The sequence below is a fragment of the Sphingobium baderi genome (genome assembly GCF_001456115.1).
Classification (GTDB): domain Bacteria; phylum Pseudomonadota; class Alphaproteobacteria; order Sphingomonadales; family Sphingomonadaceae; genus Sphingobium; species Sphingobium baderi_A.
Map to the genome: position 1 here is coordinate 3490188 of NZ_CP013264.1, position 111225 is coordinate 3601412.

General features: G+C 61.4%; 119 protein-coding genes (2 of these 119 running past the window's edge). 40 read left to right on the plus strand and 79 right to left on the minus strand.

Annotation, left to right across the window (positions count from 1 at the left end; genetic code table 11):
• From ATN00_RS17020 to ATN00_RS17030, 3 genes are all read right to left on the minus strand, one after another.
• On the minus strand, positions 1–1386 hold the 5' portion of the coding sequence (locus tag ATN00_RS17020) for an autotransporter assembly complex protein TamA (protein WP_082635236.1). The gene continues 660 nt to the left of window position 1, outside the view; the window shows 1386 of its 2046 coding nt (coding positions 1–1386); its start codon is at positions 1384–1386; its stop codon lies off the left edge, out of view.
• A gap of 81 nt (positions 1387–1467) precedes the next feature.
• Entirely contained in the window at positions 1468–1947 is a 480-nt protein-coding gene (locus ATN00_RS17025; RefSeq protein WP_062066774.1) for a DUF1465 family protein, read from the minus strand.
• A gap of 84 nt (positions 1948–2031) precedes the next feature.
• Positions 2032–2211: a YdcH family protein gene (locus ATN00_RS17030; RefSeq protein WP_062068923.1), complete on the minus strand. Its 180-nt coding sequence runs from the start codon at positions 2209–2211 to the stop codon at positions 2032–2034.
• Positions 2212–2402: 191 nt separating this feature from the next.
• On the opposite strand from ATN00_RS17030, the gene ATN00_RS17035 reads away from it, so the two are divergent.
• The gene (locus ATN00_RS17035; protein WP_082635336.1) at positions 2403–2561 is read left to right on the plus strand and encodes a YdcH family protein; all 159 of its coding nucleotides are present in this window, start codon (positions 2403–2405) and stop codon (positions 2559–2561) included.
• Positions 2562–2701: 140 nt separating this feature from the next.
• On the opposite strand, the gene ATN00_RS17040 is transcribed toward ATN00_RS17035, so the two are convergent.
• The 5 genes from ATN00_RS17040 to ATN00_RS17060 form a co-directional block, all read right to left on the minus strand.
• Positions 2702–3163 (minus strand): VOC family protein, encoded by a 462-nt coding sequence (locus tag ATN00_RS17040; protein WP_231746313.1) that lies wholly within the window; start codon positions 3161–3163, stop codon positions 2702–2704.
• Positions 3164–3339: 176 nt separating this feature from the next.
• On the minus strand, positions 3340–3705 hold the full coding sequence (locus ATN00_RS17045; protein ID WP_062066783.1) for a PilZ domain-containing protein: 366 nt from the start codon (positions 3703–3705) through the stop codon (positions 3340–3342).
• Between the two features lie 73 nt (positions 3706–3778).
• The gene (gene dksA, locus ATN00_RS17050; protein ID WP_062068925.1) at positions 3779–4243 is read right to left on the minus strand and encodes an RNA polymerase-binding protein DksA; all 465 of its coding nucleotides are present in this window, start codon (positions 4241–4243) and stop codon (positions 3779–3781) included.
• A gap of 570 nt (positions 4244–4813) precedes the next feature.
• The gene (locus ATN00_RS17055; protein WP_231746314.1) at positions 4814–5647 is read right to left on the minus strand and encodes a hypothetical protein; all 834 of its coding nucleotides are present in this window, start codon (positions 5645–5647) and stop codon (positions 4814–4816) included.
• A gap of 90 nt (positions 5648–5737) precedes the next feature.
• Positions 5738–6178, minus strand: a complete 441-nt coding sequence (locus ATN00_RS17060; RefSeq protein WP_062068929.1) for a host attachment family protein — start codon at positions 6176–6178, stop codon at positions 5738–5740.
• Positions 6179–6266: 88 nt separating this feature from the next.
• Here ATN00_RS17060 and serS point away from each other — a divergent pair, with 88 nt between their 5' ends.
• The 5 genes from serS (at position 6267) to rimO (ending at position 11944) form a co-directional block, all read left to right on the plus strand.
• Positions 6267–7544: a serine--tRNA ligase gene (serS, locus tag ATN00_RS17065; RefSeq protein ID WP_062066786.1), complete on the plus strand. Its 1278-nt coding sequence runs from the start codon at positions 6267–6269 to the stop codon at positions 7542–7544.
• A 90-nt stretch (positions 7545–7634) separates the two neighbouring features.
• Positions 7635–8399 (plus strand): 5'/3'-nucleotidase SurE, encoded by a 765-nt coding sequence (gene surE, locus ATN00_RS17070; protein WP_062066789.1) that lies wholly within the window; start codon positions 7635–7637, stop codon positions 8397–8399.
• 65 nt (positions 8400–8464) lie between these two features.
• Positions 8465–9463 carry a M23 family metallopeptidase gene (locus ATN00_RS17075; RefSeq protein ID WP_062068931.1) on the plus strand — a complete coding sequence of 333 codons (999 nt, stop codon included), beginning with the start codon at positions 8465–8467 and terminating at the stop codon, positions 9461–9463.
• Complete coding sequence (locus ATN00_RS17080; RefSeq protein ID WP_062066794.1) at positions 9460–10521, plus strand: potassium channel family protein; 1062 nt, start codon at positions 9460–9462, stop codon at positions 10519–10521. Before ATN00_RS17075 ends, ATN00_RS17080 begins: the two co-directional genes overlap by 4 nt.
• 31 nt (positions 10522–10552) lie before the next feature.
• Positions 10553–11944, plus strand: a complete 1392-nt coding sequence (rimO, locus tag ATN00_RS17085; protein ID WP_197413752.1) for a 30S ribosomal protein S12 methylthiotransferase RimO — start codon at positions 10553–10555, stop codon at positions 11942–11944.
• A 42-nt stretch (positions 11945–11986) separates the two neighbouring features.
• Here rimO and ATN00_RS17090 read toward each other — a convergent pair whose 3' ends face one another.
• Positions 11987–12835: a DUF4163 domain-containing protein gene (locus tag ATN00_RS17090; RefSeq protein WP_062066797.1), complete on the minus strand. Its 849-nt coding sequence runs from the start codon at positions 12833–12835 to the stop codon at positions 11987–11989.
• Entirely contained in the window at positions 12835–13038 is a 204-nt protein-coding gene (locus ATN00_RS17095) for a hypothetical protein (protein ID WP_062066800.1), read from the minus strand. Before ATN00_RS17095 ends, ATN00_RS17090 begins: the two co-directional genes overlap by 1 nt.
• A gap of 145 nt (positions 13039–13183) precedes the next feature.
• Between ATN00_RS17095 and ATN00_RS17100 the strand changes: the two genes are divergently transcribed.
• From ATN00_RS17100 to argC, 4 genes are all read left to right on the plus strand, one after another.
• Positions 13184–14572, plus strand: coding sequence for a leucyl aminopeptidase family protein (locus ATN00_RS17100; protein ID WP_062066803.1), 1389 nt, complete (start codon positions 13184–13186; stop codon positions 14570–14572).
• Between the two features lie 68 nt (positions 14573–14640).
• Entirely contained in the window at positions 14641–15048 is a 408-nt protein-coding gene (locus ATN00_RS17105; protein WP_062066806.1) for a MarR family winged helix-turn-helix transcriptional regulator, read from the plus strand.
• The gene (locus tag ATN00_RS17110) at positions 15008–15916 is read left to right on the plus strand and encodes a C40 family peptidase (RefSeq protein ID WP_062066809.1); all 909 of its coding nucleotides are present in this window, start codon (positions 15008–15010) and stop codon (positions 15914–15916) included. The genes ATN00_RS17105 and ATN00_RS17110 overlap by 41 nt, the downstream gene beginning before the upstream one ends.
• On the plus strand, positions 15913–16857 hold the full coding sequence (gene argC, locus ATN00_RS17115) for an N-acetyl-gamma-glutamyl-phosphate reductase (protein ID WP_062066812.1): 945 nt from the start codon (positions 15913–15915) through the stop codon (positions 16855–16857). The genes ATN00_RS17110 and argC overlap by 4 nt, the downstream gene beginning before the upstream one ends.
• Before the next feature lie 18 nt (positions 16858–16875).
• Here argC and ATN00_RS17120 read toward each other — a convergent pair whose 3' ends face one another.
• A complete protein-coding gene (locus ATN00_RS17120) occupies positions 16876–17085 on the minus strand; it encodes a hypothetical protein (protein ID WP_197413614.1) in 210 nt (69 codons plus the stop codon).
• Between the two features lie 228 nt (positions 17086–17313).
• Between ATN00_RS17120 and ATN00_RS23750 the strand changes: the two genes are divergently transcribed.
• Positions 17314–17487, plus strand: a complete 174-nt coding sequence (locus ATN00_RS23750) for a hypothetical protein (protein ID WP_197413615.1) — start codon at positions 17314–17316, stop codon at positions 17485–17487.
• 61 nt (positions 17488–17548) lie between these two features.
• Positions 17549–18877, plus strand: coding sequence for a PQQ-dependent sugar dehydrogenase (locus ATN00_RS17125; RefSeq protein WP_062066815.1), 1329 nt, complete (start codon positions 17549–17551; stop codon positions 18875–18877).
• A 7-nt stretch (positions 18878–18884) separates the two neighbouring features.
• Here the strand turns inward: ATN00_RS17125 and ATN00_RS17130 are convergent, their stop codons facing one another.
• Positions 18885–19700, minus strand: a complete 816-nt coding sequence (locus tag ATN00_RS17130; RefSeq protein WP_062066817.1) for an ATP-binding protein — start codon at positions 19698–19700, stop codon at positions 18885–18887.
• Positions 19701–19809: 109 nt separating this feature from the next.
• Between ATN00_RS17130 and ATN00_RS17135 the strand changes: the two genes are divergently transcribed.
• Positions 19810–20766, plus strand: a complete 957-nt coding sequence (locus ATN00_RS17135; protein ID WP_062066821.1) for an L-threonylcarbamoyladenylate synthase — start codon at positions 19810–19812, stop codon at positions 20764–20766.
• A gap of 3 nt (positions 20767–20769) precedes the next feature.
• Here the strand turns inward: ATN00_RS17135 and ATN00_RS17140 are convergent, their stop codons facing one another.
• The 7 genes from ATN00_RS17140 to ATN00_RS17170 all read right to left on the minus strand — a co-directional run bounded on the left by ATN00_RS17140 (position 20770) and on the right by ATN00_RS17170 (position 27348).
• Complete coding sequence (locus ATN00_RS17140; RefSeq protein ID WP_062066825.1) at positions 20770–21036, minus strand: hypothetical protein; 267 nt, start codon at positions 21034–21036, stop codon at positions 20770–20772.
• Positions 21037–21123: 87 nt separating this feature from the next.
• Positions 21124–21657: a peptide-methionine (S)-S-oxide reductase MsrA gene (gene msrA / locus ATN00_RS17145; RefSeq protein ID WP_062066828.1), complete on the minus strand. Its 534-nt coding sequence runs from the start codon at positions 21655–21657 to the stop codon at positions 21124–21126.
• A gap of 42 nt (positions 21658–21699) precedes the next feature.
• Positions 21700–23400 carry a long-chain-fatty-acid--CoA ligase gene (locus tag ATN00_RS17150; protein WP_062066831.1) on the minus strand — a complete coding sequence of 567 codons (1701 nt, stop codon included), beginning with the start codon at positions 23398–23400 and terminating at the stop codon, positions 21700–21702.
• A 137-nt stretch (positions 23401–23537) separates the two neighbouring features.
• Positions 23538–24221: a DUF1013 domain-containing protein gene (locus ATN00_RS17155; RefSeq protein ID WP_062066834.1), complete on the minus strand. Its 684-nt coding sequence runs from the start codon at positions 24219–24221 to the stop codon at positions 23538–23540.
• Positions 24222–24335: 114 nt separating this feature from the next.
• On the minus strand, positions 24336–25364 hold the full coding sequence (locus ATN00_RS17160; protein ID WP_062066837.1) for a glycosyltransferase family 4 protein: 1029 nt from the start codon (positions 25362–25364) through the stop codon (positions 24336–24338).
• 11 nt (positions 25365–25375) lie between these two features.
• The gene (locus ATN00_RS17165; RefSeq protein WP_062066840.1) at positions 25376–26242 is read right to left on the minus strand and encodes a UDP-2,3-diacylglucosamine diphosphatase; all 867 of its coding nucleotides are present in this window, start codon (positions 26240–26242) and stop codon (positions 25376–25378) included.
• Between the two features lie 101 nt (positions 26243–26343).
• Positions 26344–27348, minus strand: a complete 1005-nt coding sequence (locus ATN00_RS17170; protein WP_062066843.1) for an NAD(P)H-quinone oxidoreductase — start codon at positions 27346–27348, stop codon at positions 26344–26346.
• Positions 27349–27446: 98 nt separating this feature from the next.
• On the opposite strand from ATN00_RS17170, the gene ATN00_RS17175 reads away from it, so the two are divergent.
• The 3 genes from ATN00_RS17175 to ATN00_RS17185 all read left to right on the plus strand — a co-directional run bounded on the left by ATN00_RS17175 (position 27447) and on the right by ATN00_RS17185 (position 30888).
• Positions 27447–27644 (plus strand): DUF1192 domain-containing protein, encoded by a 198-nt coding sequence (locus tag ATN00_RS17175; RefSeq protein ID WP_062066846.1) that lies wholly within the window; start codon positions 27447–27449, stop codon positions 27642–27644.
• Between the two features lie 171 nt (positions 27645–27815).
• The gene (gene clpA / locus ATN00_RS17180) at positions 27816–30134 is read left to right on the plus strand and encodes an ATP-dependent Clp protease ATP-binding subunit ClpA (protein WP_062066849.1); all 2319 of its coding nucleotides are present in this window, start codon (positions 27816–27818) and stop codon (positions 30132–30134) included.
• A gap of 124 nt (positions 30135–30258) precedes the next feature.
• The gene (locus ATN00_RS17185) at positions 30259–30888 is read left to right on the plus strand and encodes a glutathione S-transferase family protein (RefSeq protein WP_062066852.1); all 630 of its coding nucleotides are present in this window, start codon (positions 30259–30261) and stop codon (positions 30886–30888) included.
• A 51-nt stretch (positions 30889–30939) separates the two neighbouring features.
• Here ATN00_RS17185 and ATN00_RS17190 read toward each other — a convergent pair whose 3' ends face one another.
• The gene (locus tag ATN00_RS17190; RefSeq protein WP_062068937.1) at positions 30940–31680 is read right to left on the minus strand and encodes a Bax inhibitor-1/YccA family protein; all 741 of its coding nucleotides are present in this window, start codon (positions 31678–31680) and stop codon (positions 30940–30942) included.
• A 120-nt stretch (positions 31681–31800) separates the two neighbouring features.
• Here ATN00_RS17190 and thpR point away from each other — a divergent pair, with 120 nt between their 5' ends.
• On the plus strand, positions 31801–32331 hold the full coding sequence (gene thpR / locus ATN00_RS17195; protein ID WP_062066855.1) for an RNA 2',3'-cyclic phosphodiesterase: 531 nt from the start codon (positions 31801–31803) through the stop codon (positions 32329–32331).
• A gap of 73 nt (positions 32332–32404) precedes the next feature.
• On the opposite strand, the gene ATN00_RS17200 is transcribed toward thpR, so the two are convergent.
• From ATN00_RS17200 to ATN00_RS17250, 11 genes are all read right to left on the minus strand, one after another.
• Positions 32405–32950, minus strand: coding sequence for a superoxide dismutase family protein (locus ATN00_RS17200; RefSeq protein ID WP_062068939.1), 546 nt, complete (start codon positions 32948–32950; stop codon positions 32405–32407).
• A 570-nt stretch (positions 32951–33520) separates the two neighbouring features.
• Entirely contained in the window at positions 33521–34570 is a 1050-nt protein-coding gene (locus ATN00_RS17205; RefSeq protein ID WP_062066858.1) for an OmpA family protein, read from the minus strand.
• A 178-nt stretch (positions 34571–34748) separates the two neighbouring features.
• On the minus strand, positions 34749–35252 hold the full coding sequence (locus ATN00_RS17210) for a DUF2793 domain-containing protein (RefSeq protein ID WP_062066861.1): 504 nt from the start codon (positions 35250–35252) through the stop codon (positions 34749–34751).
• A 29-nt stretch (positions 35253–35281) separates the two neighbouring features.
• On the minus strand, positions 35282–37489 hold the full coding sequence (locus ATN00_RS17215) for a phage tail protein (RefSeq protein WP_062066864.1): 2208 nt from the start codon (positions 37487–37489) through the stop codon (positions 35282–35284).
• 13 nt (positions 37490–37502) lie between these two features.
• Positions 37503–37907, minus strand: coding sequence for a hypothetical protein (locus ATN00_RS17220; RefSeq protein WP_062066867.1), 405 nt, complete (start codon positions 37905–37907; stop codon positions 37503–37505).
• A complete protein-coding gene (locus ATN00_RS17225; RefSeq protein WP_062066870.1) occupies positions 37904–38719 on the minus strand; it encodes a DUF2163 domain-containing protein in 816 nt (271 codons plus the stop codon). The genes ATN00_RS17220 and ATN00_RS17225 overlap by 4 nt, the downstream gene beginning before the upstream one ends.
• Positions 38716–41046, minus strand: a complete 2331-nt coding sequence (locus tag ATN00_RS17230; protein WP_062066873.1) for a DUF2460 domain-containing protein — start codon at positions 41044–41046, stop codon at positions 38716–38718. Before ATN00_RS17230 ends, ATN00_RS17225 begins: the two co-directional genes overlap by 4 nt.
• Positions 41043–41606, minus strand: a complete 564-nt coding sequence (locus tag ATN00_RS17235; protein WP_062066876.1) for a tail tape measure protein — start codon at positions 41604–41606, stop codon at positions 41043–41045. Before ATN00_RS17235 ends, ATN00_RS17230 begins: the two co-directional genes overlap by 4 nt.
• Positions 41607–41629: 23 nt before the next feature.
• Positions 41630–41839, minus strand: a complete 210-nt coding sequence (locus ATN00_RS17240; protein ID WP_062066879.1) for a phage tail assembly chaperone — start codon at positions 41837–41839, stop codon at positions 41630–41632.
• Positions 41836–42150 carry a gene transfer agent family protein gene (locus ATN00_RS17245; protein WP_062066882.1) on the minus strand — a complete coding sequence of 105 codons (315 nt, stop codon included), beginning with the start codon at positions 42148–42150 and terminating at the stop codon, positions 41836–41838. The genes ATN00_RS17240 and ATN00_RS17245 overlap by 4 nt, the downstream gene beginning before the upstream one ends.
• Positions 42147–42554, minus strand: coding sequence for a phage tail tube protein (locus tag ATN00_RS17250; RefSeq protein ID WP_062066885.1), 408 nt, complete (start codon positions 42552–42554; stop codon positions 42147–42149). The genes ATN00_RS17245 and ATN00_RS17250 overlap by 4 nt, the downstream gene beginning before the upstream one ends.
• A gap of 56 nt (positions 42555–42610) precedes the next feature.
• Here ATN00_RS17250 and ATN00_RS17255 point away from each other — a divergent pair, with 56 nt between their 5' ends.
• A complete protein-coding gene (locus ATN00_RS17255; protein WP_062066887.1) occupies positions 42611–42934 on the plus strand; it encodes a hypothetical protein in 324 nt (107 codons plus the stop codon).
• A gap of 127 nt (positions 42935–43061) precedes the next feature.
• Here the strand turns inward: ATN00_RS17255 and ATN00_RS17260 are convergent, their stop codons facing one another.
• The 8 genes from ATN00_RS17260 to ATN00_RS17295 all read right to left on the minus strand — a co-directional run bounded on the left by ATN00_RS17260 (position 43062) and on the right by ATN00_RS17295 (position 48346).
• Complete coding sequence (locus ATN00_RS17260; RefSeq protein WP_062066890.1) at positions 43062–43469, minus strand: DUF3168 domain-containing protein; 408 nt, start codon at positions 43467–43469, stop codon at positions 43062–43064.
• Positions 43466–43648 carry a hypothetical protein gene (locus ATN00_RS17265; protein WP_231746315.1) on the minus strand — a complete coding sequence of 61 codons (183 nt, stop codon included), beginning with the start codon at positions 43646–43648 and terminating at the stop codon, positions 43466–43468. Before ATN00_RS17265 ends, ATN00_RS17260 begins: the two co-directional genes overlap by 4 nt.
• A gap of 20 nt (positions 43649–43668) precedes the next feature.
• On the minus strand, positions 43669–44211 hold the full coding sequence (locus ATN00_RS17270; RefSeq protein ID WP_062066893.1) for a head-tail connector protein: 543 nt from the start codon (positions 44209–44211) through the stop codon (positions 43669–43671).
• Positions 44208–44486 carry a phage fiber-tail adaptor protein gene (locus ATN00_RS17275; RefSeq protein ID WP_062066896.1) on the minus strand — a complete coding sequence of 93 codons (279 nt, stop codon included), beginning with the start codon at positions 44484–44486 and terminating at the stop codon, positions 44208–44210. Before ATN00_RS17275 ends, ATN00_RS17270 begins: the two co-directional genes overlap by 4 nt.
• A gap of 159 nt (positions 44487–44645) precedes the next feature.
• Positions 44646–46295 carry a tail fiber domain-containing protein gene (locus ATN00_RS17280; protein ID WP_156415296.1) on the minus strand — a complete coding sequence of 550 codons (1650 nt, stop codon included), beginning with the start codon at positions 46293–46295 and terminating at the stop codon, positions 44646–44648.
• 70 nt (positions 46296–46365) lie between these two features.
• On the minus strand, positions 46366–47493 hold the full coding sequence (locus ATN00_RS17285; RefSeq protein WP_062066902.1) for a phage major capsid protein: 1128 nt from the start codon (positions 47491–47493) through the stop codon (positions 46366–46368).
• Positions 47494–47594: 101 nt separating this feature from the next.
• A complete protein-coding gene (locus tag ATN00_RS17290) occupies positions 47595–48029 on the minus strand; it encodes an HK97 family phage prohead protease (protein WP_062066906.1) in 435 nt (144 codons plus the stop codon).
• Entirely contained in the window at positions 48026–48346 is a 321-nt protein-coding gene (locus ATN00_RS17295; protein ID WP_062068943.1) for a DUF6127 family protein, read from the minus strand. Before ATN00_RS17295 ends, ATN00_RS17290 begins: the two co-directional genes overlap by 4 nt.
• A 58-nt stretch (positions 48347–48404) precedes the next feature.
• On the opposite strand from ATN00_RS17295, the gene ATN00_RS23755 reads away from it, so the two are divergent.
• The gene (locus ATN00_RS23755; protein WP_197413616.1) at positions 48405–48575 is read left to right on the plus strand and encodes a hypothetical protein; all 171 of its coding nucleotides are present in this window, start codon (positions 48405–48407) and stop codon (positions 48573–48575) included.
• Here ATN00_RS23755 and ATN00_RS17300 read toward each other — a convergent pair.
• The 7 genes from ATN00_RS17300 to ATN00_RS17330 form a co-directional block, all read right to left on the minus strand.
• Positions 48572–49702, minus strand: a complete 1131-nt coding sequence (locus ATN00_RS17300) for a phage portal protein (RefSeq protein ID WP_062066909.1) — start codon at positions 49700–49702, stop codon at positions 48572–48574. The genes ATN00_RS23755 and ATN00_RS17300 overlap by 4 nt on opposite strands.
• Before the next feature lie 401 nt (positions 49703–50103).
• Entirely contained in the window at positions 50104–50442 is a 339-nt protein-coding gene (locus tag ATN00_RS17305) for a hypothetical protein (RefSeq protein WP_062066912.1), read from the minus strand.
• Positions 50443–50505: 63 nt separating this feature from the next.
• A complete protein-coding gene (locus ATN00_RS17310) occupies positions 50506–51825 on the minus strand; it encodes a DNA-packaging protein (RefSeq protein ID WP_062068945.1) in 1320 nt (439 codons plus the stop codon).
• 16 nt (positions 51826–51841) lie between these two features.
• Positions 51842–52417: a hypothetical protein gene (locus tag ATN00_RS17315; RefSeq protein WP_062066915.1), complete on the minus strand. Its 576-nt coding sequence runs from the start codon at positions 52415–52417 to the stop codon at positions 51842–51844.
• 155 nt (positions 52418–52572) lie between these two features.
• The gene (locus ATN00_RS17320) at positions 52573–53220 is read right to left on the minus strand and encodes a glutathione S-transferase family protein (RefSeq protein WP_062068947.1); all 648 of its coding nucleotides are present in this window, start codon (positions 53218–53220) and stop codon (positions 52573–52575) included.
• 339 nt (positions 53221–53559) lie between these two features.
• Complete coding sequence (locus ATN00_RS17325; protein ID WP_373886113.1) at positions 53560–54339, minus strand: hypothetical protein; 780 nt, start codon at positions 54337–54339, stop codon at positions 53560–53562.
• 70 nt (positions 54340–54409) lie between these two features.
• Positions 54410–54652, minus strand: coding sequence for a hypothetical protein (locus tag ATN00_RS17330; RefSeq protein ID WP_062066918.1), 243 nt, complete (start codon positions 54650–54652; stop codon positions 54410–54412).
• Between the two features lie 390 nt (positions 54653–55042).
• Here ATN00_RS17330 and ATN00_RS17335 point away from each other — a divergent pair, with 390 nt between their 5' ends.
• The 8 genes from ATN00_RS17335 to ATN00_RS17365 all read left to right on the plus strand — a co-directional run bounded on the left by ATN00_RS17335 (position 55043) and on the right by ATN00_RS17365 (position 61787).
• Positions 55043–55567 carry a GNAT family N-acetyltransferase gene (locus tag ATN00_RS17335; protein WP_062066920.1) on the plus strand — a complete coding sequence of 175 codons (525 nt, stop codon included), beginning with the start codon at positions 55043–55045 and terminating at the stop codon, positions 55565–55567.
• Positions 55568–55577: 10 nt separating this feature from the next.
• On the plus strand, positions 55578–56213 hold the full coding sequence (locus ATN00_RS17340) for a YqaA family protein (RefSeq protein WP_062066923.1): 636 nt from the start codon (positions 55578–55580) through the stop codon (positions 56211–56213).
• 8 nt (positions 56214–56221) lie between these two features.
• Positions 56222–57778 (plus strand): apolipoprotein N-acyltransferase, encoded by a 1557-nt coding sequence (gene lnt / locus ATN00_RS17345; protein WP_062066926.1) that lies wholly within the window; start codon positions 56222–56224, stop codon positions 57776–57778.
• 57 nt (positions 57779–57835) lie between these two features.
• On the plus strand, positions 57836–59044 hold the full coding sequence (gene metK, locus ATN00_RS17350) for a methionine adenosyltransferase (protein ID WP_062066928.1): 1209 nt from the start codon (positions 57836–57838) through the stop codon (positions 59042–59044).
• Positions 59045–59593: 549 nt separating this feature from the next.
• Complete coding sequence (gene trmB, locus ATN00_RS17355; RefSeq protein WP_062066931.1) at positions 59594–60289, plus strand: tRNA (guanosine(46)-N7)-methyltransferase TrmB; 696 nt, start codon at positions 59594–59596, stop codon at positions 60287–60289.
• Between the two features lie 241 nt (positions 60290–60530).
• On the plus strand, positions 60531–60857 hold the full coding sequence (locus tag ATN00_RS17360) for a hypothetical protein (protein WP_062066934.1): 327 nt from the start codon (positions 60531–60533) through the stop codon (positions 60855–60857).
• 283 nt (positions 60858–61140) lie between these two features.
• Positions 61141–61278 (plus strand): hypothetical protein, encoded by a 138-nt coding sequence (locus tag ATN00_RS23470; RefSeq protein ID WP_156415297.1) that lies wholly within the window; start codon positions 61141–61143, stop codon positions 61276–61278.
• Positions 61275–61787 carry an SDR family oxidoreductase gene (locus ATN00_RS17365; RefSeq protein ID WP_082635237.1) on the plus strand — a complete coding sequence of 171 codons (513 nt, stop codon included), beginning with the start codon at positions 61275–61277 and terminating at the stop codon, positions 61785–61787. The genes ATN00_RS23470 and ATN00_RS17365 overlap by 4 nt, the downstream gene beginning before the upstream one ends.
• A 104-nt stretch (positions 61788–61891) precedes the next feature.
• Here ATN00_RS17365 and ATN00_RS17370 read toward each other — a convergent pair whose 3' ends face one another.
• The 4 genes from ATN00_RS17370 to ATN00_RS17380 all read right to left on the minus strand — a co-directional run bounded on the left by ATN00_RS17370 (position 61892) and on the right by ATN00_RS17380 (position 67208).
• On the minus strand, positions 61892–63109 hold the full coding sequence (locus tag ATN00_RS17370) for a cytochrome P450 (RefSeq protein WP_231746316.1): 1218 nt from the start codon (positions 63107–63109) through the stop codon (positions 61892–61894).
• A 270-nt stretch (positions 63110–63379) separates the two neighbouring features.
• On the minus strand, positions 63380–63517 hold the full coding sequence (locus tag ATN00_RS23475) for a hypothetical protein (RefSeq protein ID WP_156415298.1): 138 nt from the start codon (positions 63515–63517) through the stop codon (positions 63380–63382).
• 86 nt (positions 63518–63603) lie between these two features.
• Positions 63604–66006: a TonB-dependent receptor gene (locus ATN00_RS17375; protein ID WP_062066940.1), complete on the minus strand. Its 2403-nt coding sequence runs from the start codon at positions 66004–66006 to the stop codon at positions 63604–63606.
• A gap of 170 nt (positions 66007–66176) precedes the next feature.
• Positions 66177–67208, minus strand: a complete 1032-nt coding sequence (locus ATN00_RS17380) for an AraC family transcriptional regulator (RefSeq protein WP_231746317.1) — start codon at positions 67206–67208, stop codon at positions 66177–66179.
• Positions 67209–67313: 105 nt separating this feature from the next.
• Between ATN00_RS17380 and ATN00_RS17385 the strand changes: the two genes are divergently transcribed.
• Positions 67314–68606, plus strand: coding sequence for an MFS transporter (locus ATN00_RS17385; protein WP_062066942.1), 1293 nt, complete (start codon positions 67314–67316; stop codon positions 68604–68606).
• Positions 68607–68667: 61 nt separating this feature from the next.
• Here ATN00_RS17385 and ATN00_RS17390 read toward each other — a convergent pair whose 3' ends face one another.
• Positions 68668–69063 carry a carboxymuconolactone decarboxylase family protein gene (locus tag ATN00_RS17390; protein ID WP_062066945.1) on the minus strand — a complete coding sequence of 132 codons (396 nt, stop codon included), beginning with the start codon at positions 69061–69063 and terminating at the stop codon, positions 68668–68670.
• Positions 69064–69240: 177 nt separating this feature from the next.
• On the minus strand, positions 69241–70569 hold the full coding sequence (locus ATN00_RS17395) for a spinster family MFS transporter (protein WP_062066948.1): 1329 nt from the start codon (positions 70567–70569) through the stop codon (positions 69241–69243).
• A 144-nt stretch (positions 70570–70713) separates the two neighbouring features.
• Between ATN00_RS17395 and ATN00_RS17400 the strand changes: the two genes are divergently transcribed.
• Positions 70714–70986, plus strand: a complete 273-nt coding sequence (locus ATN00_RS17400; RefSeq protein ID WP_062066950.1) for a PRC-barrel domain-containing protein — start codon at positions 70714–70716, stop codon at positions 70984–70986.
• Between the two features lie 71 nt (positions 70987–71057).
• On the plus strand, positions 71058–71687 hold the full coding sequence (locus ATN00_RS17405; protein ID WP_062066954.1) for a TetR family transcriptional regulator: 630 nt from the start codon (positions 71058–71060) through the stop codon (positions 71685–71687).
• Between the two features lie 3 nt (positions 71688–71690).
• On the opposite strand, the gene ATN00_RS17410 is transcribed toward ATN00_RS17405, so the two are convergent.
• The 12 genes from ATN00_RS17410 to ATN00_RS17465 all read right to left on the minus strand — a co-directional run bounded on the left by ATN00_RS17410 (position 71691) and on the right by ATN00_RS17465 (position 82765).
• Positions 71691–72173, minus strand: coding sequence for a VOC family protein (locus ATN00_RS17410; RefSeq protein WP_231746318.1), 483 nt, complete (start codon positions 72171–72173; stop codon positions 71691–71693).
• A gap of 47 nt (positions 72174–72220) precedes the next feature.
• Positions 72221–73489, minus strand: a complete 1269-nt coding sequence (locus ATN00_RS17415) for a hypothetical protein (protein ID WP_062066959.1) — start codon at positions 73487–73489, stop codon at positions 72221–72223.
• Positions 73486–74265 (minus strand): SDR family NAD(P)-dependent oxidoreductase, encoded by a 780-nt coding sequence (locus tag ATN00_RS17420; protein WP_231746319.1) that lies wholly within the window; start codon positions 74263–74265, stop codon positions 73486–73488. Before ATN00_RS17420 ends, ATN00_RS17415 begins: the two co-directional genes overlap by 4 nt.
• A gap of 18 nt (positions 74266–74283) precedes the next feature.
• The gene (locus ATN00_RS17425) at positions 74284–75471 is read right to left on the minus strand and encodes a sulfotransferase family protein (protein WP_062066964.1); all 1188 of its coding nucleotides are present in this window, start codon (positions 75469–75471) and stop codon (positions 74284–74286) included.
• Between the two features lie 119 nt (positions 75472–75590).
• The gene (locus tag ATN00_RS17430) at positions 75591–76721 is read right to left on the minus strand and encodes a phosphotransferase family protein (protein WP_062066967.1); all 1131 of its coding nucleotides are present in this window, start codon (positions 76719–76721) and stop codon (positions 75591–75593) included.
• Positions 76722–76723: 2 nt separating this feature from the next.
• On the minus strand, positions 76724–77806 hold the full coding sequence (locus ATN00_RS17435; RefSeq protein ID WP_062066970.1) for a TIGR03857 family LLM class F420-dependent oxidoreductase: 1083 nt from the start codon (positions 77804–77806) through the stop codon (positions 76724–76726).
• Positions 77807–77866: 60 nt separating this feature from the next.
• Positions 77867–78322 (minus strand): nuclear transport factor 2 family protein, encoded by a 456-nt coding sequence (locus ATN00_RS17440; protein WP_062066972.1) that lies wholly within the window; start codon positions 78320–78322, stop codon positions 77867–77869.
• 12 nt (positions 78323–78334) lie between these two features.
• On the minus strand, positions 78335–79528 hold the full coding sequence (locus tag ATN00_RS17445) for a DUF1214 domain-containing protein (protein ID WP_062068950.1): 1194 nt from the start codon (positions 79526–79528) through the stop codon (positions 78335–78337).
• Positions 79529–79631: 103 nt separating this feature from the next.
• Positions 79632–80396: a tyrosine-protein phosphatase gene (locus ATN00_RS17450; RefSeq protein WP_062066975.1), complete on the minus strand. Its 765-nt coding sequence runs from the start codon at positions 80394–80396 to the stop codon at positions 79632–79634.
• Positions 80397–80400: 4 nt separating this feature from the next.
• Positions 80401–80913 (minus strand): VOC family protein, encoded by a 513-nt coding sequence (locus ATN00_RS17455; protein WP_062066978.1) that lies wholly within the window; start codon positions 80911–80913, stop codon positions 80401–80403.
• A gap of 63 nt (positions 80914–80976) precedes the next feature.
• Positions 80977–81762 carry an SDR family NAD(P)-dependent oxidoreductase gene (locus ATN00_RS17460; RefSeq protein WP_231746320.1) on the minus strand — a complete coding sequence of 262 codons (786 nt, stop codon included), beginning with the start codon at positions 81760–81762 and terminating at the stop codon, positions 80977–80979.
• Positions 81763–81886: 124 nt separating this feature from the next.
• Positions 81887–82765, minus strand: a complete 879-nt coding sequence (locus ATN00_RS17465) for a helix-turn-helix transcriptional regulator (protein WP_062066984.1) — start codon at positions 82763–82765, stop codon at positions 81887–81889.
• A 152-nt stretch (positions 82766–82917) separates the two neighbouring features.
• Between ATN00_RS17465 and ATN00_RS17470 the strand changes: the two genes are divergently transcribed.
• From ATN00_RS17470 to ATN00_RS17480, 3 genes are all read left to right on the plus strand, one after another.
• Positions 82918–84207, plus strand: coding sequence for a sulfotransferase family protein (locus ATN00_RS17470; protein WP_062068951.1), 1290 nt, complete (start codon positions 82918–82920; stop codon positions 84205–84207).
• 87 nt (positions 84208–84294) lie between these two features.
• A complete protein-coding gene (locus ATN00_RS17475) occupies positions 84295–84612 on the plus strand; it encodes a 2Fe-2S iron-sulfur cluster-binding protein (RefSeq protein ID WP_062066988.1) in 318 nt (105 codons plus the stop codon).
• A gap of 39 nt (positions 84613–84651) precedes the next feature.
• Positions 84652–85155 carry an ester cyclase gene (locus tag ATN00_RS17480; RefSeq protein WP_062066990.1) on the plus strand — a complete coding sequence of 168 codons (504 nt, stop codon included), beginning with the start codon at positions 84652–84654 and terminating at the stop codon, positions 85153–85155.
• A gap of 32 nt (positions 85156–85187) precedes the next feature.
• Here ATN00_RS17480 and ATN00_RS17485 read toward each other — a convergent pair whose 3' ends face one another.
• On the minus strand, positions 85188–85841 hold the full coding sequence (locus ATN00_RS17485; RefSeq protein ID WP_231746321.1) for a TetR/AcrR family transcriptional regulator: 654 nt from the start codon (positions 85839–85841) through the stop codon (positions 85188–85190).
• Positions 85842–85918: 77 nt separating this feature from the next.
• On the opposite strand from ATN00_RS17485, the gene ATN00_RS17490 reads away from it, so the two are divergent.
• The 3 genes from ATN00_RS17490 to ATN00_RS17500 are packed head-to-tail and all read left to right on the plus strand — an operon-like array spanning position 85919 to position 89073.
• Complete coding sequence (locus ATN00_RS17490; protein WP_062066995.1) at positions 85919–86857, plus strand: Rieske (2Fe-2S) protein; 939 nt, start codon at positions 85919–85921, stop codon at positions 86855–86857.
• 14 nt (positions 86858–86871) lie between these two features.
• Positions 86872–87945 (plus strand): hypothetical protein, encoded by a 1074-nt coding sequence (locus tag ATN00_RS17495; protein ID WP_062066998.1) that lies wholly within the window; start codon positions 86872–86874, stop codon positions 87943–87945.
• Positions 87946–88002: 57 nt separating this feature from the next.
• Entirely contained in the window at positions 88003–89073 is a 1071-nt protein-coding gene (locus tag ATN00_RS17500; RefSeq protein ID WP_062067001.1) for an LLM class flavin-dependent oxidoreductase, read from the plus strand.
• Positions 89074–89354: 281 nt separating this feature from the next.
• On the opposite strand, the gene ATN00_RS17505 is transcribed toward ATN00_RS17500, so the two are convergent.
• The 9 genes from ATN00_RS17505 to ATN00_RS17545 all read right to left on the minus strand — a co-directional run bounded on the left by ATN00_RS17505 (position 89355) and on the right by ATN00_RS17545 (position 101920).
• Positions 89355–91028 carry an FAD-dependent oxidoreductase gene (locus tag ATN00_RS17505; protein WP_082635238.1) on the minus strand — a complete coding sequence of 558 codons (1674 nt, stop codon included), beginning with the start codon at positions 91026–91028 and terminating at the stop codon, positions 89355–89357.
• Positions 91029–91086: 58 nt separating this feature from the next.
• Positions 91087–91962 (minus strand): TIGR03619 family F420-dependent LLM class oxidoreductase, encoded by an 876-nt coding sequence (locus tag ATN00_RS17510; RefSeq protein ID WP_420496685.1) that lies wholly within the window; start codon positions 91960–91962, stop codon positions 91087–91089.
• A 240-nt stretch (positions 91963–92202) separates the two neighbouring features.
• Positions 92203–92859: an NADPH-dependent F420 reductase gene (npdG, locus tag ATN00_RS17515; protein ID WP_062067007.1), complete on the minus strand. Its 657-nt coding sequence runs from the start codon at positions 92857–92859 to the stop codon at positions 92203–92205.
• Complete coding sequence (locus ATN00_RS17520; protein WP_062067010.1) at positions 92856–93686, minus strand: SDR family NAD(P)-dependent oxidoreductase; 831 nt, start codon at positions 93684–93686, stop codon at positions 92856–92858. Before ATN00_RS17520 ends, npdG begins: the two co-directional genes overlap by 4 nt.
• Positions 93683–96022, minus strand: a complete 2340-nt coding sequence (gene cofH, locus ATN00_RS17525) for a 5-amino-6-(D-ribitylamino)uracil--L-tyrosine 4-hydroxyphenyl transferase CofH (protein WP_062067013.1) — start codon at positions 96020–96022, stop codon at positions 93683–93685. Before cofH ends, ATN00_RS17520 begins: the two co-directional genes overlap by 4 nt.
• Positions 96019–97020, minus strand: coding sequence for an LLM class flavin-dependent oxidoreductase (locus ATN00_RS17530; protein ID WP_062067016.1), 1002 nt, complete (start codon positions 97018–97020; stop codon positions 96019–96021). Before ATN00_RS17530 ends, cofH begins: the two co-directional genes overlap by 4 nt.
• Before the next feature lie 111 nt (positions 97021–97131).
• A complete protein-coding gene (locus ATN00_RS17535; protein WP_062067019.1) occupies positions 97132–98226 on the minus strand; it encodes a CaiB/BaiF CoA transferase family protein in 1095 nt (364 codons plus the stop codon).
• Positions 98226–99155 carry a 3,5-dioxohexanoate:acetyl-CoA acetone transferase gene (gene kce / locus ATN00_RS17540; protein ID WP_062067022.1) on the minus strand — a complete coding sequence of 310 codons (930 nt, stop codon included), beginning with the start codon at positions 99153–99155 and terminating at the stop codon, positions 98226–98228. Before kce ends, ATN00_RS17535 begins: the two co-directional genes overlap by 1 nt.
• 83 nt (positions 99156–99238) lie before the next feature.
• Positions 99239–101920 (minus strand): winged helix-turn-helix domain-containing protein, encoded by a 2682-nt coding sequence (locus ATN00_RS17545; RefSeq protein WP_231746322.1) that lies wholly within the window; start codon positions 101918–101920, stop codon positions 99239–99241.
• A 229-nt stretch (positions 101921–102149) separates the two neighbouring features.
• Between ATN00_RS17545 and ATN00_RS17550 the strand changes: the two genes are divergently transcribed.
• The 4 genes from ATN00_RS17550 to ATN00_RS17565 are packed head-to-tail and all read left to right on the plus strand — an operon-like array spanning position 102150 to position 105297.
• The gene (locus ATN00_RS17550; protein WP_062067025.1) at positions 102150–103151 is read left to right on the plus strand and encodes a quinone oxidoreductase family protein; all 1002 of its coding nucleotides are present in this window, start codon (positions 102150–102152) and stop codon (positions 103149–103151) included.
• Positions 103148–103924, plus strand: a complete 777-nt coding sequence (locus tag ATN00_RS17555; protein ID WP_062067028.1) for an SDR family oxidoreductase — start codon at positions 103148–103150, stop codon at positions 103922–103924. The genes ATN00_RS17550 and ATN00_RS17555 overlap by 4 nt, the downstream gene beginning before the upstream one ends.
• A 15-nt stretch (positions 103925–103939) precedes the next feature.
• On the plus strand, positions 103940–104794 hold the full coding sequence (locus ATN00_RS17560; protein WP_062067031.1) for an SDR family NAD(P)-dependent oxidoreductase: 855 nt from the start codon (positions 103940–103942) through the stop codon (positions 104792–104794).
• The gene (locus ATN00_RS17565; RefSeq protein WP_062067034.1) at positions 104791–105297 is read left to right on the plus strand and encodes a nuclear transport factor 2 family protein; all 507 of its coding nucleotides are present in this window, start codon (positions 104791–104793) and stop codon (positions 105295–105297) included. Before ATN00_RS17560 ends, ATN00_RS17565 begins: the two co-directional genes overlap by 4 nt.
• A 31-nt stretch (positions 105298–105328) precedes the next feature.
• Here ATN00_RS17565 and ATN00_RS17570 read toward each other — a convergent pair whose 3' ends face one another.
• The 5 genes in view from ATN00_RS17570 to ATN00_RS17590 are tightly spaced (at most 33 nt apart) and all read right to left on the minus strand, a layout consistent with a single transcriptional unit that may run on beyond the window.
• A complete protein-coding gene (locus ATN00_RS17570; protein WP_082635239.1) occupies positions 105329–106156 on the minus strand; it encodes an SDR family NAD(P)-dependent oxidoreductase in 828 nt (275 codons plus the stop codon).
• A 19-nt stretch (positions 106157–106175) separates the two neighbouring features.
• On the minus strand, positions 106176–107033 hold the full coding sequence (locus ATN00_RS17575; RefSeq protein WP_062067037.1) for a MaoC family dehydratase: 858 nt from the start codon (positions 107031–107033) through the stop codon (positions 106176–106178).
• 21 nt (positions 107034–107054) lie between these two features.
• Entirely contained in the window at positions 107055–108212 is a 1158-nt protein-coding gene (locus ATN00_RS17580; RefSeq protein WP_062067039.1) for an acyl-CoA dehydrogenase family protein, read from the minus strand.
• The gene (locus ATN00_RS17585; RefSeq protein ID WP_062067042.1) at positions 108209–110377 is read right to left on the minus strand and encodes a 3-hydroxyacyl-CoA dehydrogenase NAD-binding domain-containing protein; all 2169 of its coding nucleotides are present in this window, start codon (positions 110375–110377) and stop codon (positions 108209–108211) included. The genes ATN00_RS17580 and ATN00_RS17585 overlap by 4 nt, the downstream gene beginning before the upstream one ends.
• A gap of 33 nt (positions 110378–110410) precedes the next feature.
• Positions 110411–111225, minus strand: the 3' portion of a protein-coding gene (locus ATN00_RS17590) for an acetyl-CoA C-acetyltransferase (protein WP_062067045.1). It continues 388 nt past the right edge of the window; only the last 815 of its 1203 coding nucleotides appear in the window; its start codon lies off the right edge, out of view; the stop codon is at positions 110411–110413.

Below are 111225 nucleotides of genomic sequence, written 5' to 3' on the forward strand. Positions count from 1 at the left end.
GCGCCACACCCATTTCTTCTGGAACAGGATGTTCGTCTGCCGCTCCAGCCCGCCCGCGACGGTGATGGTGCGCGCATCATAGGCGTCGCGCTTGATGTTGCTGATCGACAGCAGCCCGGTCAGCACATTGTCGCGGCGATGGAAATTGTTACGGCGATAAAGGGCGCTCGCGGTCTGTTCCTGCGTGCCGATCACGCCCCGCAATGTCACCGCGCCTTCGGGCGGCAGCAGGTTGCGATGCTGCCAGCTCACCTCGGCGCGATACCCCTCCCCCGTGCCATAGCCCAGTTCGCCCGCAATGGTGCGAAGCGGCGCGGAACGGACATTCACGTCCAGGTCGACATGCTCGCCGTCGCCCGCATCCCTGGGCTTCAGCGTGACGGTGGACACAAGGCCGGTCGCCACGATGGCGCGCCGCAGATCCTCCACATCCGACGCCATATAGGGATCGCCCGGATCGAAACGTGCTATTTCCTGAAGGTGCCGGGCATCGAACAGCTTGTTGTCATTGAGGATGATATTGCCGAAAGTGCGATAGCCGCCCGGCGCGACGGCCATGTCCAGATCGCCCTTGCGCTCCTCATGGTCGATCCGCACCTCCGGCTCGTCGATCCTGGCGAAGGGGAAGCCATTTTCCGCCAGCGCATTGGACAGTGAATCGCGCCCCGCCAATATCCGGTCCGCGTCCACCGGATCGCCCGCCTTGACCGGAAAAGCCTCGCGCAATTTGGGTTCCCGCGCACCCGTCTCTGCCAGCCCCGTCAACTCGACCGAGGACAACAGATATTGCCTCCCCGGCACGACATCGAACTGCACCGCCAGCCTGTCGCTCCCCGGTGGCGGCGCCGACACTGAACCGCGGATGCGCGCCGCATAATAGCCCTTGGCCCGCAGCAACTGGTCCAGCAGCTCGCGATCTTCCTTCAACCGCCGGTTGATCTGCGCCAGATTGGCCCGGCGGCGCTCGCCCTGCGACAGGGTCGACAATTCCTTGAAACGCAGATTGAACTGCTCGTCCGCGATCCCCTCCACGCCGTTCAGCTTCACGCTGTAGCGCCGCTCTTCCCCCGCATCGGTGAAAACGGGGTTCTGCTCGACCGGCTCTTCGACCACGGGCGCTTCCGCCATGCTCTCGCTATCGGCGTCGGCGGCCTCTGCATGGGGGTCGGCGGGGAGCGGCTCCACCTTGTCCGGCTGTCCCATGTCGGGCCAGTCGATGCCGATGTCGGGCATGGGGTCGAGCGGCTGCGCTTCGTCCTGCGCGGGCGCGGGCGCAGTCTGGGCATGAACGGCCCATGGCGCGGCCAGCAACAACGGCGCAAGGACAAGCCGTGCGGCATGCGGGCAGCCTGAAAAGCGGCATCGGGTCCGCAAGCCGTTGGTCATGCGCCTGATCTAGACCAGATGCAGTGCCCAATGCCAGTCAAGAAGCAAGCCGGTCGCATCATTCCATCGCAGCGGCCGCCTTCAGAAGGACGTGCTGAGCCGGTCCATCAAAGCGCGCGCGGGGCTTTGCCGTTCCTCGCCATCGGGACGCAGCATCAGGTCGATGCGTTCCTGCAGGCGCGCCACGCGCGCATAAAGTTCCTGGCTCGCCTCGACCAGGGATCGCGCCGCGAAAGGAAATGCGGCGACCAGCCCCTCATCGCTTTGCGCCGCCGCGCCCAGCCGATATTTCTCTTCGCCCAGTTCCGCGTCGCCAATCTCTCCCCGCTGCCACGCCCGTTGGCTCAGCAGCCAGGCGATGATGTGCATGAGGCGCGTCGTCACCTTGAGCGATTCGCAGGCGAAGGCGACCCGTTGCAGAGGTTCCTCGGCCAGATCTTCGGGCAGTGCCCCGGAATCGAAATAGGAACGCGCCTCGTCCGCCATGACCATGGCTTCCAGATAGAGGCCGTCCACCAGACGCCGATGAAGTCCCCGATCAAGCGATGCTGCTTTTCCCATTTCGCATGGGTGGCATATTCTTCGCGCCTTGTCAGTCCCGCCTCGCGCGTCGCCGAAGGGTTGTCCCATTCAGGGGCGACCGGTTCAGGCGATGATGTCCGGCACCAGCGAATCTTCCAGCAACGACATTTCGTCGCGCAGGCGCAGCTTGCGCTTCTTCAGCCGGGCGATCTGCATCTGGTCGCCCGCGCCCGAATCGACCAGAGCGGAAATCGCGCTGTCGAGGTCGCGATGCTCGACGCGCAGGATTTCCAATCGACGCATGATGTCTTCCCGGCTCACCGCATTCGCTTCCCAGAACTCCCGTTCCCATGACGAGCCGTTGATAGCCTGCCGGGCCCATGCGGGCCATCGCAAATTTCCGCGCGACCCATCGCAAAGCCCCAATAGGGCCGAGACAAGCGGGACGATTCATGATCTATTCGATCATCCATCACCCTCGTCAGGAGAATGTCATGGAAAACAGCCATATTTCCGCTCTTTCAGCCAAGCACGCCGGACTTGAGGCACGAATCAAGACCGAGACGAGTCGGCCCATGCCGGACGCAACGCTCGTCGCTTCGCTCAAGAAGCAGAAACTGCGGTTGAAGGAGGAGATGACGGCGCAACATTAAGCGCGGCCATCATAGCATGGCGGGCTTCATCAGATGGAGGTGAAGCCCGAAAGATAAAGCCCCGTTCGCGCGGGGCTTTTTATTGGGGCATTCCCAGCTTGCGCGCCTCCCTCGCGGATCAGCGGACCGTCAAGCCAAGATCAGATCGCAAACTGCACCAGGCCGTTTTCATCGATGAGCCAGGCCGGGTTCCACGCTATCTCCCAGGCGTGATCGTCAGGATCGGCGACATATCCACGGAAACCGCCATGCGGCGGGGCATCTGCCGGTCTGATGATGCGGCCGCCGGCATTGGCCAGTTTCCCGATTACAACTTCCACGTCCGCTTGACCGGGCACGTTATGCGCCAGGGAAAATGCCCCCGGCGACAATAAGCCGAAACGGCTCATGTCCTTTTCCAGCGCCGACGCTTCAAAGGTTCCCAGAACCAATCCGTTCATCTGATAGAATATGATCTCGTCATTCTCGAACACCGGGGCCCATCCGAAGCCTTCAGTATAAAATCGGCGCGAGCGCGGCAGATCGCGAATGCCCAAAGTGATCACGGAAATCTGTTGCTGCATATCAAGCCCTTTCTTTCGCTGCCGCACCGCTGCGGTCAACGTTCAAGGTCTTGGGACTCGACGCCGCAGCGAAGGTCAGGGCCTGCTCCGCAGGGATCGGGCCAACCGCACCGATCTCCCCTTTTTCGACAGGCGATGTCTAGCAACGCCGACTTTTGCCGGCAATGGCCGACTTGGCCGCAACCCGCCGTACCGCGCTCAGGTCCGGCTGCGATTCAACGGGCGCGGATGGAATGCGGGCGGAGATAATCGGGCATCATATGCCTTTTGCCGCTGCCCGCCGGACGCCGGACCAGCCGGGGGTCGATCGGCCTGTCGAAAGCGACGCCGATTCGCTCGCCATGGGTCCAGGCGACCTGACCGGACACCTTGCCCACGCCCCGCAATTCCAGAGTGAGGCGGGTTTGCACCGCGATCCGCCGTTCGCACTCCGCCATCAATCCGGTGGCCGACAGGTTGCGGACACGCGCCTGACACAGCGGCATACCGTCATCCCTGACCAGATTCGTCAGCAGAAAAAGGCTGTCTCGTGGCGACGTTCTGGCAGGGCCGCGCTCCAACCCATCCTGTTCCATGCCCATTGACCGACCCGTCGCATATTATTTGTGGAAAGACCGGATCATTGCCAGCAGCACATGGACAAAATGTTAATCGTCAGTCGTCGCGCGAAATCTTTTCCTGCCGCTCATGGCGTTCCTGCGCTTCCACCGTCATGGTCGCGATCGGGCGGGCTTCCAGCCGACCCAGCGAAATCGGTTCGCCTGTCACCTCGCAATAACCATATTCGCCCTCATCGATGCGGCGGAGCGCGGCGTCGATCTTGGAAATCAGCTTGCGCTGGCGATCGCGGGTACGCAGTTCGATCGACCAGTCCGTTTCGCTCGATGCGCGATCGTTAAGGTCGGGTTCGCGCAGCGGTTCATTCTGGAGGACGGCGAGCGTTCCCTCCGCTTCGGCGAGAATCTGTTTCTTCCAGTCCCACAGGCGCTGCCGGAAATATTCCAGTTGCACCGGATTCATGAATTCCTCGTCCGGGGAAGGACGATAGTCGGTAGGGAGTGTTACAGCCGATTTCGGCGGCTTGTCGCCGTCCTTCTCGGAATTCAAAACCGATGCCATCTGGCTCTCCGACTCGATGGGCCCCGGCACTTAAAGGACCGGACAGCCATTCCTTTATGATTGGGCGCTCTAATAGCCACGGGCGCACAGCGACACAAGCGAACATTCTCCGCTTCTTACCGCTTGCCGCCTGTCCGTTTTTCCGCGAGCGCAAGGATGCGCCGAGTCCCTTGGATGCGGCCGTGCAGGCATCGGATGGCAAGCCGGATTCATTTCGCCGCGCGGGAATGTTCCATAGTGGGACGTTAACCATATTTGCCCATGTCGCTGCCGGAATCTGCTCGACTTGAGGACGACATTCAGGGTTAACGGCGTTGCGGTTAACGCTTTATTTTGCGTTCCTGCACATAGGGAAAACCCGCCGCCCCTTCACTGGGCCAAGCCAGCGACGGGCGACCAGGGGATAAAGGAAAAGAGCAAACCTATGTCGGTACGGATGGCATTGGCAAAATTGTGCGCCTGCACTTGCGGCGGAGCGATCATTGGCGGGGGAGCCGTCCATGTCGCGGAAAGCGCGCGTCCCGCGGGGGTCCAAAGCACCAAGAGTGTGAAGGCCGCGCCCAGGAAACGCTACGCGGTCCACACAGTGAAACGCAAGGTCGTCAAGACGGTGACCGCCTGCGCGCCGTCCACGGTGACCGTCACTACCCAGGCCGCGCCCATTCCCCTTCCCGCGCCCATGCCGGTGGCTGAAATGCCGATGATGTCGGGCGGGTCGGCCGTTCCGGTCGTCATGGGCGGCGGCTTCGGCGGATTCGGCGGAGGCGGGTTCATCGGCGGCTTCTTCGGTGGCGGGGGCGGCAGCAGCGGCGGCGGTTCTGTGGTGATCTCCTCCACCAGCAGTTCGACCGGTGGCATCAGCAGTTCGACCAGTTCGACCACGGGCGGCGTTTCCACCTCCACGGGCGGTGTTTCGACCTCCACGGGCGGTGTTTCGACCTCAACCGGTGGCGTCTCGACCTCCAGCGGCAACGTGTCGACATCCAGCGGCGTCTCCACCTCGTCGGGCAATGTCTCCACATCGTCCGGCAATGTGTCGACCTCTTCGGGCGTCAGCACTTCTTCGTCCAGTTCGTCCTCCTCCTCATCCTCTTCTTCGTCCTCCTCCAGTTCGTCGAGCAGTTCGAGCGGCGGACACGGCCATGGGTCGTCGGGTTCGTCGGGCTCCTCATCCAGCTCGTCGAGCAGCGGTTCATCGGGCAGTTCCTCGTCAAGCTTCGGCACGACGAGCAGCAGTTCAAGCTCCTCCAGTTCGTCGTCGAGCAGCTCCTCGTCGAGCAGTTCGGGCGGCACGTCCAGCAGCACCGGGGGCACGGACGTTCCCGCGCCGCCCATGGTCCTGCTATTTGGCGCTGGCGCGGTGGCGCTGGTCGCCCGCCGCCGCTTCGCCGAGCGGAAGACCAAGGCGGCGGCCTGACGGAACGCCCCCGGGGCAACAGAAAAGGGCGGCGCCGGTCAACGGCCCGCCCTTTTTTGCGGGCGCGCGACAGTGGGTCAGTTTTCCAGGATGATCCGCTCGATCTCCGGCACAGGGTGATTGGACAGATCCTTGGCGATCTCACCGGCCAGGCGGCTCTGCACTTCCTTGTGATAATGTTTACGCAGTTCGCCTAGCACCGTGGGCGGCGCGACGATGATCAGCTTTTCATAATCCTTCGCCAATGCCCCGCGCTTCAGCAGGTCCGCCGCTTCCGTCGCGAAACGGGCTTCCTCCAGATCGTGAAAATTCGTCTGTTCCATCGCGCTGCGATGGCTGCCGACGGAATTGAAAGCGCGGCCCGGCGCGTCGGACGCCTGATCGCGATCGGGCGGGTTATCCTGCGTCCTGGTCGTCTCCGTTTCCAGATTGGGAAAGGCGTCATCGCCTTTGTTACGGAACAGTAACAACTTGCGCCCATCCACCACCATCACCACCGCATCATGATCGATTCGCATCGCCATCTCCTTCTTGAGTTCACTGTCACCAACGGACGGCAGCGCGCAGGGTTGCGCGGCCGATCGCGTAACGGCATAGGGCTGGGCCATGCACGACATCCGCTTCATCCGCGAAAACCCCGCCGCTTTCGACGCCGCCCTCACCCGTCGGGGTCTTGAGCCGCTCTCTGCCGGGATACTGGCGCTCGACGAGCGCAGCCGCGCGATCAAGACCGAATTGCAGCAGGGCCAGGCGCGTCGCAACGAAGCGAGCAAGGCCATCGGTCAGGCCATCGCCATCAAGGACATGAAAAAGGCCGAAAGCCTCAAGGCGGAAGTCGCCGCGCTCAAGGAACAGATGCCCGCTCTGGAAGCAGAAGACCGGGAAACCGGCGAAGCGCTCCAGGCGATGCTGGCCGCCATCCCCAACCTTCCCGCCGACGATGTTCCACCGGGTGAAGATGAAGCAGCCAATGTGGAACTCAGCCGCTGGGGCGAGCCGCGCAGCTTCCCTTTCACCCCGCAGGATCATGCCGATTTTGGTCCCGCGCTGGGACTGGATTTCGAGGGCGCGGCGGCGCTGTCGGGCGCGCGCTTCGCTGCATTGCGCGGCCAGATGGCGCGGCTTCACCGGGCGCTCGCCCAGTTCATGCTCGACCGCCAATCGGGTGAGAATGGCTATGAGGAAGTGAACCCGCCCCTGCTGGTCCGCGACGAGGCGCTATTCGGCACCGGGCAATTGCCCAAATTCGCCGAAGACCTGTTCCGCACCACCGACGGACGTTGGCTGATCCCCACGGCGGAGGTCAGCCTCACCAATCTGGTGCGCGAACAGATCGTTCCGATGGAAAGCCTGCCGCTGCGCCTCACCGCGCTCACCCCCTGTTTTCGCTCCGAAGCCGGATCGGCTGGCCGCGACACGCGCGGCTTCATCCGCCAGCACCAGTTCGAGAAGGTGGAACTGGTCGCCATCTGCAAGCCCGAGGCTTCCGAAGCCGAGCATGAACGCATGTGCGGGGCGGCGGAAGGCATATTGCAGGCGCTGAACCTGCCTTATCGCAAGATGCTGCTATGCACGGGCGACATGGGGTTTTCCGCGCGCAAGACTTATGATCTTGAAGTCTGGCTCCCCAGCCAGCAAACCTATCGCGAGATCAGTTCCATATCGAACTGCGGTGACTTCCAGGCGCGGCGAATGAACGCACGTTTCAAACCGGAAGGCGAGAAGCAGACCCGCTTCCTCCACACGCTGAACGGGTCAGGACTGGCGGTCGGCCGCACACTGGTCGCCGTGCTGGAAAATTACCAGCAGGAGGATGGCAGCGTTATCGTGCCGGAGGCGCTGGCGCCTTATATGGGCGGCACCACTCGGCTGCGACCGAGATAAGGGCTTGCCTCGTTCGTTTCGAGCGAAGTCGAAAACGGGCGCATGGATTTCTCGACTTCGCCCGAAGCGAACCGAAGTGGTAGATTACCTATGCGTATCCTTCTCACCAATGACGATGGCGTTTATGCTCCAGGACTCCGGGTGCTGGAGGAGATCGCCCGAACGCTGTCCGACGACATCTGGATCGTTGCTCCTCACGAGGAGCAGTCGGGCGCGGGCCACAGCCTGACGCTGACCCGCCCGCTGCGTATCCGCAAGCACGCAGATAAGCATTACAGCGTCACCGGCACGCCCACCGATGCGGTGATGATGGCGGTCGGTCATCTGATGAAGGACTGCAAGCCCGATCTGGTGCTGTCGGGCGTCAATCGCGGCGCCAATCTGGCGGAGGACGTGACCTATTCGGGCACCGTTTCCGCCGCGATGGAAGGCGCGATTTCCGGTATCCGCTCCATCGCGCTCAGCCAGGTCTATATGCGTGAGGGCATGGGCGACGCTGTCCCCTTCGCCGCTGCGCGCGCCTGGGGAGAGAAGGTGCTGCGACCGCTGATCGCTATGCCCGCCTCCCCGCGGATGCTGTTCAACGTCAATTTCCCCGCAATGGACCCGGATCAGATCAAGGGCGTACGCGTGGCGCGACAGGGCTTTCACGACATCGACCGCACCTCCATCGTCGAAGGCGTCGATCCGCGCGGCTATCGCTATTACTGGTTTGGCCTTGGCACCAGCGATGCGGTCCCGGAAGGCACGGACCTTGCGGCGATTGCGGAAGGCTATGTGGCGGTCACGCCGCTCCACTTCGACCTGACGCAGGACAGCGCAATGGCGGCGACAGTTCAGGCCTTTGCGGACTGATCGCCCGACAGGGATGACAAGACTGCGACGACGCGGCTAGAGAGGATATGATGCCGCGCCCGCCGATGCTCCTTTTTCCTGGCTTTTTCCTGGCGGCGGGTCTTGCTGCCACGGCGGCGGAAACACGCGGAAATAAGGACAGCCCGGTCAGCGTCATCGAAAACCAGCCCGTCTGGAAAATGCAGCAGGTGGTGGCCAATGCGGTAACAGTCCCACCCTCCACCTATATCGTCAAAGCAGGCGAAACGCTGCGCGGCGTCGGCAATCGCAGCGGGGCCGGATCGGAAAGCATCGCGCGGGCCAATGCCCTCAAATATCCCTATCTCATCCGGGAAGGGCAGAAGCTTCTCATTCCGGGCGGGCGCTATCATCGTGTGTCGGAAGGGGAAACGGGCATCGCCATCGCCGCCGCCTATGGCGTGGCATGGAGCCGGATTGTTGATATCAACGCCCTTCCCGAACCCTATATCCTACGCAACGGCCAGCGCCTGCTGCTGCCCGATGACGCCGCCCGCAAGCCCAGCACGATGGAGGCACGCGCCGCCGCTTTCCGGATCGACATTGACGATGTCCTGACTGGCGGCCAGCCCGCGAGCGGCCAAAGCGGGCGGCCTGCGGCTTCCAGCCAGCCGCGCGCCCTGCCCTCCAATGTACCCATTACGGAGCCGGCGCAATTTACCGGCGGCTTCGCTTGGCCAGCGCATGGAGCTTTATTGTCGCGGTTCGGGCCCGGCACGGCTGGCGCGCGCAATAATGGCATCGACATCGCAATTCCCGCCGGAACGCCCATCCGCGTGGCCGCCAATGGCGTGGTTGCCTATGCGGGCGACAAGGTGGCCGTATTCGGCGGACTGATGCTCGTCAACCATGGCGACGGCTGGGTGAGCGCTTACGGCCATGCGAGCCGGGTTGACGTGGTGCGTGGCCAAAAGGTGCGAAAGGGACAGATCATCGGTTTGAGCGGCGACAGCGGTTACGCCAGCCGTCCCAAATTGCATTTCGAATTGCGTAAGGATCTGACGCCCGTCAATCCACTCGATCATCTGCCAAGGGAGCAGCAATGAAGGTCAGGTCCATCCCCTTGCGATCGCCCATGGCCGGTTTCCTGCGTCGGCGATCCTCTCTTCCCATATGGGCAGACCTTGTGTGGCGCGTGGCACTGGTATTCGGGCTCATCGCGCTTGTCCTGCTGATCCACTGGATCGGCCGCGACGGATTGAAGGATACGCTGGACAATAATATCAGCTTTGTGGACGTGCTCTACTTCACCACCGTCACGGTGACGACGGTAGGTTATGGCGATATCGTGCCGGTCAGCCCGGAAGCCCGGCTGTTTGAAGCGATATTGGTGACGCCCATCCGATTGTTCGTGTGGCTAATCTTTTTGGGAACAGCCTATAATCTTTTTTTCCGCAATATCCTCTACAGGTGGCGCATGGCACGCATTCAGGCCGATCTGCACAATCATATCATCGTCACCGGCTTTGGCACGTCCGGCAGCGAAGCTGTGCGCGAGTTGCTCGCGCGAGGCGTCGATGCGCGGGAGATCGTGGTCGTCGATCCGATCGAACGGGCGCTGACCGAAGCGGAGGAGATGGGCTGCAACGTCATGTGCGGCGATTCCACGCGAGACAAGACGTTGAAGGACGTGGCAATCCACCGCGCACGCAGCATGATCGTATCGGCGGGGCGGGATGACACCTCCATCCTCATCACGCTGACGGCGCGGCATCTGGCGCCTCGTCTGCCGATCAGCATAGTGGTGCGGAATGAGGACAATGAATTGCCAGCGCGGCAGGCGGGCGCGACCACCGTCATCAATCCCGTCAGCTTTGCCGGGCTGCTGCTGGCAGGGAGCACCAGCGGACGGCATATTGCGGACTATATGGCCGATCTGGCGGCATCGGGCGGACGCGTGAAACTCAATGAGCGGTTCGTGCTGCCGGAGGAAATCGGAAAGCCGCTGTCCGCCATCACCACGGGCCTTGGCGTCCGGGTGTATCGGGAGAATCGGCCCATCGGCTTCTGGGAAGATGCCGCAAAGCAACTCCAGACCGGCGATATGATCATCGAGATCGTCGGTGAAATCGGCGAAGAAGGCCTCGATTCCGCTCCATTTTAAGCAGGCCGTGACATTTGGTGCGAAAATCCTTATGTGCGCGCCGATCATGGCAACCAAAATCCCTTCGCCACCCAAGGTCGGCATGGTGTCGCTCGGCTGTCCCAAGGCCTTGGTGGATAGCGAGCGCATCCTGACGAAGCTGCGTTCCGATGGCTATCAGATGTCGCCGGACTATTCCGGCGCGGACGTCGTGCTGGTCAACACCTGCGGATTTCTCGATTCGGCGAAGGAAGAATCGCTGGAGGCCATTGGCGAGGCGATCGCGGAAAATGGCCGCGTCATCGTCACCGGCTGCATGGGCAATGAAGCGGAGTTGATCCGCGCGAAATTCCCGCAGGTTCTGGCCGTCACCGGCGCGCATCAATATGAGGCGGTGGTGAGCGCGGTGCATGAAGCATCGCCGCCCGTGCCTAACGCCTTTGTCGATCTGGTGCCCGAGGGCGGGCTGAAGCTGACCCCGCGCCACTATAGCTATGTAAAGATCAGCGAGGGGTGCAATCATCGCTGTTCCTTCTGCATCATCCCTTCGCTGCGCGGCGATCTGGTCAGCCGCAGGGTGGATGCAGTGCTGCGCGAGGCGGAAAAGCTGGTGCATGCGGGCACGAAGGAATTGCTCATCATCAGCCAGGACACATCGGCTTATGGCGTCGATACCCGGCATGAGGCGCGCAATTGGAAGGGCCGCGAGGTTCGCGCGCATATGACCGATCTGGCGCGGGAACTGGGTCAGCTTCGTACCGGCGAGGGGACGCCGCCATGGGTGCGGCTCCATTATGTCTATCCCTATCCGCATGTGGATCAGGTGATCCCGCTCATGGCCGAAGGATTGCTGACACCCTATCTGGACATTCCGTTCCAACACGCTTCGCCCAATGTGCTCAAAGCCATGAAGCGCCCGGCCAATGAAGCCAAGGTGCTGGACCGAATCCGCAAATGGCGTGACATATGCCCGGACATCGCGATCCGATCGTCCTTCGTCGTCGGCTTCCCTGGCGAGACGGAGGCGGATTTCGAATATCTGCTCAACTGGCTGGGCGAAGCCCAACTCGACCGGGTCGGCGCTTTCCGATTCGAGCCTGTCGAGGGCGCTGCGGCCAACGCTTTACCCGATGTGGTGCCTGAAGAGGTGAAGGAAGAGCGCTATCAGCGGATCATGGAGAAGACCGCCGCCATCTCCGCCGCCAAGCTGGCCGCCAAGGTGGGGCGGACGATGCCCGTCATCATCGACGAGATTGGCGAACCGGATGAGGATGGCTCCATCGGCGCTACGGCGCGCAGCCAGGCCGACGCGCCGGAAATCGACGGCAATGTCTTCCTGCGCGATGTGGGCGAAGGCCGGCAGCCGGGCGATATAGTGACGGTACTGATCGAGGATGCCGATGAGCATGACCTCTATGGCGTGCCGCAAGGCTCCACTGCATAAGGTGGCGGGCGGTTGGACAGCACCGCCCGCCCAGAATGAAACTCACCGTGCCGGGACGAAGGCGTCCTGATACTCCGTCTTGATCGCCTTGCGGATCGCTCCGTCGATCGGGAGCGCCACATCGTAGGTGCCCTCCGCATAGGGACCGGCGCTATAGGGGCCGACCACCACGGTGACGCCATCGATCAACTTGCCATCCTTCGATGTCAACACCAGCACTTCCTTCATCGGATCAATGCATCTGGTGAAATCGTCGTCACCCCGGATTACGCGCGCGCCACGCTTTTCCGCGCGCTGCCGGTCGAGTTCAGCGCAAAAGCGGTCATGTATTGCTGACGCGAACGCCGTGGAGGACGTCATCATTGCCGCGAGGCTGGTTTCGAGCTTGGCGTGACGATCCCATAGCAATGTATCATAGCCCGTCATGCCATGCGCGCCACCCGTGAAGATGTAGGTCTGCGACTTCAGCGCCAGAAACCGCGGCGTATCGGCCGTCACCGTCCAGCGCGTCTCCAGGCTGTGCGGACGGAAGGGATAACCTGCATCCTTGGCCGACTTCTGGTCCTCGCGCGCCATTTTGAGGGCGTTGGCCTTTGCCTCTGCCATCGCTTTGCCGAGTTTGGACGACAATGCGGGAACCGCCGCCGCTTGCCCCGGATAGGCATAGACGAACTCCAGCAGGTCGGTCTTTTCGGAAAGCGCGAAGGGTTTGCCAACCGGAACCGGCGGAGGAGCTTCGCCCGCCATGCGGTTGGCAAAGCTGGCCACTTCTTCGTCGGTTACGCGATTCGCCGACGCGGCATTATCGTGAGAGGATGGCGAACAGGCAGACGTGAAAAGGGCCGCCGTTGCCAGCGACCCCATCGTCACGCCAAGGCGGGTATAACGCATCAATGAACCTTTGCCGCAGCCATGCAGCGTTCGCTGATCGCCTTTCGCATATAATCGCTCTGGAAAGCCCGGCCGGCATTGGACCAGCCTTCCGCGATCAGCGCCCTCTCAATCGCATGGGCGCCATCGAACCGGCCACTTTCCGCCAGCTTGTAGGCGCGGGCGCGAATGGCCTGCAGGCTGCTGTCATCAGCGTGGAACATCTCTATTCTCCTTCAAGCTTCCTAATCGGTCTGATCCTAAGCCGGCAATTGCCCGGCTGCAAAGGACGGCAGGACCAACCGACTGGATCGAACGACGAAAAATGCGCTTTCCATCACCGCCGCCTTTCCCTTACATCCCTGCCGCATGACCGACTTTTCCGACCTGTTCAAAGCCGACAACGATCAGCCTGCCCGTTTGATCCACCTTGTGGACAGCAATCGGTTTGAAAGCTGGCTGAACGAGCAGTCCGAACCGGTTCGGGCACTTGTCGGCGCGCAGAAATTTCGTGGAAAAGCAAGTGAACATGCCATCCTGCCTGCACAGGGAGACGATAGCTGGTCCGTAGTTGCCGGCGTCGCCAATCATAAAAAGCTAGGCACATGGTGCCTTGCTAAACTAGCCGAAGTCCTACCCGAAGGCACTTATCGGCTGAGCGAAGGCGCGCCCGGCGCTGCAGCATTGGGTTGGCTGACCGCACAATATCGCTTTGGCCGCTATCGCAAGGAGGACAATCCGGTTGGCCCCCGCACGCTGCTGACCAAGGACATCGGGCGCATCGACACCACCGTGCAATTGGCCAATGCGGTCGCACTCGTCCGCGATCTGGTCAACACGCCCGCCGCAGACATGGGGCCAGCGCAGCTGGAAGACGCGGCAAGAGTGCTCGCCAAACGCCACGATGCCGCGTTTACAGTCACCAAGGGTGATGAACTGGAGCAGGGTTATCCCATGATCCATGCCGTTGGAAAAGCGGCGGACAAGAGCTTCGCTCCCCGCCTGATCGAACTGCAATGGGGCGATCCGGGAAAGCCGCGCATCGCCATCGTCGGCAAGGGCATTTGCTTCGACAGTGGCGGCTTGGACATCAAGCCGGCTTCGGCCATGCTCCTGATGAAAAAGGATATGGGTGGGGCCGCCCATGCCCTTGCACTCGCGCAGCTGGTGATGGGTGCCCGTTTACCCGTGCGACTGCACCTTCTGATCCCGGCAGCCGAGAACGCAGTGGGCGGCAATGCCTTCCGTCCCGGCGACATATTGAAGAGCCGCAAGGGAATAAGCGTCGAAATCGGCAATACCGATGCAGAAGGCCGGTTGGTGCTGGGCGATGCGCTGGCCCGGGCGAGCGAAGACAAGCCGGACCTCATCATTGATTATGCCACGTTGACGGGCGCCGCGCGCGTTGCGGTCGGCCCCGATCTTCCTGCCCTGTTCGCCAATGACGATGATGTTGCCGCCGCCGTGAGTGCGGCAGGCGCGGAAGTGGACGATCCAAGCTGGCGCCTGCCGCTGTGGGACGGTTATGCCGACATGCTGAAGTCCGACACGGCCGACATCAACAACGCAGGCGAAGGCGGCTTTGCAGGCGCCATCACGGCGGCGCTTTTCCTTCGGCGGTTCGTACCAGACGATACACCCTGGTTGCACATTGATACCTTCGCCTGGAGGCCGTCGGCACGGCCGGGCAGGCCGAAGGGTGGCGAAGCGCTTGGATTGCGGGCTATTTTCAGATTTTTGCAGCAGCGTTACGGTTAACTGGATTAAAGCCAACAATCCTTCACATCCGTTACGCAACCGGATTGGCCATCGTGCGTTAGGGGCTCATGGATGCCTCTACTGCCAAAGAATCGGTGACGCAAAAAAATCGTCCCGGCATCGGGCCGCTTAGCCAATGGATGCAGACCCTGGTCGATTATGTCCGATCGGGAAAGCCCGACCTGACCAATCGTCAGATGGCCCTGATGATGACGGTTTATATCGATTCCGGGCCTCACACCGTTCGCGGATTGGCCGAAGTGCTCCATGTTTCCAAGCCGGTTATCACCCGCGCGCTCAACAAGCTTTCCGCGCTTGGCTATGTGCGGCGGGAGCGCGATGCCGCCGATCGGCGCAATATTTTCATAGTACGCACACCCAAGGGGGCGGAATTCCTTGACGCCTTTCACCATTTCATCGCAGGAACCGCGCGCGATGAACGTCATAGATACACCCACGCGGATCGCTCCGCCTGAAAGAATCCGATTCAAGCTGGAAGGCAGGTCGGTCGCACTGGACGGCCGCGTTCATGCAACACGCGGCGATCTTGCCGACGTGTCGCTGGCCGGCGTGCTGTTTTCCGCTCATTATGCACGCGCGATCAAACTGACATGCGTCGCTGCCGGCGCGCCCTTGCTGTCGGCGCCCGGCGCCACGGCGCAGGCGGTGAGCGAACTGTTGCGGGGCGACATTTTTCATGCGCTGGATTTCACGACCGATTGGGCATGGGGATTTTGCGGCCATGACGGTTATGTCGGATATGTCCGGCGGGAAGCGCTGGATGCGCTGGAAGAGGCAACCCACCGGATTACGGCACCTTGTGCGCCCCTGTTCAGCGCCGCCGATATCAAGGCGCCCGTGGTGGACTATTGGCCCCGCAGCGCTGTGTTCGCGGGCGAAGAAGATGGCGCCTTCATCATGACCGGCGAAGGCTTTATCCACAGTCGACACGCTAAAACGATCGGTGAGAAAGAAACCGACTGGACAGCGGTCGCGGAACGCTATCTGGGCCAACCCTATATATGGGGTGGGCGCGGCCATCGGGGAGTCGATTGTTCGGGTCTCGTGCAAGTCGCACTCGAACAGTGCGGTATCAGCGCGCCGCGCGATACGGACCTGCAAAGCGAAGGAATCGGTTCGCCCCTTCCCGGCGATGTGCCGCTACGCCGGGGGGATTTCGTCTTTTTCCCAGGCCATGTGGGCATCATGACAGATGGCGATAGGCTGTTGCATGCCAACGCGCATTGGATGGCCGTGGTGGTCGAGCCTTTGACCGATGTCGTCGCGCGATTGCAGGCGGAACATGCCGATCCCATCATTGCGCGGCGGAGGATTGGCGCATGACGACTCATATCTTCATCGACGGCGGCGTCGGCACGACTGGTCTTGAAATCGGCGAACGGTTGGCCGGACGGCCGGAATTGACGCTCATCGCGCTCGATGAGAAGGACCGGAAGAACGCAAGCGCGCGGCGCGATGCGCTAAACGGCGCGGACATCGTGCTTCTATGCTTGCCCGACGATGCTGCGCGTGAAGCGGTGGCGCTGATCGACAATGACCGGACGCGCGTGATTGACGCCTCAACGGCGCATCGCGTGACCGATGGCTGGACATACGGCTTTCCCGAACTGGAGCCGGGACATCGCGAAAAACTCGCCCATTCACGCTTCGTCGCCAATCCGGGGTGCTGGCCGACCGGCTTCCTGGCTTTGGTGCGACCGCTGACACTGGCAGGGCTTCTGCCGGCAGAGTGGCCCGTGACTGTATCTGGGGCATCGGGCTATTCAGGCGGCGGCAAATCCATGATCGCGGAATTCGAAGGTTCCGACGGCGCTCCCACAGCCTTCCGCGCCTATGGCCTCAATCTGGCGCATAAGCATGTTCCGGAAATGACGCGCTATTCCGGTCTCGTGCATCCGCCGATCTTCGCGCCCGCCGTCGCCAACGTGCATCGCGGCATGGTGGTGGAGGTGCCGCTGCAATTACGCGCCATGCCGGGCAGACCTTCAGTAGCCAGCCTGCACGAAGCCCTGACCGCCGCTTATGCGGACTCGCCGATCGTCACGGTCGTGCCGCTGGAAGAAAGTGCCGGCATGACCCATCTGCGGGTCGAGCATGTCGGTGCGACCGATCGCCTCACGCTGTTCGTTTTCGGTAATGAGGACAGCGGGCAAGTGCGTCTTGCTGCCGCACTCGACAATCTGGGCAAGGGCGCCGCGGGTGCAGCCGTTCAGAATCTGAATATTCTGGCCGGGTTGCCGGAAACTTCGGGACTGCGCCTCTAAAGTTGCCTCTCCCCCGGATCAGTGAATGGTGCCGAGCGGCTGGTCATGGGAAAGCAGGACGATCAACCTCTCGATCTGTCGCCAGCGGCAGAAATGGACGTGATTGCCCAGATCGCGGCTGCGATCTGCGCGCGCGGCGGCTTCATAGCCGGCATTGTCGCCGAACAGGTTGATCAGTTCGGCCGCTTGCTCATAGCTTTTGCGATCCGAAAGATATGGCACGTGCATCGATTCCCCCATTCGGCATAGCCCCCACGGCTTTCCATCCCCCCTCAAATAGCGTGCCATTTGTTCGTTTTGAGAGATAGAGCGGGATAGGAAAGTATACCGCCCATTAGCCAAATCCCTATCCGGCACGAAAATCCCATAAAGGGACAATCCGTTCAAAAACGGGGCAGAGGCGATTGCGAACAAAAGCGGCTGGCCTTGGCGGTCGGCTCATGGCAATGGCCAGACATGACGACAGGAAAGAACAACCCCACCGGCGCCGGTGCCATCATTGCCCTGCTGATCCTGGGCGGCGCAATCGTGGGCGGACTGATGGGGCAACCCAGCGCGGGTCTTTTGATCGGCGCAGTCGTAGGCATGGTGATCGCCTTGTTGCTATGGCTCCGCGAGCGCGGAAAATAGCTGTCGGCCTGAACATCCTGTGCCTTGCCGTCAGGACCATGGCGGCATAGATGTGACCGCCATGAAAAAGCATATCATCGCCCTCGCCCTTATCGCGCTGCTCATCGTCGGCGGCGCGTTTCTCTATTTCGCGCGAGGCGATACGGCTCAACTGGCTCCGGGCGCGGATGTAGGCAAGGAACCCGTTTTCACCACGCCACGCAACGAACTTATCCCGACCGTCAACATTGCCGAGCTAGAGGGCTGGAAAGCGGGCGAAAAGCCAGTGGCTGCGAAAGGCCTGTCCGTCAGCCGCTTTGTCGATGGGCTGACCCATCCACGGTCCATGCTGCGCCTGCCCAATGGTGACATTTTGGTCGCCGAAACCAACAGCCCGCCACGTCCGCAAAGCGGCATAGTCAATCGCATCATGAGCTATATGATGGACAAGGCGGGCGCGGGCGTTCCCTCCCCCAATCGCATCACATTGCTGCGAGATACGGATGGAGATGGACGGGCGGATACGAAAACGGCTTTCCTGACAGGTCTCAATTCGCCCTATGGCATGGCGCTGATCGGCGACACGCTCTATGTCGCCAATACCGACGCGTTGATGGCCTTCCGCTATAAGGAAGGCGAGACGAAGATCACCGAAAAGGGTCGCAAGCTTCTGAACCTGCCCGCGCAGGCCCCTAACTATCATTGGACGAAAAGCCTGACCGTCAGCCCTGAAGGGCTGCTTTATGTCGGGATTGGATCGAACAGCAATATCGGTGAAGGCGGCCTCGACAATGAACAGAACCGCGCCGCCGTGCTGGAAGTCAACCCAAAGACGGGCGAATATCGCATTTTCGCATCCGGCCTGCGAAATCCCACGGGCCTCGCCTTTGAACCCGATAGCGGCACGCTCTGGGGCGTGGTCAACGAGCGCGATATGCTGGGCAGCGATCTGGTTCCCGATTTCCTGACGCGCGTGGAATTTGGCGGCTTCTATGGCTGGCCATGGAATTATTGGGGCGGTTATGAGGATCGACGCGTCCAGCCGCAGCGCCCGGAAATCCGCGAATATACCAAACGCCCCGACTATGCTTTGGGCAACCATGTCGCACCGCTGGGCCTGTCCTTCGCCAAGGATATGAAACTGGGCGCGCCTTTCACCAATGGCGCCTTTGTCGGACTGCATGGCAGCTGGAACCGCAAGCCTGCCGCAGGCTACAAGGTCGTGTTCATATCATTCCAGAATAACGGCGAGGTCGGCACCGCCAAGCCGGTGGATGTGCTGACGGGCTTTCTCGACAAAAATGGCAAGGCCCATGGCCGCCCGGTCGATGTGACGAGCGACAGCAAGGGCGCGTTGTTGGTCAGCGATGATGTAGGCGGCGTGATCTGGCGGGTGGTGAAGGCCGACTGAGCATCGCTCAGAGCGCCAGGCCGTTCCGCCCCGCCAGCTCAACGACATATTGCCAGGCGACACGGCCAGACCGGCTCCCGCGCTGCGTCGCCCATTGGATTGCCTCCAACGGATCGAAACTGAGGCCCAGGCTGTTCGCATATCCCGATACGATATCGACATAGGCCTGCTGGTCTATGGCGTGGAAACCCAGACTCAGGCCGAAACGGTCAGACAGCGCCATCTTGTCGTCCACAACGTCCCGCGGATTGACAGGATCGTCCTGCTCCGAAAGATGTCGGGGCACGATGTGGCGACGGTTGGATGTCACATAGAGGCGTACATTACCCGGTCGCGCCGCCGTTCCGCCTTGCAGCAGGGAACGCAGCGAACGGGCGTCCCCCACCCCTTCGTCAAAGCCCAGATCATCCAGGAAAAGGACGAAAGGCCGCTTCGTTCCGCGCAAGAGAGAGAAAAGCCGGGGCAAGCTCGCAAGTTCCTCTATCGCGCATTGCAGCAAGGCCACGTCCTGCCCTTCCTGCTGAAGCCTGCCGACAACCGCCGCAACTGTCGCCGATTTGCCCGTTCCTCTCGCACCCCATAGCAATACATCATGGGCGGCATGGCCCGCAGCGTGGCGACGCGTATTTTCAAGCAGCGCCCCTTTCTGCGTGTCGATGCCAGACAGCAGCTCATAATCGACCGGATCGAATGCCTCCACCTGCCGAATAACGTCGCCGTCCCACACATAGGCCGGCGCGGTGGTCAAATCTGCGGATGGAGGAACAGGCGGCGCAAGCCGCTCAAGGGCTTGTGCAATGCGGGTCAGAAGTGCGTCGTTCATCCTGCGCGCTTAATCCCCCACCAGCGCGGCGGCAAGTCGGACGAACCTGTCATCCTTCTTTCGCATTGGCCTTTTACTGGTCTATAGAGACGTTTATAGCGCGGGGGCCGTGACCATCGCACATTCAGCCTTTTCCACGAAAATCTGCCGCTATGGCACGGAATCGCTGCGCGAAGCCGCGCTATTGATCCGCGCCGGAGAACCAGTGGCAGTGCCGACGGAAACGGTTTACGGTCTTGCCGCCGATGCGACCGACAGCAATGCCGTTGCAGCCATTTACAGTGCGAAGGGCAGACCTAGCTTCAATCCGCTGATCGTCCACGTGGCCGATCGCGCCATGGCCGAAGGACTGGCGCATTTTTCGCCACACGCCGAAAAGCTGGCGGAATATTTCTGGCCTGGCGCGCTTACGCTGGTGCTGCCGGTGCGGGAAGATAGCGGCCTTTCGCCGCTGGTCACGGCCGGTCTGCCAACGGTCGCCATCCGCCTGCCTGCTCATCCCGCGATGCGTGCGCTGATCCGGGAAAGTGGTCGGCCGCTTGCTGCTCCGTCAGCCAATCGCAGCGGTTCGATCAGCCCGACAAGGGCGGAGCATGTGCTGGCCAGTCTCAACGGCAAGATCCGCATGATCCTGGACGAAGGCCCGACCAGCGAAGGGGTGGAATCAACGATTGTGGCTCCGGAAACGGACCGCATCCGGCTGTTGCGTCCTGGCCCTGTAACGGCTGCCATGCTGGAGGAAGCAAGCGGGCTGCCTGTTATAGCGGGCGGCATCAACGCACAAATCGAAGCGCCCGGCCAAATGGAAAGCCATTATGCTCCGTCAAAACCAGTTCGCCTGCATGCCCTGAAAGCAGAAAAAAATGAATTTCTGATCGGTTTTGGGCTGATGCCGTGCAATTTCAACCTCAGCCCTGACGCGGACCTGCGGGAAGCCGCCGCCAATCTGTTCGCCGCCCTTCATCTGGCCGATGCGAGCGCCGCGAACAATATCGCCGTGGCCCCTGTTCCAGAGGAAGGTATCGGGATCGCGATCAACGACCGCCTGCGCCGCGCCGCCGCCTGATCGTCAGGGACAATTGCCATAGCCCGCGCGGCGACATTCACGCCTTTGCTCTTCAGAGGCCTTTTGTCGTTCCCGGGCTTCGCGAGCCTCCTGCTTACGCATCTTGCGGCCGTAGTTCCGGTCGGCTTCCTCGCGGCTGGTGGTTGTCCAGTCAACAGTCTGTGCACCAGCCCGCACGGGCAGCGTAACGACATCGAGCGCCGTCTTTGCCACACAGGCTGGCAACAGTAGTAAGGCAGGCAGTGCAATCCAGATCCGTTTTCCGTCCATTTTTCCATCCTTGCGATCCATCGATGGCATAGCAGGCAATGCGCCCGGCTTGCCACGGAATATGAGCTAGGATCGGCTGTCGCGAAATCAGGCTTCGATACGTTCGGCAAAGCCCTTGCGAAGCTTCGCCAGCTTGGGCGGAATGACTGCCATGCAATAGGGATTGCGATCACCGACCCGTTCCCAATATTGCTGGTGATAATCTTCCGCCGGATACCATGGCGCATCAGGCTCGACAGCCGTGACGATAGGGTTGAGCTGGTCGGCCTGCGCCAGCGCGATCCCTGCCCTTGCCTCCGCTTCCTGCTCGGGTGAATGAGGGAAGATGGCGGACCGATATTGCGTCCCGACATCATTGCCCTGCCGGTTCAGCGTCGTCGGATCATGCGTCGCAAAGAAAATGGCGAGCAGGTCGGCATAGGAAATGACCGCCGGATCATAGGTAATGCGGATCGCCTCGGCATGTCCCGTCGCGCCCGAACACACCTGTTCATAGGTCGGATCGGGCACAGCGCCGCCGATATAGCCGCTTTCCACGGACTTCACGCCCTTCAGGTTCTGATAGACCGCCTCTGTGCACCAGAAACAACCGCCGGCCAGCGTCGCGACTTCATCGGCCATGTCTTGCGTCCTTATCCTGCATGGACGCTCAGATAGGAAATGTCAGGCGGCGCTTCCAGCCTTTAGCGCATCCGCCTTTGCCTTTTCCTCAGCCACCAGTTCCTTGCGGGAAAGCTTTCCGACCAGCGTCTTGGGCAGGCTCTCGCGCACTTCCACCGCGCAGACCCGCTCATGCTTGCCCAGTTGCGGATTGAGCCATTCCTTCAGCGCCTCTCCGCTGATCGAGGCCCCTTCCTGCAAGGACACGAAAGCCTTCGGACATTCGCCATGATAGGCATCGGGAATGCCGATCACCAAGGCTTCCTTGACCTCAGGGTGGTGATACAGCACCGCCTCGACCTGGCTCGGGAAGACCTTGAACCCGCCGACGGCGATCATGTCCTTCAACCGATCCACAATCTTCACATAGCCGTCCTCGTCGATGAAGCCGACATCGCCCGTCCGCAACCAGGGGCCAATAAAGACGTCCTTGTCGGCATCGGGACGCCGCCAGTAACCCCTCATGATCTGCGGCCCGGCGAAGGTCAGTTCACCCGGCACGCCGGACGCGGCTTCCTTCGTGGGATCTTCGCGATCCACGACGCGCACGCGAGTGCCAGGAACGGGTTGCCCCACCGTGCCACTCTTGTTGAGCCCCTCATAGGGGTTGACGCAGACGACCGGGCTACTCTCGGTAAGGCCATACCCCTCCACGACCTTGGCGCCAGTCATCGCTTCGAACCGCTCCTTGATCTCCAGAGGCAGCGGCGCGCCGCCGGAAATGCAAAGGCGGAGTGAGGAGAAATCGATGTTCGGCGTCGCCGGATTATCCAGCAGCGCCTGATACATGGTCGGCACACCAGGCAGCGCCGTGGCCTTCGTCCGTTGAATCGCAGCGAGAACCTGCGTCGCATCGAAACGCGGCAGCATCACGATCTCGCCGCCGTTCAGCACCGTGCGATTGAGCGCGCAGGTATTGGCAAAAACATGGAAGAAGGGAAGCACCCCGATGATCCGGTCGGTCGATCCCGGCAACGGATCGATCATCTGCACCTGCCGCGCATTGGCGGTCAGATTCTGATGCGTCAGCATCGCGCCTTTGGGCTGGCCCGTCGTGCCGCCCGTATATTGCAGCAGGGCGACATCCTGCTCTGCATCGATCGCTGGAATCGGGTAGTTCCCATCATTGGCGATCAGGCTGGAAAAGGTCATGACGCGCGGGTCATTGGGACGAGCTGTCGTCTCGCTCCGCTTGAACAGGCGGAAGATGAAGGATTTAACGGGCGGCAGCGCGCCCGCCACCGATCCCACGATCAGCCGCTCAAGGCTGCTGTTATTGAGCACTTCCAGAGCCGTGGGCAACAGGGCGCTGGCGGACAGGGTAAAAAGAATGGTCGTGCCGCTGTCTTCGACCTGGTGCTCCAGTTCGGCGGCAGTATAAAGCGGGGAATAATTTACGACGGTCGCGCCGGCCATCATGATTCCATAATAGGCCGCGACATAATGTGGGACATTGGGCAGATACAGGCCGACCCGGTCCCCCTTTTTGATGCCCAGCCGCATCAGGCCGCAGGCGACCCGCCGGGCACCGCCACGCACTTCATCATAGGAATAGATGCGGCCGTAAAAGTCGATAAGCGGCGCATGAGGGTGGGCCTGCGCGCTTTGTTCAAACATCTCGATCATCGACATGGGCGCGAATTGCTGATCCCACGGAGTCGGATGGTTGTAACGCTCTCTCCAGATGGTTTCGTTCTTGTCCATTGGAAAGAATGTATGGAGGGCGATCACTTTACGCAAGCGTAAAGCAATAGGAAAGGGCCGCGCCACCATCGCGGCGCAGCCCTCGTTTCAAGCCATTATGGGGCCATTCCTTCCGAAGAAGAAATGACGCTACGGCATCACATATGCCCCTTGTTATCGCTGAAGGGGTCAAGCACCTTCGCCACATCGGAAATCAGTTCGGCCTCGCTGTTCAAAGCTTCCTCAGCCCGGCGTGCGGCATTGTCGCGTTCACGGCGCAGTTCCTCGATCAACGCCTCGCGATCGCCATCCAGGCGCGAATCGGTCGGTGCTTCGATCCCGGCCTTCTTCGCCGCCTTCGCGACCAGCGCATCAAGCTCGCGCTGCGAACAGAGCCCCAGCGTCACCGGGTCTTTGGGCACGATGTTCGCGATGTTCCAGTGTGTCCGGTCGCGGATCGCCGCAATGGTGGTGCGCGTAGTGCCAATCAGCTTGCCGATGGCGCCATCCGAGATCTCAGGATGGTTCCTCAGAATCCAGGCGATGCCGTCGGGCTTGTCCTGCCGCTTGGAAACCGGCGTATAACGCGGTCCCTTGGTCCGGCGCACAGGTTCCGGGCCTTTCAGCATCTTGAGGCGGTAATCCGGGCTTCCTTCGCCCTTGTGGATTTCCTCCATCGTGATTTCATGCGCGCGAACCGGGTCGCGGCCAGTATATTTGGTGCCGGCCGTATCGTCGGCGATCGCCTGCACTTCCAAAATATGAAGCCCACAGAATTCCGCGATCTGATCGAAGCTGAGCGCTGTATTGTCAACAAGCCAGCTAGCAGTCGCGTGGGGCATGAGGGGCTGAGACACGGGAACTTTCTCCACGTAAAAACAATAAGGGCCGCCCAAGCAGGGCGGCCATGACGGCTTTGGGATAATGCATGACGGCTTGCGGAGCAAGGAAAAGCGTCAGGCTGCGCCGTTCAGTCTTTCGCGGCCGATCGGGTGTAAACCAGACAGGAAATCTTCCGCGCTGTTTTCCCAGGTGAATGTCTGGCCATGGGCAGCGCACAGGCCCCGGTCGCAGCGCAAGGCGGCGGCGATCGCTTCATCCAGATCCTCAGCCAGCGCGCCCGTTGTGGCGGAGACGATGTCGACCGGTCCCGAAACCGGATAGGCTGCGACAGGCGTCCCGCAGGCAAGCGCCTCAATCATGACAAGACCGAATGTATCGGTCCGGCTGGGAAAGACGAAAACGTCCGCGCCTGCATAGGCGCCCGCCAGTGCATCGCCAAACATCGCGCCCATGAAATGCGCCTGCGGGTAAGCCCGTTCGAGCATCGAACGCGCCGGCCCATCCCCGATAACGACCTTGCTTCCGGGATGTCCGCTGGCGAGGAAAGCCTCCAGATTTTTCTCTATCGCGACGCGCCCCACATAAAGTTGGATCGGCCGGGGCAAATTCGCGAAGAGCGCAGGCGGTATCGCTTGCGGCGTAAAGGCGGCCAAATCCACCCCCCTGCCCCATGGCCTTACCTGCGCGACCCCATGGGCGCGAAGCTGCCGGCGCACGGAGCGGGTGGACACCAGCACCGCCTGCGCGGGACCGTGGAACCAGCGGATATAACGCCAGAACCATCCCGCAGGCAGGCCGGTGCGCCGCGCCACATATTCCGGGAAATGCGTGTGGTAAGCTGTGGTAAACGGCACTCCGTTCCGCAGGCACCAACGCCGCGCGGCAAGGCATAGCGGCCCTTCGGTCGCCAAATGCACGGCATCGGGCCGAAACCCGGAAATGGCCTGCCCCACCACAGCGGAGCGGACCAGCGCCAGGCGGATTTCAGGATAGGTGGGGCAGGGAATGGAGCCATAAAGATCGGGCGAGATTATCTTGACCGCATGTCCTTTGCTTAGAAGCTGCGACTGCATCATCTGAAGCGTGCGGACCACGCCGTTTATCTGGGGCTGCCAGGCGTCCGTGACGATGGCAATACGCATGGCCGCCGCCTTCACGCCGCGATGCGCGGCTGTTCGCCTACGCCGCGAGCCGCAATCTCATCTGCCCAATGGAGTATCTCCATCCGCCCGTCGAAATGCTCGACCAGGGCCGTGCAACCTTCGACCCAGTCACCATCATTATAATATTGGATGCCGCCGATCTCGCGCATTTCGGCATTGTGGATGTGGCCGCACACGACGCCATCCACGCCCCGCGCGCCCGCTTCATGCGCGACCACTTCCTCAAAGCGGGAGATAAAGGAAACGGCGTTCTTGACCTTGTGTTTCGCCATCTTCGACAGCGACCAATAGGGCAGCCCCATGCGCTGCCGCACCGCATTGACGATCACGTTGAGGCGCATGAGCATGGTGTAGGCGGCATCCCCCACGAAAGCGAGCCAACGATGGGCCAGCATGATCGTGTCGAACTCATCGCCATGCAGAACCAGCAGCTTGCGACCGTCGGCCGTATCATGGATAGCCTTGCGCCTGATCTCCACGCCGCCGAAGTTGAGGCCGGTGAATTGCCGGAACATCTCATCATGATTGCCGGGGATATAGACGACCCGCGTGCCGCGCTTGGCTCGCTTCATCATGCGCCAGACCACGTCATTATGGCTGGCGGGCCAATAAAAGCGCTTCTTCAAACGCCAGCCGTCGATGATGTCGCCAACCAGATAGATGATGTCGCTGTCGACGCTGTCGAGGAAATCGATCAGCATCTTCGCATTGCAACCGCGCGTGCCCAGATGGATGTCCGAAATCCAGATGGTGCGATAACGGCGGCGGCCATGGCCTGGCCGTTCAGGAAAATGCGGCTCCCGCATCAGACCTTCTTCGAGGTCCGACAGGAAAGGCAGGCGCGTCACAGCGTCCATCACAGTCTGTCCTCAAGGCTGTTGTCCTTGAGGCAGGAGCCTTAGCCTCCTTATGTTACAAATCCGCGCCGAATGTTACGGAAATACGACATTGCAGGGGATCAGACGGTCAGAACGATCTTCCCGAAATGCTCGCCCGCATCCATGCGCGCGTGCGCTTTTGCCGCTTCCACGAGAGGGAAGCGCTGATCCATCGCCGGCCGCAACCGGCCTTCCTCCACCATGGGCCAGACGACCCGCATCAGTTCTTCGGCGACCAGCGTCTTGAAGGAGACCGGACGGCTGCGAAGCGTCGATCCGGTCAGCGTCAACCGCTTGCTCATGATAGTGGGAAGAAACACGGTGCTTTTGGCACCGCCCAGCACGGCGATCGAAACATGGCGGCCATCTTCGGCCAGACACTCGATATTGCGCGGCACATAATCGCCGCCCACCATGTCCAGCACGGCCTGGCACCCCTCCCCGCCGGTGATGCGCCTGACCTCCGCGACGAAATCCTGCGTGCGATAGTTGATGGCGTGATGCGCGCCCCATTGCCGCGCCTGCTCGCATTTTTCGTCGCTGCCGCAGGTCACGATGATGGTGATGTCGAACAGCCGGCACAGCGTGATCGCCATGGTGCCGATGCCGCTCGTCCCGCCATGCACCAATACGGTATCGCCTTCGACCACATAGGCCCGCTCGAAAAGATTGGTCCATACGGTAAACAGCGTCTCCGGCAGGGCGGCCGCCTCGACGATATCGTAACTGTCCGGCACCGGCAGGCATTGGCCCGCGGGCGCAACCGCATATTCCGCATATCCTCCGCCCGGCAGCAGAGCGCATACCCGCTGCCCCACCAATGCTCCGGATTGGGAAGCGGCAGCCACGATGGTGCCTGATACTTCAAGTCCCGGAATATCCGGCGCTCCGGGCGGCGGCGGATATTTGCCCATGCGCTGCAGGACGTCCGGCCGATTGACGCCGGCCGCAGCTACCCGGATCAATACTTCGCCTTCCATCGGAAGCGGGACCGGACGCCGTTCCGGCACAAGCGCTTCCGGCCCACCCGGCGCGGAAATGCCGATGGCCATCATTTCATCCGGCACTGCGCTCTCAAAACCCATGACTCGCCGCCCCCGATCGCATTGCTACATCATAGAAATCGCATGTGAAGTTTGCGCCCTTATTGACAGACTGCCTTGCAGGGTCAACATTGGCTTTCATGGACTTGGACGACGATCTGCCACGCAAGGCCGATAATCCGCTGGCCCAGTTGATCCGACAGGATTTGGGGCCGTTGTCCGTTGCCGATCTGGAAGCGCGTATCAAAGCGCTGGAGGGTGAATTAGCCCGAACCCGATCAAAGATTGAAAGCGCCGTTAACCATAAGGCAACCGCCGAGGCGTTATTCAAGCGATGAACCCGCGCCTCGCCCCTAGCGACCCCAGGATGGGCTTTCATTCTTCGGGTTTTCTGGGGCACGGGCAGTCCGGCAATTCCGGCGATCAGGACAGGCATCTTGATCCGCCGTCGAGCAATGCCGACATATGGTTCAAGATCGCCCCTTCTTGGGGCCAGGAGTAGAACAGACATGCCATCTTTCGCACCCGCTCTCGAGACCACGCTGCACAATGCGCTGACTCATGCGTCCGAGCGTCATCATGAATATGCGACGCTGGAGCATCTCCTGCTCGCCCTGATCGACGACGAGCATGCGTCGAAAGTGATGCAGGCCTGCGGCGTGGAGCTTGGCGAACTGGGCGACGCCGTCACCCAATATCTCGACCATGAACTCGACAGCCTGAAGGTGGAGGGCCAGTCCGACCCCTCCCCCACCAGCGGTTTTCAGCGCGTCGTCCAGCGCGCGATCCTGCACGTCCAGTCATCCGGCAAGGATGAGGTGACGGGCGCCAATGTCCTCGTCGCGCTCTTTTCGGAGCGGGAGAGCTATGCCGTCTATTTCCTCCAGCAGCAGGATATGAGCCGCCTCGACGCGGTCAGCTATATCAGCCACGGCGTCGGTAAGGGCACGTCCGCGCCCGAAGCGCGCGAAGCGAAGGGCGCTCAGGAAGAAGAAAAGAAGGCGCAGGACAGCAAGGGCAAGAAGGACAGCGCCCTGGAGCAGTTCACCGTCAACCTCAACGAAAAGGCCGAGCGGGGTAAGGTCGATCCGCTGATCGGCCGCGCGGCCGAAGTCGACCGGACGATCCAGATCCTCTGCCGCCGATCGAAGAACAACCCGCTCTATGTAGGCGATCCGGGCGTCGGCAAGACAGCCATCGCCGAAGGTCTGGCGCGCAAGATCATAGAGGGCGACGTGCCCGACGTGCTCAGGGAAGCCGTGATCTATTCGCTCGACATGGGCGCGCTGCTTGCCGGAACCCGCTATCGCGGCGATTTCGAGGAGCGGCTGAAGGCCGTCGTCACCGAGCTTGAGAAGATGCCTCATGCGGTGCTCTTCATCGACGAAATCCACACCGTCATCGGCGCGGGCGCGACCAGCGGCGGCGCGATGGATGCGTCCAACCTGCTGAAACCTGCCTTGTCCGGCGGTACGATCCGCTGCATCGGCTCGACCACCTACAAGGAATTTCGCAATCATTTCGAGAAGGACCGCGCCCTGCTGCGCCGGTTCCAGAAGATCGACGTCAACGAACCCACGGTAGAGGACACGATCAAGATTCTCGCGGGCCTGCGGAGCGCCTTTGAGGAGCATCACAACGTCAAATATACGCCCGACGCGATCAAGTCGGCGGTCGAGCTTTCGGCTCGCTACATCAACGACCGCAAGCTTCCCGACAAAGCCATCGATGTGATTGATGAAGTCGGGGCGATGCAGATGCTGGTAGTGCCTTCAAAGCGCAAGAAAACGATCACCCCCAAGGAGATCGAAGCGGTCATCGCCACCATGGCGCGCATCCCGCCCAAGACGGTGTCGAGCGACGACAAGACGGTGCTGGGCGCGCTGGACACCGATCTCAAGCGCGTGGTCTTCGGCCAGGACAAGGCGATCGAGGTGCTCAGTTCCGCGATCAAGCTGTCCCGCGCGGGACTGCGCGATCCGGACAAGCCGATCGGCAACTATCTCTTCTCCGGCCCCACCGGCGTCGGCAAGACAGAGGTCGCGCGCCAGCTCGCCAACCTGCTCGGCATCCCGCTCCAGCGTTTCGACATGTCGGAATATATGGAGCGCCACTCGGTCAGCCGCCTGATCGGCGCGCCTCCGGGTTATGTCGGCTATGATCAGGGCGGCCTGCTGACCGACGCGGTGGATCAGAATCCGCACAGCGTCCTGCTGCTGGACGAGATCGAAAAGGCGCATCCCGACTTGTTCAACATCCTGTTGCAGGTCATGGATAACGGCCGCCTGACCGATCACCACGGCAAGACCGTCGATTTCCGCAATACTATCCTCATCATGACCACCAATGCCGGTGCGTCGGACATGGAGAAGGAGAGCATCGGTTTCGGCAACATCACGCGCGGCGATGTGCAGGAGGATGCGGTGAAGAAGCTTTTCACCCCCGAATTCCGCAACCGTCTCGATGCAGTGGTTCCCTTCGGCTATCTGCCGCCGGAAATCGTCGCCCGCGTCATCGACAAGTTCGTGCTCCAGCTCGAACTGCAACTGGCCGACCGCGATGTCCACATCACGCTGGACGATGATGCGAAGGCATGGCTGACGGCGCGCGGCTATGACAAGCTCTATGGCGCGCGTCCCATGGGCCGTCTGATGCAGGAGAAGATCAAGCAGCCGCTGGCCGAGGAACTTCTGTTCGGCAAGCTCGTCCATGGCGGTGAAGTCCATGTCCGGCTGAAGGACGATGCCCTCGCCTTCGAAATCACGCCCGCCGCGCCCAAAAAGGGCAAGAAGGGTGGCAAGCCGAAGGCAGCCGAACAGGCAAAATAAGCGTCGGGTAATTCGGATAGAAAAGGGCGGCCTCCGGCTGCCCTTTTTTATATCCCTGCCGTCGTAAAGTGGCCCCCTACCTTCCGAACCTGCTACAGCATGGCAAAGCCAAGGGAGAGCTTCGATGGCAGAGATCACCTTCTACACAAACCCCATGTCACGCGGCCAGATCGTGCGATGGATGCTGGAGGAGGTTGGCGAACCATATGACCTCGTCCCACTCGACTATGGCACCGGCATGAAGGCATCCGACTACCTCGCCATCAATCCCATGGGCAAAGTTCCCGCTATCGTCCATGCCGGAAAAACGATCACCGAAGCCGCAGCCATCTGCGCCTATCTGGCTGATGCCTTCCCGGCGGCCCATCTTGCTCCGCCTATTGACCGCCGCGCCGATTATTACCGCTGGCTCTTTTTCGCGGCTGGCCCCGTGGAAGCGGCGGTGACCAACAAGGCTCTCGGCTTCATCATCCCGGAAGGCCGGGAACGAATGGCGGGATATGGAACGTTCGACCACACCATAGATGCATTGGAAAGCGCCGTTTCAGGCCCCGGCTGGATTTGCAGCGATCAGTTTACCGCAGCCGATGTCTATGTCGGCGCGCAGATTGATTGGGGACTTCAATTCGGCACCATTCCCAACCGCCCATCCTTTGATGCCTATGCCGTCCGCCTTCGCGACCGTCCCGGCTATCAGCGGCAGAGGGAATTGGACAATGCTCTGATCGCCAAGATGCAGCGAAACAGCCAATAAAAAGCCCGGCAGAATGAACCGCCGGGCCTTCCCATCAAATATAATCTTTGCTCAGTCCCGGCTGCTACCCATGAAGCGCAGCAGGAACAGGAACATGTTGATGAAGTCGAGATAAAGGTTCAGCGCCCCCATCACGACCGACTTGCCCATCATATCCGTGCCCGCGACATGGGCGTAGATGCTCTTGATTTTCTGCGTGTCATAGGCCGTCAGGCCCGCGAACAGCAAAACGCCGACGACGCTGATCACCAGATCCATAACGCTGGAACGCAGGAACAGGTTGATGAGGCATGCCACCAGCAAGCCCACGAGCCCCATGATGAGGAAGGTGCCAAAGCCTGACAAATCCTTCTTCGTCGTATAGCCCCACAGGCTCAATCCCGCGAAGGCTGCTGCCGTGGCAAAAAAAGTCTGCGCGATCGACGTGCCGGTATAAACCAGGAAGATCGACGCCAGCGACAGGCCCATCACCGCGGCATAGGCCCAGAACATCGCCTGCATTGCAAAAGTCGAAAGCCGGTTTACGCCAAAGCTCATCACCATGACGAAGACAAGCGGGGCGAACATGATGACATATTTCAGGATGCCGGGGCCTGCCAGGATCTGCAACGCCAGACCGCTGGAGGCGAACAGCATGGCGACCAAACCCGTCAGCAGAACGCCGCTCGCCATATAGTTATAAACCGACAGCATATAGGCCCGCAGGCCAGCGTCAAACGCCTCGCCGCGCGCTACCGTGGCGCCGCCGCCAAAGCCCGCAATGTCGGAACGGGGGTCGGACCAGTTGGCCATGAGTAAATTCTCCTTCGCCGGCATCCATCCGCCGGTTTTTGCATTATCGGCTGTTCCGTCACTGAATTCAAGCGGTCTGACGGACATGACGAACCCAGGCCGGAAACCTATATAAAGGCAATGCATCGCCTGTTCATCGCCATTCGCCCACCCCTCTTCATCCGCTCTCAGCTACTGACGCTGATGGAAGGCATTGCGGGCGCGCGTTGGCAGAATGACGATCAGCTTCATTTGACCCTTCGTTTCATCGGCGAAGTGGATCAATATATGGCCAATGATCTGGCCGATCTGTTGGGAACGGTTCGGTTCCATCCCTTTACCGTCGAACTTGGCAGCGTGGGTTGCTTTGCATCCAATGGTCGACCCAATAGCCTGTGGGTTGGCCTACGCCCTTGTGACGCGCTCATGATCTTGCACCGCAAAATCGACCATCTCTGCGTCACGCTCGGCCTGAAACCGGACGCTCGCGCCTATCTGCCGCATATTACGATCGCACGGTGCGGACGGTCCACTGCATCGGTCGAGCCATTCATGAAGCGCCATGCGAACTTTTCAAGCGCGCCGTTCGAGGTGAGCGGCTTTTCATTATATGAAAGCCATCTCGGTGGAGAAGGGGCAACCTATAATCAGGTTGCCCACTATCCCGCCTAAGCCAATGCAGGTTCCGCAGTCAGAGCCTATTTATCTCATCTCTCGCGCGCTTTTCCATCATCCATGCGCTGTGTCAGCCCGCAGTCAACACGCCGCACGCCACGCGTCCGCCCGCATTGCCGGCAGGGTCCGTTTTATTGTCGTCCGCCTGCGCGTGGATGACGACAGCCGCCCCATCTGCATCCAGCAACGGCGTCGCACCGGAACTGACAAGCCCGCCGGGGATCACATATTCCATCTCACCCGTGCCATCCGCCCCGGCGAGCATGTTGGGCATATCGCCCATATGCATGCCTTGGGGATTATCCTTGCCGTGCTGACGACCCGTCGGATTCCAGTGCCCGCCTGCGCTCGCGAAATCGGGCGCAGTACAGACTCCGGTGGTATGAAGATGAACCGCATGAAGCCCAGGCGTCAGCCCCTCCGCCCGCACGAAAACATGAAGGCCATCCGCTGCCTGAGTGACCTTTGCCTCTCCTCGTGCCGTAGCATCGCCCGCCAGCAGTTTTGCATGCGCCACGGGCGCCTCGGCGAGAGAAGCCGGTTCATTGGAAGCCGTCGCGCAAGCCCCAACGGTGGTGAACAAGGGCAAAGCCCAAGCGATCGAAGCAAATTTCATGGAGCAAACTCCCGGATACAAACAGGAAAGCGAACGCAGCAAGAGATGATTTGTTGCACGTTCGAACCAACTTGTCATCGGTTCCCATGAAAGAATGGGATTTTGGTCGGCGCGTTCGAATAGCCCACGCATCTCCCAAATGCATCGCCAACTCAATCCATGAGCGGTGAAACAGGGCTGAACGGATAAGCAACTCACAAAAGAGCCGCTTGCAACTTGCAAACGGGCGATGATTTTCGGCCAATTGCGGACATTTACCGAAACATCAACATCCGTTCGCCCTGAGCAGGCGCTGCGCCCTTCGACTGACTGCTTGCAATAGTAGTTTCAGGATAAACTTGGCCTCTGACCAGGCCGAATACCCCTATCGAAGAGGCTGGCACCACCTATGCCTTCGATACGCCACTACGACAAGCTCAGTGGCTACTCAGGACGAATGGGGAAGGAAGCGGACGATCCCGCCGCCCCATGAAAACATTCGGCATCAAGGTTGCAAACCGCAAATCGCCAACGAAAAAGGGCCGGTCTTGCGACCGGCCCTCTTCCATCTTTCCCGAAACGGGAGGTCGATTACTGACCCGAACCCGGACCGTAGGTGATTTCCACGCGACGGTTCTGCAGTTCGCGAACGCCGTCGGCGGTTTCGACGCGGGGGTTCGATTCACCGAACGCCTGGGTCGTCATCACGCCGTCAGGGATACCCTTCGACGCCATGTAGGCCTTGACCGCATCAGCACGGCGCTGAGACAGGCCGACGTTGTACGATGCCGAACCCGAACGGTCCGCATAACCCGCCAGCATGACCTGGGCGCTGCCGCAGTTGCTGTAGGCCGAAACCGCGTTGTCCAGAATGGTGGCTGCGTCAGGCGTAACGTCCGACTTATCCCATTCGAAGAACACGATGTACGGTCCAGGGCTGCATTCCACGACCGGCGGAGGCGGCGGCGGAGGCGGCGGAGGCGGCGGGGGTGGCGGCGGAGGCGGCGGCGGAGCAGCCGGCTCACCGAAGTTGTAGGTCAGGCCAAGCAGCAGGCTGTGCGTACGCAGCTTGGTCCGGACATCCGACCCAGCCGGGCCAGCCGTGGCATAGTCGTTGACCAGCTTGATCTTGTCCTGGTTGAAGAAGCGATACTTCAACGAAACATCGACATTGCTGCTCAGCGGATAGCGAACACCCGCCAGTGCCTGCCAGGCAAAGCCCGTATCGCTGTCATTGACGAGATCCGTAGCCAGCTTGCCGCGCGAAACGCCGACACCGCCACCGACAAAGCCCTGAAGGCCGTCATCGGGACCGAAGTCAAGCAAGCCGTTCAGCATGAACGAAAGGGCAGAGGCCGCACCACCGAAGCCGGACTTGTCCAGATCAACCTTGGCGCGCTTGTAGGCCGCTTCAGCTTCAAGACGGAAGCTACCGAAATCGTAGCCGATGTTGGCGTCGAAATCATAACCCTTGTGGTAATCGACGTCCGGAACCGTCACTCCGGGATTGAACCTGATATCCTGATCTTCGACCAGCAGCACACCGGCGTCTACGCCGACATACCAACTATTGTCACGCGCCAGAGCCGGGGTGGCCAGGGCGCTAGTCGCAAGAGCAGCCGCGAGGGCAAGCTTCCGCATTTGGATTCCCCTTTCAAAAGTGTCACGAAGGACTGCTGAAACCCTGTATCCACAAGAAAGTTTCATGGCAAGTCCACAATTAGCGAAACTGTTGCAAAAAAGACGCAACAGGAAGGGTTTAGCGCCTTTGCCGAGCTAATCGGAAGCGCTCATTCGATGATGGCACATATCAACATAGTTATGCAGCGATTAATCCGTGCGTCCGCAATATATTGAGAATCGCATCTATCGCCCCGCGAGCCTGACCGTCGATCACCAAGCCGCCCGAAGGATTGCCGATAGCGCCCATACGCTCCCCCACAACACGGGCGTCATTCACATATAGACCATCGGGACGACAGGCGCCGGAACGCCATACCGCACCATCATGATGCATCGCATGGCCACGGTCCACCACCCAGAGCGCCAGTCCCGCCATCGCCGAAGCGAAGCGCCAGCCACCCTCGGTCCAGCAGGCCACCATGCCTTCCCGCCCCACCCATTCGCCCGAAGCATCCGCGCCGACGATCCAGCATTCCCCGGCCGATGGTGTTGCGGGCGGTTCCCCCAGATCGGCGCTCTGCACCTGTCCGTGCAACAGCATGTCGATGCGCGTCAGCGCCTCATTGTGAAACATTTCCTTCTGCGCCTGCCCCGCGAAAAGCAGCGGCAGTTCCCAGCGCGGCGTCATATCCATCGTCATTGCCAACTCCCCTCAACGCTACATGGCCTTCAGGCCGGAATGGCGACACGGGCCGGCCGCCCCATCGCGCGGGAGCCGATCTGCCGGATTTCCAGAATGCAGTCGGCCGCGCTCGCTCCCGCCATGTCATCGGAAACCATCGCCGCGTCATAGAGCCAGACCGGCTCGGCCGTTTCGGCGCGCCGTTTCACCTCAGCACCGCGCAGAACTCGCAGTTCATAACGCTCGCTCTCTTCTCCCAGAGGCACGTCTCCGCCACTGCTCCAGCGCCATCCGTCGCGGCTGCGCCTTGTCCAGCCGATGCGCCACCCTCCCGCGCCGTCAGGAACCAGCCGGACATGCACGGGGGAAGGCGGCTTCAACGCTTCCCCCCTGATGGCGAGCGCTGCCTCGACCGGCTCCACGTCACCGATCCCGATCGCGCTCAACCGCAGCAGCGCGCCCTCCTCCCCTTCCGCGCCCAGGGCCGCGAGAGGCTCGATCAACCGATCTTCCTCCAGCAACAGGAATCCCTCTCCGCCGACATGGGCGTCCATTGCCCATTCGGTGCCGCGCAAACCGCGCCGCAAACCGGAAAGACGATAGCTCAGGGGACTTGTCCTTACCGCCCGGCTGAACTGCATCAACTCATCCCCGACCAGACACAGGTTGCTGCCCTGCGCCAAAGCCAGCTCATTGGCGTCCATCAATTCCATGTCTTGCGCCAGCAAGGTGACGAACAGCGAATGGCTTTCATCGATCAGCGTGGCGCTCCCGCCCGGCAAGGCCGCATCGGCCCGCCCCATCGTGGCGCGCGGCGCAGTTCTGCCTGCGGGAGCGGCCTCGCCCAACTCATTCATCGCGAACAGAGCAGCTCCGCGCCAGCCCGCTCCACCACCAGCGGCCGCGACAAGGATCGGCGTGCTAACGGTTCCGTCCTTCAAATTGGGCAGGTCGGCCAATAGCAAGCTGGTCGGACCATGCGGCGCATCGGACTCTCGTACGATGGCGCCCGACGATGCGCCCGGGGGAATGGTGCCCCCCGCCCCCGGCACCCGGCGCAAGGACAAGCGGACCGCCATGGCCTCCCATTCCCGTTCCTCGATCCGCCAGAGGCCCGCTTCGCCTTCGACGGTGACGACCGATCCGGGCTGGCGGCATAATGCTTCCCAACCGCAACGCAGCGTCAGGCCAGCGCGTCCCGCCCAATACGCCCCCAGCCGTTCTCCAGCCAAAGCCCGCGCCGCGTCGCCGGTCAGCACGGCGGGCAATTCCAGGCCCTGCTCCAGCCGTCCCGGGCCAGGCCGCGTGACGCGCTGCATCCCCGCCTGATAATCCCGCGACGCATCATAATGGCGGACCGATAGCGCCACCGGCACGGCATCGGCCGCCGCGCCGGATCGCTCCAGCGCGTCCAGCGCCCGCCCGTTCACGCGCCCGCACTGGCTCGCCGCTGGAATGTCGTGAGAGGCCTCCCGCCATTCCGGGCTTATCACAAGCCCCTCCTCTCCCGCCGCAAGAGCCAGTCCGAAGGTTTCGACCAACGGCGCAAGGGCGTCCTCCAGATCGCTACCGCCCGCCGCATAGCCATCCACGCTCGCCAGCCCCTCGCCACCAATCCGCTCCTCGCTCAGCCCCGTGGCGATTGCGCCGATAGAAACCGCGCCGTCATCCGCTTCGACCTCAAAGGTCAGTGACGGGATACGATTGCCATAATCGGCCAGCGACAAATCCTCGAAAACGGCATAGGCAATTCCCCGATGCGCCGGGGTTTGCGATGCCCCCTGCTTCGACGCGATCAAGGGATCGACCGCCTGATCCTCCTCTCCGCGATAAAGCCGGAAGTCCCCCAGAGCGGTCTTGAAATCGCCCGACGCCCCGCGCAGCAGATTGCCATCGGCCCATATCCGCTTCACCGATCGCACCGCCCGCGCCGAAAGGGCCACTGCAAAGCTCGCCGAATAGCTATAGGTCGTGACGCTCGGTTGCCCCTTCCCTCCGCCGCTTTTCTTCTTCGTCTCGCGCAGGTCGGTGGCCCAGATAACCGTGCCCGCCACGCGCATCGTCCCGAACAGCTTCGGGATTTGCGTGCCATAGGTCGATGTCTGGATATGCAGGTCCTGCAACCGCGGACCTTGCCGCCCCTTCGGCTTGAACAGCGCGCCATGGTCAAAGGCGTTGCCGACCAGCCCGCCCAGCGCCGCGCCGATGGGACCGCCGAAAACCGATCCCACGGCGGTCAGAACAACTGTTGCCATATTCCAATACCCCTCAAATCGCGCGCCAATGGCTGATGATCGGCCAGGGCGAACCTCCCGGCATTTCGACGACCTGCCGCAGCCCCGCATGAGCATGGACGAAGCCGCCCGGCACCCGGATCATCAGATGCAGATGCAGCGGCCCCGGCCGGACCAGCGCCAGGTCGCCGGCCTTCGCCATCGCCACTCTTCGCAATCCCGCCTGTTCCAGCCATGTTTCGATCCGTCCCACATCGCTCGTCCGCAGCGCGTAGCCGCTGGGCGCCATCCCCGAATGCCCCGCCCGGCCCAACGCCACCGCCGCCAGTCCGACGCAGTCCAGCCCCAGTTCCGCGCTGCGCCCATGCAATCGAAAAGGGACGCCGACCAAAGCCCGGGCCTCCGCGACGATCCGCGCCGCCATGCGCTCGCCGCTCATGCGCCGGGATAGCGGGTCAGCAGGTCCGTGCCCGGCAGATAAGGCTCGCCCCGGAAATTGACGACATTGCCGAAGCGCGCGGCGCAGGTCGCCAGTTGCCGGTCACATCCCTCTGTCAGCAAAGCCAATGTCCCCGCCTCCACCACGAAGGGCGGCGGATCGGCCAGTGTCGCCCGGTCGGTTTCATTGTCCGTCACCGCCTGAACGACCCCGCCATTGCCGCCGGTCAGCCAGCGCAGCGTGCCAAAGGCATAAGCGCCCGCCGTCAGCCCTTCGACCTGCGCCACGCCATCCTCGATACCAGAAACCACCACGATGCGCCTGCGTCCGGCCATGTCCACCCGGCACTGCCGGTCGCCCAGCCGCGCCCTGCAATCCGCCGAAGTCGAAGGCACGACCGCGCTCCGCAGCGCATTGGTCGCGCCCAGCAGTTCCGCCGTGAACGCGCCGCCCCTGCGCCCCACAGCGCCTATCTCCCCCCGCGCCAGCAACAGCCACAGCGCGCCCGGCTCCTCCCATTCGGTAAGCCGCACCTCCAGCGCCGCGCCATCCCAACGTCCTGCCATCAGGTCATCCTCGCTGATGGCGTCGGATGTCAGCGCGCCCTCGACATCCATGTCCGCGCCCTCCGCCGTGATGCCGCTGCGGATGGCCGAAGGCATCATGCCCGGCGCGGCGCGATAGCGGACATGATCGACAGTCAGGTCGCGGTCATGGCTGGTGAGGCCCATCGTCACGCCATCCCGCCGCTCCAGCCGCCAACAAAAGGCCAGCGTGCACAGCGGCTTGCCCAATATCTCCGCCACACTCATTCCCGGATCTCCACCAGCGGCACCGATGGCGCCTCCCCGGCGGCGAAGGTCGCCCGGTTGATGTCCAGCCGGTCCTCGGCAAAGCGCACCGGCACGTCGAAGCGGAAACCGGCGGTCAGCACCGCGCCCTCCGGCGGCGCGGCGTCAAAGGCGATGACGCCCAGCCCCGCAAGGCTCCAGCCGGACAGCTGCTCGACGCCATCCACGGCGACCCTGACAGATCCCGACACCGGACGCGTGATGGCCCGCGCCTGCGCCTCCTCCCCCTCGCCATAGAAGCGCATGAGCTGGAACTCCGCTTTTATGCCGTCGCCCACACCCAATCGTTGGTCGATCGGCCCCGGCGTTCCGCCCGCCGCGCAGCTTCGATTGTCGAACGGATCGGTGAAGCGGAACCCCCGCGCCGCGCCCCGCCGCGCCCGGAAGAACGCGATCAGCTCTCCAATATCCGCTTCCGACCGCACGCCCGGCCCCGCATCGAAAGACAGGCGCGCATCGGCCCAATCGCTCGTCCTGCGTTCATGGCCGGATGGGCTTTCCACAATCTGCGTCGAAAAGGCCGGGGACAGGCTCGCCTCTCGCCCCACGCTCAAAGGAAAGACAATATCATCAAAGGCCTGCATATCTTCTTCCCCATCCAGTCTGAAGCAGGTGAAGCCATCGCGCGCGACCTGCGGCAGCGCCCAGATGAACGTCGCCGCCGTGCCGCGCCGGATGGCGGCGTCCGCTTCCCCGGCGATCTCCCGCCATTGCGCGGCATCCTCCGGCGCCAGCACGAAGCCCGAAAAATAATGCTGCCGCTCGATTGGATAGCCCAGCCGCGCCGTCACCTCTTCGACACCGCGCGCAGTCAGCCGCCTGCGCCCCTGCGTCACCCAGTCATAATCTTCCAGTTGCAGCACATCGAAGGCCGGGTCCGCCCACCCTATCGGCATGTTCGCCCGCTTGGCCTCCGGCGCGAGCGGATCGAGCACCGTCGGCAGGTAAGCCAACAAATGCGTCACCGCCTCCGGAGCCAGCGCCTTCACCGCCGCGCAGAGGGAAGTCGTGGACGCCGCCAATATCGCCCCCGCCGCATCCAGCAGCATCTTCTGCCCGGCAGAAAGCGTCCCCCGCACATCCGGGATCGAAACGGGACTTTCCCCCAGCGCCGCCCGCGCCGCATCGTCATACAGGCAGATGCGTCCATCGGCGGGCATCACCCACCACCATGGCTCCCCGACCTGAAACTTGACGGCAATATCATTATCCAAGGCTATGGTAACAAAGGAAGAAGATACCGCCTGCAGATAGCTCATTGCACCGGCATGGGCCGGGGACAGCAATGTCGAAGGCGGCGTCCAGCCCGTCAGCGCCGGATCGCCATTCTCCGCCCGCTGCTTCCATCCCTCCGGGCAATGCGCGTCGAACAGTTCATAGGACAGCGACCAGATCACCCCCAGCCCCATGGTCTTCGCCCGCCGCGCGAAATCGGCGTGCCATGCCGCGCAGGGCGTATTCAGCGCTCCGCCTTCCAGGGTGACAACATGCCCTCCCCCAACAGGCAAGAGCCGGAAATAATGGCTCATGCCGACATAATGATTGATGTCGCCGCGATAGCCGAGCGCATGGATCGCCGCGATAATCCGCTCCGGCGTCTGGTTCAGGCAATCGTCATAGCCCGTCGCCATCGACAGCCCATGTTCGGGCACCACCACATCACCCACCGCCAGCACCGATCCTGCGCCATCGCACCTGATGCCGGACAACTCCGCCCAGCCTTCGACGCCCGCCGCAAAGACCGTATCGCCCGCATCATAATCGAGCGGCGCGAGCGAAACGAACATCCGGTCGATATCCCCCGCCCACACCGGATCGCTCTCCTCCGGCAGAAGAAATCCGCCCTCAAGGCGAGAGAAATCCAGAATGATTTCCGTATCTTCTGGATCGCCATTGGCATAGTTCCACAAGCGCACATACCAGGACCGCGTATGGCCTTCCGCATCGCGCCCCTCGATGGTCAGCGTCGGCCCATGCGTCTGGTCCAGCCGCCTGAGACCACCGCTCCGCCAGCGAAAGCGCAGCACGCAATCGCGGAAATCGCGCGCCGTCTCATAAGCCAGCAGCGGGTGACTCCATTTGTCCTCCGCTTCCCAGATCAGCCCGGCCAGATCGCCCGAGCCGTAAAAGACCGCATCCACCCGCAGGGCATCGGGCGCTGTCGTCACCACGCTCGCCATCATCGGCCGGGGGAAATTCACCGTCCAATGGGTCGGCGCGAACCGCTTCATGAAACGCGCTTCCTGCCCGCCCCGCTCTTTCGTCAGCCAATAGCCGATCCCGCTCATCCGTTCAGCGCCCCTTTCACCGCCCGGGCCACCTGCCGCGCACTGCGCGCCAGCAGCCGGGGATTATCCTGCCCGTCGCCTCGTCCCTGCACCGCGATGCTCACCCGCACGTCGCGCCCGCCGCCGCCATGCGCGACGACCTGCCCGCTCGCCGTGGGCACGAACAGTTCCGGTCCCCGCTCACCCACCATATAGGCGCGGCCCGGCCCCACCGGCCCGCCCGTCGCCCGCCCCGGCAGCCCCAGAGCCGACCCGATCAGCGAAGCTCCCACATTCAGCAACCCGCCGCCGCCTCCACCGCCAATCGACCCCATCGCCGACCGCAGGGCGCTGCGGGCAATATCGTCCAGCACCGACAGCGCCATGCGCCGCAAATCCTCGAACCCGAACTTGCCCGTCCGCGCGGCCCTCAGCAGCCCCTGCTCGATCCGCCGTCCCGCCCGTTCCGCGCCCGCCGCCAGCGGCCCCTCCATCCCGGCGCGCATCGCTTCCACATCGCGCGCCAGCCCCTGCGTGTCGGCGCGCACGCGCACGACCAGCGTGTCGACTTCCTCTTCCATCGGATTTCCCCTGTTGCCCGGCCTCAGCGATCCGGCATCATCGCGCGCAGCCGCTCCAGATCGCCCGCGTCCACGCCAGCCTCCGGCCCTTCCTCGCCCCGCGCCGCCTTCAGCACGGCCGCCAGTTCCGCAGGCGTCGCGCGCCAGAACTCGTCGGGCCGCCACCCCAGCAGCCAACCCGCGATCCCCGCCAACGCCGCCGCCCGCTCCGCAAGCCGCGTCGCCGCGCTCATTTGCCCGTCAATATCTGCTGCAATATGGTCCGCAGCACCGGCGTCACCTTCGCCAGTCCCAGCGCCAGGATCGCCTCGCCCATCGCTTCGCGCGTCAGCCCGCCGCTGCGATCCGTCAGGCAATGCCAGAACAGCGCCGCCATATCGCCCAGCGACAGCTTCCCGTCCGCCGCCCGTTCCACCAGTTCGAACAGCGGCCCCACTTCCTCCTCCGCCGCCACCAGCGCGGCAAAGCTGGGGCGCAGCGTCAGCACCTGCCCGCCCAGTTCCAGCGCGGCCTCGCCCCGCGCCGCGTTCGCCGCCGCGCTCATTGCGACACCACCGGGCCGGAGCTTTCCAGGCTCAGCGCATAGTTGCGCTCGCCGTTATAATCGCCCGCATAGTCGAGCCGCGTGACCAGGAATCGCCCCCGCATCCGCTCCCCGCTTTCAAAGCTCAGTTCATATTCGTCGATGGTGCCGGACAGGGCATGGTTGCGGATCCGCACTTCCGCCGCCGATCCGGTGAAGATGCCCGCCGCCGACACGCTGACCGACCGCACGCCCGCGCCGGACAGCAACTCGCGCCAACCCCCGCTATCCTTGCTGGTGACGTTCACCGCCTCGCCATTGACGGATAATTGCGTGGTCCGCATCCCCGCTACCGTTGCGTAGCTTGCCGGGCTGCCGCCATCGCCGACCTTGAGCAGAAACGCACTTCCTTTTTCGACGCCCATGGCGCATTCTCCTTGTTCGTTAACCCGTGCCAGAATCAAGCTGTGGAGAGGGTCCGATGCTTGTTGCAGTTCCTTTGGTGATGATGCTTGCAGCCGCCCCCGCGGCTGACCCTGTCGGTGCCGGGCGCAAGGCCTATTCCCAATGCCTTTCGGCGCAGATTCAGCCTGCGCTCGACAAGAAGCTCGCGCTGGGCGATTTTCAGTCCGCGCTGAAGGCGAAGTGCGGCGACAAGGAAGCCGCCTTCCGCGCCGCCATCGTGGCGGACGACAAGACCAGCGGCATGTCGGAGCAGGAAGCCCAGTCCGACGCCAACGATCAGGTGTCCGAATATATGGACAAGATCACCTCTGAATATGAGGATTATCTCAGCCCGGCCTGATCGGCCTCACGCCGAATGGCGGTTTTGGATGGGAAATCGACCGGCCGCTTTCCCTACATGGGTGGGTGCGTCCGCGATTGGCCAAAATTCGTCACTTCTCCAATATCCACACTCCACCGAAATCCCCTCAGCCCGCCTCCCGCACCAGGCGCAGCCGATAGTCCGCAATGGCGCGCCAGCCGCGATCCCGCCCCGATTGCCGGGCGATACGGGAACGCAGCAACTGCGTAGTAACGATCCGCCAACCCTCGCCCGCTTCCGTCATCGCCTTCACCACGGCATCCACCCGCGCCAGCAGCGGCGCGATGCGGGCAGGCGTCTCGCCCATGTCATGCAGACTGATCGACAAACGCAATTCCCGTCCGTCGACATCCTTCGCCCCCCAATCCGCGCCAAGACACTCTTCCACCGCGGCATAGGGCGACGTCGCCCGGTCGGGCGCGCCATCGAACAGACCATTAAGCCCGTCCATCAACGTCATATCCTGCTTCAGCGCCGCGATCATGGCGGCGCGAACCGTTATTTCCGCGCTCATGCCCTGCCCCTTCCTGCTTCACGCAGCGTCAGATCACCCATCCATCGCGCCATCAGTCCGCGCCCCGATGCCCGGACATTTTCTCCGTCCACCCGCACCGATGCCACGCCCGCATCGCTCATCGCCTGCGCGATCGCGGCCCGCCTTCGCGCCGCGCCAGCTTCCGCCAGCGCAGTCATGCGCCTTTGCCATGCCTCCCTCATGCCAGCCGCATCCGCCGCCATGGCCGCCACAGCGCACTGACGACCGCAGGCGGCGCCGCGCCTTCGCCGCTGCGCGCCGCGTGATGATCCGCCGCCAGCCGCACGATCCCCTGCCGGATCGCTTCGGGCAGACCGTTCATATCCTCCGCCATTCCCGCCCGATAACGCACGCAAAGCCGCCGCCCGCCGCCCACGCCCCTCAGCCGCACCCAGCCCTCGCCCGACGCATCGATGTCGATCGCATAGCGTTCCGGCGGCAACGCCTCTTCCACGCCCGCCGCGTCCACCGCCCGCACATCGAGGATCGCCGCCACCGGCCGCGCCGACAGCCGTTGCCAGCGGCCATCGCCGGACACTGTTTCCCGCGCCTCGCGTACGATCAGCCATTGCCCGACAAAACCCTCGCACAGCGCCGCCGCGCTTCGCAGCAATCCTGCCAGCACTGCATCCTCATCACTCGTCGCTATTCGCAGATAGGCCTTTAATTCCGCCAGCGATGCCGCCAGCGCGCCCGCTTCCCCTTGCGCCGCCATCATCATCGCTCCTCCACCCGCACATGGATCGACCGCTCATCTTCCTGCCCGTCGGACAGGGCGACGCGGTTGGTCACATAATAAAGCCGCCCCACAGCGCCACCGCTCAGCCGCACGCTGGTCCGCAAATCCTCGAACGCATCGGCCTCCACCACGATGCCGCCCGCTTCGGCGGGACTGACATGCCACACGCTCGCGACGACATGCTGCCCGGCCAGATAGGCCGACCAGTCGATTTCATGGTCGATCCGCGCCTGCGGATCTTTCAGATAGAGGTTCATCTTATCCTGCTTCCTCCCGTCGCTTCGGGCCTCGCGGGGCCTGTCCTGCCTTCCATGCGCTGCTTCTGACCGGGTCGCGTTCCGGCCAGCCAGCTACCCGGCCAGACCAGTGACGCGCGCGCATTGCCCGCATCGCCAATCGGCAATGCGCCAAGCGCCTCACCCTCCATCGCCGGGGCCTCCGCTCAACTGGGCCAGCGCCGCCTCGATCCCGGCGATCCGCCTGCGTTGCCAGGCTGCTTCCAGCGCCAGACATTCCTCATAGCGCAGCCCCCATCGGTCCCCGGCGTCCCGGCCGGGACGGACGATCTGCCCCTCCTCATCCCGTTCTTCCGTTTCCGCCTCCCAGCTATCGAAACAGACGAGGCCCAGCCGCACCGCTTCCCCTACGCCCATGCGCGCGTCGATCGCATCGCGCACCTGCTGCGCGATCAGGCCGACATGCCAGCGCGCATCGCCGCCTTTCAACGCCACGGCATCGACGAAGCGAAAGCGCCGCCACGTCACGTCGCCCCACGCGTCGAGCAGCGCTTCGGGAATATCGTCCACATCCCGCTTCTCCCGCGCGTCGGACGTGTTGATCGTGCCGGTGCCCGCATAGACCACGGACCAGCGGCTGGTGGCCGCTCCCAGCGCGAAATTATTATCCCCGCCAGGGGTCATGGCGGCGGAACTGATCCGGACACGCACGGCCCGTGTGGTCGATCCGATGGCGGTGGTGGCGATGGCTATGTCCGCGCCATAGCCGGAGTTGGAATAATCCTCCGTCGCATAGGCATAGACAGCCGCGACATTGGCGGTCCAGCCGTTCGACACGGCTTGATAGCCGGCCATATACATGCCGCCCAATATATCGGACGTCTGGACCGGGGCGGGCGTGGAAACCGTTCCGCGCGCGCGCCGTCCCGCGATCGCGGCGCTGGCGGCCGAGGTGCCAGCGAAACGGTTGATATAGGGGTCGCCGGTCGTCACCACGCCAAAGCTGTCGAACACCGCGCTCCCGCCGGTGATCGCCACCGCGCCCGCATTCTGCGTCGCCATGTTTCCCAGCTCCAGATTGGCCCGCGCCTGCGCGGCCGTGGAAGCTCCCGTCCCGCCATCCGCAATGGCCAGGTCGTCGATGCCGCTGATCCTGCCCCCGCCGATCTGCGCGTCATCGCTCACGATGGAAACCGCATGCAGCGCCGACCAGCGTCGCGACGGGCTGCCCAGCGCCTGCGCGTCATCCTCGTCCGGCAGCATATCGCCGCCCGCATCCTGCACGCCCAGCGTCACCCGCGCCGTCGCCGCATCGGCATCGTCCAGCAACGACCGCGCAAAGGGCGTGCAGGAAATGGCCTCCGCGCTCTCCATCCCCGTAAAGCACAGCAGCCGGTCCGCCCCTGCCTCCACGCCCGCCAGCGCATCCAGCACGCCGCTCGCCGCCTGCTTGCCCGCCAGCGCCGCCTCGATCCCGCTCAGGTCCGGCGGCGCATGATCATGCGCCTCCACCGCCCGCGCCCATGCCGCGTGCAGCGCCAGCGCGACCCGCTTCTCCCCCGCGGCGAAATCCACCGCCGCGCCGCCCGCCGACGAAGCGCCGACCGTCCGCGCCAGCCGCCCCTCGCCGTCCAGCATCCCGCTGCCCGCCTCCCACTGGCTCGCATCCGTCACGCCCACGATCACATAGGGAAAGCGCGCGCCTGTCCCCACCGCATCGGCAAAGGCGCGATAGCCCATCATCGCGCCGCCCAGCGTCAGCGGCCCCGTCCCGACATCGTAACAGACCTCCCGCACCAGATCGGCCATTTCCCAATCCGTGATCGCCACGCCCGTCTCCCCACCAAACAAAAAGGGGGACGCGAACGCCCCCCAAAGTTAATCCGCCGTCACCCCCGCATCAGGAAGCGGCGAACTTCATCAGCTTGATCGCCTCGCTGTTCGCCACCGCGCCGCCGATCCGCTTGACGGCATAGAAGTGGACGAAGGGCTTGTTGCTGAACGGATCGCGCAGGATGCTCGTCTCGCTGCGTTCCGCGATCACATAGCCCGCATGGAAATTGCCGAAGGCGATCGACAGGCTGTTCGCGCCGATGTCCGGCATGTCCTCGGCCTCCACCACCGGATAGCCCAGCAGCGTCGCAGGCTGCCCCGCGCTCATCGAAGGCTGCCACAGGAACGCGCCGTCGCTGGTCTTCATCTTGCGGATGGCCGCCAGGGTCGCCGAATTCATCACGAAAGACGCCCCCTGCCGGTAGGGCGCGCGCAGGCTCTGCACCAGATCGATCAGCCTGTCCTGCGGATTGGACGCCGCAAAACCGCCCGCCGCGCCCGAAGCCACATATTGCAGCGACCCGAAAGCCCGCACCCCGTCCGCCTCGTTGGTCGTCGTATAGGTCAGGAACCCCTTGGGCTTGTTCGTGCCATTGCCACCCACAAAGGCCGCGCCCTCCGCCGCCGCGAACTCGCGGGAAATCTCCCCGGCCAGCCAGCCTTCCACGTCGAACTGCGTATCGTCCAGCATCGCCTGAGACGCCGCCGGATTGGCGTAAAGCTCGCCCGAAGGCGGCGCGATCTCGTTGAAGCTCGGCGTCCCTGTCTCGGCCCTTGCGCCCGTCTCGCTAGCCCAGCCCGACACGATGCCGCCCGCACTCACCAGCTTGCGATAGCCCGCGCTCCCCGTCCGCACCACATTGGCGATGGAACGGATCGGCGAAATCGCCTTCAGCGTACTGTCGATCACCGCATCGATCTCTCGCGGCACCGCATAGCCGCCCGCAGTCCCGCTCGCGCCCGAAAAGCTCTTCAGCTCCACGCCCGCCTCAAGCCCCTGCCGCAGATAGCGATCCACGAAGGCCGCCCGCGCCGGATCGACCGCACCGCCCTTCACGCCATCCAGCGCCGGGCGCTGCCCGGAGAGAAAAGCGCCGTCCACCCGACCTTTCAGCGCAGCAAGATCACCTTCCACAGCCGCGATCCTTTCCCCCTGAAGCACCGCGTCAAAGCTGTTCTCCAACATATCCGTCATCGACTTCTCCTTGCCACAAAACGAAAAAGGCGGCCCCGCAGGACCGCCAAAAACCTTCTCCCCATCGGGAAGAAGGATACGAAACCTTGCCAGCCTGCTGGCTAGGCGAAGTTGGAGGAGTGGGCCTCTCCGCCCTCCTCCACCGCAATCACCCGCGCCAAGGGCTGCATCGGATGGGTGACGATGCTCACCTCCACCAGGTCCAGCCCCAGCAACTCGCGCGGCCCCGCGCCCCGCGCCTCCCGCACCCGGTAGCCGAAGGACAGCCCGTCCACCGCCTTCTCCCGCAGCATCCGCGCCGCAGCGCGTCCCGCCGCCGTCCTTGCCGACACGCGCCCGATCACGCGCAGCCCCCGCGCATCCTCCTCCAGCCGCTCGACCGATCCGATCACCTCGCCCGGCCCATGCTGCCACAGCAGCGGCACGCCCGTCGCCCGCGCGCTGCCGAAAGCCCCGGCCCGCACCACGTCGCCGCCCCGGTCCACCCGGTCGAACACCGCCGCATAACCGGCAAAGCGCACATCGCCCCCGCTCATCCGCGCACCAGCCCCAGCAAACCCATCTTCACCGCCAGCCCCAGCAGCACCAGAGCCATGGCGATCCGCACCGCCCAGCCGACGACAGCGCCCCGCGCCGCCTTCTTCGCGTCGCGCCACGCCGACAGCAGTTCCCGCAACTCCCTCATGTCGCCCTCCGCCCGCCGATCCGCCAGCCCCAGCCGCTCCAGCGCCCGTCCCGCGCCCAGTTCGCTTGCCTCCTCGATCAGCGCGCGGATCATCACCATGTCCGCGCTCATCGGCTGAGCCTCCGCCTGGGCGACCAGCCGCGCCAGCATCTCCCCATCATATTTCATCGCACACCGCTCCCCGCCGCCCTTTTCCAGCCGCGCCGCATCGCCTATGTCCCACGCCATGAAACGCGTTACCCGCAAATGGCTGATCGTCCTTGTCCTCGTCGCCCTCGGCGGTCTCGCCTGGTGGGCGGACCTCTTCACCGTGGGCGACTGCCTGATGCAGGGCGGGCGCTGGAACTGGGGCGGACATTTCTGCCGCCTCGATTCCCTCGCCCAACCTCTGCTTTAGGCGATCATCAGCATCGCCTTCTTCTCCTCCGCCGTCAGGAAATCGGCGGCCGCCACGCGGTCCCACAGCGCCGCCCGCTCCTCCGCCAGAGCAGGCACGGCGTCCAGATCGGCCTCGACCCGCGCGCCCGGCCACCAACTGCACAGCCCCTGCGAAAGCCCCGCGCACAGCTTGGCCACCAGCGGCAGGATCGTCTGCCGCCACAGCGCCCGGTTCGCCTCGCGATAATTGGCATAGGTGTTGTCGCCCGGCAGCCCCAGCAGCATCGGCGGCACGCCAAAGGCCAGCGCGATCTCCCGCGCCGCCGCCGCCTTCAACCCCACGAAATCCATCTCGGCGGGCGACAGGCTGAGCGCCTTCCAATTGAGGCCGCCCTCCAGCAGCATCGGCCGCCCGGCATTGGCCGCGCCTGCAAAGGCGGCGTCCATCTCCTGCCTGACCCGCTCGAACTGCTCCGGCGACATCACCGACCCGTCGCCCGGATCATAGACCATCGCCCCGCTCGGCCGCGCCGCATTGTCGAGCAGCGCCTTGTTCCACACCGTCGCGGCATTGTGGATCGCCACCGCGCCCGCCGCCGCGCCGACGCAGCCCAGCCCATAATGATCGTCCAGCGGGTGCAGCGCTTTGAGGTGAATGATGCTCGTGCGCCCCGCGCCGTCCTCCGGCGTCAGGCGCGTCACGCTGTCCCCCACGCGATAGAGATAAGCGGCGGGCCAGCCCCGTGCATCGGCCTCCACGCTCACCCGTTCCGGGCGCAGCGCATACAGCTCGGTCGGCGTCCCGTCCGCGCCCGCCAATATCTGCACATAGCCATTGCCGTGCAACAGCAGGTGGCAGGCCAGCGTCTCGACCAGCGCCTGCCCCGCCGAACAGCGGTTGACCAGCCCCAGCACTCGCGCCGCCGCCTCCGGCTCCACGCCGCAGACTTTCAGCGCCGTCGCGCCCGCCGCTTCGCACACCAGCCGCATCGCCCGCTGCGCGATGGGATTGCCGATCACCCCGGCCCGCACCTGCGCCTCATAAGAGGCAGGCCATTCCCCCAGAGCCACGCCGCCCGATCCCCAGGCGCGCGCCAGCACCGGCCGCGCTCCATCGCGCGCCGCTTTCGTCCCGAACCATTTCATGACAAACCCCGTTTTTTCAGGAAAAATATATTAGGCCGCGGACAAAACGGCCCTTTTCGGCCAAGGGCGGCCATGCCCAAACCCACCTCCATTCGTCCTGAGTAGGTAGCCACTGAGCTTGTCGAAGTGGCGTATCGCCCCTATTCAGGCCGAACCGGGAGAGGGCTGAAATAGCAACATCCGCCAACCACCCGGAGCCGCCCTCACCACGATCACAAAAAATCCCCGCCCCCTATCCGGAAGCGAGGATAAAAAGATTCGCCGGCAGGGGAAGACGCCATAACAGCCCCTCCTGCCCTTCCCCTTCTCCCCTTTGGGGGAAAGGATACGGCCCCTTGCCAACAAGCTCGCCCGGCGCAGTGGAATGAGGGGAGGGATCACGCCCCACCCTCACTCCAATCTCACGGATTGCGCTTGAGCACCCGGTCGCATTCCGAATTGGTGCCTTCGCTCTTGCCGATCACCCGGCCCGCGACGGCGCCAGCCGCACCCGCCAGCAGGGATTCGCCCAGATCGCCGCCCGCGATCGCGCCGACGCCCGCGCCACCCGCCGCGCCGATGACGGTGCCCTTGTCGCGGCCCTTCTTGGCCTGCAACAGGCAATAGCGCACATCGTCGCGATCGGACGGATGGGCCCGCGCGACCCGCGCCCGTTCCTTGCTGTTCAGCGACGCCGCAAAGGCTGGCGCCGCCATCAGCGACACGCCAGCGAGGGCCGCCATAAGCTTGCCCATATTCATCACACATACTCCAACAGTTCAGCGATACGTCTGGGGAAACGAGCCGCCGTCGCGAAGGGTTCCTCATCCCAGCGTCCTGATCCGCGCATCGCCGCGCCGCGTCAGCATCAATTCGGTGAGCGCCCATACCAGCGCGTCGGCCCGGTCGGGCGAGCGCCCCGGCCCTTCATAGCCGCCCCCGGCGATCAGCCCGCACATCTCGTCCTCCAGGTCGGGAAAAGCCCCGCGATGCGCCACCCGCCCTGCCTCATAGAGCGCCGCCACAGGCTCCGCCCGCGCCGCCTTCCCCCGGCTGGCATGGACCAGCTTGACCGGCAGCCCGGCCTCCGCCGCGCGCAGCACGCTTTCGACCATCGCGCCGCCATTATTGGCCTCCGCCACCACGCGGTCCGCGCCATAGGCCGCCGCCGCGCCGGCCACCGCCCGCGCCCAGCCTTCGGGCCGCATCTTTTCCACGCTCGCGTCGGCCAGCACATAAGCGCGCCCATCCGCGCCCAGCCCCGCCACAACGATCCCACACGCATCCCCATGCGCCGAAGCAGGCGGATCGACCGCCACCACCACGCGCGTCAGCCCCTTTTCGGGCACATGCCGCACCCGGCACCGCTCCAGCAGGTCGCGGGTCCACAGCGCGCCCTCGATCTCCTCGATCAGCTCGCCGTCCAGTTCCTGCCGCCCCAGCCGCGTGCCGCCATAGCCTTCTTCCATCGCGGCGAGGAAACCCTCCGCCAGATGCGCCGCATTGTCGGCCGTCCGCCCCCGCGTCACCACCGTGTCCCCCCCTTCCCGCGCCGCCAGCCGCCGCACCAGCGGCACCGGCCTTGGCGTCGTCGTCGCCAGCACCTGCGGCCTGCGCCCCAGCCGCATCCCCAGCATGAGGTTGTCCCACACCGCTTCCCCGCCCGGCCATTTGCCGATCTCGTCCGCCCAGCCATGGCTGAATTGCGGCCCGCGCAGCGCCTCCGGGTCGGCCGCGCCGAACAGCGTGGCAATCGCCCCATTGGGCCATATCAGCTTCCGCAAGGCAGGCGCATAAGCAGGCCGGCACCACCATGGCGCGATGGAAAGCAGCCCCGAAACCCCCTCCACCATCACGCTGCGCGCCTCGCCCAGCGTCGCCCCCACCAAAGCGATCCTTGCGCCGGGATCATTTTCCGCAATCTCCCGTACCCATTCCGCGCCAGCCCGCGTCTTGCCGAAGCCCCGCCCCGCCATCATCAGCCAGACGCGCCAGTCCCCGTCCGGCGCGACCTGCCCCGCCCGCGCCGTCCAGCGCCATTCGGCGGCCAGCCGCTCCGCAGCCGCGTCGTCCAGATGCGCCAGCACCCGTTCCCGCACGGCGTCATCCTGCCCGGCGAGCCATTCCATGTCCGACATCCGCATCGCCTGCGCCCCCGCCTCAATCGCCCGCCGCTTCCCGCCTGCGCCGCACATCGTCCAGCAGCGCGCGCATCTTCGCGATGGCGTCCTCCGCTTCCGGGCCGTCGCGCATTTCCGCGGCGCGCAGCTTTTCCACCGTGCCCTGATGCGCGAGCAGCAACCGGATCGCCACCACATGCGGATGCCCGCGCTTCAGCTTCCGGCTCTTGAGCGCCCCCTCGCCATCCAGCGTCAGTTCCTCATCCTCCACGCCGAACAGCGACTGGCGCAGCAGCAACGTCTCCAGTTCCGCATAACCGACGTTCATCGCCTGGTTCCATTCCCGCGCAAAAGCCGGATCGCGACGCCGCTGATAATAGGCGCTCGACAGGTTCTTCTCCGCCGCGCGCGCCGCTTCGCTGACATTGCAGGTCGCGGCCAGCGTCTCCATGAACCGCTTGCGCCGCGCAGGCGTCCATCCGTCCTTACGCACCGCCTTCAATTGCGGCCCGCTTCCCGCCGCCCCCCGCTGCCCCCGCTGCGCGACCAGCGCCTCCGCCTTGTCCCCCGCCCGGCCGCCCAAAGGTGGCCGCGCCTTTTCCCGCTCTCCCGTCATCGCTCCGCCTTTCGCCGCGAACGCGCACAGCAAAAGGGCCGGCCCATCAGGACCAGCCCCTTGCATCACCGCGTCGGCGACTCACAATTTTCCAGTGTCGCCATCTCTGCCGGAACAGCGTGACGATGTCAAGAAAAATGTTCCATATAGGTGAATTATTTGGCCATCATCCGGTTAACCGCCTTCCCTTCTATCGCCAGCGCCTCGGTAAAGCTGGGCCGCGCGCGCACGGCCTGCAACCATGCCTTCAACCGGGGCCAATGCCCCTTTTCCAACCCGTCGCTGCAATAGCCGATATTGATGAAGGGGCAGGCGACGGCAATATCCGCCAGCGTGAACCGGTCCTCCACCAGAAACCCGCTATCCGGCAGGTTTCCTTCCACATAATCGTAAAGCTCCGGCATCCTGTCCGCCTCGGCCGCGTCCGCCGCCGCCGGATCGCTGGGCAGGCCCAGAAAGGGCGCGACCACGCGATTGAAGAAAATCTGCATGCCCACCGGTTGCAGGATCGTGTCGGCGAACTCTTCATACCAGATGGTGCGCGCCCGCGCCTTCGCCTCTGTGGGAATCAGGTTCGGGTCGGGACGTATCGTATCCAGATAGGTTATGATCGCCGTGCTGTCGCTGATCAGGAAATCACCATCCTGAAAGCCCGGAATCTTGCCGAAAGGCGAAGCCTGCGCGAACATCTCATTGCCCTGCCCGAAACCGCCCGGCTGCACGTCCAGGGTCAGGCCCTTTTCAGCGGCAAATACGATAACCTTGCGAACGAAAGGCGAAGGCCGCGCGCCATAGACGATCATCTGTTCCTCCATTTCCCGTGAGTCGGGCAGCTGGCAAAGTGCCATTGCCGTTTCGCAATGCAACTCTTGATAGCCCATCCCGCGGGGAACGTTCCATGAGGCAACCGCAATGGCCGATTATCCCCCATGTCCGTTCGTTCTGGATGGCCCCTGAGCCTGCCGAATTGTGTCCGGGGGACGATCCGACCTGCTCAACATATCGAAGGACATGGCGCGCGCTGGCCCCTTCGATACGGGTCTTCGGCTTCGCTCAGCCCCGACTCAGGGCGAACGGAAGTCGGGAGAACGCAAGTCCGCTCTCCACTCATAACCACCTTCGGCCCACAGCCTCAACAGCCCCTACCGCCCCGCCCCTGGGCCACCGCCCACTACCGTGCGCGTATAATCGATGCGGATGCGAACCCAGCTTCCCACCATCACCTTGCCGTTGACGCGGGGCGGCAGCACCTGGAACTGCCACGCCGCCTGCCGCACCGCCCGCGCAAAGCCCGATCCCAGCGGCGATTCGCCCAGCGCCTGACAATTTTCGACGCGATAATGGTCGACCGTCTTGCACGCGACCTCGCCCCATCCATTGCCCGGCGCATTGGCCGGCAGATAAGGGGAAAGTTCCGCATCGCGCGGCCTGCGATACCATTCCGCCGCGAACAGTTGCACGCCGCCCGGCCCTTCGCCCGGCCCGGCCACCTGCGCGCTGTCCCCCTGCGCCGCGCCCTGGCCCTGCCCTTTTTTCGGCATCTTCCCGATGTCGGCGGACGCCATCTGGCTGCTGTCCAGAACGATGAAGGGGAGAGGCAAGGGCGGCTTCTCCGGCGGTTTTTCCACCGGGCGCGGCGGCTGGATCGCGGTATCCGCCTGCTTTTGCGGTGTCTTTTCCTTGGGCGCGTCGTCGCTTTTCTGCGCCTGCGCCTTTTCCTCCGCCGCCTGGGGTCCGGGCGCCAGTTCAAATGTCACCGGATGGCGCGGATCGACCGGCGGAGGCTGCATCCCCGGCGTCAGCGTCAACAGCGCCAGCAACAGCAGCGCGTTCAGTCCCAGCGCAAAGGCCAGCCCGCCAGCGCGCTCCCTGAAATCGGGCCGGGCCTTGGTGTCAGACCGGGAAGAGGAAGAAAAATTCACACGAAAATCGCCTGCTCAGGCCGTATCGGCGCTCTGGCACAGACGATATGGGACGGTCAACGCCGTCGCGTCAGCACACATCCTCTTCGCGCACGACCGGGCGGCTTTCGCGCGTGGCGCGCATCCGGCTGGCCTTGTCGTCGGGGTCGGATGTCAGCACCACATAATCGTCATGCACTTCCAACAGCACGCCGGCAAAGGGCATCCCCTCCAGGCTGCCTGTCACGCGATAGCTGACCTCATCCCCGACCTTGAAGGTCGCGGGGTCCGTGTTGAAAGTGAAGGGGCAGCTGCCGTCTCCCATGCCTTGCATCATTCGTCTCCTTGGAACCCTTAGCTAGGTGATCGCCTCCCCACTGCCAAGATCATCCCCGTCCCCGCCGGGAATTTTTTAGCGGCCATGGCTCACAAACCCGCGATGGCCGGTTCCGGTCAGGCGGGATGCTCCTTTTCCCTTCCCCCTTGGGAAGAAGGATAGGAAGCCTTGCCAGCTTGCTGACCAGGCGCAGTTGAATGAGGGGGGAAGGAAGGCGAAGCTGCGCGCTATCCTGCGAGCGCATATCCCCTCCCCACGCGAGAGAAGCTGCGGAGATCTGGCATCCTGAACGGGCCGGCTGAACCGGCCGAAATCTGCCTCGCGACAGATGGACAAGGGGTCTGCACGCCTCTTTACAACCTCATTTCCCGCCGTCAGGACTCCCCCATGCGTATCCGCGCCGCCACGATCGCCGACCTGCCCGCGCTGCATCCCGTGATAGAGCGCGCCTACAGGGGCGACGTGGCGCGCATGGGCTGGACCTGGGAATCCGACCTGCTCAGCGGTGCGCGCACCGATCTTGCGGCCCTGACCGTCATCGTCGAAGATCCCGCCCAGCGTCTGCTGATCGCGCTCGACGATGACGCGGCCTCGCCCATCGGCTGCGTCAACATCACCGACCGGGGCGGCGGTCTTTCCTATCTCGGCCTGCTCTGCATCGACCCACGGCTTCAGGCCGGGGGCCTTGGCCGTCAGCTCATCGCCGCGGCGGAGAATCACGCCGTCCATCTCTTCGGCGCGACGGCCATGGAAATGACCGTGATCGACAGCCGTCATGAACTGATCTCCTGGTATGAAAGGCGCGGTTATCGGCTGACCGGCGAAAAACGGCCATTTCCTATTCCGCTCGATCCGCCTTATCGGATGGTCGTGCTGGCGAAAGCACTGGCGGCCCGCCGCAATCTCGGCTAATTCGCCCGCGATGCTTACCCGGCTCTATCAATGGACGCTCGCCAAAGCGGCCCACGCCCATGCCGAACGCTGGCTCTTCGCCATTTCATTCATGGAATCCAGCTTTTTCCCGATCCCCCCGCATCCGCTGCTCGGCCTCATGTGCCTCGCCCGGCCGGAACGCGCGATCCGCTTCGGCCTCATCTGCACCCTGGCCTCGGTGCTGGGCGGCCTGTTCGGCTACGCCATCGGCCACTTCGTCTACGAAACGGTCGGCCACCAGATCCTCGCCGCTCTGGGCCTCACCGCCAAATTCCCGGTCGCCGCCTGCTACCTGCGCGAATATGGCGCAGAGATCATCCTCATAAAGGGCGCGACGCCCATCCCTTTCAAACTCATCACCATCACCGCGGGATTCGTCGGACTACCGCTTTTCACCTTCCTCTGGGCCAGCGTCATCAGCCGCGCTTTCCAGTTCATGCTGGTGGGTTTCCTCTTCTGGAAGTTCGGCCGCCCCATAAAGGCGTTCATCGAGAAATATCTGGCTCTCCTTTCCGGCCTGTTCCTGGTGCTGGTGGTCGGCGGTTTCATCGCCGCCTCGATGTTGACCGGCGGCGGTGAAAAGAACGACAAGTGCAGCAACGCCACGCTGGCAACCGCTCGCTAATCTGCCCCATGCCATCCCTTCTCGAACGCCGTCCCAAATTGATCGCGCTGATCGCCGGCTTTCTGTCCGCGACGGGATTTGAGCCGCTGAAGCTCTGGCCCGTCACGCTCGCCTGCTTCGCCCTGCTGATCCTGCTCATCGAAAGCGCGCTGGACCGCAAATCCGCCTTCACGCGCGGATGGCTGTTCGGCGTCGGTCATTTCACGCTGGGCCTCAACTGGATCGCCCACGCCTTTACCTATCAGGACGCGATGCCGCACTGGTTCGGCTATGGCGCGGTAGTCCTGCTTTCGCTCTATCTGGCCGTCTATCCCGCCCTCGCGACCCTCAGCGCGTGGTGGCTGACCCGCCGCCTCCCGCTGCGGACCAACACGCAGCTTCCCTTCCTCCTCTTTTTCGCCGCCTGCTGGATCGCGAGCGAATATCTGCGCGCGGTCGTCTTCACCGGTTTCGCATGGAGCCCGCTGGGCGTGATCTGGTTGCCGACGGGCATCGCCATCGCCTCTACCATCATCGGCACATATGGCCTCGGCGCACTTGCCATTCTGGCATCGGGCGCACTGGTCCTTGCTTTACGCCGCCGCATAGGGCCAGCCGCCGCCATTACGATCCCGCTCCTGGCCCTCGCGCTCTGGGGGCAGTTCGCGCAGGCTCCCCCCACGCCTGCGGGCGCACCGCGCATCCGCGTGGTCCAGCCCAATATCGGGCAGGATGAGAAATATTCCGCCGAATTGGAGCAGGCGCATTTCCGCACCCTCGCCGCACTGTCCGGTACCCCGCGCCCGGCTCCGCGCCTGATCTTCTGGCCTGAAGCCGCCATTCCAGCCTATCTCGACATGGAACCGGCATGGCGCGACCGCCTGGCTGCCCTGCTCGGTCCCGGCGACCTGCTGCTTACAGGTGCAAACAAGGTCTATTACAAACCGGTCGACAAAGGTGGCTACAGTGAAAATGTACTGGCGGGCGCGAACAACAGCGTCTGGATCGTCACCCCCGATGCGCGGCTGCCTGCCCGTTATGACAAAGCGCATCTTGTACCCTATGGTGAATATCTGCCAATGCGTTCGATCCTTCAACCCCTTGGCCTGTCGCGCCTGGTGCCCGGAGACGCCGACTTCTGGCCCGGTCCCGGTCCGCAAAGCCTGAACCTGCCTGCCGCTCTGGGTCGACCGGAAATGAAGATGGGCGTTCAAATCTGTTACGAGATCATCTTCTCCGGACAAGTCGTCGACAAAGCCAACCGCCCCGCCTTCCTCTTCAACCCGTCGAACGATGCGTGGTTCGGCAGTTGGGGCCCCGTCCAGCATCTGGCGCAAGCCCGCCTGCGCGCGATGGAAGAAGGAATGCCGATCATCCGCTCCACCCCCACCGGCATTTCCGCGATCATCGATGCAAAAGGCCATGTGCTGCGCGCCTTGGGCCCGCACCATGCCGGCTTCCTCGACAGCACCCTGCCTTCCTCTCTGCCGCCGACAATTTTTGCGCGTCTCGGCAATGGGGCGCCGACGCTGTTCATGCTGTTGCTCATCGGCCTGGCCATTGCCATGCGGAGAGGCAAAAGCTAAAGGGCGTATAAACATTTCTTTATATCACTTCTCCGCAAAGCATCTTACGGGAGTCCCATGCGTAGCAATTATCTCTTCACCTCGGAGTCCGTGTCCGAAGGTCATCCCGACAAGGTCGCGGATCAGATTTCCGACGCCATCGTCGACCTGTTCCTTTCCAAGGACCCCGAAGCCCGCATCGCCTGCGAGACGCTGACCACGACACAGCTTGTCGTTCTGGCGGGCGAGATACGCTGCAAGGGCGTTTATGAAAACGGCCAGTGGGCTCCCGGCGCGCAGGAAGAAATCGAAAAGGCCGTGCGCGACACGGTGAAGCGCATCGGTTACGAACAGGATGGCTTCCATTGGGAAAAGCTGCGCTTCGAGAATAATCTGCACGCCCAGTCCGCGCATATCGCGCAGGGTGTCGACGCGTCCGGCAATAAGGATGAAGGCGCTGGCGACCAGGGCATCATGTTCGGCTTCGCCTGCGACGAAACGCCTGACCTCATGCCCGCCACGCTGGACTACAGCCATAAGATTCTCGCGAAGATGGCTGCTGACCGCCACTCCGGCGCCGCCCCTTTCCTCGAACCGGACGCCAAGAGCCAGGTGACACTCCGCTTCGAAAACGGCAAGCCAGCCGCCGCCACCGCCATCGTCGTATCGACCCAGCATGCGCCGGGCTACGATCAGGGTGAAAAGGAAGCGGAACTGAAAAATTACGTGAAGGGCATCGTGGCGGAAATCCTGCCCGCACATCTGCTCTCCAACGAAACCGTCTATCATATCAATCCGACCGGCAGCTTCGAAATTGGCGGGCCGGACGGCGACGCAGGCCTGACGGGCCGCAAGATCATTGTCGACACCTATGGCGGTGCTTCACCCCATGGCGGCGGCGCATTCAGCGGCAAGGACCCGACCAAAGTCGACCGCTCGGCCGCCTATATCACCCGTTACCTTGCGAAAAACATCGTCGCTGCGGGCCTCGCGCGGCGCTGCACGATCCAGCTTGCCTATGCCATCGGCGTGTCGGAACCGCTGTCGCTCTATGTCGACACACATGGCACCGGCACGGTGGACGATGCGAAGATTGAAGACGCGATCAGGTCGATCAAAGAGTTGGGCGGCCTCACGCCGCGCGGCATCCGCACGCATCTGAGCCTCAACAAGCCGATATACCGCCCGACGGCCGCTTACGGTCATTTCGGCCGCAAGCCGGAAGGCGATTTCTTCCCTTGGGAACGCACCGACCTAGTGGAAAAGCTGAAGGCAGCCATAGCCTGACGCCATAGAAAGGGACTAGGGGGGAGAGGCTCCATCTCTCCCTTCCCTTAGAACCACAGGCCGGCGATCAGTGATTAGAGAAACAATGCGGCCTAAACGGTGATGATCGATTGGAATCCGTCACCCGAAACCAGCTTCTTTTGCTAAGGCAATAACAGCCGGACTTTGATGACCCATGGTGTCGGCATCACCAGTATCCTGCCGTAAAATGACCAAAAGTTCATTAGCCTCCTTCACTCGGCAGCGCCATAAGCGAGGCGTCGGGTCCGCACCCCTGTCGGACCCGGCACCCTAACTCCGGCGGCATGACTGTCACGAATATCCGCCGTCGTTGCCTAAGGCCCTATCGGGCTATCGATCACGCTCCTCCAGCGGTTCGCAGCTCATGGGGACGGATTGTAAATCGCTGTCCCGTCTCCCAGGAGCAGCCATTTCATAAACCTTGCCTCCCGCCTCCTCCCGTCGGGTTTCCACTCCACCCGATGGCGGGAGGCAAGGATTGTCATTCTCCCGCTTGCTCCCACTCGTCCGGCCCGCTATCGGCCCGCCATGACCGCGCACAAATCTGGCGACCCAACGACCCTCAACCGCCTTTACGGACGACAGTCCGGCCACAAGCTGCGCGCGGGCCAGCAGGAATTGGTGGATCGCCTGCTCCCCGCCCTATCCATCCCCGAAAAAGGCGAAATCACAGCGGAAGGCCTGTTCGGCCATGACCGCCCGCTCCACCTGGAAATCGGATTTGGCGCAGGCGAGCATTTGGCCTATCGCGCCGACATGCTGCCCGATCACGGCTTCATCGGCTGCGAGCCTTTCCTGAATGGGGTGGTGGGTGCGTTGGGTCATATCCGCGACAGGGGCCTGCCCAATGTTCGCCTCCACATGGGCGATGCGTTGTCTGTGCTGAATCGTATTCCCGATGGCGCGCTCAGCTTCGTTTATCTGCTGCATCCCGATCCCTGGCCCAAAGCGCGCCATGCCAAACGGCGCATGATGAACAAAGGACCGGTCGAACTGATCGCGCAGAAACTACGTCCCGGCGGCGAATTTCGTTTCGGTACGGACCATCCGGTCTATCTACGCTGGGCGCTGATGGTGATGAACGGCCATCCTGCCTTCGAATGGCTGGCGAAGGAACCGAACGATTTTCTGGTCCGTCCCGGCGGATGGCCTGAAACCCGTTACGAGGCGAAGGCCAGACGTCAGGGCCATGAAGTGTGGTACTTCCGCTATCGTCGCAGCTGATCCTTCCATTTGTCGATTAAAAGGCTCGACAGAGCAATGGATGCCAGCATCCAGTCGAGTCACGCGAGCAACATCAAACGACGAAGGTCGGCCAAATCGCCGATAGCGATTCGGATGCCATCCGCGCTTCACTATTCTGTGCAAAGTGGCATAACTGCTGCCTTACCCATCTCATGAGACAGCTTCTCATTCCCTCACCGCGTTTACGTGTGCAGTATAAATATTTGGAGAGGAACGAAAGATGACAATCGCCGCGGACAAGCAGAGGAAGCTGCATTTCGATCTGACGAATGTCGGCCTACGCGCTCAGGCTACGGCGGCGGGACTTTTGCAGCTCTGTACGGAATTGCGGCGTGTGAATGTACTGGATGAAGCTGCAATCGAACGAATCAAGACGGTCATAGCCCATGAAATCGAGATTTCTGCGCCACGGGCGATAGTTTCGCAGACCTATCGGCAAGAAATCCGAAACCGGCTGGACCAACTATTCTCGGGCGAACAGAATGTGGGCACCGCCGATGCGCTCTCTTTCGGCGCCCCTGAAGACCCGGCTAATTCTCCAGAGTAAGCGCCCATAAGCTGCCATTGCGAACCTATGTTCCGAAGCAGTTTGAAGATTTTGACTCCGACCCGGCCGCGGCGATCGAGGAATCAAGCTCTATATGAATCTCTCGATCCTGGACCAACGATCCGGTTCATGCCCCCGACCATGCTATAGGGCGTTCCTCATTCGCTTGCTTGCTTCTCCCCAGGAATCTGGCTCGTTATCCAATCGGATAGCGGGCTGAGTGGCGGTTTGCCTATGGTTTAGATACCGAGATGGAAAAGCGATCGGATATGGAGCGGGAACAATGTTGAATATTATCGTCGCGGGTCGCCTTGGCGCACTGGGCGAGGCTGTGGTGGAAGAACTGATCGCGATAGTGGATGTCGCTCCCGCCGCGACACAGAGCGAAACACTTGTCCTGGAGAGCCGATCTCGCGGATGAAAGCGCCATTTCCGCCGCTTACCGAGAAGTTGCAAAATGTTCAGGGACAGATTGACGGAGCCGTGAATATCGCCGGAGGCTTTGTCTGGGAGCCGATAGAAGGCGGTACGCTGGATAGCTGGGACAGGATGTATCGCCTGAATCTGCGTATCGCGACAGTTTCGTCACGCGCCGCCCTGCCTTATCTGACGACAGGCGCATCCATCGTGAATGTAGGCGCAGCCGCAGCAGCCGGCGTAAGCATTGGCATGACGCCCTACGCTGCATCCAAGGCAGGGGTGATGGCCCTGAGCAAAAGCTTCGCGGACGAATTAAAAGCTAAGGGCATTCGGGTCAATGCGGTGCTTCCGACCGTCATCGATACGCCGGTAAATCGTATGGACATGCCTGACGCCGACACCTCGACCTGGGTGAAGCCTGCCTCCGCTGTAAAGGTGATTGCCTTCCTGCTATCCAATGATGCAGCTTCGATCACCGGAGCGGGCCTGCGCCTCTCGCTCGCCGGATGATGTAGACGGGCAGGCCCACAACAACGCGCGACGCCCCCTTCAGCCAACCAAAATCAGGGAAGATAGTCGTCCGCACGGCCATCTTCCCTGAATAAAAATGCTCATTACCATTGAAGATGCAGGTCGGGCACATGCAATATATTCCCTACGAAATAGGGAACCTTGAAGCCGTCTTTAATCCTGAATTCCGGCAGGGCCGCGACGAATTCCTCAACCGCGATTTGCAGTTCCAGCCGTGCCAGATGCATGCCCAGACATTTGTGGATCCCGCTGCCCAACGACATATGCGGCGCTTTCCGGTCAAAACGGACGGCCTGAGGATCTTCGTAAAATGCCGGATCACGGCCGATCACGGGTGAACTAAAGGCCACATATTCTCCGGGCATGATCTTCTGCCCATGAATTTCGATCACCTTGGTTGCGATACGAAACGCTGTAACCGGTGCAAAAGCCCGAAGAAATTCCTCAACCGCAAGCACGATCAGCGACGGGTCGGAACGAAGTTCATTCTGTTTGTCCGGGTGCGACGCCAGATAATTGAAGATATTGCCCAGCAGCGACGTCACCGTATCCAGACCGCCGATATAAAGGTTGAAGCAATGCCCCAACACTTCATCGTCGTTCCACAGACGGCCTTCGACCTCAAAAGTAAGGATTTTACTGATATAGTCATCGCGCGGGTGCTGGCGGCGCGCTTCGATTTCTTCCAGCAGATAATTTTTCACACAGCGCACTGCGTTGCCACGCACCTCCCAATCATTGGAGTGGAGCATTTCCTTTTCCCATATAAGGAACTGCGCCATGCGCTCCTGCGGCAAACCAAGGAGGTCGAGAACGATGAAAATCGGGAATTTTTCCGAGAATTCCGCAATGAAATCGCATTCACCCCGATCTTGGAAAGCATGGATCAAAGTCCGGGCACGCTCTCGTACCTGCTCTTTCATCGCAAACATTTTCTGCGGAGCAAAATGGCTGTTGAGCGCCTTGCGATAGCTGGTGTGTATTGGCGGGTCAGCCTCCGTCGGAATCACAAGCCAGTTTTCGCCGATATTCTGCGCCCATTTCCCCATGCCATTCTTGGTGAAATTGTCGGCATCGCGCAGCATCGCCTGCACGTCTTCGGCTTTTGTGAGCAGCCAACCGGGCTGATCACCGGGGAAAATGTTGGTCACATAGGTGATGGGCGGCAGTTCCGCGTGCATGGCCGGGATCAGCACTTCCTGCGGATTGTCATAGATCACCTGCCGCGAAAAGAGCGGGAGCGCCATCGCCAGTTCGGCCGGCACGTGGGCAGGCAAGGGCTGTTGGGCAAGTGCAGTCATGATGATCTCCGAAGCATTATAAAGATTTCACCGTCGCCAATAGCAGATGCGGCCTTAGCCGTCCCTCTAACATTAGCGAAGACGCGGATAATCCGCGACGACAGGATATGATGGAAGAAATGTGGACGGAATGCGACAGCACATGCTGCTGGGGGTGATGGCGCGAGTTGTGCAGCCCAGGCCAAGAATGGCATTGACTATGACCAGCCTGGGAACCTGCAAGATCGTCGATAGTCGGATGACGATGCGTTATTTCCACAGCACCGCGCATTAGATTTCTACGGTTTTCGGAGACGTGATGGCCCGGAACATACGAGCAACCGCATCGCGCGCATTTCCTGCGAGGAGTTCCGTAGCAGCAGAACCGCGCGTGACAATCGCAACGCTGTTCTGGAACCGCATCATCATTCAAATCTCCGTTTATGAACTTGGGGAGAAGGCTGTCTTATCCATGCCTTCCCCCCTTGCTCTCTTATCCGGTCAGCTGTTGCCGATCAGAACTTGAACGTTGTTTCCACGCCATAAGTGGCAGGTTGTCCCACATAAGCCGCTGCGATTCCCAGGGTCCGATAGAGGTCGGGGAAACGACGCAGCAGATATTTCTTGTTGGTGATATTGCGGCCGTAGATGGCGATTTCAACATTCGGATCGTCCAGCTGGAATGCGATCCGGCCGTTGAAAATGCCATAACCGGGCACGCGGCCGAGGCGGTTCTCCGTTTCATAACCCGCCTTGATAGCGTCCGGCTGCTGATCCGCGGCCCGGACTGCATCGAAATGCTGGGAGCCGACATAGGACCAAGCACCGGTGACGGCCAGCGTACCGGCGCCGAGCGGAACCTTCTGCGTGGCGCTGACATTAAGCTGCTTCTTGGGCAATTGCAGCAACGGCAGACCGCTCAGATCGACGACGCAACCATCCACGACCCCTGCTGGATTAGTGCAACCACTACCCGCGACCACCTGCGTTTCGCTGAAGCTGCCCTTCGCATATTTGCCGTCCTGAAGCGAACCATTGATGCTGAGCGTCATGCCTTCCCACGGGACAGCGGTGATTTCATTTTCCATGCCCCAGATGCGGACCTTGCCGTTGTTCTGGATGTATTGGGTAACCCCGATGCCGGTGACGAAGCTGTTGACGATCGCCTGATTATCATCCTTCCACGTGTGGAAAACCGCTGTGTTGAAGCGCAGGCGACGATCGAACAGATCGACCTTCAGACCCGCTTCGACGTCCTTGACCTTTTCCGGCGCGAAGGCAGGCAAGCCGCCTGCCCGCAGGTTCCAGCCGCCGGCCTTGGCCGCACCGCGCGTCGCGACATAGAGGAAGAGATTGTCGCTGGCCTGCCAGTCAAGACCAGCATTCCATGCCGGATAGTTGAACTTAGCGTTCTGCGCCTGATTACAGGTGGTCGCTGTCACCGGATCCGTCGGGTCTACCGTGCAATTGATACCGGTCGGCGTGCCTGCCACAGGAGCATCATAGGGCAGGCCAAGCACCTGGGCGTTATGCAGCACGCTGTTACGCGTATCCCAAGTGTAACGGAAACCGCCCACGGCGCGCAGGGTCGGGGTCAGCTCATAATAGGCTTGGGCAAACAAACCAAAGGTCTTGTTGGTGACATCCGCATTGGAATCGCGAATGAGGCCGCCGAAAATCTGCGAGCGGCTGAATTCGTAACCACTTTCCTTGCCCGCATAGGCACCCGCGATGAAGCTGAGGCTGTCGGTGAGATTACCGGAAAGCTGGAGTTCCTGAGAAATATAGTAGGAACCCGACCCGGCATAAGTGCTCAGAAGCGGAACGGCGGTGCCGTCCGTATCGCTCAGGCCATAGTTCATCGAATGGCGGTAGCCGGTAATGGACTTGAGGTTGAGACCGCCCAGATCCACATTGAGCGTGCCCGAAAAACCATATACTTCCAGAGTATTAAAGGGCTGAACGCCGTAAAGCGACTGAATCTCAGGCGGCAACGCACCAATGCTGGCCGGCACTGATGTCCCCATCGCGGTATTGCGCCACCAATTATCCCGGCTCAGCAGGCCAGCCGTCAGGCCCGGCGCGAACCCCAGAGCGTTGATCGTGGCGCTGTTCCTGTCGAAGTCCCAAAGCGCAATCTGCTGACCATGATTGGTCTGGCGGTTCCAATCGCCCGAAAGGGTCAGATCCCAGCCATTACCGTCATATTTCAGCTTGCCGCGCACAAACTTACTATGGTTGTCGGAAAAGTCCCGATTGTTGATCGGATTATCGCCATAGCCTTCCCGGTCGTTGATCGCGCCGCTCAGGCGGATCGCGAGACCTTCGGCAAGCGGCACATTGATATTGGCCTGCGCGCCCAGATTATCATAATTGCCATATTCGGCCTTGAACGTCCCGCTGAGCTGATCGGTCGGATCGTTGGTAATGATGTTGATGGCGCCACCGGTCGTGTTGCGACCAAAAAGCGTGCCCTGGGGACCGCGCAGCACTTCCAGGCGCTGGATGTCCTGAATATCGGTCATCCCGGTCGAAGGCCGGGGAATGTAGATACCGTCGACATAGGTGGCGACGGCAGGGTCGTTGGCCAAGATAGGCTGAAGATTGCCCTGTCCGCGAATAGCGACGAAGACGATGCCATCGCCGCCAGCGGAACCGCGACCGATGACAAGGCCCGGCGCAGTACGCTGGAGATCGACGACATTTTCAACTTTCGCGGTGGTCAGCGCTTCAGGGGTGAGCGCAGTAACGGCGATCGGCGTGGTCTGAAGGCTTTCTTCAGTCCGGCGCGCGGTGACGACGATATCCTGAATGCCTTCTGCGGCACCCGATTGCGCCTGCTGCGCGTAAACCGGCTGCGCCAGTGCGACAATCAGCGCCCCTGTTGCTATCGTTCCCAGAGTGGTGGTTTTGATCATTTTTTTCCTCCCAGATCATTTATCTTGCTCCGCGCCACTCTCGGCACGGTGATACGGCAATAATGCCGCGCGCTTAAACCAAGGGTTATCCGCCCCCATAGTGACGGAGGCTTAATTGACTGTGCGGCGACAGGTTTTGGCCGCCACCCGATATTTTGGCCGCCGCCGCGTCAGTGGATGCGAGACAACTGGCAGCGAAAATCCTTGGGCGTCTGGCCCGTAGCAGCGCGAAAAGCGGCCGAAAAAGCCGACGTGCTGCTGAAGCCGCACCGCCAACTGATTTCCTTGATGCGGGCGCTATCGCCCCGCAGCAATTCCTTGGCCAATGCGATGCGGCTGCGCGCAACAAACTCACCAAGGCTGACACCGGTCCCTTCTTTGAACACCCGCGCCACATGACGCACACTCATGTTGCAACCGCGAGCAATGTCGGCGATGCCGAGCGGACTAGACAGATTATCCATTACATAATCGACGATATGCCGCACCTGCCGCCCGCCACGCGATGTCACACCACCCAACGTCTGCGGCCCCATATGCCGGACAAGTTCGACCGCCAATCCCATGAGCATCGATTCAATCAGGACCTGACTTGCAAAACCGGGCGTCCGCAATTCCACGGCGAGCGCTTCAAAAAGACGGCGCATCGCAATATTCTGGACATCGGCACATGGGTCCAGCCCCTGAAGCGGACGTTGACCGTCGAATAGTTCCTCCAGAAATTCGTCTCCCAGAGCGACGCAGACCAGATGCCGTTCCTGCAGGGCCGGTTCGCCGATATATTGACGATGCGGCGGCATATAAAGAATGTCGCCCGTAGCCGCACGCCGATCCGGCCGCCCCATGCTGACCATGCTGCGGCGCGGCTGACTGTCGAGCGAATAGTCGAGATAATGTTTTTCCGGGCTGAAAACGCCGCTGCAAGGCAAAACCCAGTTGAAATGACGCACATCAACACGCGCATCGCGCATCGTTGCCGTGGCTTCGATGTAGAAATCGTTTACCCCGAACCTGTCCTGACCAGTCCAATCACTCTCCGGACGAAACATCGCTACCTCTGCCTGCTTCTGTTCTGCGATTACGCGGATAGCTATCCCGTCCGGATTAACTTCTATCTTTGGATAGGTCAAAAATGCCGCGGCGCACCGATCATCCCGCAGCGAATGATGGCCCATACTCGACACGATCTGGCCGAGTGCCATTATTGCGCGCCGATGTGACACCTCGCATAGGCGGCTAGTTTGCCCGATTTAGAAAATGGAGAGGCGCGCCATGAATATCCAACCCGTCCTGCGACAATCAGCGTCATGAGAGCTCCGGCGGAAGAACGCGCCCTCAGCAGCCGCTACCCTTGGTATGTATTGGGCATATTGACGCTGTCGCAGACCTGCCATGGCATCGACCGCGCCATCATCGGGCTGGTCTTGGCGCCGGTCGGCCACGAATTTGCGTTGTCGGACGGGCAACTCGGAATTTTGGCGGGCTTTGCCTATGGCATATTTTTCGCTTTGGCGGCCCTACCCTTCGGCATCGCGGTGGACAACTGGAACCGCCGCAACCTGATGACGGCCGCGCTGACGCTGTGGAGCGGGGCAACGGCGTTGTGCAGCCTTGCAACGGGGTTTTGGACCTTGCTGATCGGTCGCGCGGCAGTAGGAACCGCCGAAGCGGGCGGATCACCGACGGGCATGTCGCTGCTCAGCGACTATTTTGGGGAGGATCGACGCGCGACCGCAATCGGCATCTGGTATCTCAGTTCGGGTATCGGTCTTGCCATTGCCTTTCTGGTCGGCGGCGTGATCGTGCAGACTGCGGGCTGGCGTTGGGCATTCGTCGCCGCCGGTGTGCCTGGCCTGCTACTGGCCCCGATCCTTTTGCTGACCGTCCGTGAACCTAAGCGTGGAGCACATGACGGGCCTGCCGCACTTCAACAGGAAGAGCGGCTTGGCCTTGTGCAGCGCATCCGCCTGCTCTCGGCGCGGCCAGGTTTGCTTTATTGCATTTTCGCCATCGTCCTGATCGCGGCCGGCATTTACGGCATGAGCACATGGCTCACGACCTTCCTGATCCGGGTCCATGCCATGCCCATTTCACGCGCCGGCATCATCATCGCCATCGCTTATGGCGGCCTCGGATCGTTGGGCGGCTTCCTGGCTGGCTGGGTGATCGACGCGGTCAACCGGCGCCGGGGCGGTTTCGATCCGGCAAGAACGGCATTGTTCGGCGCGGTGATACCGTTGCTGACTGCGATAACGGGCATCGGCACTGTGATTGTGCAGGACCTTAACCTGATGCTGATATTGCTGATGGCTTGCGGCTTTCTCAGCGCCTCCTATAACGGCCCGATCTATGCCGTCATCGTGACGATGGCCGGACCGCGCCTACGCGGGCTCGCTGTGTCGTTGGTGCAATTGGGCGCGAACCTGATCGGCGTGGGCGCGGGCGCCTATCTCATCGGCGCCGTCAGCGATTTCGTCGGCGGCACTGCGGGTGTCGCCTGGGGGATTGGCACGGCTATGCTGTTCACCTTTGCCGGTGGATTGCTGTTACTGCTGGCGTCGCGCGCGATCCGGCGCGCGCAAGCCAACGAAGAAGCCTGAAATAAGAAAAGGGCGGCCTGGTTCTTTCAACCAGACCGCCCTTGCGCCATGCTTGACCTTATCAGCCAGCTGCGGCGCTGCGCTCCTTACGCCGCGCCTTGGCGGCTTCAATCCCCCGGAACAGAGCGGTCGTATTGCCCGCCCCGGCATAGAACAGCATGAAGAGCGGAATGAAATCCAATTCCTCATCGGTCAATTCGCCGTTGATGAGAGCACCGTTCATCTGAATTTCCACCAGATCGGGCCGCCCCAGCATCGCAGTCGCGCCCAGCACCATCAGACGCTTTTCCCGCATGGACAGGATATCGCTCGCCCATAGATTGGCGAACTGATTGCCAACGATTTCCTGATTGAAGGAAGAATCGCGATACGGGCGGGTCATCTCGGAAGAGCCAGGTCCATAAACTTTATCGAATACTTCCAGCCCCTTCTGCCACTGAGCTTCATCAATACTCATATTTTTTCTCCTATTACATCTGCAAGGCCGATGACTGCATGATCAGTCCGTCGGGCCAGTTCAATCACCGGCCAAACAATGTCGTATAATCGACAGGCCAGGAAAATTGCATAGCCATGGTGCCCCCGCCATCCCATCAGGAAGGCATTGGCCGACCCTCGACGACTTTATCGTCTTTCACGATGCATTTGCTTCGAGGGGGAGATTCTTTGCGGCGAAAACATAGTGAAGAACCGCGATCAGCAGCACCAATGCACAAAGCTGCATGCTCATTTGCAGGCCGTCCGCAGCTGCCGAAAGACAGGCTGCCGCCGGCCGCATGTTCCCTGAAGCGAGGCAATCGACGGCATAATTTCCTTTATAGAGAAAGGCGGCGAGACGATCGCTGAGATAACCCAGCACAACCGACCCCAGCCCCAGTCCGGCCACCGTTTGGCCAAAGGAATGAAGTGCTGCGGCAGATGCCCGCATGCGCGGTTCGACTAACGACTGCGTAATGGTCATGATTGCCGGGGTGAAAGCGTAAAGCAAAGCGGTCGCTACGAAGAGAAAGCCAACCAGCCATCGCCAATCCGATTGATGAATGGCAAGCAGATAGAAAGGCAAAGCCAATCCCACCGCTATTGCAGGCGCCCAACCGCCCCAACGTATATTGCGCCGGATCAGGCGCCCGATCAGATAGCCGCCGCTGACCTGCCCGACCATCGTTGCCAGGCTGAAAGATAGTGCGAACACAAGGCCCGCCTGACCGAGGGGCAGGTCAAAGCGACGGACCAGCAAAGGGATCAGGAACAGATTGGTGCCGAATCCGACCAGGCCCACAAAGCCGCTGCCGAAAGTCAGATGCAGGAATGCGGGTGAACGCGCCAGTCGCCGCAGGACCATGCCGAAGGGTGGCGTATCGGCGCGGTCGCCCGCATCCTTACGTTCCGGTTCAGCGATGGTGGCGAGCAGTAGCAGCGCCAGCAGGATGCCCGGCAATCCGACCGCAACGAGCGCAAGTCGCCAACCGAAAGCCTGCGCCACTGCGCCGCCGGCAACCGCTGCTATCGCGCCGCCCAGCGGAACGCCCAATGCTATGAGCGAAAAGACAACAGCACGGCGGCCAGCATCGAACCGGTCAGAGATCATGGAGACGAGCGCAGGCGTAAAGCCCGCTTCACCCACGCCCACGCCCATGCGGCACAGCAATAGCTGGAAATAGCTGCCCGCCACACCCGACAGTGCCGTCATTAACGACCAAAGCATCGTCACCACTGCGATGATCCGCACTCGGCTATAGCGCTCTGCCAATCGTGCCAGGGGAATGCCCAGCACAGCATAGAAGAGCGAGAAGGCCAGGCCGCCGAGCATTCCAAGTTGAAGATCGCTCAGCCGAAGATCATGGCGAATCGCCTCTCCCACTACAGCAATGATGGTGCGATCGATAAAATTGAACATATAGATCGCGCCGAGCAGCAACAGGAACCATCGGTCACGCGCCCCAAAGCCGCTGGTATCACTCATTGCCCCTCCCATTGCCGTCCGGCCGTTTTCCCCATGCATCCGAGACAAATAGAACAACTTCTTTCCGATGTGTATCGGTTTTCTCTTGAAACGATCCTTTCACTACGCCAACAGACTGATATCTTCGACAAAGGGATTCTCTATATGAAGACGATCATCATCGCGCTGACGGCCTTGGGCCTGGCGGCACCCGCATTGGCTCAGGCACCGGCAGTAGAGCGTAATGAAGCGATCTATTCCGCCGATGGCACCAAGATTGGCAAGGTCGATCGCGTATTGACGGCAGGTGACGGCGCGGTGGCCGCTGTGCGCGTCATCTATCGCGGCAAGTTCATTACCATCCCCGCGACCACGCTGAGCGCCGGTGAAAAGGGCGTCACGACCAGCATGTCGAATGCGGAACTGAAGAAGCTGTGATCCACTTGCCCCGCAGCCCGATTTGGCTGCGGGGCATGGACCCTTACCGCTCATCCCCTTAAAGGGAAGGCATGAGGGCAAATCAAAAACCGCCTGCACGGGCCTCCCGGCGTGGCCGGCCGCCGCAATCCGAAGGCCCGGCGCTTGATCGCGGTCGGCTGATCGCGACCTTGCTCGATATGGCTCGCTCGGGCGGCATAGAATCGCTTAATATCCGGCCCGTCGCGCAGCAACTGGGCGTGTCGCCGCGACTGCTCTACCACCATGTCCGCGACAAGCAGGAGATGCTCGGTCTGCTGACAGACGAAATCCTCCGTGATCGGATGCCCGATCTGTCCGCGCCAGACTGGGAAAGCCGCCTTCGCGGCATCGCCCGTGCGGTTCATCTGGCCTATCGCGATTTTCCAGGGTCCGCCGCCTTCATCCTGTCAAGGAGCGCCGACCGGCTGGAGCAACCCAACGCACTGGCGATACGCCAAGCGATCTTCACCGCACTGGACGAAGCTGGGCTGACGCAGCGACAGAGCGAAGAGATGCTCGTCATCTTTTCCGTCGTCATACTTGGCAATGTCGTGGTGGCGGAAAGCCTGAGCGACAATGACGCACGTTTGGCAATGCAGCGCGATGTGGTGGAAGCCGCCTTTACTCGCGCAACCGACATGCTCCTTGGCGCGATCCACGCCGCCACCGGTACGGCATGAAATTCAGGCGAGTTCGGCCATGGACCGGACCGGACGGCTTACCCCGTCCCATTGCTGATGGGCAGTGTGCATCCGTTCCAGTGAGGCTTCGATGGCGGGCGACATCTCCATCAGTTCGACATAGCCCCCATTGCCCGAACGCGTATCGAACAATGCGAACCTTTCGCCTGATGGCATCGTGCCGCTGAAGGCCATGGCGTAGCCTTCCCTCGACAGCCGCTCCACCCCCTCATCATAGGGAACGCGCAACATGACATGGTGATAGCCATCACCGTGGCGATCAAGCATCTCGGTAAAAACCGACGGCCCGTCATTCGTCTGCTGGAGGAGTTCAATCAGCAACCCGCCGGAAAAGCCGAACCCGACCTTCATGGCCACCTGGGTCGGCTCACCGCGATATATCTGGCCCGGCAGCACGGGCACGTCAAAAACGAAAAACGGGCCCGCGCCCATGACGCGCGTCCAATGATCGAGTGCGCTGTCCATGTCACGCACCACTTGGCATAGTTCCAAAATAGAACCCTTGGGTTGCATCATTTTTCTCCCCAGGTCGCGGCACCGGTCCGCAGGCCATGTTCACGAGCGCGATCGCGCAATTGCCTGCCCCGCTCGATCAGATCGACACGAGGGACTGCCGCGTCCACTTCGCGGTCGATAGCCGCAAGGTCGACGACCCGCACTTCGCGGATGAAGCTTGCCGGATCGGCACCTTCAGGAACGCCCTGCCAGCGCAGCAATACCCACCCCTCTCCCAATCCCGCCGTGTCGATCCAGTTAGCTATGCCCGGATCGACGCCCGCCACGACATAGCTGATCGTGCCATCGGCGGCAGGCGTGACCTGAGCGCTATTGAGGCTCACCATACGAAACATCGGATCAGGCGAGATCGTCCAGGGGTCCGCAATCTGGATGCCGGTATAGTAGCTCCCCGCAGGATCGATGGTGAGAAGTAATCCCTGCCCCTCGCCCAATGCAAAGCGTCCACCCGCAAGATAACCCCAGCCGCCATCCCGTCCATTGGGCCCAATCAGCCGATTGGGTTCGGGGTGCCCCAGAAAATCATTCTTGAAACCCGACCAGAAGGCGACCCACGCAGGTAGATCGTCGATGATGGATCGGGCGATCTCATCCTCATCGCGCTGACTCCAGGCTGATGGCGGGTCGAGACGGCGGACACTCACCTCCGCCGGTACTTGCCGCCAATCACGCTGACTGTCACGGGTATAGACCTGAATCCGCGCGCCCGGTTCGGTCCGTAAATGAGTCGGTCCACCCTCGTCGGGGCCTATCGTCACCGTCACCCGTCCGTCGCTGTCGCAAAAGGGCCGTAATTGTTGCAGCGTCAACGCCCCCAGATTGCGGCCAAGGCCTGCATGGTGCTCCGGTTCGACCTCTGCAACGATGCTGAATTGCGGCGGGTCGACGGAAAAGCGGATGTCCACTGCATATTGTCCATCGCCGTCAATCGGGATCTCGCGGTTGAAATTATCGGGATTGTCGATCGCCACTGCCGCGCCGGAATAGATATGTCCGAACCAGTTCCGGGGGGCATTGCTGATGTTCCAGACCACTTTGGGATCAGCGGAATCGCCATTGGCTTCGCGCATGGCAAGGCCCAACACCCATTGGTCAAGCGCTCGATCGAGGCCCAGCCGTCCATCGAGCGTTCCTCCAAGCGGATCGGCCAGAAGCATGAGACGCGCCTGTTCGCGCGCAGCGCGGATATCGGCGCGCTCAATCAAGCGCAGCGCTAACCGTTCGACCGCTGTCTGATCGTCAGTCCAGAGCGGATTGGCGATCATGAAATGGTGCCTACCCGACCACCCTCGGTGAAGATGGTGCTACCGGTCGTATAGCTGGAGGCATCGCCCGCCAGCAGGATCGCTGCGCCCACCGCCTCGTCCGCCGCGCCGAAGCGCTTGATGGCGTTGCGTTCGGCCAGGCCTAGCCCCTTATGAATATCCGCTTCCTGACCGTCGGGGCTCATCGACCCAACGCACAGGCAATTGATGCGGGTATGCGGTGCCTGTGACTTTGCCAGTTCGCGGACTAGGAACAACAAAGCCGCTTTCGACACGCCATAGGCGACGGCAGGCGGAATCGGGGTGAAACCACCACAGCTCTGAACCGAAATGATGCTGCCCTTGCCATGCCCCTTCATGTCAGCCTCGGTCAGCTCGGTCAGGCGCCAGGTCGCCATTACATTGACGTCCATCGCCGTTTTCCATACCTCGTCCGTATTCGCCCAAAGCCCGCCATCGGCTGCATAGACCACACCAGCCGCGGCATTATTGAACACGATATGGATGGGACCGAAGGCGTCGCGCGCACCCGTTACCAGCCGTTCCAGATCGGCCTTCTCGCCCGCATCGGCCGCAATGGCTATCGCCTTGCCGCCGCCCGCCGCGTTGATCTCCTCCGCGATCCGGTCAAGCCGGTCTTGTGAGCGGGCAGAGATGACGACATTAGCACCCAGTTCGGCATAGGCCTTGGCAACATGTTTCCCTACACCCGGCCCAACGCCGGTCAGAATGGCGGTACGCCCATCAAGGCGGAAGCGATCGAGAACGCTCATCATGCTACTCCTGAAAAACGGTCACGCGCGGCCCAGCAAATGGCCGTAGCGATCATAATAGTCGGAAAGGCGCGCATGAACCTCGTCAGCATCGATGCCGAAATGCTCGGGGCTATGCTTGTGCTTGCCGAGGCGGCTGGCGGCCGGATTATCGGTAAGGAACTGGCTGACGCGCGTACGATGTTCGTCGCTGAAAGGCAGGTTGAAGCGTTTGTAGATGCGCTCGACCGAACCCATGGGATCAGTAACAATGTCGGCATGGGCGAGATCGATGATCCGCGCCTCGATATCGGGACGGGTAGCGCGAGCGGCAGTCGCACGCGCCAGCGCCGCACTCCAGGTATCGAACACCGAACGGCCTATCGCCTTGTCATCCTGGGGGGCGCCGACGGCCGCGAGGAAGCCCGATATCATGCTGGCGAGGGAGGAGAAGGTCTTCACCGGATCACGGTGCGTCCACACCAGCATTGCGCCGGGATAGGCTTCCACCAGGCCGGGAAGGTCCATGAGATGCTGCGGCGATTTCAGTGTCCAGCGCCCCTTCGGCCCTTTCCACTGATATTGCTGTAGCATCCGTTTATGGGTGCGATATTGCCCTTCCGGCACAGTTTTCTGCAACCAGCGGGCGAAATCCGGAACGCCCAGTTCTGCTGGGAAATTGGTGCTGGCGAAATGCAGCATCATGCCATGGTTGCACTCACCGGGCTGCGTGCAATCCATCCGCTGAATATCCGCCAGTTGCGGCGCATGTTTCAGCCAGTTTTCATAGATGGCCTGCACCTGTGCAATGCGCGGATCGCTGTCGAAGGTCGCTATTTCAGGAGCAGGCCAAGGAATATACCATTCCCATTCGCGCGGCGCACGCGAGGCGGGATCGAGGCAGAGCAGGTCATAGGTAATTGTCGTACCCGTGCGCGGCAGACCGCAGACGATCAACGGATCGCCCACTTCCTGTGTTACGATATCGGGATGCCGCTTCTCATCCTCGACATAGCGCAGGCGGGTTGAAAGCAGACCAACGATCTTGTGATGCGCGGTTTCCCGCAACTGGGCTGGCGGCTTCATCGCTTCGACCGCATCGACCAATCGCCGAAAACCCGTCATGAACGACAGGTCAGGACCAAAATCCGCCAAACCTGTCGCGGCACGCGCTTCGGCGATCAGCGCATCGGCCTTCAGAGGCTTCCGCTCCTCGACCCGCGCATTCATCGCCGTACCTCGACCAGCCGCCGCTTCATGACTCGCCTTCTCCTACATATTATTATTCCACACCGTGTATTTATTCAAACGAGGCGTCAAGCGATCAAACATATTTTATATCGACGGTTTCAGGCCGCCTTTTCCTCGACCGGCGTCAGATTCTTCATGAACGCTACGAAATCCGGCCCCAGTTCCGGGATAGGCAGGCCCATCTTTTCCGCCAGATAAAGCGTCATGAAATTATCATTGAGCGATTTGTTCGTCGCCGGGATGTTACCGATGCCAACCTGCCGATCAAACGCTCCTACCGCAACGAGCGCCATGCGGAGAGCGGCAACGATATCATAATAATCGAGATGTTCGGCCTTCTGTCCGCTCGCGGCTTCCCAGATGGCGATGGTCTCGTCCTTGCTCGGCAAGCCGTCCAGACGAGTTACGCCGAACCGTCGGCCGAACAGATCGTCGAAATAGAGCCACCATGCGAGATCCAGTTCCGCCGGCCCCAGCGCCGCGAGTTCCCAGTCGATCAGCGCATTGACGCTACCGTCGGCCGCGAACATGACGTTCGACGGCGTGGGATCGCCCCACAAAACATTCACATCCGCATCGGCGGGCATGTTTGCCCGCACATACGCCATTGCGGCATCGACGATCGGCATGGTGCGGCCACGTCCGGCTGCCTTATGCCATGCCTCCAGAGCTCCGACATATTGATCGAGTCCGGGCTTCCCATTTTGCGGCTGGACTAGAAATTCAAATCCGTCGCGCCAGTCAATCTTCGCCAGGCTGGCAAACGCGTTGATCGCATTCGTGAATGTCTGACGTCGCTGCTCCGGCGTCATGTCGACCAGCCAGCCCTCGAGATTATAGTTGGGTTTCTGCTTGGCGCATTCCCCCTCGACTTTTCCCATGACGAGAAAGGGCAGGCCAAGAATATCGGGATCGAGATGCATGCCGATCCATGGCGGCACGGGCAGGTCGCCGCGCGCGTCGAGTGCCGCCATCATCTTGCCCTGAAGCGCGAGGCTGCTGCCGAACACGACCTCCAGGTCCATCGGCTGGCGGCGCACCACCAGCGTCTGGCTCTGCGCTCCAGCCGGATCGACATAGTCGACATCGACAAAGAAGATGTCCGCCGAAAAGCCCGCCCCCAGCGTGACGTCGAGCGGATGGACCTGAATATCGCGCCAATCAGGCTTTTCGCTCGTCAGCCAGTTCTGCAACTGGGTTTTGATACGGTCAGGGGTCAATAGTTCCATGATTACAATCCCTTTGCCCCCAGCGCGCGCTTCAGTTCAGCGGTGAGCGGCCCCATGTCCTTGGGTGAAGAACCGTGAAGCAGGATCTCATCCGCGCCTGCATCAAGGAACCCCATCAACTGATCGGCGCATTGGGCGGCGGTCCCGACCGCAGCGCCCTCGTCCAGCCATTGCTGCGGAATGAGGCGGCTGACATCGACCAGTTCTTGCCGCGTATAGGCCTGATCGGCCGGCTTGCCATTAAGTCCCGCAATCTTGGGATGTGCGCGGATCTGTTCCAGCACCTTCTTGTCCCAGCCGTTGATGTCGACGATCAAATCGCCAAAGCCGGGCAGTTCGAAATAGGTGATGGCGCGGCCACCAACGACGGCTTCCTCCTCGTCCTTGGGCAGGTCGGGCGCAACGATGATATTATGGTAGATACGCACGGACATGGGATCGCGCCCGGCCTTTTCCGCCGCATCGCGGACGATCTTCGCACTATTCTTCACCCCCTGAGCCGACACGAAGGGATGCAGCAGCACACCATCACAATGCTCGCCGGCAAATTCCAGGCTCTTGGGACCGATGGCGGTGAAGATGATCGGCGGGGGCGTGCCCCCATGACGATCGGTCAGGTTGATCGCCGGAAACTTGCCCAGCACACCATCATAATCGACCTTTTCGCCCGCCCAGAGGCGGCGGCAAATGGAGATCAGGTCAGCCAACCGCTCCATGGTGATCGGCGGCGATCCCAACATCTTCATATAGGCAGGGACTGCGCGGGCAAACATCAAGCGGAAACGCTCGCCGCTCATCGCCTGCATCATGTCGGCTACGCTGGCGGTGACCAGCGGATGACGCATGGTCGCGTACATGGTGCCGGTGATACGGATCTTGGACGTCGCCTCGGCCACCGCACCGGCCAGCACCGCCGGTTCCTTCAGTGCATAGCGTTCCGAAATCCAGACGCAACCCAGACCGATCCTTTCGGCCTCTTTCGCTTCATCGATGCCACGGCGCGGATCATTGACCCGCCCCGGAAGGATATAGGTGCCGAACTTATCGAAAAGTGCCTGTGCGCCCGGCTCCACCGCTACCGTCATTCTCATGTCCTCTCAGATAAATGCCATTGCCTTGCCGCCCGGAGGACCATTGGCAACCTGTCAAAGGGCAGGTTCGGGATGCACCTCTACATAGAGGCGCGTGAGCTTGAGCGCGGCGATTTTCCACTGCCCATCCCGACGCACATAACGTTCGGTGTAATGGCCGAAACCGGTGATCGACTGGCCGCCCGGAATCGGGCATTTGCCTGGCGCCCAGACCACCCGATCCTGCATCGCCGTAATGACATCCGCCTCATCCCCGCGCAGGTCGATTTCCGATGAGTGGATCTGATGCGCCGATTGCGCGTCAATGACCGCGAAGCGCACTTGGTCGAGGATAGCGGCATGCCCGTTTATTGGCGGATTGCCGGTATCTTCTTCCACGTCCATCACGGCATCGGGCGTGAACAGGGTAATGAAACCGTCCCAATCCTTTGTGTCGAGCAGGCGGCAATAGCGCGCCTTCACATTGCGGATCGCCTCATAGTCGAGTAGCCTCGAAAGTTCTTCGCTCACAGTCCTCTTCCTTTACCAGATGATGCGGGTGTGCGCGCGGAGCGTACGCTCGCGGATTGCCTCGGCGCGCGCGTCCGGCTTCACCAGCACTGTATCGACAGGCAAATGACTTTGCACATCGGCGAGTTTTACCTTCTTCATCGTCGGCGTGGGCCGCTCATCGGTGTTGAACCAGCGCCCTTGCACCGCGCCGCTGGGATAGCCCGATGTATCGAGCCAGTTATGAACGCCCGGATCACCGGCCGAAATGACGGCACGGAAATAACCATCACTATCGATCACGGCCTGCGCTGCATTGAGGCTGGACTGATTATGATACCAATCCGTTGTCTCATAAAGTTCGTTGGTGAGGATCAGCGACCAATAGTCGACCTCCTTAGGAATCTTAACCTCAGTGATCAGCGCCTCGTCATCGGCCAGTTCATAGGCCCCTTCATAATAGGATTGCCGGGCAAGGCCCGTCATTTGCGAGAAGTCTACGACTTTCAGCGTGTTGATGAGACCCTCGTCCCGCAATTTCTGCACCTTGTCAGGAAAGGCCAGCGCACAAACGGTCGCCGTAGCGGGAATTTCGGCAAAGCGATGCGCCAATTCCGCCAGCGTCGGCCGTCCTTTGGCGGCTTTCTCCGCGTCCAGGCGCACGATACCGAAACGCGGCTCGCGTTCGATGCCCCAATCGCAGGCGACAATCCGCACCATCAGCTTTTCGGTCGCAGGCTTGAGTTCCCACCAATCCCCCTTGTGACCGGCAGGGCGTTGTGGAGACAGGATGACATCGAAGCTACCGTCCGAACCGATTTGAAGATCGTCGAAATCATTGGCGTCCTGCGCGGGATGATGCTGGCCGGTGCGTAGCGTATCCGGCCCAAGCTGGGCGAGGATCATCATCCGCGTCGTGCCGCGATCGCCCCGGATACGATATGTGCCGCCCTTTTCGATCAGCGCCGCCTTGTAGATCGTGTCGGCATTGGGCTGAAAGATATTCTGGCAAATGTTGAGTTCGGGCACGAAGATCGGGTGGCTACGGTCGTGCATGATCGCATCGTTCGTGGTTCGCAACACACCCGACAGCAGCAGACGCATCGATTCTTGCATGACATGCGGATCGCTACGCAGCCTTTCGGGGATGCGCTCGCGCATCAATTGGCCCAACGGGCGAAGCTGGTCCAGCAACTCTTCCCATTCGAAAATGCCAGTGTCGCTCATATCATTCTCCACCAATCTGGTTCGATCTACAGACCGCGCCAGCGCGCCGCCAGGCAGCAGAAGCCCGGCCAGCGTCGCGGACGCACCCACGCATATTTCCCGCCTAGTCCGTGGCAAGAAGCTGTCGCAGCGCTCCACGCTGTTGCCCATTCACGCCTGCCGCTTCGAAATAGTCGTCGATCCCGCCCCATTGAGTCGCGACCGTATCCAGCGCGCTCGCAAGGAAATCATCCTGCACGCCAATCAGCACAGCCACCATGTCATCGGGCGGCACAAAGCCGAAAGTCTTTTGCAGGTCGCTTTTCAAATGCCCTGACATACGCAAATTCTGGCCAAATATGTCGGATTTGCGATAATCTTCGACGATCACGGGGCGCGGCACGCCCAACAGGTCGAGGAACAGAGCGACGACGACGCCAGTTCGATCCTTCCCCGCCGTGCAATGTACCAGCATGGGCGTATCATGGGCCAGCAGCGCATCGACCATCACAGGCAAATGACGCAGAAAGGCCTGCGGCATCAGACCATAATTATGCGCCATCACCTCGGCGGCACGGGCAGCGGTCGGCTCGCGACCGAGCGATGTCCACATATCCTCACCCTGCGCGCGCAGATCGGTATTCATGTCGAGGTCGAGCATCCGGCAATCCGGACCGCACCAACCATGAGGGGCCGCGTCCCGCTCGATCTCCGATCGAAGGTCCGCCACTGCGCGAAAACCCAGGTCAGACAGCTCCGCATGATGATCTTCGACGAAACTGGCCGGACCTTCGGATCGGAACAATATGCCGGACCGGATTTGACCGCCCCGCCCGGTCGGCAGGCCGCCAATATCGCGGAAGTTGAGGCGGGACAGGGCGATGGTCATGCAGTCAGTCCTTTACTGGCGGATAGCTCGGCACCACGGCGCGCATTTGCGACAATAGGTCGGGCGACATCCAGACATGCTCGACATAATGGCCCAACGTAGCGCGCTCGTCGGTATAAATGTAGCGTAGCATGTCGCCCATGGCCCCTTCAAACACCACCGGATGCTTGTTCAGGTCGAGCGAGGCGATATGCGCGTCCCAATTGGCGAGCGCCCCGTCGATCCGGGTTGCGACATGATGAAAGCGGATCGCAAGGCCATCGCCAACAGGCAGGACGTCCTTGAATAGCGGCGCCGTGTCTCCGACAGGCTCGATCAGTTCAATCTCGACACCGCCCACCACTGCCAGCGCGATCTTCAGCACCTCTCTGCCAGCCGGATCTTCACCGGGCTGGATGTTCGACATCTCGAAGAAAGCTGGCGTATCATAGGCATCCCTGAACACGGCCATCGCCGCGTCGAGATCGTTGGTGACATAGGCAATCTGGCTATGCTGACTGTTGGGCCGAGCGAACATGCATTTCTCCTGATATTACCGGCAGATCGCTGTTAAAATCTCGGTGCGGCACCTGCCGGACGATCAGTTGGCGGACATCTTGCCGCCATCCACCACCAGCGTATCACCAGTGTGATAGGCGGACATGTCGCTCGCAAGATAAACAACCGCTCCCTCCAGATCGGCGGGCTTTCCGGCACGGCCCAGCGGAGCCTTGGCAGCGACTATGTCGGCAATTGCCTTGCCGAGTTCCGGGTCCGCAAAAGTCATCTCGGTTTCGATGAACCCCGGAGCAATCACGTTGCAGCGCACGCCGATCGGCCCAAGTTCAGCCGCCAGCGCTTTGGCCAGTGAGTTCAGCGCACCTTTCGCAATGCCATAATGCGCCATGGAGGGCACGCCCTGAAAGATGGAACCGCTGCCGCAGATGACAAGCGATCCGCCGGGATCGCCTGCTTCGGCACGCGCCTTCATATGCCTTGCGCCCTCACGCAAGGTAAAGACCGCCCCATCGAGATTTACGTCAATCAGCTTGCGATAGGTGGCGACGTCCATGTCCGTAAATGCAACCCGGCTGGCAATACCGGCATTGGCAACCACCGTGTCGATCCGGCCCATGGCTTCGAGCGCGCGCGCAAAGCCCGCAACAATATCCGGTTCGCTGGAGACATCGACGACATCGGCGAATACGCGCACGCCATAGGCGCGCAGGGCCTCCGCCGCCTCTTCATTCTTATCGGCGCGACGTCCCCAGAGAACAACATCACTGCCGGCACGGGCCAGACCACGGGCAAAGCCGAATCCCAGCCCAGAATTAGCGCCTGTGACCAAAGCCACCTTGCCACTAAGGTCGAACAGGTTTTCCGGCACATCCACTCTCCCAATGACCGCCAATGAGGCGGAACTTTAACGCAACATTGCTGACGGACGCACTTGTCGACAAGCCGGGCGACTTTCGTGATCGCGCCAATGCCATCGCGAAACGGCCCTGCCGCTAATGGAGCATGGCTTCGCGGAACTGCCGTGGCGTAAATCCGGTAGCCTTGCGAAAAGCCGCGGAAAAGGCCGCCGCGCTGTCGAAGCCGCAGTCCCAGGCGATCACCTTTATTGCAGGGCCGGGCTGACGCAATAATTGCTTGGCCCGGCCGATCTTGCGGTCGGTGACGTAGCTCGTAAGTGTCTGGCCTGTGGCAGTCTTGAACTGGCGAAAGAAATGGCGCGTGGAAAGGCCGCATTCCGCCGCCAGTTCCGCAACGGAAGGTGGCTTGCCCGGCTGCTCGATCCGTTCGTTGATATATTGAAGCTTGGAGCGGGACAGGCCACTGACCCGCATTTCACCTTCTCCACCGGAGAAACGCAGATAGCGCTGCAATTCGATCGCGGTCTGAACCCATATCGCCTGAGCCAATATCTCGCTGCAAAACCCCGGCTGCGCGATCTCGCTGGCAATGCGCCGCAACGCATCACGCACGGCTGGACTGCGAACGTCGAGCGAAGCCTGCAACGCGTCGCAGGACAAGTCCGGCTCGTCATTATCGAATCCCGACCCATCGAAACCGCAGCAAATCGACGTCTGCTCGCCCTCTCCCCATTTGGTATGAAGCTCGCTTCCAGCCGGCACGAAAAGCACATCGCCCAGAGCGTTCGCTCCGCCTTCAATCATCCCGCCATAACCACCGCAGGGCTGGCCGGGGCGGGGGGACAGCGCCAGATCCAGAAAGCTTCGCGGTGACGAAAAAATAGCGCCCTGCTGACCGCGAAAACGATAATGATGCAGTTCCATTACGACGCCGGGCAGCGCGATCCTTCCCTTGACCGTGCACTCCATGGCCGGAGTGACCGGCAGATCATAGACCTGGGAAACTGGGTTCATCCATCCTCTCCGAACGGTTCTGCCTACCGCAACATGATCGACGCGCAGCATGGCATTATGGCACGGTATTTGGCGCAGCCGCGATGGCGGCGCACCTTGCCGAAGAGAGGGTCGGCGTTTTTAATTGGCGCATCAAATGCAAGGAGAGCGATATGGGCAGTCCCGCGCAGGAAAAGGCCGCGCGCCAGAATATCATCGATATTACCGACCTTCATCATCCCGTGCTGACCGATGTTCAGAAGCAGGTGATGGCCGGGGCGGAAGCGGCGGCGGATCAGATCGTCTTTCAACCGGAAATCATCCTGGGTGCGGCACAGGCGCAGACGAGCTTGTCGGATTTCGGCGCGGACGATTTTCGCGAGCGGCTGGCCATATGGTGCCAGGCCATAGACGAGGACGGCAATGCCTCAGCCGTCACGCGCGCCAATCTGTTCCAGATGATGATCCGCTATGCCGCGACCCGCTTGCGGATCGAAGACATCGTGAAGCGCCATCCGGAAATATTGGATATCCAGATCGACCGGCCGATCATCGTAGCGGGCCTTCCACGATCGGGCACCACCCATCTGCTCGGCCTGTTGTCGGCCGATCGCCGCTTTCGCTCGCTGCCCTGGTGGGAAGCGATCGCGCCGGTCCCCGCGCCCGACGAAATCCCCACCGCAGAGGACGACAATCCCCGCTGGACCAAGGCGGAACATGGCTGGCGGATGATGGAATCCATCCTGCCTTATATGGCGATCATGCATGAATTTTCGCCCGACCATATCAGCGAGGACATCGAGCTTCAGGCACCCGACTTTTCCTCCTATCTGATCGAGTGGCTGGCATTGGTGCCGCGCTGGCGCGACTATTATCTGAGCCACGATCAGTCGGGCACCTATGCCTATCTGAAGAAATGCCTTCAGGTGCTGACATTCCTGAATGGCCCGAACCGCTGGGTCATCAAATGTCCGCAGCATATGGAGCAGTTGCCTGCGCTCTATAAGACTTTCCCGGACGCCACCTTCGTCCTGACCCACCGCGATCCAGTCGGCTCGATCCGGTCTCAGCTCACCATGTACACCTATGCCGCACGGATGTTCCGCAAGAAGATCGATATTCAGGAACCGCTCGGCTACTGGCCCGACCGCTATGAAAAGCTGCTCCGCGCCTGTGTTCGGGATCGCGACATCCTCCCTCCGGACCAGACGATCGACGTCTATTTTCACGAATGGATCAGGAATCCCGATCCTATCCTGAAAGAAATATACCGCATCGCCGACATTCCACTGACCGATCAGGCACTGGCCGATCTGCACAGCTATCTGGCCGAGCATGGCGAGCAGGCCAAGGGGAAGATCGTCTACGATCTGGAACGCGATTTCCACGTGACGGGAGAGGAGCTACGCCAGCCCTTCGCCTTCTATTTCGATCGCTTCCCGGTTCAGGTCGAAGTCAAATAGCCGATCCCGCGACCTGCCTTTCGACAGGAGGGAAGTCGGGGCGGCACGATTAGGAGGGCTCAATCTCGATTCCAGCAGAGGAACGTCATGCCTGAATTGAACGTCATCACTCGCGACGGCGCCCAGCAGATTATCAATGCAACCGCCGATGTCTCGGTGATGGAAGCCATTCGCGATGCCGGCTTCGATGAGTTGCTGGCACTATGCGGCGGCTGCTGTTCCTGCGCCACCTGCCATGTCTATGTCGATCCGGCCTTCGCAGCATCCCTGCCCCCGGTGTCGGACGACGAAAGCGATTTGCTGGATGGATCGCCGCATCGCAACGACTATTCGCGCCTGTCCTGTCAGGTCGTGATGACGGACGCTCTATCAGGCCTTACGGTCACCATAGCGCCCGAAGACTGAGTTTTTTGCCCCCAACCTTTAGTGAATGAGAGGATTATCGTGGCCTGGAAAGAACCTATTCGTGATCAGCTTGACGTGTCGGGATCGACCGTGCTCACCGACAAGCAGAAGAAGATGGTCAAGCACTGGACCGATCTGCAGGAAACCCTGAACGCAGGCGATTTTGATGGGATGGATCGCTTCTTCCATCCCGATTTTCGCTATGGAAATCCAAATCGACCGGATCTGGGCACGTATGAGCAGTGGAAGACCTCGCCGGTCGCGCTCTACAAAACCTTCTTCCCCGCCGCCTACAAGACCATCGACGCGGTCGGCAAGGGCGACGATGAAATCTGGATCTACGCCACCCACTACTGCAAGCATGTCGGTGGTCCCTATATGGGCGTGCAGCCCACCGGCAACGAGTTTCAGGTCAACTGGTTCTCGATCGTCAAGTTCAAGGACGACAAGATCGTCAGCATCTTCAGCATTTCCGACGTGTTGACCATGCTCAAGGACATCGGTGTCGTTGAAGTGCCGCAGCCGGTCGATCCATATAAATAAGCCTCTCTGGATTGCCGCCCTCCTTCCGCCAGTCAAACGACAGGCGGAAGGAGGGCGGCAAGCAGAAAAGCCGCCAGGCGCTCTGCCTGCCGTACTGCGTGGGCATCATCCACTTCATGCCCCGCTCCCAACCGTTGCTGCATCGGCACGGCACAGAAATAATAGCCAACCCCCTGCACCAACAGCGCCATCAGCGCCGCCGTCGACAGGCCATCAACCGGCCGCTGCAACCGCACCGCGTCCAACAGACTGTCGAGCCGCCGCTGGAATGGCAGCACGAAATGTTCGACAATATGGTCGAGTCGCCAGGTGGAGCGACAACCTTCGACATTGGTGAGCGATACGATGTCGCCATTGCGCGTGGCCCACAGGCAAAAGCGCTGGATCAAGTGGCGCAACCGCACTTCCGGATCGGCGCGTTCATCGAAGGCGGTTTCAACGAAAGGCGATGCCTGGGCCATGCGCCAGTCGACCGCGCGTATCCACAGATCCTCTTTCCGGCCGAACCGGACATTCAGCAGATTATGGCTGACCCCCAACCGCTTCGAGAGGTCGCGTAACGTCGTCCCCTCATAGCCCCGTTCCGCAAAGGTCGCAAAGGCCAGCCCCAGCAACTTGTCCTCATCCACCGCCTGCTTGGCATTGAGCGCGGGACGGCCGCGAGCACGCTGAGGTCGATCAAGCATCAATTGATCCATAGTGAAAAACGTTGACATATAAATTGTCATCCGTCAATTTAATCGAAAGGAGATTGGATTGCCTTATGAGTCTCGATTCTGATTTGTGGTGGGCCGTCGCACGGTCTGAGGAAGTAACCTCCGAAAAGCCGCTATCCGTCGATATCGGCGACCAGCCTGTTGTGCTGTGGCGCGACAATCAGGGCATTGCCCGCGCGCTGGAAGACCGCTGCCCGCATCGCCGCGCACCGCTGTCGCTGGGTTGCATCCGCGACAATGGATGGATTCAGTGCGGCTATCATGGCTGGAGCTATGACGGTGAATCGGGACGCCTGAAGGAAATCCCGAACATGAAGGATCAGCAGAAATTTCCGCCGATCTACAAGGCCAATGCCTTTGGCGTCAGCGAACAGGGCGGCTTCGTTCGGGTCTGCCTCAATCCCAAGGCGGAAGCGCCGCTGCGCGCCGACCCCAAATATACCTATTGCGGTACGGTGAACGTCAGTTGCAGCCATCAGGAATATTTGAACGCCCTCTACGATGATCCGAACCTCATCATCTCGATCCGGGGCGTCCACTTCAGCTCCTATCTGATGTCGGAATTGCACGAAGAAGGCGGACTGCTGGTGATGGAACGCAACTGCCAGTGGCATCCGTTGCACTGGCCGTCGCATTTCGTCGCGGAATTCCCTCTTACCCTGCTGACGCGGACCCATCCGCTGACCGGCGAAACCCAGCTGACGCTGCGCGATGAGCAGTTCAACGAATTGCTCCACGCCGTTCTCTCCCCCGTGCCTTCGGCACGCGGCGTGACGGCCGTCCGCTGGCGCGCTGAACTGGGCGTTCGCCATCCGGGGCTGCGCGGCGCCGTGCTGCGCGGGATCAATCCGCTGTCGGTGCTGTCTTCGGTCGACGGAACGAAACTCCGCGTCACGAAACCCACTGTCTCACTGCATGGCGAGGATTTACGCAACGCGATGCTGGAAGGCTCGCCAGTGACCAATGATCAGACCGTAGCGGCCTGAAGGAGGATTTGAAGATGCTCGAAGTCGCCGATCGTTCCGTCTCCCACGACGAAAATTCAGCCACTACGTCGGGTGGCAGCCCAATTGCGATGAACGCCATCAATCGTTGGGTGCCGCATGATATCGTGATGCGGGACAGTTGGTTTCCAGTCGCGCATAATTATTCCGTGACAGGCAAACCCGTCCGCCGCGCCGTTTATTCAAATCCCATCTTCCTGTGGCGCGACAATGGCGTCGTCGTTGCGAGCGAATTTCATCCCAATGAACGGATCGCCCGCGACAAGAGCGAATATACCGATGTTCGCGGTCGCTATCCGGTCATGGAACATTATGGCGTAGTGTGGGTCTGGTTCGGCAATCCACTGGCAGCCGATCCGGTTCATCTCCCCAGCCTGCCCTTCCTGCCTCCCAAGGGCGGCCTGCCCCGGCACATGACTTCGACCGTCCGGTTCGAATGTTCAGCACCTATCAGCCTGGAAAATCTGATCGACCTCACGCACGCCGACTTCCTTCACGCCGACGTGGTTGGCGATGAGCGTTCGGATAGCGAGACGGTTGAAACCTATTACGACAGCGAAACGGTCACGATGATCCGCACCTGTGTCAACAAGTCGGTGGCGCCGGTGATGAAATTCTTCAGCGGCATCAAGCAGCCGACCCAGAATGTGCGGCAGGTGATCCGCATTTATCTGCGCTCGCACTGTGCGATCGCCTATGGCCGTTTCACACCCGGCGACGATGTGCCCCTATTCCACCCCTGCACGCCCGAGACGCGTGATCGCACGCGGATGGAAATGGTCATGAACACATCCAATGCGGGTCTCATGTTCCGTCACGTCATGCCCAAAGCGGGCTACAAGGTGTCGCGTCAGGACAGCTATATGACCTCGCCGCAAAGCCCGCGCTACATGCGTCACACCGACCGCAAGGATTTGCACAGCAAGTTCGATCAGGCCGGGCAACGCTATCGCATGGCCATGATGGAATTGGCTGACCGGCAGGCGAAGGGCGATTTCGCCTATCGCGACAATGTCAGCGCTGATTGCAGCGACATCATCGGCCTGCGTAAGGAACTGTTCCAGTTCTGATCTGAATTTCCCAATGGGCGGGCAGCGATGCCCGCCTTTTTTTTATTTGGAGGGCTCATGCCCAAACTCGTCAATGCTGTCGGCGGCGAACGCCGCTGGTGGGCCGTCATGCCTACCCTTCCCGCTCCTGTCATGGCCGGTATCGGCCAGCAGATGGAAGAGGCTGGCTTCGAAGGCTGCTTCTCGCTTCAGATCTACGGCCCGCCCTTTGTGCCGATGGCTGCCACTGCGGCGCTGACGAGCAACCTCAAAGTCGGCACCGGTGTCGCCATTGCGGGTACGCGCAGCCCGGTGGAGACTGCTTACGCGGCAATGGACGTAGACCGGATTTCCAGCGGACGCTTCATATTGGGCCTGGGCTCCAGCATTAAAAGCTGCGTCACGGGCATGTATGGTGAGCCGGAACGCAAGCTGCTCAGCCATTTACGCGAGAGCGTGAAGGTTATCCGCTATGTGGTCGCCAACGCGCATAAAGGGCTCGACCCCATCAAGGGAGAATATTTCTCCGCCGATTTTGAGGAGATGATGCTCACCGCGCCGCCAGTGCGAGAGGAGATTCCGATCTGGATCGCGGCGTTGCAGGACAAGATGACCGCTCTTGCGCTGGAAGTCGGCGACGGCCTCATGGTCCATGCCCTCTGGTCCGCAGCCTATACGAAGAGCCGCCTGCCCTTCATAAACGAGACGCTGGCCAAATTCGGTCGCAAGCGCGAGGATGTCGAAATCAACGCCTGGCCATGGATTGCGGTCAATGATGACAAGCAGAAGGCAATCGATGACAGCCGCGCCACCGTCGCAGCTTATTCCGGCTACAAGGAATATGAGCCCTTTTTCGAAGCGATCGGCTTTGGCGATCAGGCCCGCGCCTGCCAGCTAAGCTTGGGCGAACATGGCGACATCGCCAAGGTCATCGGCAATGTGTCAGACGAAATGGTCGAAGCCTTCGTAACCTGCGGCTCGGTTGACGAAGTGCTCGAAAAGATCGAGCCGTTCTGGGATGTCGTGGATTCGCTCTGTCCGATGACGCCTTATCGGGATCTGACCATGGAACAGCTCACCGAATATAATGCCGGTCTTTACAAGCTGGTTGCGACCGCCCGCGCTCGCGCCGGAACAGCTACAGGTTGAGCTGCACCGGCCCTGCGAGAAGGCCGCCGCACAAGCACTGAACCCTGCCTTCGTCGAAACGCAAAATCACTCATGCGCGCAACCAGTGTTGCCAGAGGGATATGCGCTTCGATGCAGGGTAATTGCAGTCCCAAAATAGAGATCGGTGCGGCAGTTATGGGCGATTGAGGCTCAATCTCTCTCGCTCGGTAAAAGCGCGCGCGTCACCCTCCACTGCTGCAAGGTGAGCCTGCGCGAACCTTCATCTGCCCGCACGCTACTGATCGCGCGGGCGTTCCCGGTCATGCCCCAACCAGTTCCTCCGCCATTGCCTTGCCCGCAATATAGCCTGTCACCATGGCGGGCCCCACATTACAACCATGGGCCGGCGATTTGCCGCGCCAGATGGAGTTGGCGTCGAGGCCTGCGGCGAACAGGCCCTTCACCGGCGCGCCGTCCGCGCCGATCACACGGCACTGCTCGTCGATCTTGAGACCCACCGTCGTGGACCCATCGCCCGGATAAATCTTGATGGCATAAAAAGGCGCCTTTTCCAACCGGCCCAGGCACGGATTGGGCTTGTTCGTCGGATCGCCAATCTCGATGTCGATTTGCGTATCGCCCTTGCCAAATTCCGGATCCTTACCGGTTTCAGCATAGCGATTCATTTTCGCCACCGTCGCCATCAGCCCATCGGCATCCACCCCGATCTTATCGGCCAGCTCCCGCAGGCTGGGCGCCTCTGTAACATAGCCTGCCGCAATCAGCTTCTTGAGGCCGCCGCCGCCAGGATAAACCATGCCCATGCCATATTTCTTAATGAAGGCGGCATCACCGATGATGTGTGCCGGCACGGTGCCGCTCTTGTGCATGGCTTCCACGAAATGAACGGACGCCTCGTTGCCAAAACGCTCGCCCTTCGCATTGACCGCGATGCAGCCGGGTTTCGACATGTCGATCAGATGTGCATAGCGCGCGACATAGCCGTCCGGGCGCGTCATCTTGGAAACCACGGCCCAGACCGCATTGACCAGATTATCACCGTCGAGCGAAGCTCCCGCCTCCAGCCCCATATTCATGCCATCGCCGGTATTTTCATACGGCAGGATGGAAACATGCTCCTCGGCAAAGGGAATATAGGCTTTACGCAGCTGCTCGCTGGCTGAAAAGCCCCCCGACGCCAACAATACTCCGACCTTTGCGTCGATATTTTCGCCATTCGCGCGCACGCCGGTCACGCGGCCGCCCTTCACTAGAAGTTTGTCGACCGCGGCATCCTTGCGAAGAGTCACTCCGGCATCAATCGCCGATCGCATCAGCCGCGCAGCCAGCGCATTGCCCATGGTGAGCCGCGTTCCGCGGGGATAACGGCGCGCCTTGTCCAGGCCGAACTTCGCCGCCAGCTTACCAAAATGGAACAGGGATTTGGGCGATGGCATCTCGGCCAGATAGGGAAGATCGAACAGATCGATCATGAAACCGCCGGGCGCGTTGAATTCCTCGCGAGCCGGGCGCAGCTCGGCAAAATGATTGCCCAGCTTCTTGCCGTCATATTCCTGTGGCGCAAGCAGGCGGCCATGATCGGCAGAACCGGCGACTTCGGGATACCAATCACTGCTGGGCGGGGAGAGGAGGAAATGTACCTGGCTGTGCTTATCCAGCCATTCCACCATTTCCGGCCCTGTATCCAGATAGGTATCAATCAGCGCGGGATTGGCCGTCGGCCCGATCACGTCCAATATATATTGGCGCACGACAGTCCGGTTGTCCTCCACACCGGCGGCCTTTGCCTGCGGGCTGCCGGGAATCCAGATGCCGCCACCCGAAACCGATGTCGTGCCGCCGAAATGTTCGGCCTTTTCAAGAACGAGGACCGACAGCCCGGCGGACGCGGCTCTGATCGCTGCCGTCAAGCCCGCAGCACCAGACCCCACTACCACCACGTCATATTGGGCCATCAAGTCCTCCCGTTCCATTCTTCTTTTACCGACATGGGGGAAGCAGCGCCTGTCAGCCCCTTTCCCCCGGCAGGGTTCAGATTTTCGGCATGATTTCTTCGGCGACCCACTGAAGCCGCTCGATATATTCGTTCAAGCCTGACACGCCCGGCGGCAGCGGGACGATGGTTTCATTGACCCCCAATTCCTTCAGCCAGCCCACTTGGTCGATGACCTTCTGCGCGTCGCGCGTTCCAGGAGCGCGCGGGTCATCCATAATTTCGTGATGGGCGCCGACATTGAGCATTTCCAGTGCAAAGAACATGTCGATGGGTCGCCCGTCATATTCAGGCTGCGACCGAATGAAATCGAGACATTCGGGGAATTTTTCCGGCGGCGTCCGGAAAGGCGACCAACCATCGCCAAACTTTGCCACGCGCTTCAGCACCGGTTCGGCATCGCCCCCGAACCAGATCGGCAGACGCGGCTTCTGCACCGGCTTGGGCGCGAATCCGACATTCTTGAAGCTGACGAACTCGCCTTCGAATTCGGGCTTTTCCGATGTCCACAGCTCGATGATCGCCGCGACATACTCGTCGGCCATGCGCCCGCGCTGACGGAAATCGACGCCCAGCATGTCGAACTCCTCCTTCAGCCAGCCGACGCCAAACAGCGCCGTCGCACGCCCGCTGCTCAGCCAATCGAGCGTCGACCAGGCTTTCGCCTGCACGATCGGGCTCTGCAAAGGCAGAATCGAAACCGAAGAACTCAGCTTCATGTTCTTGGTGCGGCCAGCCAGGAAAGACAACGCGACTGTGCCATGAACATAATGGTCGCCCGAAAGTTCGATATGCTCTTCCGGGATGATGAAATGCTCACCCAACATGCATTTGTTGAAGCCGAGTTGATCGGCGACCGCCATTGCACGCCCGATATCGTCTCCGGTCAGAGCATATTCCCATGGTTGCGTCATAGCGGCAACATGCATGCTGTTTGGAACGCCGACGTTAAGCTTCATTATGTCCTCCCATGTTTCTCTAAGCCGGAAGGATAGGCGGCGTCGCTTCAGGAGCACCTTCCCACCGGAAGGGGGGAAACAGCTTGAAAACCAAGCCAGACCACGTTTCCCGTAGCCCAGCACTTACCCTCAATCGACCACTTCTGCTGGCCCCTGTCCGAAGAGAGGGTCATCGCCCTCTCCAGCCAAAAACCTTCACGCCTCCGGCGGAATCAACTCCCCGGTGATACGAATGCCTGCCCCGTCGACCTTATATGTCTTGTTCATGAAAATAAGGATCGACGTCAAAGCCTCCGCCGCTGCCGAATTGACGAGTGCTCCCCCATGCAACCCCCGCAGGCCCATGGCATCGGCCAGCGCGACGATGCGCGACCGGGCATCCTTGTCATCACCGAAAACCAGCACATCGCATCCGACATCGACATCCTTTGCCAGTTTGTGCGCGGCCACATTATGGAAGGCGGAAACAAGCGTCACATCATCGCCCAACACATTCCGCGCCTTTTGAGCGGCGGAACCTTCATCCGGCAGTTGGACGCGCATCACTTTAGGCGGAACGAGCGGGACGGTAGTATCCACGACCAGCTTACCGGATACATGAGGGGCAATGTCGCGAAGGGTCGCTTCCTGCGCGGCAAAGGGGACCGTCACGATAACGATGTCGGCTCCGGCTGCGACGTCCGCATTGGCGCCGCCGCGCAGACCATGTCCCAATTCCGACGCGGCCTTTTCCGCACTTTCGGCGCTGCGCGACCCGATCGTCACAGAATAGCCCGCACGCGCGAGTCGCCACGCGATCGCAGCGCCGAGATTGCCGGTGCCACCGACAACGGCAATGGCAGGAACTGTCATATTTTTTCCTCTGATTGGTTGGCGGCAAAGCGCATCATGTCCGCAAAAACCGCAGAATGTGAGGTGAAACCACCATCAGCCACAATTGATGTGCCAGTGACGTAACGGGATTGATCGGATGCCAGAAAAGCGACAACTTCTGCAATATCTTCCGGGCGGCCAAGATAGTCGACCACATTATGCTCACGCATCAGCGCCTGCGCCTGCGGTGGCATATTGCGATCCAGGGCATCCGTCATCACCAGTCCGACCACGACGACATTGGAACGTATACCCCGCTTCCCATATTGCGTGGCAATATAGCGCGAAAGGCTGAGCATACCGGCCTTGGTCGTGCCATAGGCGGGGAAGTCGAGATCCCCGGCCAGGCCCTTGCCCGATCCGGTAAAGATGATCGAACCACCGCCGCCTACAAGCATATGCGGGATAGTATGTTTTGCCGTCAGCATCGCCCCCCGAAGGTTGACGGCGAAGGCCCGGTCCCAGAAATCGGCATCCATATCCCCGATCAGGCCGTCACTCTCAAGCATACCGGTCTGGGCGGCGTTGCTGTGCAGGATATCCAGCCTGCCGAAACGTTCCACGACCTGCGCGATGCCCTTCTCTACCGTCTCTTCGACGGCAACATCCATGATGACGGCAATCGCTTCGCCGCCCCTTTCCGTAATTCGCCTGACGGCTTCGTCGAGTGCTCCGGCCTCCCGCCCCGCCACGGCAATTCTTGCCCCGCGGCTCGCCAACATGAGAGCGGTAGCCAGTCCTATTCCGGTCCCGCCACCCGTGACCATCGCGACTTTGCCGTCCAACGGATATTGCAGATCGGTCATGGTGTCTCCGAAAGAACTGCCGCCCGAGGAGGCACCGGTTGATAGAGCGTGGTGCGCTGGCGGACGGGCCGTCCTACCATTGCCGCCAAGGCCCGCATTTCATTGGGACCGAACTCCTGCCCGTTGACGCCACCTGCCGCGCGGGTGATCGATTCGTCCATCAACGTGCCACCCATGTCATTGGCGCCCGCGTTCAGGATCGCCGACGCGCCCTCGGGTCCCATCTTCACCCAGGACACCTGTATATTCGGGATCACCGGATGCAACACGATACGTGCGACCGCATGCATCAAAACCGCCTCGCGATAGCTTGGGCCCGAGCGCGCGAGACCTTTGCGCCAGATCGGCGATTCCATATGCACGAAAGGCAACGGCACGAATTCGGTGAAGCCCCCGGTCGCCTCCTGCAAGGCGCGAATGCGAAGCAGATGGCGCGCCCAGTGCCGATATTCCTCGACATGGCCGAACATGATTGTCGCCGTGCTGCGTAGCCCGACCCCATGCGCCACGCGCATCACTTCGATCCATTCATCCGCCGTCACCTTGTCAGGGCAGATGATGGCTCTAACCTCTGGATCGAGGATCTCCGCCGCCGTGCCCGGCAGCGTGGAAAGACCAGCCTCCTTCAACCGCGCCAGATAATCCTCCAGCGGCAAGCCCAATGTGCTGGCGCCGTGCATCACCTCCAACGGCGAAAAAGCATGGATATGAATGCCCGGCGCCGCCTCACGCACCGTCTTCAGGATGGCCAGATAGGTATTGCCATCATAATCGGGGTGAATTCCGCCTTGCAGGCATACTTCAGTCCCACCCCGATCCCATGCTTCAGCCGCACGGCGGCCAACCTCGGCCAGATCGAGCTTGTAGGCCGGCCCGCGCATGGCTTTGGTGCTGCCTTTAGAGAAAGCACAGAAACCACATTTATAGAGGCAGATATTGGTGTAGTTGATATTGCGATTGATCGCATAGGTCAGCGTATCGCCAACAGCCTGCTGACGCAGCCGGTCTGCCCAACCGACTATCGCGGCGAAATCATGTTCCTCGGCATTGAACAGCTTGACGATGTCCGGCTCGCTCAATCGCCTCCCCTCTTCTGCGGCAGCGAGGATCGACAGAACCGATCGGGACGCATAGGCTGCGTCTCCGGGCACGATGTCCGGAACGGAATCGCCATGTCCGGCGGACCAGTCATCGACCTTGGGCAGTCCCCGTCCATCTATGGCGCGTAAAACCTGCGTGGCGACCGCCGGTGCGGCCCATTCACGCGCGGCGAGCGCGTAGCGCGGACCGATAGCGAGCCGTTGCCGCAACATGCGTCCCGCCGCCTTGGTGGCATCCTCCAATATTTCCAGATGCGGCCAGGGCGCTTCAGGGTTCACATGATCGGGCGTTACGGGCGACACACCGCCCCAGTCATTGACGCCAGCACGGATCAACGGCGCCAGGTCAACACGATCATGAAGATTGGGTGGCGCCTGGATTGTCATTTGAGGCCCAAGGATGATCCGCGCCGCTGCTATGGCCCAAAGATGATCGTCAAGCGACGGTTCGGCATGGTTCGCCATCCTTGTACCCGGCTTTGCCCGGAAATTCTGGATGATGACTTCCTGAATATGACCGTAACGACGATGAAGGTCACGAATTGCGACCAGCGCCTCCACCTGCTCGTCGCGGGTTTCGCCAATGCCGATCAGCAGGCCGGTTGTGAATGGCACCCGCGCCCGTCCGGCTTCTTCAATGGATGCGAGGCGTAAGGCCGGTTCCTTGTCAGGCGAACCGAAATGCGGGCCGCCGCGCTCGCACAGCCGGTTAGAACCGCTTTCCAGCATGATGCCCATGGAGGCCGCATGCGGTCGCAGCAGCGCATAGTCGGCACCATTCATCAATCCCGGATTGAGATGAGGGAGCAAGCCCGTCTCACGGAACACCAATTCCGCCATTTCAGCGAGATAGGACATTGTGGAGTCGTGCCCCAACTGCTCAAGTGCCTGACGCGCAGCGGCGTACCGAACTTCCGGCTGGTCTCCGAGCGTGAATAATGCTTCCCGGCATCCGGCCGCCGCACCCGCCCGAGCGATAGCCAGCACCTCATCTCTGCTGAGATACGCGTCGCCAGCGCGAGCCGGCGTGGTGGCAAAAGTGCAATAATGGCAGACGTCACGGCACAATTTTGTGAGAGGAATGAAAACCTTGCGGGAATAGGTCACGCAATGCCCATGGGCAGCCAGGGTCATCCCTTCCGCGGCGTCCATCATATCCGCAAGCGATCGGGATCCCAGCACCGCTGCGATCCCGGCCGCTTCGTCTTCGCTCAAATGCAGCAGGTCCAGTGTCACATCGCGCTCCGAGCTTGTGCGAGTCCTCGAATTGTTTCCAGCGGCGCTGCATGTCCGGGCAAGGCCGCAATGAAGGTGGAGACCCCCAGCGCCTCCAACTCCCGCAACATGTCCGTGGCGGCTTCAACCGGTCCCGCCAGCGTATCAAAGTCCGCCAGAAATTCGGTAAGTCCCAATTCTTCCATCAAGGCCACATTCTTGCCACCGACAACCACATGCTCGGTCGGATCGTACCGCGCATGAAGTTCCTTGATCTTGCCGCGAAACTGCGTTGGAACCCGCGCCAGCAATTCCGGCGTGCGAAAAGCCATGCCGTTTACGACGATGAACGCCTTGAGATCGTCTATGGCTTCTGACCGGCTGGGACGGATCGAGGCGAAGGAGACAACCCAGATATCTATCGATTGGGGATCGCGTCCTGCCGCCTGAGCCGCTGCCCGGACCGCGCCGATCCGATCCTTCAGCGTATCCACGTGCTGATCGCCCGCGAACAGAATGACGCCGTCGGCCTGTTCCCCCGCAAGAGCCAGTGCCTTGGGACCGAATGCGGAATAATAGATCGGAATCTGACGAGCGAAACGCAGCGGCTTGATCTCAGCCCCATTCAGTTCCACCGGGCGCCCGGCGAACAGTTCGCGAAGCGCACTCAGTTCCGTCCGAATTTCCTTTTGCGTGGCGGGCGGCCGTCCGATGGCCAGAACCGTGCTCCCGCCCGTCGCCAATCCCAGTGCGACCCGTCCACCCGACAGATCGTCAATCGTGCTGAGCGCAGATGCGGTAACCAGCGGATGCCGCATGAAGGGCGAAGTCACCAGGGGCGCCAATGTCGCCTCGGGAGCCTCAAGCGCGGCAAGCGTGAGCGACACATAAAGTTCATGCCAGCCCGCAGGCGAATCCCCCACGGTAATCAGCTCGAAACCCAGATCGGAGGCAAGCCGCACCTCTTCACGAAATGCCTCCAGCCGGTCCCCCCACATGCTGCATATGCCAAGTTTCATGACCGCCCTCTCCAAAGCATCCTATGTCCTGCCGTCTAGCCGCCCGTTCACTATCATAAAACCTGTCCTTGTAGAGGGAAGGCGACAATCACGTCCGATCCTGCAAAGCAATCAAGACCAGTCGGCGATCAGCTCCGCTATCGAGATGGGCGATGGTTCACCAATGACACCGGCGTTCAACGACAATCTCGGCGCGGGCGCCGACTGAACGATGCCGTTGCGCCGAATGAAGGTTCCACGCGCCTCATTATGTGCATGGTGAGGCGCCTCCTCCATCGACAGGACAGGCGTGACACAGGCGTCGCTGGCCGCGAACAAGGCAGCCCATTCGTCCCGCGCCTTCGTCAGAAAGGCTGCGGCGAAGTCGCTCTGCATCGCGGGCCAGCCGTTTCGATCATTCTGATCATATTGCCGATCTGAAAGGCCCAGCCCTTCTACCATTTGAGCAAAGAATTTGGGCTCCAGACACCCTACTGCAACATGCCGTCCATCGGCGCATTCATAACAGCGATAGAAGGGCGCGGCGCCGTCCAGCAGATTGGATTCAGGAGCATCCACCCACAATCCCTTGGGCTGCCACGCATAGAAAAGGCTCATCAAGGACGCGACCCCATCAGTAATGCAAGCGTCGACCACCTGCCCCTGACCTGTGCGTTGGGCAGCAAGCAGCGCACTCAACATCCCGAAAATCAGGAACATGGCCCCACCGCCATAGTCACCCACCAGATTGAGCGGCACCGGCGGCGGCCCATGCCTTTCCCCCATCGCATGAAGCGCACCGGTGATGGACAGATAATTGATGTCGTGGCCGGCCCGCAGCGCCAACGGTCCCGATTGTCCCCATCCGGTCATTCGACCGAATATGAAGCGCGGATTGCGTGCAAGACAGACGTCTGGGCCAACTCCCAAACGCTCCATGACGCCGGGCCGATAACCCTCGATCAGACCATCCGCACGCTCGACCAGATCAAGCAATTGTTCGCGGTCGGCATCCTTCTTGAGATCTAGATAGACCACGGCCCGGCTGCGATGAAGGACGTCGCCACCCACATCGTCCCAGTCCCCCGCTCCCGCCGATGGCGGCCTGGCTATGCGGACGATCTCGGCGCCCATATCGGCCAATAACATCGCTGCGAGCGGTACCGGGCCGATCGCGTCGATCTCCAGTAGACGAATACCGGCCAATGGCTCGCTTTTTCCTGTCATCAGATGTTTGTCCGGTCCGCACCCTTAAGGTCGAGCATGGCCCGCGCTTCGTCAGGCGTTGCGATTTCGAGACCCATACCCTCGACAATCTGCCGCGCAGTCTTGACCTGCTCGGCATTGGTTTCGGCTAGACGTCCCGGCCCACCCCACAGCGAATCCTCCAGACCGATGCGAACATTCCCGCCCATGGAAGCCGCCATGGCGACGATGCTCATCTGGCGTGCGCCAGCTCCCAGCACGGACCATTCATATTGATCGCCGAACAGCCGATCGGCCGTCCGCTTCATATGCATGATGTCATCAGGATGGCTGCCAATGCCCCCCAATATGCCGAAGCAGGTCTGAATAAACAGCGGCGCTTTCACTAGCCCGCGGTCGAGAAAATATTTGAGATTGTAAAGATGGCTGGTGTCGTAGCATTCGAACTCGAAACGCGTTCCCAGCGGCGACAAAGTTGCCAACAGATGCTCGATGTCGGCGTAGGTATTCTTGAACACGAGATCCCGCGACGCTTCCAGTGCGGCGGGTTCCCAATCATGTTTGAACGATTTATAGCGATCCAACATCGGGAACAGGCCAAAGCCCATGGTGCCCATGTTGAGGCTGGCCACTTCCGGAGCAAAAGTCTGGGCAGGACGAATGCGCTCCTGCACCGTCATGGAGGGGTGCCCCCCCGTGGTCAGGTTCAGCACGGCGTCCGTGCGCTGCTTGATGACCTTGAGAAAAGGCTCGAACAAATCGGGATTCTGGTCCGGACGCCCGTCGACGGGATTGCGCGCATGCAAATGGATGATGGCCGCGCCTGCCTCCGCCGCGCCAACTGCCGATTCCGCGATTTCTTCCGCGGTTACGGGCAAATAGGGCGACATGGATGGCGTATGGATTGCGCCTGTAATCGCGCAGCTGATGATGACCTTGCGTTTTGCCATGATATTTCCTTTCGCGCAGATCGCGCCGTTCGCAGCTTGGATGAGCGGCGCAATCTATCCTTCGATAGGAAGCCGCACGACGGTCAGGGCAAAATGCCCAGCTGGCGCGCGCGCAGAACCGCTTGGGGCCGTCGCCGCACGCCGAGCTTGTCATATATTTGCTGCATATACCATTTGACCGTACCTTCGGTCAGACCGAGGCGATCGCCGATTTCCCTGTTACGCAATCCACCGCTGACCATCGTCAGAATGTCGACTTCGCGGTTGGCAAGGCGACCAGTCAGGCCGAAATCATCCACTTCTTCCTCGTCCGCTTCAATCTGCGGCCCTCTCCGCAACATGGATACAAGACGAACGGCAAAGCGGTCGGTGGGCGTGTCCAGTTCCGGCCCCTGCGAATAGGCTTCGATAATCAGCGATGCGATCACCTCTCCCTCATCGATGAACACCCGTACCCAGCCGGCCGGTTCCGCCATTTCGACGGCTGCGCGCACTGCCCTGCGCGCTTCGGATCGATTGCCTTGGAGAACCGCTATTTCCGCCAGCAGCAATTCGAAAATCACGGCCGAGCGCACCGCGCCTGCGCGCTTCACGAATTCCAGCCAGCGATGGGCAACCTTGCGCGCCCGACCGAGCCGGTGGCGCTGCATCTCGATCCTCAGCCAGGCAATAGCGATGCTTTCGTTGCGGCGCGTCGGGCGCAAGGTCGGTATGGGTTCTCCATCCAACTGCGGGTCGCCTGCCAGGAAATGCCTCTCCGCCTCTTCGATCTGTCCCGCCTTGATCAGCAGCCGGACTTCCTCAGCCACGATGAAAGAGCGAAGGCGATCAAGGCCGCACTCAATCGCAACGAGATGGGCCTCGTTGAGCGTTGAGAGGGCGCCGGGCAGATCTCCCTTTGCCGCACTCAGACGGGCGTTTACCAGATAGCCTGACGCCATCTGATCGGAAAAACCCCATTGCCGCACGACCGGCAGATAATGCTCCACCAGCTTCGCCGCCTGTTCCAGGTCGCCAGCATCATAGAGCAATTCCGCAAGCGGCAGCGCAGGCAGTGCCGCCAGACCGGAACCCGGGCCATGAATCTCCACCGCGAGCGTGAAGGCCTCTTCCAGAAATCGTTGGGCAAACTGGGTCTTACCCTGAGCCATCATTGTCGGCGCGACCGATGATTTAAGGGCAATGGACGCGAAATCCGATCCGGGACGGGATAGAGCCCGGCTGGTTTCAGCCTCAAGCTTGAGCATGTCCTGGAAGTGATAAAGTTCTCTCCTCGCCGACATGAGCTGTGCAAGAAGCGTGCAGCTCAAATAGGCGTCACCGTCGGCCAGTTCAGCGAGCAGCGGCTCGGACTCCGCTTCGACCTTAACCATGTCATCGCGAGCGGCCGCGAGCATGACGAAGCGATGGCGGATCAGCAGATCGAGTTGCTGAATTGCATGCACTGGCAAGGACCGGCCCTCGCGGCGGATTTCATAAATTTGCCGCGCGGCGGAAAGCAGCCTGTCCGCCGAGGAGAAGGCGAGTTGGCGAATACGCCTCCATGCAAGCGCGAGTAACAGATTCGGACGCTCAGCAAGGAGTGGCCAGGGAAGCTCGCTTCCCAGTTCGTCGATGCGGTACAGATAACCAGAATAGGTCAGTTGCTCAGCCAGCCGATCCAGCTGATCAGCAAGAAACGCCTTGTCATCGCTCAACCGCGCATGCTCAATCGCAGTAGCCAGCTGCCCGTTTTCGGCAAAATGCTCGCTTGCGCGGCGATGCATGATCGCGGCACGGCCGGGCGCGCGATCCATCAGCCGGCCAAGCACCATTTCGCGAAATAGCCGATGATAGGAATAGCGGCTATGCTCCTGATCGATGGCATTTAGAAACAGCCCTTCTCGAAAGACATAATCGAGCATCACACGGGCATTTTCGTCCCCTGTAACCGCAGCACAGGCAGAGGGAGTCAGTTCGTCCAGTATCGAGGTATCGACCAGGAAATTACGCACCTCGTCGGGCTGCAAACTCAGCACCTCATCATGAAAATATTCAGCAAATTCCGGACGCAGCCCCGTCAAACGAAGACCACCCGGCATTTCGCTGGCTCGGCGGTAAAGATCACATGCGATGATGATGCCTGAAACCCACCCCTGCGTATCGCCAATGATATCCTGGAGATTGCGTGAATCGACAGGCGTTCCGATGGTCCTGGTGATGAGTTCGGTCGCTTCCGCCAGGGAAAAGGAAAGGTCGGCAACCCCCACTTCAACCAGAAAGCCGAGCGCACGCATGCGAGCTAGCGACAACCCTACCGTGCCGCGCGCGGCAATGATGATCGTCAGGGCATCCCGCGCGCTTGATGACAGCTGCGCGACGAAGTCAAGGATGGGTTGACCCAACAATTGCGCGTCATCGACGATGATGACCGGTCGCACGTCTCCCATCATGGCAAGCGTCGTCAACCACTTCTCGTCAGGCGCGCCGCTCTCCAGATCATCCCATGGCAGACCGGCCGCAATGCCAGCGGCCTTCAGGGCTTGCAGGAAAGATTGCTTGCTTCCAATTCCCGCCCGAGCTGCCAGCCAGAGAACAGGGCGCCCCTGAGCGCGAAGCTCTTCCGCCCAGAACAGCATCGCCGTCGTTTTTCCGCTCCCCGCGGGCGCAGACACCGCCGTCATCCGCGACTGGGCCACCTTTTCCGTCAACGCGACAAGCGCAGCGCGCCGGATTGGCGTATGTGTCGAACGGGGCGGCAAGATGGTTGTCGGCACAACAGTCACGCTGTTCTCTCCTAAGCACGCGCCTTCACACGATTCGTTTTCTCGTATGAAATATATTTTGGGCGAGGAATCTATAAACGCAACCTCTTTTTCCTATCCACAGATAGGTTCCCAACGAGCCGGAAGATTGTCCACGCTTCCAAACTGACAAGCCGGGCCTGCACGCAAAGCTTGCAAGTTGGCCGCGCAGCGACGAAACGCCAGACAGCATTTTAGGAAAGGTTGGACCATGAAGGCCCTTTATCTCGAACGGACCGACGGCCCTGATTCCGTTGCCGTAGCGGAAATCGAAACGCCAGTACCGGGTCCCGGAGAGGTTCGGGTTGCGGTGAAAGCGGCATCGGTCAACCACCGCGAACTGTTCATCACGCACGGTCAGTATCCGGGCATGGTGGTGCCGACCTCTCTGGGTTGCGACGGCGCGGGCGTGGTGGACATGATCGGTGAAGGCGTCACCGGCGTCAGCGAAGGCGACGAAGTCGTCCTGTACCCCGCACGGAACTGGGGGCCCAATCGCCATGCTCCTGCCGCCGATTTCGGCCTGCTCGGAATGCCCTTCGCCGGCACGATCGCGGAATATATCTGTGTCCCCGTCGACAATCTCGCACCCAAGCCTGCTTTCATGAGCTTCGAAGAGGCCGGGGCCATGCCCTTGACGGCGCTGACATCCTGGCGCGCGTTGATGTTCAAGGGGCGACTGGAGGCGGGTGAAACCCTGCTCATCAGCGGTGTTGGCGGTGGCGTTGCGACATTCGGTCTTGCCTTCGCTGTCGCCAAGGGTGCCAATGTCTATGTGACCGGCGAAAGCCAGGACGTGATCGACCGCGCCATTGCAATGGGAGCAAAGGGTGGCCTGCTCTACACCGATCCCGATTGGCGCAAGCAGGTTGGAAAGCTGACCGGCGGCGTCGACGTGGTGCTGGATGGCGCCCCTTCGCCCAGCTTCGCCAACTATGTCCGCGCCATCAATCCGGGCGCGCGCATCGTGATCTATGGTTCGACCGCAGGTAACGAGGTCAAGTTCAACGCCACCGACATCTTCCTGAAAAGCGCCAGCATCGTCGGCAGTCAGGTGGGCGATCCGCAGGATTTCAAGAATATGCTCGCCTTTGCCGCGCAGCATGAGATCAAGCCGGTGATAGAGGCGACCTATCCGCTCGCGCAGGCGAAGGAAGCGCTTCTTCACCTGCGCGACCAGCATAAGTTCGGCAAAGTCGTGGTGACGATGTGAGCGACCTGTTCAGTCTGACGGGTAAGAAAGCGCTGGTGACCGGCGGCGCTCAGGGACTTGGACGCATGATTGCCGAAGGCCTATTGCGTGCCGGGGCGAGCGTCGCAATCACATCGCGCAAAGCTGACGTCTGCGAAGAGGCCGCAAGGGAAATGGCGGCGCTGGGACCATGCATCCCCCTGCCCGCAGACCTGTCGACACCGGAGGCAGCAGTCGATCTCGTCGCTCGCTATCGCGATGCGATGGGCGAATGTCACATATTGATCAATAATGCGGGCAAGACCTGGGGCGGCTCCATCGACAGCTTCCCTGACAAGGCCTGGCCCGGCGTAATGGCGGTGAACGTCCAGACACCCTTTACCATGATCCGTGAGCTGCTGCCCGAACTGGGCGCGGCAGGAACGCCCGGCGATCCTGCACGGGTCATCAACATCGGCTCGGTCGCGGGCATGAAAACGGAACGGCTCCAAGCGTACAGCTATACAGCGAGCAAAGCTGCCGTTCATATGATGACGCGTGATCTGGCGGGTGATCTCGCGGAACGCAATATCACCGTGAATGCAGTCATCCCCGGCTTTTTTCCGACCAAGATGACGGCCCACATGCGCGACGAGGATAATGTCGATCCCACGCTGCTGGCGCATATTCCGCTGAGGCGCCTTGGGACCCCGGAAGATATCGCGGGTATCGTGGTATTCCTCTGCGCGCGCGCGGGCGCCTATGTCACCGGCGCTCAAATCCCGGTTGATGGCGGGGTAGTCGGCTGCGGCTGAAGGGAGTAACCCGTCATGGCGAGAAATGGCAATTTCGTTTTCGTCGGCGGGACTGAAGGTATCGGGCGCGCTACCGCGCTGAATGTGGCGCAACAGGGCGCTTCCATCCTTCTCGTGGCGCGAAGTGCAGATCGCGGCGCGGCTGCTGTTGATGCCATGCTGACCGCAGGGGCGCGAGACGCAGCCTTTCTCAAGGCAGACCTTTCGACGATTGCCGGCGCTGCCGAAGCCGCCACAGCTATAACCGCATGGCGTCCAGCCATAGATGGTCTGATGCACAGCGCGATGAGCGCCTTTTCGGGCAAGACGGTGACCGCTGACAGGCTGGAATTCGCCTTCGCCCTCCAATATCTGGCGCGGGCTATCATCAACCGCCTGTGCTCCGATACGCTGGCGGCATCGGGTGACGGGCGGATCGTCCATCTGGCCGGAGCGGTGCCATATCGCATGGCGCCGCCCGATCTCGACGATTTGCAGTTTGAGCGGCGCAAGTGGGGGTTCTTCAAGGCCATCCTCACCACTCATGTGGAAGGTTTCCTATTCCTGGACGAAGCATCGCGGCGCTGGTCGGATCGTCCCATCGGTCTCTATGCCACCGGCGTAGCTTCGACCAAGACCAAGGCGATGCAGGACCCGGCAATGCCACTCATCATGCGGATGATGGGCTGGTTCGGCACGACGCCGGAAAAGTCAGCCGTCAATGCGACGCGCCTGCTGCTCGATGACAAACGGCCGGCATTGAAGGCCGCGATCTTCAAAAACCCCAAGGCGTTCGAACCCACGCCTTTCGACATGCCTCCACAGGAGGCCGCGCGCCTATGGGATATCACGACCGACATTGCCACCCGCAAAGGAGTGCATTTGCCATGACGATCGACCTTCAAATACTGGCGGATCGCATAGCGATCGAGGAATGCATCTACCGCTACGCCCATCTGGTCGATTCGATGCAATATGACCGCATCGCCAAGGAAGTGTTCACGGAGGACGGCTCAATCGACTTCGGCGGTGCACAGTCAGTAGGCCGCGAAGCCATCCACGCCCAATGCATGAGCTATCAGGGCGCGCTGACGGGCTGTTCGCATAATGTCACCAATCTGGTGATTGAAGTGAGCGGCGACGAAGCCCGCGCCGCCAGCCGAGTCCTTGCCTGGCACTGGTTCGCGCTTCCTGATGCCGATCCACTCCGTGCAACAGACCTTCTGGTGGTGGGGGGGTATGAAGACAGGCTTCGCCGCACGACCGATGGCTGGCGCATTTATGAACGAAAAGGCCTGAATTTCGGCACCGGCATTGGTGCAGGAACCGTGCCTGAACCGATGCGCCCTATCTTAGAAGGCATGAAGGGGCGAACGCCGAGTTGGCCCGCCTGAAAGGGAGGTGGGCACAACGCCCACCTGTTTTTCAAAGTTTCCAGCCGCCACCAGCGACGATCACTTCGCCCGTGATATAGTCGGCTTCGGGCAAACACAGAAGGTAAACGGCGCCCGCCGCTTCCTCCGGTGTGCCAGCGCGACCCAGCGGAATGCCCTTTTCCATAGCTTCCAATATCTCGTCGCTCACACCGGCCTTGATGTCCTGGCCTTTGATGCTGATCGTTGAGCTTCCCGCTTCACCAGCGGTCATGCGGGTCATGATAGCGCCGAAGGCAACGGCGTTGACGGTGACATTATACCGCCCCCATTCCTTCATCACCGTCTTGGTCAGGCCGACGACTCCCGCCTTACCTGCCGCATAACCCGACTGTCCGGCATTACCGCCAAGCCCCGCTACGGAGGAAATATTGATGACGGTCCGGCGCTTGGCCCGGCCATGCTCCGCAATTTCGGCCTTCGCCGCAGCAGCGATCACGGGCTGTGCGGCGCGAAGAATGCGAAACGGCGCGCTCAAATGCACGTCCAGCATAGCCATCCACTGTTCGTCGCTGGTCTTTTGAAGCACCGCATCCCAGGCATAGCCCGCATTGTTGATGATGATGTCAATCGTCCCGAAATGATCGACCGCCGTCTTGACGAACGTCTCACCGAAATCGGGTTGCGTCACATCGCCCACGCACACTACCGCGCGCACGCCCAGACTCTCGATTTCACCCGCCGTTTCCCGCGCCACATCCTCATCCAGGTCGTTCACGACCACATGGGCGCCGGCATTGGCAAGCTTTAGCGCAATGGCTTTGCCGATGCCGCGTCCAGAGCCGGAAACCAACGCGACCTTGCCATCCAATATCTTCACTTTAATGCGTCCCGTTCTTTTATGTAAATCCACCGATGCGCGCATATCCGCCATCGATCACAATGATATTCCTGTCGGGCACGCTTGCCCGGAAGGAAATTTCAGCCCCATGACGCCAGATTTCGGTGCGAACCGTTTCGCCAGGCCATACCGGCGCGGTGAACCGAACCCGCATCTCGGTCAAGCCAGTCGGGTCGCCGTCGCAACATGCATGTGTCAGCGCACGGCCGACGAGACCCATGGTGGCAAGGCCATGCAATATGGGCCGTTCGAAACCGGCCGCTTGCGCCGTGCCCTCATCGATATGCAGCGGATTGCGATCGCCGGTCAGGCGATACAGCATCGCCTGATTGACCGCCGTCGGCAGGTCCAGAACGGTATCCGCAAGCCGTTCCGGCATCTCGGCAGCCCCCGATCCGCTCAGGTTGCGTGCACCACCAAAGCCGCCCGCACCACGCAAAACCCACACTTCCTCCATCTCCGCAATCAGCCGGTCGGTGGGTGTCGTGAGAATGCGCTTCGCCCGCACAAGGGCTGGCTTCCCGACACCCTTGTCGGCCAGATCCGTAATCTCTATCCGGCCATTGACCAACTGCCCCAATTCAAGCGGGCGGAACAGTTTCAGCGTCTGTTCACCATGCAGGATGTGCGGCCAATCCCATCCCAGTTCCGGCGCCATGGGCCAGAAACCGGGTGTGCCCAGCACCAACGCCATCGTCGGCAGCACGGCCAGATCCCGCTCAAAGACCAGGCGCTGCTCGTCTATGCCACCCAACCCGGCACCGACACCGAGCGCATAGAGGATTGCAGAGCGCGGATCGCAGGCATCCTGTGCTTCCGGCACCCGGAAGCTGCGTACTTGTTCGACATTCAGCATCCGGCACCCCCGGCTAAGCCGTCAGGACAGCTTGCGCTCGTCCAGTCCCAATCCACGACCGATGATCTCGCGCATGATTTCCGATGTGCCCGCGAAAATGCGACTGATGCGCGCGTCGGTATACATGCGAGAAATGCGATATTCTTCCATATAGCCTGCGCCACCGTGAAGCTGGACGCATTCGTCCATTACCCGGCCTTCCAACTCGCTCGCCAGCAGCTTGGCGGAGGACGCATCCTCTGCAGTCAGCTCACCGGCATTGAGCAGCAGGACACTCTGGTCGACATAGGTTTGGATCGCGTCCAATTCGGCCCGCATCGATGCCATCTTGAACCGGTTGTTCTGGAAGGCCCCGATCGGTTTCCCGAACGCCTTGCGCTCCTTCACATAGTCAAGCGTGATGTCGAAGGCCGTCTGCGCTGTCGCCATGAAACCGATTGCCGCAACCAGTCGTTCCTGGGCCAGGAATCGCGCCAGATATCGGAAGCCCTGCGTGGGATCGCCCAGCACATTTTCCTTGGGCACCTTCACATCATTGAAGAAAAGTTCGGCCGTGTCCTGCGCCTTCATGCCCATTTTTGCGAGCTTGCGGCCACGTTCAAATCCTTCCATGCCGCGCTCGACGACAAAGAGGCCAAGGCCGTGGCGGCTGTTCGGATCGGTCCGCGCGGCTACCACCACCAGATCGCTGAGGATGCCGTTGGAGATATAGGTCTTGGCGCCGTTAAGCAGCCAATGGTCACCCTTGTCGACCGCGCTGCTACGCATACCGGCAAGATCGCTTCCGGTCGAAGGCTCCGTCATCGCGACAGCCAGAATCTTCTCGCCGCTGACGATGCAGGGCATCCAGCGATCCTTCTGCTCGTCCGTCCCCAGCTTGGCGATATAGGGCGCGACCAGATCATTATGGAGATTGATATAAAAGCCTATGTCGCCGTGGCGCATATTCTCTTCAATGATGATCTGTTCGAAGCGGAAATCATCGATTCCCGCCCCGCCATATTTCTCATCCGCCCAGGTGCAGAGCAAGCCCTGCTCCCCGGCTTTCAGATAGAGTTCGCGATCGACCATGCCCTGCTCACGAAAGCGCTCGGCATGGGCGCCGACTTCCGCCGTCATGAACTTGATGACGCTATCGCGGAACTGTTCGTGCTCCGGTTCGAAAATCAGGCGCCTCATGCTGGCATCGGCTCCTTCACCGTCGCGTCCTGCGCGGATGCGTAAAAGGATTCGCCCTTAGCAGCCTTGTCCCGCAGCCAAGCCGACGGCAGGAAACGGGGGCCATAAAGCTGAGCAAGCCGGTCGGCTTCCTTGACGAAGTTTTCGATCCCAATCGTGTCGATATAGCTGATCGTGCCGCCGGTCCATGTCGGGAAACCCCAGCCGTAGATGGCGCCAAGGTCGGCGTCCTGCGGCGTCTCCAGCACATTTTCCTCAAGGCAGCGAGCCGTTTCCATGGCCTGCGCGTAAAGGTAGCGCTTCTTGAGTTCCTCGACATCCCAGCCATCCTTGACCGGGAAATGCTCCGCCAGCCCCGTCCACAGATGCTTCTTGCCGCCCTCAGGATAATCGTAGAAAGCGCCGCCGGACTTGCGGCCGGATCGGCCGATCTCGTCCTTCATTCGGCGCATAACGGGAACACCCGCCGGCGGCGTATATTTATCGCCTTCCTCGGCAATCGCCTGATCCACAATCTTGAGCGGCAGATCGATCGTCAACTCATCGAGCAGCGCCAACGGCCCGACCGGCATACCGACAGCCTTGGCGGCATTTTCGATCACCGCAGGAGGGACGCCTTCCGCCAGCATTGCCGCGCCTTCATGGATCAACATTTGGAACACACGACTGGTATAGAAGCCGCGGCTGTCATTGACGACGATCGGCGTCTTGCGGATCTGGGCGATGAAATCGAGCCCCTTGGCCAGCGTTTCCTTGCTGGTCTGCTTGCCCATGATCACTTCGACAAGACCCATGCGATCGACCGGCGAGAAGAAGTGCAGGCCGATGAACTGGTCCGGGTGGCGGGATGCCTGAGCCAATTGCGAGATTGGCAGGGTCGACGTATTGGACGCAAATACCACATTGTCAGGCAGGACAGCTTCCGCCTTCTTGGTCGTCTCGGCCTTGATCGCGGTATCTTCGAACACCGCTTCCACAACCAGGTCACAGCCGTCGAGGAGGGCGAAGTCATCAGTCGCCGTAATACGCGCCAGAATGGCATCAGCCTTTTCCTGCGTAGTTTTGCCCTTTTCGACCAACTTGCCTAGAACCTTGGTCGAATAAGCCTTGCCCTTCTCCGCCGTGGGCACATCTCGGTCGATCAGCACGACCTCGATCCCTGCATTGGCCGACACGAACGCGATGCCCGCGCCCATCATGCCTGCGCCGAGCACGCCGACCTTCTTCGCCTCGAATTTGGGGAAGCCTTCAGGACGGCGAGCGCCCTTCTCGGCCGCCTGCTTCGAGATGAAGGTGGTACGAATGATATTGCGCGCGACCGGATCAGTCAGCAGCTTGGCGAAATATTTGCCTTCCACGGCGAGCGCCTTGTCAAAGGGCAATTGCATCCCATGAAAAACGCTGTTGAGAATCGCGAGGGGCGCCGGGCTGTTATAACCAGCCTTCGCGATTCCACCGGCGGCCATCATATAGGCGGCCGAATCCTCGGGCACGGTCATGCCCTTTTTCTGCGGCGGCACCCAGCCCTTGACGTCCCATGCCTTCACTGGATCGGGCCCGGCGGCTAACCATGCCTTGGCCGCGTCGATCAGCTTGTCTGCAGGAACGACCTCATCCACGATCTTCAGCTTGAGCGCTTCGGCCGGAGCAACCGATCGGCCGGAAAGAAGCAGGTCGAGCGCCACCTTCATGCCAGCGATGATACCGAGACGCACCGTACCTCCGGACCCCGGCAGCAAGCCGACATTGACTTCCGGCAGGCCCACTTGTGCCTTGGGATCATCGACCAAAATGCGATGATGACAGGCCAGCGCCAGTTCAAAACCGCCGCCCAGAGCAAGACCATTGATCGCCGCGACCCACGGCTTGCCCGACTGCTCAATCGCGCGATGCATGTCGGTCGCCCGCTTGGAAAAGGCATAAGCCTGTGCGGGAGTCAGCGTACCAAATCCGTTGACCAACTGCTTAAGGTCGGCGCCGGCCATGAACGTCTTCTTGCCCGATGTCAGTATGACGCCCTTGATGCCATCGTCCCCGGCGATCTGTGCCGTCGCCTCCTCCATGTCGGCAATGAACGCATCGTTGACGACATTCATGGCCCCTTCCGCATCAAGGGTCAGGATAGCAACGCCGTTGTCGGCCTTTTCCAGTCGCATAGTCTTCATGGGAATTCCCGCTCTAAAGTTCTTTGTGCGCGCTCAGACGCGCTCGATGATGGCGGCCGTGCCGAGGCCGTTCGCGGCACACAGCGTGATAAGGCCGGTGGCGGCGTCGCGACGCTCCAGTTCGTCAAGAACGGTGCCAAGGATCATTGCGCCGGTCGCGCCGAGCGGATGGCCCATGGCGATCGCGCCGCCATTCACGTTGATCTTGTCGTCGGGGATATTCAGTTCGCGCTGGAAGCGCATGACGACGCTGGCGAAGGCTTCATTCAGCTCCCACAGATCAATGTCTTTCTCGGTCATTCCGCCTGCCTTGAGCGCTTTGCGCGATACCGCTGTCGGCGCGGTCAGCATGATCGTCGGTTCCGACCCGATATTGGCATAGGACCGAATCTTGCCGCGCGGCTTCAGACCCGCCTTCTCACCAAACTCCTTGGAGCCGACGAGCACCAGGCCCGACCCATCAACGATGCCGGAGCTGTTGCCGCCATGATGGACATAGTTCAATTCTTCGATTTCAGGATATTTGGCCTTGGCGACTGCCTCAAAGCCCGCCTTGCCGAACCCTTCGAAGGCAGGCTTCAGCTTGGCCAGACTCTCCACCGTCGTGCCCGGACGCATGTGCTCGTCACGGTCGAGTACGACCTCTCCAAGCACATCCTTCACGGGTACTATCGACTTTTTGAAATAGCCATTTTCCCAGGCATGGGCCGCTTTGCGCTGACTTTCGACCGCGAAACCGTCGACATCTTCGCGCGTAAAACCATCGAGGGTAGCGATGATGTCGGCGCCAATGCCCTGCGGAGCATAATAATTGCCGTATGCCACCGAAGGGTCGGACGTCCATGCAC

What these genes read in the sequence shown, in the direction of transcription:
- ATN00_RS17025 (WP_062066774.1), bottom strand. Translation starts at nt 1,947, where the DNA reads ATGGGAAAAGCAGCATCGCTTGATCGGGGACTTCATCGGCGTCTGGTG.
- ATN00_RS17030 (WP_062068923.1), bottom strand. Translation starts at nt 2,211, where the DNA reads ATGCGTCGATTGGAAATCCTGCGCGTCGAGCATCGCGACCTCGACAGC.
- ATN00_RS17035 (WP_082635336.1), top strand. Translation starts at nt 2,403, where the DNA reads ATGGAAAACAGCCATATTTCCGCTCTTTCAGCCAAGCACGCCGGACTT.
- ATN00_RS17045 (WP_062066783.1), bottom strand. Translation starts at nt 3,705, where the DNA reads ATGGGCATGGAACAGGATGGGTTGGAGCGCGGCCCTGCCAGAACGTCG.
- dksA (WP_062068925.1), bottom strand. Translation starts at nt 4,243, where the DNA reads ATGGCATCGGTTTTGAATTCCGAGAAGGACGGCGACAAGCCGCCGAAA.
- ATN00_RS17060 (WP_062068929.1), bottom strand. Translation starts at nt 6,178, where the DNA reads ATGCGAATCGATCATGATGCGGTGGTGATGGTGGTGGATGGGCGCAAG.
- serS (WP_062066786.1), top strand. Translation starts at nt 6,267, where the DNA reads ATGCACGACATCCGCTTCATCCGCGAAAACCCCGCCGCTTTCGACGCC.
- surE (WP_062066789.1), top strand. Translation starts at nt 7,635, where the DNA reads ATGCGTATCCTTCTCACCAATGACGATGGCGTTTATGCTCCAGGACTC.
- ATN00_RS17075 (WP_062068931.1), top strand. Translation starts at nt 8,465, where the DNA reads ATGCTCCTTTTTCCTGGCTTTTTCCTGGCGGCGGGTCTTGCTGCCACG.
- ATN00_RS17080 (WP_062066794.1), top strand. Translation starts at nt 9,460, where the DNA reads ATGAAGGTCAGGTCCATCCCCTTGCGATCGCCCATGGCCGGTTTCCTG.
- rimO (WP_197413752.1), top strand. Translation starts at nt 10,553, where the DNA reads ATGTGCGCGCCGATCATGGCAACCAAAATCCCTTCGCCACCCAAGGTC.
- ATN00_RS17090 (WP_062066797.1), bottom strand. Translation starts at nt 12,835, where the DNA reads ATGCGTTATACCCGCCTTGGCGTGACGATGGGGTCGCTGGCAACGGCG.
- ATN00_RS17095 (WP_062066800.1), bottom strand. Translation starts at nt 13,038, where the DNA reads ATGTTCCACGCTGATGACAGCAGCCTGCAGGCCATTCGCGCCCGCGCC.
- ATN00_RS17100 (WP_062066803.1), top strand. Translation starts at nt 13,184, where the DNA reads ATGACCGACTTTTCCGACCTGTTCAAAGCCGACAACGATCAGCCTGCC.
- ATN00_RS17105 (WP_062066806.1), top strand. Translation starts at nt 14,641, where the DNA reads ATGGATGCCTCTACTGCCAAAGAATCGGTGACGCAAAAAAATCGTCCC.
- ATN00_RS17110 (WP_062066809.1), top strand. Translation starts at nt 15,008, where the DNA reads ATGAACGTCATAGATACACCCACGCGGATCGCTCCGCCTGAAAGAATC.
- argC (WP_062066812.1), top strand. Translation starts at nt 15,913, where the DNA reads ATGACGACTCATATCTTCATCGACGGCGGCGTCGGCACGACTGGTCTT.
- ATN00_RS17120 (WP_197413614.1), bottom strand. Translation starts at nt 17,085, where the DNA reads ATGCACGTGCCATATCTTTCGGATCGCAAAAGCTATGAGCAAGCGGCC.
- ATN00_RS23750 (WP_197413615.1), top strand. Translation starts at nt 17,314, where the DNA reads ATGACGACAGGAAAGAACAACCCCACCGGCGCCGGTGCCATCATTGCC.
- ATN00_RS17125 (WP_062066815.1), top strand. Translation starts at nt 17,549, where the DNA reads ATGAAAAAGCATATCATCGCCCTCGCCCTTATCGCGCTGCTCATCGTC.
- ATN00_RS17130 (WP_062066817.1), bottom strand. Translation starts at nt 19,700, where the DNA reads ATGAACGACGCACTTCTGACCCGCATTGCACAAGCCCTTGAGCGGCTT.
- ATN00_RS17140 (WP_062066825.1), bottom strand. Translation starts at nt 21,036, where the DNA reads ATGGACGGAAAACGGATCTGGATTGCACTGCCTGCCTTACTACTGTTG.
- msrA (WP_062066828.1), bottom strand. Translation starts at nt 21,657, where the DNA reads ATGGCCGATGAAGTCGCGACGCTGGCCGGCGGTTGTTTCTGGTGCACA.
- ATN00_RS17150 (WP_062066831.1), bottom strand. Translation starts at nt 23,400, where the DNA reads ATGGACAAGAACGAAACCATCTGGAGAGAGCGTTACAACCATCCGACT.
- ATN00_RS17155 (WP_062066834.1), bottom strand. Translation starts at nt 24,221, where the DNA reads ATGCCCCACGCGACTGCTAGCTGGCTTGTTGACAATACAGCGCTCAGC.
- ATN00_RS17160 (WP_062066837.1), bottom strand. Translation starts at nt 25,364, where the DNA reads ATGCGTATTGCCATCGTCACGGACGCCTGGCAGCCCCAGATAAACGGC.
- ATN00_RS17165 (WP_062066840.1), bottom strand. Translation starts at nt 26,242, where the DNA reads ATGGACGCTGTGACGCGCCTGCCTTTCCTGTCGGACCTCGAAGAAGGT.
- ATN00_RS17170 (WP_062066843.1), bottom strand. Translation starts at nt 27,348, where the DNA reads ATGGGTTTTGAGAGCGCAGTGCCGGATGAAATGATGGCCATCGGCATT.
- ATN00_RS17175 (WP_062066846.1), top strand. Translation starts at nt 27,447, where the DNA reads ATGGACTTGGACGACGATCTGCCACGCAAGGCCGATAATCCGCTGGCC.
- clpA (WP_062066849.1), top strand. Translation starts at nt 27,816, where the DNA reads ATGCCATCTTTCGCACCCGCTCTCGAGACCACGCTGCACAATGCGCTG.
- ATN00_RS17185 (WP_062066852.1), top strand. Translation starts at nt 30,259, where the DNA reads ATGGCAGAGATCACCTTCTACACAAACCCCATGTCACGCGGCCAGATC.
- ATN00_RS17190 (WP_062068937.1), bottom strand. Translation starts at nt 31,680, where the DNA reads ATGGCCAACTGGTCCGACCCCCGTTCCGACATTGCGGGCTTTGGCGGC.
- thpR (WP_062066855.1), top strand. Translation starts at nt 31,801, where the DNA reads ATGCATCGCCTGTTCATCGCCATTCGCCCACCCCTCTTCATCCGCTCT.
- ATN00_RS17200 (WP_062068939.1), bottom strand. Translation starts at nt 32,950, where the DNA reads ATGAAATTTGCTTCGATCGCTTGGGCTTTGCCCTTGTTCACCACCGTT.
- ATN00_RS17205 (WP_062066858.1), bottom strand. Translation starts at nt 34,570, where the DNA reads ATGCGGAAGCTTGCCCTCGCGGCTGCTCTTGCGACTAGCGCCCTGGCC.
- ATN00_RS17210 (WP_062066861.1), bottom strand. Translation starts at nt 35,252, where the DNA reads ATGACGATGGATATGACGCCGCGCTGGGAACTGCCGCTGCTTTTCGCG.
- ATN00_RS17215 (WP_062066864.1), bottom strand. Translation starts at nt 37,489, where the DNA reads ATGGCAACAGTTGTTCTGACCGCCGTGGGATCGGTTTTCGGCGGTCCC.
- ATN00_RS17220 (WP_062066867.1), bottom strand. Translation starts at nt 37,907, where the DNA reads ATGAGCGGCGAGCGCATGGCGGCGCGGATCGTCGCGGAGGCCCGGGCT.
- ATN00_RS17225 (WP_062066870.1), bottom strand. Translation starts at nt 38,719, where the DNA reads ATGAGTGTGGCGGAGATATTGGGCAAGCCGCTGTGCACGCTGGCCTTT.
- ATN00_RS17230 (WP_062066873.1), bottom strand. Translation starts at nt 41,046, where the DNA reads ATGAGCGGGATCGGCTATTGGCTGACGAAAGAGCGGGGCGGGCAGGAA.
- ATN00_RS17235 (WP_062066876.1), bottom strand. Translation starts at nt 41,606, where the DNA reads ATGGAAGAGGAAGTCGACACGCTGGTCGTGCGCGTGCGCGCCGACACG.
- ATN00_RS17240 (WP_062066879.1), bottom strand. Translation starts at nt 41,839, where the DNA reads ATGAGCGCGGCGACGCGGCTTGCGGAGCGGGCGGCGGCGTTGGCGGGG.
- ATN00_RS17245 (WP_062066882.1), bottom strand. Translation starts at nt 42,150, where the DNA reads ATGAGCGCGGCGGCGAACGCGGCGCGGGGCGAGGCCGCGCTGGAACTG.
- ATN00_RS17250 (WP_062066885.1), bottom strand. Translation starts at nt 42,554, where the DNA reads ATGGGCGTCGAAAAAGGAAGTGCGTTTCTGCTCAAGGTCGGCGATGGC.
- ATN00_RS17255 (WP_062066887.1), top strand. Translation starts at nt 42,611, where the DNA reads ATGCTTGTTGCAGTTCCTTTGGTGATGATGCTTGCAGCCGCCCCCGCG.
- ATN00_RS17260 (WP_062066890.1), bottom strand. Translation starts at nt 43,469, where the DNA reads ATGAGCGCGGAAATAACGGTTCGCGCCGCCATGATCGCGGCGCTGAAG.
- ATN00_RS17265 (WP_231746315.1), bottom strand. Translation starts at nt 43,648, where the DNA reads ATGACTGCGCTGGCGGAAGCTGGCGCGGCGCGAAGGCGGGCCGCGATC.
- ATN00_RS17270 (WP_062066893.1), bottom strand. Translation starts at nt 44,211, where the DNA reads ATGATGATGGCGGCGCAAGGGGAAGCGGGCGCGCTGGCGGCATCGCTG.
- ATN00_RS17275 (WP_062066896.1), bottom strand. Translation starts at nt 44,486, where the DNA reads ATGAACCTCTATCTGAAAGATCCGCAGGCGCGGATCGACCATGAAATC.
- ATN00_RS17285 (WP_062066902.1), bottom strand. Translation starts at nt 47,493, where the DNA reads ATGACGGATATGTTGGAGAACAGCTTTGACGCGGTGCTTCAGGGGGAA.
- ATN00_RS17290 (WP_062066906.1), bottom strand. Translation starts at nt 48,029, where the DNA reads ATGAGCGGGGGCGATGTGCGCTTTGCCGGTTATGCGGCGGTGTTCGAC.
- ATN00_RS17295 (WP_062068943.1), bottom strand. Translation starts at nt 48,346, where the DNA reads ATGAAATATGATGGGGAGATGCTGGCGCGGCTGGTCGCCCAGGCGGAG.
- ATN00_RS23755 (WP_197413616.1), top strand. Translation starts at nt 48,405, where the DNA reads ATGAAACGCGTTACCCGCAAATGGCTGATCGTCCTTGTCCTCGTCGCC.
- ATN00_RS17300 (WP_062066909.1), bottom strand. Translation starts at nt 49,702, where the DNA reads ATGAAATGGTTCGGGACGAAAGCGGCGCGCGATGGAGCGCGGCCGGTG.
- ATN00_RS17305 (WP_062066912.1), bottom strand. Translation starts at nt 50,442, where the DNA reads ATGAATATGGGCAAGCTTATGGCGGCCCTCGCTGGCGTGTCGCTGATG.
- ATN00_RS17310 (WP_062068945.1), bottom strand. Translation starts at nt 51,825, where the DNA reads ATGCGGATGTCGGACATGGAATGGCTCGCCGGGCAGGATGACGCCGTG.
- ATN00_RS17315 (WP_062066915.1), bottom strand. Translation starts at nt 52,417, where the DNA reads ATGACGGGAGAGCGGGAAAAGGCGCGGCCACCTTTGGGCGGCCGGGCG.
- ATN00_RS17320 (WP_062068947.1), bottom strand. Translation starts at nt 53,220, where the DNA reads ATGATCGTCTATGGCGCGCGGCCTTCGCCTTTCGTTCGCAAGGTTATC.
- ATN00_RS17330 (WP_062066918.1), bottom strand. Translation starts at nt 54,652, where the DNA reads ATGCAAGGCATGGGAGACGGCAGCTGCCCCTTCACTTTCAACACGGAC.
- ATN00_RS17335 (WP_062066920.1), top strand. Translation starts at nt 55,043, where the DNA reads ATGCGTATCCGCGCCGCCACGATCGCCGACCTGCCCGCGCTGCATCCC.
- ATN00_RS17340 (WP_062066923.1), top strand. Translation starts at nt 55,578, where the DNA reads ATGCTTACCCGGCTCTATCAATGGACGCTCGCCAAAGCGGCCCACGCC.
- lnt (WP_062066926.1), top strand. Translation starts at nt 56,222, where the DNA reads ATGCCATCCCTTCTCGAACGCCGTCCCAAATTGATCGCGCTGATCGCC.
- metK (WP_062066928.1), top strand. Translation starts at nt 57,836, where the DNA reads ATGCGTAGCAATTATCTCTTCACCTCGGAGTCCGTGTCCGAAGGTCAT.
- trmB (WP_062066931.1), top strand. Translation starts at nt 59,594, where the DNA reads ATGACCGCGCACAAATCTGGCGACCCAACGACCCTCAACCGCCTTTAC.
- ATN00_RS17360 (WP_062066934.1), top strand. Translation starts at nt 60,531, where the DNA reads ATGACAATCGCCGCGGACAAGCAGAGGAAGCTGCATTTCGATCTGACG.
- ATN00_RS23470 (WP_156415297.1), top strand. Translation starts at nt 61,141, where the DNA reads ATGTTGAATATTATCGTCGCGGGTCGCCTTGGCGCACTGGGCGAGGCT.
- ATN00_RS17365 (WP_082635237.1), top strand. Translation starts at nt 61,275, where the DNA reads ATGAAAGCGCCATTTCCGCCGCTTACCGAGAAGTTGCAAAATGTTCAG.
- ATN00_RS17370 (WP_231746316.1), bottom strand. Translation starts at nt 63,109, where the DNA reads ATGACTGCACTTGCCCAACAGCCCTTGCCTGCCCACGTGCCGGCCGAA.
- ATN00_RS23475 (WP_156415298.1), bottom strand. Translation starts at nt 63,517, where the DNA reads ATGATGATGCGGTTCCAGAACAGCGTTGCGATTGTCACGCGCGGTTCT.
- ATN00_RS17375 (WP_062066940.1), bottom strand. Translation starts at nt 66,006, where the DNA reads ATGATCAAAACCACCACTCTGGGAACGATAGCAACAGGGGCGCTGATT.
- ATN00_RS17380 (WP_231746317.1), bottom strand. Translation starts at nt 67,208, where the DNA reads ATGGCACTCGGCCAGATCGTGTCGAGTATGGGCCATCATTCGCTGCGG.
- ATN00_RS17385 (WP_062066942.1), top strand. Translation starts at nt 67,314, where the DNA reads ATGAGAGCTCCGGCGGAAGAACGCGCCCTCAGCAGCCGCTACCCTTGG.
- ATN00_RS17390 (WP_062066945.1), bottom strand. Translation starts at nt 69,063, where the DNA reads ATGAGTATTGATGAAGCTCAGTGGCAGAAGGGGCTGGAAGTATTCGAT.
- ATN00_RS17395 (WP_062066948.1), bottom strand. Translation starts at nt 70,569, where the DNA reads ATGAGTGATACCAGCGGCTTTGGGGCGCGTGACCGATGGTTCCTGTTG.
- ATN00_RS17400 (WP_062066950.1), top strand. Translation starts at nt 70,714, where the DNA reads ATGAAGACGATCATCATCGCGCTGACGGCCTTGGGCCTGGCGGCACCC.
- ATN00_RS17405 (WP_062066954.1), top strand. Translation starts at nt 71,058, where the DNA reads ATGAGGGCAAATCAAAAACCGCCTGCACGGGCCTCCCGGCGTGGCCGG.
- ATN00_RS17410 (WP_231746318.1), bottom strand. Translation starts at nt 72,173, where the DNA reads ATGGACAGCGCACTCGATCATTGGACGCGCGTCATGGGCGCGGGCCCG.
- ATN00_RS17415 (WP_062066959.1), bottom strand. Translation starts at nt 73,489, where the DNA reads ATGATCGCCAATCCGCTCTGGACTGACGATCAGACAGCGGTCGAACGG.
- ATN00_RS17420 (WP_231746319.1), bottom strand. Translation starts at nt 74,265, where the DNA reads ATGATGAGCGTTCTCGATCGCTTCCGCCTTGATGGGCGTACCGCCATT.
- ATN00_RS17425 (WP_062066964.1), bottom strand. Translation starts at nt 75,471, where the DNA reads ATGAATGCGCGGGTCGAGGAGCGGAAGCCTCTGAAGGCCGATGCGCTG.
- ATN00_RS17430 (WP_062066967.1), bottom strand. Translation starts at nt 76,721, where the DNA reads ATGGAACTATTGACCCCTGACCGTATCAAAACCCAGTTGCAGAACTGG.
- ATN00_RS17435 (WP_062066970.1), bottom strand. Translation starts at nt 77,806, where the DNA reads ATGACGGTAGCGGTGGAGCCGGGCGCACAGGCACTTTTCGATAAGTTC.
- ATN00_RS17445 (WP_062068950.1), bottom strand. Translation starts at nt 79,528, where the DNA reads ATGAGCGACACTGGCATTTTCGAATGGGAAGAGTTGCTGGACCAGCTT.
- ATN00_RS17450 (WP_062066975.1), bottom strand. Translation starts at nt 80,396, where the DNA reads ATGACCATCGCCCTGTCCCGCCTCAACTTCCGCGATATTGGCGGCCTG.
- ATN00_RS17455 (WP_062066978.1), bottom strand. Translation starts at nt 80,913, where the DNA reads ATGTTCGCTCGGCCCAACAGTCAGCATAGCCAGATTGCCTATGTCACC.
- ATN00_RS17465 (WP_062066984.1), bottom strand. Translation starts at nt 82,765, where the DNA reads ATGAACCCAGTTTCCCAGGTCTATGATCTGCCGGTCACTCCGGCCATG.
- ATN00_RS17470 (WP_062068951.1), top strand. Translation starts at nt 82,918, where the DNA reads ATGGGCAGTCCCGCGCAGGAAAAGGCCGCGCGCCAGAATATCATCGAT.
- ATN00_RS17475 (WP_062066988.1), top strand. Translation starts at nt 84,295, where the DNA reads ATGCCTGAATTGAACGTCATCACTCGCGACGGCGCCCAGCAGATTATC.
- ATN00_RS17485 (WP_231746321.1), bottom strand. Translation starts at nt 85,841, where the DNA reads ATGCTTGATCGACCTCAGCGTGCTCGCGGCCGTCCCGCGCTCAATGCC.
- ATN00_RS17490 (WP_062066995.1), top strand. Translation starts at nt 85,919, where the DNA reads ATGAGTCTCGATTCTGATTTGTGGTGGGCCGTCGCACGGTCTGAGGAA.
- ATN00_RS17495 (WP_062066998.1), top strand. Translation starts at nt 86,872, where the DNA reads ATGCTCGAAGTCGCCGATCGTTCCGTCTCCCACGACGAAAATTCAGCC.
- ATN00_RS17500 (WP_062067001.1), top strand. Translation starts at nt 88,003, where the DNA reads ATGCCCAAACTCGTCAATGCTGTCGGCGGCGAACGCCGCTGGTGGGCC.
- ATN00_RS17505 (WP_082635238.1), bottom strand. Translation starts at nt 91,028, where the DNA reads ATGGAACGGGAGGACTTGATGGCCCAATATGACGTGGTGGTAGTGGGG.
- ATN00_RS17510 (WP_420496685.1), bottom strand. Translation starts at nt 91,962, where the DNA reads ATGACGCAACCATGGGAATATGCTCTGACCGGAGACGATATCGGGCGT.
- npdG (WP_062067007.1), bottom strand. Translation starts at nt 92,859, where the DNA reads ATGACAGTTCCTGCCATTGCCGTTGTCGGTGGCACCGGCAATCTCGGC.
- ATN00_RS17520 (WP_062067010.1), bottom strand. Translation starts at nt 93,686, where the DNA reads ATGACCGATCTGCAATATCCGTTGGACGGCAAAGTCGCGATGGTCACG.
- ATN00_RS17530 (WP_062067016.1), bottom strand. Translation starts at nt 97,020, where the DNA reads ATGAAACTTGGCATATGCAGCATGTGGGGGGACCGGCTGGAGGCATTT.
- ATN00_RS17535 (WP_062067019.1), bottom strand. Translation starts at nt 98,226, where the DNA reads ATGACAGGAAAAAGCGAGCCATTGGCCGGTATTCGTCTACTGGAGATC.
- kce (WP_062067022.1), bottom strand. Translation starts at nt 99,155, where the DNA reads ATGGCAAAACGCAAGGTCATCATCAGCTGCGCGATTACAGGCGCAATC.
- ATN00_RS17550 (WP_062067025.1), top strand. Translation starts at nt 102,150, where the DNA reads ATGAAGGCCCTTTATCTCGAACGGACCGACGGCCCTGATTCCGTTGCC.
- ATN00_RS17560 (WP_062067031.1), top strand. Translation starts at nt 103,940, where the DNA reads ATGGCGAGAAATGGCAATTTCGTTTTCGTCGGCGGGACTGAAGGTATC.
- ATN00_RS17565 (WP_062067034.1), top strand. Translation starts at nt 104,791, where the DNA reads ATGACGATCGACCTTCAAATACTGGCGGATCGCATAGCGATCGAGGAA.
- ATN00_RS17575 (WP_062067037.1), bottom strand. Translation starts at nt 107,033, where the DNA reads ATGCTGAATGTCGAACAAGTACGCAGCTTCCGGGTGCCGGAAGCACAG.
- ATN00_RS17580 (WP_062067039.1), bottom strand. Translation starts at nt 108,212, where the DNA reads ATGAGGCGCCTGATTTTCGAACCGGAGCACGAACAGTTCCGCGATAGC.
- ATN00_RS17585 (WP_062067042.1), bottom strand. Translation starts at nt 110,377, where the DNA reads ATGAAGACTATGCGACTGGAAAAGGCCGACAACGGCGTTGCTATCCTG.